At 39.4% G+C, this 115,343-nt stretch carries 103 protein-coding genes, 5 tRNA genes and 1 riboswitch (1 of these 109 running past the window's edge); of the genes, 64 read left to right on the top strand and 44 right to left on the bottom strand.

The annotated features are described in order from the left end of the window. From GQR38_RS06755 to GQR38_RS06735, 5 genes are all read left to right on the top strand, one after another. A protein-coding gene (locus GQR38_RS06755; protein WP_165722143.1) for an EAL domain-containing protein crosses the window boundary here: on the top strand, window positions 1-395 show its 3' portion. The gene continues 1,921 nt to the left of window position 1, outside the view; the window shows 395 of its 2,316 coding nt (coding positions 1,922-2,316); its start codon lies beyond the left edge, outside the window; it ends in the stop codon at window positions 393-395. Then, window positions 382-1,215 (top strand): DUF3034 family protein, encoded by an 834-nt coding sequence (locus GQR38_RS06750; protein ID WP_007581959.1) that lies wholly within the window; start codon window positions 382-384, stop codon window positions 1,213-1,215. Before GQR38_RS06755 ends, GQR38_RS06750 begins: the two co-directional genes overlap by 14 nt. Continuing rightward, window positions 1,215-1,634, top strand: coding sequence for a group 1 truncated hemoglobin (locus GQR38_RS06745; protein ID WP_007581961.1), 420 nt, complete (start codon window positions 1,215-1,217; stop codon window positions 1,632-1,634). The genes GQR38_RS06750 and GQR38_RS06745 overlap by 1 nt, the downstream gene beginning before the upstream one ends. A gap of 177 nt (window positions 1,635-1,811) precedes the next feature. Next, on the top strand, window positions 1,812-2,906 hold the full coding sequence (locus tag GQR38_RS06740) for a capsular polysaccharide biosynthesis protein (RefSeq protein ID WP_007581963.1): 1,095 nt from the start codon (window positions 1,812-1,814) through the stop codon (window positions 2,904-2,906). Next, window positions 2,906-3,739, top strand: coding sequence for a sulfurtransferase (locus GQR38_RS06735; protein WP_165722142.1), 834 nt, complete (start codon window positions 2,906-2,908; stop codon window positions 3,737-3,739). Before GQR38_RS06740 ends, GQR38_RS06735 begins: the two co-directional genes overlap by 1 nt. Window positions 3,740-4,044: 305 nt before the next feature. On the opposite strand, the gene GQR38_RS06730 is transcribed toward GQR38_RS06735, so the two are convergent. Then, entirely contained in the window at window positions 4,045-4,404 is a 360-nt protein-coding gene (locus tag GQR38_RS06730; protein ID WP_010553312.1) for a DUF5522 domain-containing protein, read from the bottom strand. A gap of 43 nt (window positions 4,405-4,447) precedes the next feature. Between GQR38_RS06730 and GQR38_RS06725 the strand changes: the two genes are divergently transcribed. Continuing rightward, on the top strand, window positions 4,448-4,774 hold the full coding sequence (locus GQR38_RS06725) for a hypothetical protein (RefSeq protein ID WP_165722141.1): 327 nt from the start codon (window positions 4,448-4,450) through the stop codon (window positions 4,772-4,774). A 185-nt stretch (window positions 4,775-4,959) separates the two neighbouring features. Here the strand turns inward: GQR38_RS06725 and GQR38_RS06720 are convergent, their stop codons facing one another. Further along, a complete protein-coding gene (locus GQR38_RS06720) occupies window positions 4,960-5,928 on the bottom strand; it encodes a class 1 fructose-bisphosphatase (protein ID WP_010553311.1) in 969 nt (322 codons plus the stop codon). Between the two features lie 154 nt (window positions 5,929-6,082). Here GQR38_RS06720 and GQR38_RS06715 point away from each other — a divergent pair, with 154 nt between their 5' ends. Then, window positions 6,083-8,512, top strand: a complete 2,430-nt coding sequence (locus tag GQR38_RS06715) for a zinc-dependent metalloprotease (RefSeq protein WP_165722140.1) — start codon at window positions 6,083-6,085, stop codon at window positions 8,510-8,512. Window positions 8,513-8,610: 98 nt separating this feature from the next. On the opposite strand, the gene GQR38_RS06710 is transcribed toward GQR38_RS06715, so the two are convergent. Both GQR38_RS06710 and rapA read right to left on the bottom strand, forming a co-directional pair. Further along, window positions 8,611-9,384 (bottom strand): YggN family protein, encoded by a 774-nt coding sequence (locus GQR38_RS06710; protein WP_007581974.1) that lies wholly within the window; start codon window positions 9,382-9,384, stop codon window positions 8,611-8,613. A gap of 335 nt (window positions 9,385-9,719) precedes the next feature. After that, entirely contained in the window at window positions 9,720-12,614 is a 2,895-nt protein-coding gene (gene rapA, locus GQR38_RS06705; protein ID WP_165722139.1) for an RNA polymerase-associated protein RapA, read from the bottom strand. A 305-nt stretch (window positions 12,615-12,919) separates the two neighbouring features. On the opposite strand from rapA, the gene GQR38_RS06700 reads away from it, so the two are divergent. The 3 genes from GQR38_RS06700 to GQR38_RS06690 are packed head-to-tail and all read left to right on the top strand — an operon-like array spanning window position 12,920 to window position 19,061. After that, entirely contained in the window at window positions 12,920-14,317 is a 1,398-nt protein-coding gene (locus GQR38_RS06700) for a PhoH family protein (RefSeq protein ID WP_101216016.1), read from the top strand. A gap of 51 nt (window positions 14,318-14,368) precedes the next feature. After that, window positions 14,369-18,178, top strand: coding sequence for an ATP-binding protein (locus tag GQR38_RS06695; protein ID WP_206006080.1), 3,810 nt, complete (start codon window positions 14,369-14,371; stop codon window positions 18,176-18,178). Then, on the top strand, window positions 18,162-19,061 hold the full coding sequence (locus tag GQR38_RS06690; protein ID WP_007581985.1) for a diguanylate cyclase: 900 nt from the start codon (window positions 18,162-18,164) through the stop codon (window positions 19,059-19,061). Before GQR38_RS06695 ends, GQR38_RS06690 begins: the two co-directional genes overlap by 17 nt. A gap of 66 nt (window positions 19,062-19,127) precedes the next feature. On the opposite strand, the gene GQR38_RS06685 is transcribed toward GQR38_RS06690, so the two are convergent. Beyond that, complete coding sequence (locus GQR38_RS06685) at window positions 19,128-19,508, bottom strand: DUF3192 domain-containing protein (protein WP_024590666.1); 381 nt, start codon at window positions 19,506-19,508, stop codon at window positions 19,128-19,130. A gap of 185 nt (window positions 19,509-19,693) precedes the next feature. Further along, window positions 19,694-20,638 carry a D-2-hydroxyacid dehydrogenase gene (locus tag GQR38_RS06680; protein WP_007586942.1) on the bottom strand — a complete coding sequence of 315 codons (945 nt, stop codon included), beginning with the start codon at window positions 20,636-20,638 and terminating at the stop codon, window positions 19,694-19,696. Between the two features lie 386 nt (window positions 20,639-21,024). Between GQR38_RS06680 and GQR38_RS06675 the strand changes: the two genes are divergently transcribed. Next, window positions 21,025-22,158 carry a 1-acyl-sn-glycerol-3-phosphate acyltransferase gene (locus tag GQR38_RS06675; protein ID WP_024590668.1) on the top strand — a complete coding sequence of 378 codons (1,134 nt, stop codon included), beginning with the start codon at window positions 21,025-21,027 and terminating at the stop codon, window positions 22,156-22,158. 105 nt (window positions 22,159-22,263) lie between these two features. Further along, a complete protein-coding gene (locus GQR38_RS06670) occupies window positions 22,264-22,509 on the top strand; it encodes a DUF1289 domain-containing protein (RefSeq protein WP_007586940.1) in 246 nt (81 codons plus the stop codon). Here the strand turns inward: GQR38_RS06670 and GQR38_RS06665 are convergent. After that, entirely contained in the window at window positions 22,506-23,204 is a 699-nt protein-coding gene (locus tag GQR38_RS06665) for a transporter substrate-binding domain-containing protein (protein WP_165722137.1), read from the bottom strand. The two genes, GQR38_RS06670 and GQR38_RS06665, sit on opposite strands and share 4 nt — an antisense overlap. 118 nt (window positions 23,205-23,322) lie before the next feature. Here GQR38_RS06665 and GQR38_RS06660 point away from each other — a divergent pair, with 118 nt between their 5' ends. Genes GQR38_RS06660 through GQR38_RS06650 form a run of 3 tightly spaced genes read left to right on the top strand, consistent with a single transcriptional unit; the run spans window position 23,323 to window position 28,470 of the window. Continuing rightward, window positions 23,323-23,526, top strand: coding sequence for a DUF3283 family protein (locus GQR38_RS06660; RefSeq protein WP_002962585.1), 204 nt, complete (start codon window positions 23,323-23,325; stop codon window positions 23,524-23,526). 14 nt (window positions 23,527-23,540) lie between these two features. After that, window positions 23,541-23,942: a GNAT family N-acetyltransferase gene (locus GQR38_RS06655; RefSeq protein ID WP_010553303.1), complete on the top strand. Its 402-nt coding sequence runs from the start codon at window positions 23,541-23,543 to the stop codon at window positions 23,940-23,942. A 25-nt stretch (window positions 23,943-23,967) separates the two neighbouring features. After that, window positions 23,968-28,470: an EAL domain-containing protein gene (locus tag GQR38_RS06650; protein ID WP_165722136.1), complete on the top strand. Its 4,503-nt coding sequence runs from the start codon at window positions 23,968-23,970 to the stop codon at window positions 28,468-28,470. Window positions 28,471-28,486: 16 nt separating this feature from the next. Here the strand turns inward: GQR38_RS06650 and GQR38_RS06645 are convergent, their stop codons facing one another. Both GQR38_RS06645 and GQR38_RS06640 read right to left on the bottom strand, forming a co-directional pair. Continuing rightward, the gene (locus GQR38_RS06645; protein ID WP_165722135.1) at window positions 28,487-29,440 is read right to left on the bottom strand and encodes an ion transporter; all 954 of its coding nucleotides are present in this window, start codon (window positions 29,438-29,440) and stop codon (window positions 28,487-28,489) included. Next, window positions 29,440-32,109 (bottom strand): bifunctional acetate--CoA ligase family protein/GNAT family N-acetyltransferase, encoded by a 2,670-nt coding sequence (locus GQR38_RS06640; RefSeq protein WP_165722134.1) that lies wholly within the window; start codon window positions 32,107-32,109, stop codon window positions 29,440-29,442. Before GQR38_RS06640 ends, GQR38_RS06645 begins: the two co-directional genes overlap by 1 nt. Before the next feature lie 114 nt (window positions 32,110-32,223). Here GQR38_RS06640 and GQR38_RS06635 point away from each other — a divergent pair, with 114 nt between their 5' ends. Together GQR38_RS06635 and GQR38_RS06630 are read left to right on the top strand one after the other, a co-directional pair. Beyond that, window positions 32,224-32,940, top strand: coding sequence for an SIMPL domain-containing protein (locus tag GQR38_RS06635; RefSeq protein ID WP_024590673.1), 717 nt, complete (start codon window positions 32,224-32,226; stop codon window positions 32,938-32,940). Window positions 32,941-32,948: 8 nt separating this feature from the next. Continuing rightward, window positions 32,949-33,392 carry a hypothetical protein gene (locus tag GQR38_RS06630; RefSeq protein WP_007585421.1) on the top strand — a complete coding sequence of 148 codons (444 nt, stop codon included), beginning with the start codon at window positions 32,949-32,951 and terminating at the stop codon, window positions 33,390-33,392. On the opposite strand, the gene GQR38_RS06625 is transcribed toward GQR38_RS06630, so the two are convergent. From GQR38_RS06625 to GQR38_RS06590, 8 genes are all read right to left on the bottom strand, one after another. Further along, window positions 33,375-34,043: a hypothetical protein gene (locus GQR38_RS06625; protein WP_165722133.1), complete on the bottom strand. Its 669-nt coding sequence runs from the start codon at window positions 34,041-34,043 to the stop codon at window positions 33,375-33,377. The two genes, GQR38_RS06630 and GQR38_RS06625, sit on opposite strands and share 18 nt — an antisense overlap. Window positions 34,044-34,132: 89 nt before the next feature. Beyond that, window positions 34,133-35,968 carry a DUF885 domain-containing protein gene (locus GQR38_RS06620; protein WP_165722132.1) on the bottom strand — a complete coding sequence of 612 codons (1,836 nt, stop codon included), beginning with the start codon at window positions 35,966-35,968 and terminating at the stop codon, window positions 34,133-34,135. 68 nt (window positions 35,969-36,036) lie between these two features. Further along, the gene (hemW, locus tag GQR38_RS06615) at window positions 36,037-37,173 is read right to left on the bottom strand and encodes a radical SAM family heme chaperone HemW (protein WP_165722131.1); all 1,137 of its coding nucleotides are present in this window, start codon (window positions 37,171-37,173) and stop codon (window positions 36,037-36,039) included. Then, window positions 37,170-37,769, bottom strand: a complete 600-nt coding sequence (gene rdgB / locus GQR38_RS06610) for an RdgB/HAM1 family non-canonical purine NTP pyrophosphatase (RefSeq protein WP_165722130.1) — start codon at window positions 37,767-37,769, stop codon at window positions 37,170-37,172. The genes hemW and rdgB overlap by 4 nt, the downstream gene beginning before the upstream one ends. 4 nt (window positions 37,770-37,773) lie before the next feature. Next, window positions 37,774-38,217: a DUF4426 domain-containing protein gene (locus GQR38_RS06605; protein WP_165722129.1), complete on the bottom strand. Its 444-nt coding sequence runs from the start codon at window positions 38,215-38,217 to the stop codon at window positions 37,774-37,776. A gap of 60 nt (window positions 38,218-38,277) precedes the next feature. Then, window positions 38,278-38,811 (bottom strand): YggT family protein, encoded by a 534-nt coding sequence (locus GQR38_RS06600; protein WP_007585413.1) that lies wholly within the window; start codon window positions 38,809-38,811, stop codon window positions 38,278-38,280. Window positions 38,812-38,838: 27 nt separating this feature from the next. Next, entirely contained in the window at window positions 38,839-39,660 is an 822-nt protein-coding gene (proC, locus tag GQR38_RS06595; protein WP_002962567.1) for a pyrroline-5-carboxylate reductase, read from the bottom strand. A 17-nt stretch (window positions 39,661-39,677) separates the two neighbouring features. Beyond that, window positions 39,678-40,391 carry a YggS family pyridoxal phosphate-dependent enzyme gene (locus GQR38_RS06590; protein WP_165722128.1) on the bottom strand — a complete coding sequence of 238 codons (714 nt, stop codon included), beginning with the start codon at window positions 40,389-40,391 and terminating at the stop codon, window positions 39,678-39,680. Window positions 40,392-40,393: 2 nt separating this feature from the next. Here GQR38_RS06590 and GQR38_RS06585 point away from each other — a divergent pair, with 2 nt between their 5' ends. Both GQR38_RS06585 and GQR38_RS06580 read left to right on the top strand, forming a co-directional pair. Next, on the top strand, window positions 40,394-41,434 hold the full coding sequence (locus GQR38_RS06585) for a type IV pilus twitching motility protein PilT (RefSeq protein ID WP_007585408.1): 1,041 nt from the start codon (window positions 40,394-40,396) through the stop codon (window positions 41,432-41,434). A gap of 9 nt (window positions 41,435-41,443) precedes the next feature. Beyond that, window positions 41,444-42,580, top strand: coding sequence for a PilT/PilU family type 4a pilus ATPase (locus tag GQR38_RS06580; RefSeq protein ID WP_010553294.1), 1,137 nt, complete (start codon window positions 41,444-41,446; stop codon window positions 42,578-42,580). 90 nt (window positions 42,581-42,670) lie between these two features. Here the strand turns inward: GQR38_RS06580 and ruvX are convergent, their stop codons facing one another. The 6 genes from ruvX to GQR38_RS06550 form a co-directional block, all read right to left on the bottom strand. Further along, complete coding sequence (gene ruvX, locus GQR38_RS06575) at window positions 42,671-43,120, bottom strand: Holliday junction resolvase RuvX (RefSeq protein ID WP_008170791.1); 450 nt, start codon at window positions 43,118-43,120, stop codon at window positions 42,671-42,673. A gap of 38 nt (window positions 43,121-43,158) precedes the next feature. After that, window positions 43,159-43,716 carry a YqgE/AlgH family protein gene (locus tag GQR38_RS06570; RefSeq protein ID WP_007585401.1) on the bottom strand — a complete coding sequence of 186 codons (558 nt, stop codon included), beginning with the start codon at window positions 43,714-43,716 and terminating at the stop codon, window positions 43,159-43,161. A 155-nt stretch (window positions 43,717-43,871) separates the two neighbouring features. Further along, window positions 43,872-44,822 carry a glutathione synthase gene (gene gshB / locus GQR38_RS06565; protein WP_007585399.1) on the bottom strand — a complete coding sequence of 317 codons (951 nt, stop codon included), beginning with the start codon at window positions 44,820-44,822 and terminating at the stop codon, window positions 43,872-43,874. Between the two features lie 54 nt (window positions 44,823-44,876). Next, window positions 44,877-45,611 (bottom strand): 16S rRNA (uracil(1498)-N(3))-methyltransferase, encoded by a 735-nt coding sequence (gene rsmE / locus GQR38_RS06560; protein ID WP_024592834.1) that lies wholly within the window; start codon window positions 45,609-45,611, stop codon window positions 44,877-44,879. A gap of 69 nt (window positions 45,612-45,680) precedes the next feature. Continuing rightward, window positions 45,681-46,181 (bottom strand): hypothetical protein, encoded by a 501-nt coding sequence (locus GQR38_RS06555; protein WP_007585395.1) that lies wholly within the window; start codon window positions 46,179-46,181, stop codon window positions 45,681-45,683. A gap of 62 nt (window positions 46,182-46,243) precedes the next feature. Next, a complete protein-coding gene (locus GQR38_RS06550; RefSeq protein ID WP_007585393.1) occupies window positions 46,244-47,137 on the bottom strand; it encodes a hypothetical protein in 894 nt (297 codons plus the stop codon). Window positions 47,138-47,214: 77 nt separating this feature from the next. On the opposite strand from GQR38_RS06550, the gene glnE reads away from it, so the two are divergent. Further along, a complete protein-coding gene (glnE, locus tag GQR38_RS06545) occupies window positions 47,215-50,010 on the top strand; it encodes a bifunctional [glutamate--ammonia ligase]-adenylyl-L-tyrosine phosphorylase/[glutamate--ammonia-ligase] adenylyltransferase (RefSeq protein ID WP_165722127.1) in 2,796 nt (931 codons plus the stop codon). Between the two features lie 112 nt (window positions 50,011-50,122). Here glnE and GQR38_RS06540 read toward each other — a convergent pair whose 3' ends face one another. The 3 genes from GQR38_RS06540 to tolC all read right to left on the bottom strand — a co-directional run bounded on the left by GQR38_RS06540 (window position 50,123) and on the right by tolC (window position 53,132). Further along, the gene (locus tag GQR38_RS06540) at window positions 50,123-50,695 is read right to left on the bottom strand and encodes a toxin co-regulated pilus biosynthesis Q family protein (RefSeq protein WP_024592837.1); all 573 of its coding nucleotides are present in this window, start codon (window positions 50,693-50,695) and stop codon (window positions 50,123-50,125) included. Between the two features lie 41 nt (window positions 50,696-50,736). Next, a complete protein-coding gene (gene lpxL, locus GQR38_RS06535) occupies window positions 50,737-51,666 on the bottom strand; it encodes an LpxL/LpxP family Kdo(2)-lipid IV(A) lauroyl/palmitoleoyl acyltransferase (RefSeq protein WP_024590685.1) in 930 nt (309 codons plus the stop codon). A gap of 110 nt (window positions 51,667-51,776) precedes the next feature. Continuing rightward, the gene (tolC, locus tag GQR38_RS06530; protein ID WP_024590686.1) at window positions 51,777-53,132 is read right to left on the bottom strand and encodes an outer membrane channel protein TolC; all 1,356 of its coding nucleotides are present in this window, start codon (window positions 53,130-53,132) and stop codon (window positions 51,777-51,779) included. A gap of 151 nt (window positions 53,133-53,283) precedes the next feature. On the opposite strand from tolC, the gene GQR38_RS06525 reads away from it, so the two are divergent. The 10 genes from GQR38_RS06525 to GQR38_RS06480 all read left to right on the top strand — a co-directional run bounded on the left by GQR38_RS06525 (window position 53,284) and on the right by GQR38_RS06480 (window position 64,653). Continuing rightward, a complete protein-coding gene (locus GQR38_RS06525) occupies window positions 53,284-53,910 on the top strand; it encodes an NUDIX domain-containing protein (RefSeq protein WP_076916364.1) in 627 nt (208 codons plus the stop codon). A gap of 26 nt (window positions 53,911-53,936) precedes the next feature. Next, the gene (locus tag GQR38_RS06520) at window positions 53,937-54,395 is read left to right on the top strand and encodes a DUF1249 domain-containing protein (protein ID WP_024592841.1); all 459 of its coding nucleotides are present in this window, start codon (window positions 53,937-53,939) and stop codon (window positions 54,393-54,395) included. Beyond that, complete coding sequence (locus GQR38_RS06515) at window positions 54,382-55,167, top strand: metallophosphoesterase (RefSeq protein ID WP_024592842.1); 786 nt, start codon at window positions 54,382-54,384, stop codon at window positions 55,165-55,167. The genes GQR38_RS06520 and GQR38_RS06515 overlap by 14 nt, the downstream gene beginning before the upstream one ends. Then, window positions 55,152-55,712, top strand: a complete 561-nt coding sequence (locus GQR38_RS06510) for a YqiA/YcfP family alpha/beta fold hydrolase (RefSeq protein WP_007585377.1) — start codon at window positions 55,152-55,154, stop codon at window positions 55,710-55,712. Before GQR38_RS06515 ends, GQR38_RS06510 begins: the two co-directional genes overlap by 16 nt. Window positions 55,713-55,820: 108 nt before the next feature. Continuing rightward, on the top strand, window positions 55,821-57,710 hold the full coding sequence (parE, locus tag GQR38_RS06505) for a DNA topoisomerase IV subunit B (RefSeq protein ID WP_010553287.1): 1,890 nt from the start codon (window positions 55,821-55,823) through the stop codon (window positions 57,708-57,710). A 29-nt stretch (window positions 57,711-57,739) separates the two neighbouring features. After that, window positions 57,740-58,834 (top strand): PQQ-dependent sugar dehydrogenase, encoded by a 1,095-nt coding sequence (locus GQR38_RS06500; protein ID WP_165722126.1) that lies wholly within the window; start codon window positions 57,740-57,742, stop codon window positions 58,832-58,834. A gap of 10 nt (window positions 58,835-58,844) precedes the next feature. Beyond that, a complete protein-coding gene (gene parC / locus GQR38_RS06495) occupies window positions 58,845-61,139 on the top strand; it encodes a DNA topoisomerase IV subunit A (RefSeq protein ID WP_010553285.1) in 2,295 nt (764 codons plus the stop codon). Window positions 61,140-61,301: 162 nt separating this feature from the next. Next, window positions 61,302-62,015, top strand: a complete 714-nt coding sequence (locus GQR38_RS06490) for a 1-acylglycerol-3-phosphate O-acyltransferase (protein ID WP_024590693.1) — start codon at window positions 61,302-61,304, stop codon at window positions 62,013-62,015. Beyond that, the gene (gene rraB / locus GQR38_RS06485; RefSeq protein ID WP_007585369.1) at window positions 62,015-62,350 is read left to right on the top strand and encodes a ribonuclease E inhibitor RraB; all 336 of its coding nucleotides are present in this window, start codon (window positions 62,015-62,017) and stop codon (window positions 62,348-62,350) included. The genes GQR38_RS06490 and rraB overlap by 1 nt, the downstream gene beginning before the upstream one ends. Window positions 62,351-63,465: 1,115 nt before the next feature. Further along, window positions 63,466-64,653, top strand: coding sequence for a polysaccharide lyase family 7 protein (locus GQR38_RS06480; RefSeq protein ID WP_101216529.1), 1,188 nt, complete (start codon window positions 63,466-63,468; stop codon window positions 64,651-64,653). 77 nt (window positions 64,654-64,730) lie between these two features. On the opposite strand, the gene GQR38_RS06475 is transcribed toward GQR38_RS06480, so the two are convergent. Next, the gene (locus GQR38_RS06475) at window positions 64,731-65,702 is read right to left on the bottom strand and encodes a zinc transporter ZntB (RefSeq protein WP_007585782.1); all 972 of its coding nucleotides are present in this window, start codon (window positions 65,700-65,702) and stop codon (window positions 64,731-64,733) included. 285 nt (window positions 65,703-65,987) lie between these two features. Between GQR38_RS06475 and GQR38_RS06470 the strand changes: the two genes are divergently transcribed. The 3 genes from GQR38_RS06470 to GQR38_RS06460 are packed head-to-tail and all read left to right on the top strand — an operon-like array spanning window position 65,988 to window position 68,375. Beyond that, window positions 65,988-66,422 (top strand): ATP-dependent zinc protease, encoded by a 435-nt coding sequence (locus GQR38_RS06470; protein WP_007585784.1) that lies wholly within the window; start codon window positions 65,988-65,990, stop codon window positions 66,420-66,422. A gap of 2 nt (window positions 66,423-66,424) precedes the next feature. Beyond that, window positions 66,425-67,330 carry a 30S ribosomal protein S6--L-glutamate ligase gene (gene rimK, locus GQR38_RS06465; protein WP_002961977.1) on the top strand — a complete coding sequence of 302 codons (906 nt, stop codon included), beginning with the start codon at window positions 66,425-66,427 and terminating at the stop codon, window positions 67,328-67,330. Continuing rightward, complete coding sequence (locus GQR38_RS06460; protein ID WP_007585786.1) at window positions 67,317-68,375, top strand: succinylglutamate desuccinylase/aspartoacylase family protein; 1,059 nt, start codon at window positions 67,317-67,319, stop codon at window positions 68,373-68,375. The genes rimK and GQR38_RS06460 overlap by 14 nt, the downstream gene beginning before the upstream one ends. Before the next feature lie 353 nt (window positions 68,376-68,728). Here the strand turns inward: GQR38_RS06460 and GQR38_RS06455 are convergent, their stop codons facing one another. From GQR38_RS06455 to recQ, 4 genes are all read right to left on the bottom strand, one after another. Then, complete coding sequence (locus tag GQR38_RS06455; protein WP_165722125.1) at window positions 68,729-69,304, bottom strand: mechanosensitive ion channel domain-containing protein; 576 nt, start codon at window positions 69,302-69,304, stop codon at window positions 68,729-68,731. Window positions 69,305-69,373: 69 nt separating this feature from the next. Then, window positions 69,374-71,083, bottom strand: a complete 1,710-nt coding sequence (locus GQR38_RS06450; RefSeq protein WP_165722124.1) for a BamA/TamA family outer membrane protein — start codon at window positions 71,081-71,083, stop codon at window positions 69,374-69,376. A 171-nt stretch (window positions 71,084-71,254) separates the two neighbouring features. Further along, on the bottom strand, window positions 71,255-71,539 hold the full coding sequence (locus tag GQR38_RS06445) for a DUF3630 family protein (RefSeq protein ID WP_165722123.1): 285 nt from the start codon (window positions 71,537-71,539) through the stop codon (window positions 71,255-71,257). Between the two features lie 7 nt (window positions 71,540-71,546). Next, the gene (gene recQ, locus GQR38_RS06440) at window positions 71,547-73,370 is read right to left on the bottom strand and encodes a DNA helicase RecQ (RefSeq protein ID WP_165722122.1); all 1,824 of its coding nucleotides are present in this window, start codon (window positions 73,368-73,370) and stop codon (window positions 71,547-71,549) included. Between the two features lie 133 nt (window positions 73,371-73,503). Between recQ and GQR38_RS06435 the strand changes: the two genes are divergently transcribed. Both GQR38_RS06435 and rarD read left to right on the top strand, forming a co-directional pair. Next, window positions 73,504-73,959: a thioesterase family protein gene (locus GQR38_RS06435; RefSeq protein WP_007583728.1), complete on the top strand. Its 456-nt coding sequence runs from the start codon at window positions 73,504-73,506 to the stop codon at window positions 73,957-73,959. 51 nt (window positions 73,960-74,010) lie between these two features. Beyond that, the gene (gene rarD, locus GQR38_RS06430) at window positions 74,011-74,928 is read left to right on the top strand and encodes an EamA family transporter RarD (RefSeq protein WP_165722121.1); all 918 of its coding nucleotides are present in this window, start codon (window positions 74,011-74,013) and stop codon (window positions 74,926-74,928) included. A gap of 17 nt (window positions 74,929-74,945) precedes the next feature. Here rarD and GQR38_RS06425 read toward each other — a convergent pair whose 3' ends face one another. Both GQR38_RS06425 and GQR38_RS06420 read right to left on the bottom strand, forming a co-directional pair. Then, window positions 74,946-76,181 carry a response regulator gene (locus tag GQR38_RS06425; RefSeq protein WP_165722120.1) on the bottom strand — a complete coding sequence of 412 codons (1,236 nt, stop codon included), beginning with the start codon at window positions 76,179-76,181 and terminating at the stop codon, window positions 74,946-74,948. 86 nt (window positions 76,182-76,267) lie between these two features. Next, window positions 76,268-76,642 carry a DUF413 domain-containing protein gene (locus tag GQR38_RS06420; protein WP_002961378.1) on the bottom strand — a complete coding sequence of 125 codons (375 nt, stop codon included), beginning with the start codon at window positions 76,640-76,642 and terminating at the stop codon, window positions 76,268-76,270. 91 nt (window positions 76,643-76,733) lie between these two features. Between GQR38_RS06420 and GQR38_RS06415 the strand changes: the two genes are divergently transcribed. The 8 genes from GQR38_RS06415 to ung all read left to right on the top strand — a co-directional run bounded on the left by GQR38_RS06415 (window position 76,734) and on the right by ung (window position 84,821). Next, the gene (locus GQR38_RS06415; protein WP_010553277.1) at window positions 76,734-77,606 is read left to right on the top strand and encodes a LysR family transcriptional regulator; all 873 of its coding nucleotides are present in this window, start codon (window positions 76,734-76,736) and stop codon (window positions 77,604-77,606) included. A gap of 166 nt (window positions 77,607-77,772) precedes the next feature. Further along, window positions 77,773-78,705, top strand: a complete 933-nt coding sequence (locus GQR38_RS06410; RefSeq protein ID WP_024590705.1) for a porin — start codon at window positions 77,773-77,775, stop codon at window positions 78,703-78,705. A gap of 46 nt (window positions 78,706-78,751) precedes the next feature. Beyond that, a riboswitch (cobalamin riboswitch) is annotated at window positions 78,752-78,890 on the top strand. 512 nt (window positions 78,891-79,402) lie between these two features. Continuing rightward, a complete protein-coding gene (locus GQR38_RS06405) occupies window positions 79,403-80,215 on the top strand; it encodes an ABC transporter ATP-binding protein (protein ID WP_165722119.1) in 813 nt (270 codons plus the stop codon). 1 nt (window position 80,216) lies between these two features. Further along, complete coding sequence (locus GQR38_RS06400) at window positions 80,217-81,221, top strand: iron ABC transporter permease (protein ID WP_165722118.1); 1,005 nt, start codon at window positions 80,217-80,219, stop codon at window positions 81,219-81,221. Window positions 81,222-81,225: 4 nt separating this feature from the next. After that, window positions 81,226-82,710, top strand: a complete 1,485-nt coding sequence (locus GQR38_RS06395) for a cobyric acid synthase (protein ID WP_165722117.1) — start codon at window positions 81,226-81,228, stop codon at window positions 82,708-82,710. After that, window positions 82,703-83,302 (top strand): cob(I)yrinic acid a,c-diamide adenosyltransferase, encoded by a 600-nt coding sequence (gene cobO, locus GQR38_RS06390; protein ID WP_165722116.1) that lies wholly within the window; start codon window positions 82,703-82,705, stop codon window positions 83,300-83,302. Before GQR38_RS06395 ends, cobO begins: the two co-directional genes overlap by 8 nt. Then, window positions 83,302-84,162, top strand: a complete 861-nt coding sequence (locus GQR38_RS06385; protein ID WP_165722115.1) for a cobalamin-binding protein — start codon at window positions 83,302-83,304, stop codon at window positions 84,160-84,162. The genes cobO and GQR38_RS06385 overlap by 1 nt, the downstream gene beginning before the upstream one ends. After that, window positions 84,159-84,821, top strand: a complete 663-nt coding sequence (gene ung, locus GQR38_RS06380; RefSeq protein ID WP_165722114.1) for a uracil-DNA glycosylase — start codon at window positions 84,159-84,161, stop codon at window positions 84,819-84,821. Before GQR38_RS06385 ends, ung begins: the two co-directional genes overlap by 4 nt. A gap of 107 nt (window positions 84,822-84,928) precedes the next feature. On the opposite strand, the gene GQR38_RS06375 is transcribed toward ung, so the two are convergent. Next, the gene (locus GQR38_RS06375) at window positions 84,929-85,117 is read right to left on the bottom strand and encodes a DUF3545 family protein (RefSeq protein WP_002961395.1); all 189 of its coding nucleotides are present in this window, start codon (window positions 85,115-85,117) and stop codon (window positions 84,929-84,931) included. A 223-nt stretch (window positions 85,118-85,340) separates the two neighbouring features. Further along, complete coding sequence (tal, locus tag GQR38_RS06370; protein WP_007376481.1) at window positions 85,341-86,291, bottom strand: transaldolase; 951 nt, start codon at window positions 86,289-86,291, stop codon at window positions 85,341-85,343. Between the two features lie 225 nt (window positions 86,292-86,516). Between tal and yaaA the strand changes: the two genes are divergently transcribed. Together yaaA and GQR38_RS06360 are read left to right on the top strand one after the other, a co-directional pair. Further along, window positions 86,517-87,296, top strand: coding sequence for a peroxide stress protein YaaA (gene yaaA, locus GQR38_RS06365; RefSeq protein ID WP_165722113.1), 780 nt, complete (start codon window positions 86,517-86,519; stop codon window positions 87,294-87,296). A 121-nt stretch (window positions 87,297-87,417) separates the two neighbouring features. Continuing rightward, window positions 87,418-88,374, top strand: a complete 957-nt coding sequence (locus tag GQR38_RS06360; protein ID WP_165722112.1) for a mechanosensitive ion channel family protein — start codon at window positions 87,418-87,420, stop codon at window positions 88,372-88,374. A 128-nt stretch (window positions 88,375-88,502) separates the two neighbouring features. On the opposite strand, the gene GQR38_RS06355 is transcribed toward GQR38_RS06360, so the two are convergent. The 4 genes from GQR38_RS06355 to srmB all read right to left on the bottom strand — a co-directional run bounded on the left by GQR38_RS06355 (window position 88,503) and on the right by srmB (window position 91,260). Further along, window positions 88,503-88,682 (bottom strand): hypothetical protein, encoded by a 180-nt coding sequence (locus GQR38_RS06355; protein WP_139016093.1) that lies wholly within the window; start codon window positions 88,680-88,682, stop codon window positions 88,503-88,505. A 73-nt stretch (window positions 88,683-88,755) separates the two neighbouring features. Continuing rightward, complete coding sequence (locus GQR38_RS06350; protein ID WP_165722111.1) at window positions 88,756-89,175, bottom strand: hypothetical protein; 420 nt, start codon at window positions 89,173-89,175, stop codon at window positions 88,756-88,758. A gap of 265 nt (window positions 89,176-89,440) precedes the next feature. Beyond that, complete coding sequence (locus GQR38_RS06345) at window positions 89,441-89,761, bottom strand: BON domain-containing protein (RefSeq protein ID WP_033015799.1); 321 nt, start codon at window positions 89,759-89,761, stop codon at window positions 89,441-89,443. A gap of 272 nt (window positions 89,762-90,033) precedes the next feature. Beyond that, window positions 90,034-91,260 carry an ATP-dependent RNA helicase SrmB gene (gene srmB / locus GQR38_RS06340; protein WP_007376476.1) on the bottom strand — a complete coding sequence of 409 codons (1,227 nt, stop codon included), beginning with the start codon at window positions 91,258-91,260 and terminating at the stop codon, window positions 90,034-90,036. Window positions 91,261-91,335: 75 nt separating this feature from the next. Between srmB and GQR38_RS06335 the strand changes: the two genes are divergently transcribed. From GQR38_RS06335 to GQR38_RS06320, 4 genes are all read left to right on the top strand, one after another. Continuing rightward, window positions 91,336-92,034: a methyltransferase gene (locus GQR38_RS06335; RefSeq protein WP_165722110.1), complete on the top strand. Its 699-nt coding sequence runs from the start codon at window positions 91,336-91,338 to the stop codon at window positions 92,032-92,034. A 156-nt stretch (window positions 92,035-92,190) separates the two neighbouring features. Then, on the top strand, window positions 92,191-94,200 hold the full coding sequence (locus tag GQR38_RS06330; protein ID WP_165722109.1) for an alpha-amylase family protein: 2,010 nt from the start codon (window positions 92,191-92,193) through the stop codon (window positions 94,198-94,200). Between the two features lie 144 nt (window positions 94,201-94,344). Beyond that, on the top strand, window positions 94,345-94,791 hold the full coding sequence (locus tag GQR38_RS06325; RefSeq protein WP_165722108.1) for a DUF2147 domain-containing protein: 447 nt from the start codon (window positions 94,345-94,347) through the stop codon (window positions 94,789-94,791). Between the two features lie 139 nt (window positions 94,792-94,930). Continuing rightward, window positions 94,931-95,398: a YHS domain-containing (seleno)protein gene (locus tag GQR38_RS06320; RefSeq protein ID WP_165722107.1), complete on the top strand. Its 468-nt coding sequence runs from the start codon at window positions 94,931-94,933 to the stop codon at window positions 95,396-95,398. A gap of 351 nt (window positions 95,399-95,749) precedes the next feature. On the opposite strand, the gene fldB is transcribed toward GQR38_RS06320, so the two are convergent. After that, a complete protein-coding gene (gene fldB / locus GQR38_RS06315) occupies window positions 95,750-96,271 on the bottom strand; it encodes a flavodoxin FldB (RefSeq protein WP_007583764.1) in 522 nt (173 codons plus the stop codon). Window positions 96,272-96,365: 94 nt separating this feature from the next. On the opposite strand from fldB, the gene xerD reads away from it, so the two are divergent. The 15 genes from xerD to GQR38_RS06240 all read left to right on the top strand — a co-directional run bounded on the left by xerD (window position 96,366) and on the right by GQR38_RS06240 (window position 111,541). After that, complete coding sequence (gene xerD / locus GQR38_RS06310; RefSeq protein ID WP_024590718.1) at window positions 96,366-97,292, top strand: site-specific tyrosine recombinase XerD; 927 nt, start codon at window positions 96,366-96,368, stop codon at window positions 97,290-97,292. Between the two features lie 63 nt (window positions 97,293-97,355). Further along, complete coding sequence (gene dsbC, locus GQR38_RS06305; protein WP_007583768.1) at window positions 97,356-98,084, top strand: bifunctional protein-disulfide isomerase/oxidoreductase DsbC; 729 nt, start codon at window positions 97,356-97,358, stop codon at window positions 98,082-98,084. A gap of 81 nt (window positions 98,085-98,165) precedes the next feature. Beyond that, window positions 98,166-99,887 (top strand): single-stranded-DNA-specific exonuclease RecJ, encoded by a 1,722-nt coding sequence (recJ, locus tag GQR38_RS06300; protein WP_165722106.1) that lies wholly within the window; start codon window positions 98,166-98,168, stop codon window positions 99,885-99,887. 143 nt (window positions 99,888-100,030) lie between these two features. Beyond that, a protein-coding gene (prfB, locus tag GQR38_RS06295) for a peptide chain release factor 2 (RefSeq protein WP_165722105.1) occupies window positions 100,031-101,129 on the top strand; the annotation gives its coding sequence in 2 pieces (ribosomal slippage) (window positions 100,031-100,105 and window positions 100,107-101,129; 1,098 coding nt in all). A gap of 26 nt (window positions 101,130-101,155) precedes the next feature. Beyond that, window positions 101,156-102,691 (top strand): lysine--tRNA ligase, encoded by a 1,536-nt coding sequence (gene lysS / locus GQR38_RS06290; RefSeq protein ID WP_024597675.1) that lies wholly within the window; start codon window positions 101,156-101,158, stop codon window positions 102,689-102,691. Window positions 102,692-103,015: 324 nt separating this feature from the next. Continuing rightward, on the top strand, window positions 103,016-103,198 hold the full coding sequence (locus GQR38_RS06285; RefSeq protein ID WP_010553261.1) for a hypothetical protein: 183 nt from the start codon (window positions 103,016-103,018) through the stop codon (window positions 103,196-103,198). Window positions 103,199-103,326: 128 nt separating this feature from the next. After that, a tRNA-Ser gene (locus tag GQR38_RS06280) sits at window positions 103,327-103,419 on the top strand. 37 nt (window positions 103,420-103,456) lie between these two features. Continuing rightward, window positions 103,457-103,533: transfer RNA gene (locus GQR38_RS06275), tRNA-Arg, on the top strand. 74 nt (window positions 103,534-103,607) lie between these two features. Further along, window positions 103,608-103,684, top strand: a tRNA-Arg gene (locus GQR38_RS06270). 51 nt (window positions 103,685-103,735) lie between these two features. Further along, window positions 103,736-103,812, top strand: a tRNA-Arg gene (locus GQR38_RS06265). A gap of 115 nt (window positions 103,813-103,927) precedes the next feature. Then, window positions 103,928-104,004 (top strand) — tRNA-Arg (locus GQR38_RS06260). A gap of 1,130 nt (window positions 104,005-105,134) precedes the next feature. Beyond that, a complete protein-coding gene (locus GQR38_RS06255; protein ID WP_165722101.1) occupies window positions 105,135-106,310 on the top strand; it encodes a DUF1343 domain-containing protein in 1,176 nt (391 codons plus the stop codon). 9 nt (window positions 106,311-106,319) lie between these two features. After that, on the top strand, window positions 106,320-107,978 hold the full coding sequence (gene pbp4b / locus GQR38_RS06250) for a penicillin binding protein PBP4B (RefSeq protein ID WP_165722100.1): 1,659 nt from the start codon (window positions 106,320-106,322) through the stop codon (window positions 107,976-107,978). A 191-nt stretch (window positions 107,979-108,169) separates the two neighbouring features. Continuing rightward, window positions 108,170-109,546 carry a Na+/H+ antiporter NhaC family protein gene (locus tag GQR38_RS06245; RefSeq protein ID WP_007583783.1) on the top strand — a complete coding sequence of 459 codons (1,377 nt, stop codon included), beginning with the start codon at window positions 108,170-108,172 and terminating at the stop codon, window positions 109,544-109,546. A gap of 252 nt (window positions 109,547-109,798) precedes the next feature. Beyond that, complete coding sequence (locus GQR38_RS06240; protein WP_024607631.1) at window positions 109,799-111,541, top strand: potassium/proton antiporter; 1,743 nt, start codon at window positions 109,799-109,801, stop codon at window positions 111,539-111,541. Window positions 111,542-111,805: 264 nt separating this feature from the next. Here the strand turns inward: GQR38_RS06240 and GQR38_RS06235 are convergent, their stop codons facing one another. The 4 genes from GQR38_RS06235 to GQR38_RS06220 form a co-directional block, all read right to left on the bottom strand. Continuing rightward, window positions 111,806-113,305 (bottom strand): hypothetical protein, encoded by a 1,500-nt coding sequence (locus GQR38_RS06235; RefSeq protein WP_165722099.1) that lies wholly within the window; start codon window positions 113,303-113,305, stop codon window positions 111,806-111,808. Between the two features lie 129 nt (window positions 113,306-113,434). After that, window positions 113,435-114,058 (bottom strand): hypothetical protein, encoded by a 624-nt coding sequence (locus tag GQR38_RS06230; protein WP_165722098.1) that lies wholly within the window; start codon window positions 114,056-114,058, stop codon window positions 113,435-113,437. Further along, window positions 114,045-114,653, bottom strand: a complete 609-nt coding sequence (locus GQR38_RS06225; protein ID WP_101216854.1) for a sigma-70 family RNA polymerase sigma factor — start codon at window positions 114,651-114,653, stop codon at window positions 114,045-114,047. Before GQR38_RS06225 ends, GQR38_RS06230 begins: the two co-directional genes overlap by 14 nt. A 13-nt stretch (window positions 114,654-114,666) precedes the next feature. Then, a complete protein-coding gene (locus GQR38_RS06220; protein ID WP_165722097.1) occupies window positions 114,667-115,296 on the bottom strand; it encodes an energy transducer TonB in 630 nt (209 codons plus the stop codon). Window positions 115,297-115,343 lie beyond the last annotated feature (47 nt).

The following is a 115,343-nucleotide window of genomic DNA, read 5'->3' as shown; positions in this document are numbered from 1 at the left end:
TTACTGAGCGCGATATGATCGAAAACGAAGAAAAAGGTATTAAAGCGCTCGAAAACCTAAAGGCAATTGGCGTTAAAATATCATTAGATGATTATGGTGTAGGGCAAACATCACTTGGTCGATTAAAAATGTTACCGATTGATGAGCTTAAGCTAGATAAGTGCTTTATCCTAAAACTTGATGAATCGCAAAAAGATCAATTTATAGTGCAATCATCAATTACGTTGGGGCATCAGCTAGGTTTCTCGGTTGTAGCTGAGGGGGTTGAAACACTTGGCTCATTAAATTTACTTAGAGGTATGCAGTGTGACCATGCACAAGGCTATTACTTAAGTAGGCCTTTAAAAGCAGAACTATTAGAAGAATGGCTGGAGGAATACTATGAAAAAAATTAAATACTTATTAGCAAGTTTGTTTTTAATAATTAGTGTACCGAGCATTGCAAGCAATGGAAAACTGCTAGCTACGCCGGGAGTTTCTCAAATTGAAGGCAGTGGCGGCGGTGGTATTGTACCGTGGGCACAACTTGCTGGGTACGCAAGTGATGACGAATTTTCGGTAAATGGCTTTTGTAGCCGCGCAGATGTAACCGACTACACACTTGACGTATGTGGTGCACAACTTAATTTATTTAATCGTGTTGAGCTCAGTTATGCCCAACAGCGCTTTGATGTACCAGCACTTGATGCTGAAATAGAGCAGTCAATTACAGGTGCTAAAATACGTTTATATGGCGATATTGTTTACAGTGATTGGCCACAACTTAGCTTAGGTATTCAGCATAAATCACTGGATGATGGCAGTATTGCAACACTTGTAGGCGCAGAAGATACTAGCGGCACTGACTACTACCTCGCTGCTAGTAAGTTACATTTGGGGGCTATTGCTGGTTATAACTGGTTTTGGAACGTAACTACACGATACAGCGAAGCTAATCAACTTGGTTTGCTTGGCTACGGTGGAGAAAATGGTAGTGGTAAAGTGCTATTTGAAGGCAGCACAGCACTATTTTTTAGTCGTGAAGTCGCCGTAGGTGTTGAGTATCGTCAAAAATCAAATAACTTAAACTTAGGCGAACAAGATTGGAAAGACTTATTTGTAGCATGGATGCCTAATAAGCACGTAAGTGTGACAGCGGCTTACCTTGATTTAGGAAGCATTGCAGGAGCTGACGATCAAACAGGTTGGTATTTATCGGTAACAGGGTATTGGTAATGAAAAGCGTTGGTATTTTTATAGTATGCGTAGGATTGCTTTGTAGTTGTGCTAGCTCAACACAATTATCGCTTTATCAAAAGCTCGATGGTAAAGCGGGGATAGGCAGAATTGTTGATAGCTTTATCTATCAAATAGGTAATGACGAGCAGATAATTCATTACTTTGAGCACAGCAATATAGCGTACTTTCGCCAAGGGTTTATTACTCATATGTGCATGCTAGTAGAAGGCCCATGTACATACGATGGCGACTCTATGGTGGCAATTCATACCGGTATGCATATTACAGAGAAAGATTTTAATCATGTTGTTGATTTGCTTATAAATGCAATGAATGAGCAAAACATTAGCCATAGTTTGCAAAACGATATTCTCTCTAGAATGGCACCACTTCGTGGTGAAATTATAAAAATGTAGCCATAAAGGCTTTAAAGTAATTATTAAGTAAAGGGAACCTTGCTTTGATGTCATTGTCCACTTAGAATTATTTCATAAAAACAATAATTGGCAAATATAGCTTGTATGGCTTACCTATTTATCTCTCGCAAAAATGTACACGCAAAATACTATAGAAAAATAATCAAAAAATTGTCGATGGATTGCCAATTACATATCATGGGAGCCCCTAAGCTTTCTGCTGTTAAGTATTTAAAAGATGCGTTTCAAGTTAATTTTACTGATGTAGTTAACTCTCAGCTAAAACGCAAAAGAGCACGTAATGCTATCTGGAATAGTCCTATTATTACTGCTGTTTACAGTGCTGGGTTAGTTTTATTTGAACGATTACGATACGCTAAGTATTTAGCCTTATTAACCGAGACTAATCCTGACTGCATTGTTATTTGGAACGGCAATAAACTTCCAAATACGACCGTTGCTATGGCTGCAAAAGCATTAGGTGTTAAGCAGTTTTATTATGAAAATGGTTTACTACCCGGTACAAGCAGTTTAGACCCTAATGGTATTAACTATAATGCGTCGTTAAGCCGTGACCCTTCTTTTTACCTAAATTTTGACCCACAAAATAAGCTAAACTTTTGTGCGCCGGATTTAATTCCAAGAGCTGATCATAAAAAGCGCTGTGAATTTGAATGCGCCGATGTGCCAGAACGCTATATATTTGCGCCTTTTCAAGTACCTCACGATACTCAATTAGCTAGCTTTTCTCCGTGGATAAACTCTATGGACATGTTTTACGACGAGGTGATTAAAGCGGTCAAAAGCTTAAACGATCCAAGTTTAAAAGTGGTTTTTAAAGAGCATCCGTCGTGGCATAAACATTACGCTCATCTTTATGAAAAAGATCCGATTGCAATTTTTGCTAATGGAAATCAAACAAGTGATTTGATTAAGTGCGCTGAAGCCGTATTAACGATTAATTCAACGGTCGGCTTAGAAGCATTGCTGCTCAATAAACGAGTTTTAACTCTTGGACAAGCCTGTTACAACATTGAGGGTTTGGTAAAGCATGCAAGCACTGCAGAGCAGCTAGCAGAGAATATGAACGAAGTAGTGCAGGGCTGGCAACCAAATACATTATTAAAGGATAAGTTTTTTAGCTTTATTGAACATGTATATTGTATTCCTGGCGTTTGGAAACACACTGAAGATAAACACATTAAAGCGATTGAAGCGCGTTTTACGGGTAATGACGAGTTTGCTAAGTATCATGGTGATAAGGAATCGTAGTGAAAAACCTAATTAGCTGTCAGCAATTACACGAGCAACTTAATAATCCTGCATTAGTGATATTTGATGCAGGTATGCTGCGCCCAGGTGTTTTGGGTACTTATTCGCCGCAAGCAATGCTGCCTAACGCTAAACGTTTTGACATAAAAAACGAATTGGCCGATAGATCAAATCCCTTACCAAGTATGGTATGCAGCGAGCAGCAGTTTACCCACATGATGCAAAATGCAGGTGTAAATAACGACTCGTTTATAGTTGTATACGAAGATGGCGGTTTATTTAGCGCAGCAAGAGCGTGGTGGATGTTTAAAGCTATGGGGCATCACAACGTAAAAATACTCAGTGGTGGCTTTAAAAAGTGGTTAGAGAGCGATTACGCCACACAACAAGGTTATAGCAAAGCGTCAGGTAAAGGTGATTTTACGGCAAACTATAACTCTGCGTATTTTATTAATAGCCAACAAGTGGTTGACGTAATCGATGAGCCTAACATTGTGTTGCTAGATGCACGTGCTTATAAGCGTTTTACAGGCGAAGAAAGTGAACCCCGAAAAGGTATGCGTAGCGGGCATATCCCAAATAGTCGCTCGTTACCTTTTATGAATTTACTCAATAAAGGTGAAGCAAAACCACTTACTGAAATTAAAGCGATATTTAATGACGTGGTTGATGATGCGCAGCAGCTACAATTTAGCTGTGGCTCAGGTATTACAGCCTGTGTTTTAGCGTTATTTGCTACCGAGTGTGGTTACAGTAATTTAAGCGTTTATGATGGTTCGTGGAGTGAGTGGGGCGCAAGTGATTCATTGCCCATCGCCACGGGAGAAAAGTAGACGTGTTGGATATGTAAAGCTTGCTCACGTTAAAAGCGCAGCGTCTCTAAACCTCTTTGTGAATAACAGTATTTAAAAATATTACTCACAAGGAGAAGTGAAAGAGAAGAAAATGAGAAGGTAAAAACCAGTGCTTACTCGTATTTGAATACTATTTTTATACAATCACTTACTCTAAAAGCGCAGCGCCTCTAAACCTCTTTGTGAATAACAGTACTTAAAAATATTACTCACATGGAGAAGTGAAAGAGAAGAAAATGAGAAGGTAAAAACCAATGTTTGCTCGTATTTGTATTAAATGGTTTTTACTTTCTAAAACCATAAGGGCAGTTTTTACAACCATTTTTGCAGCACGAACCACGCTTTAAAAAAAACCACTTACTAAAAATCATGTAACCACTTTGCATGCTGTAGTCGAGCCCTTCAATTAAATTGTCGTTACCTCTAAATTGCTTTGCAAAGTCTATTTGGGTTTTAATAGGTTGTGTATAAACACCCTCTAAAAAAGTATTTATTTTATTAAGCGTGCACTTGCGGCATAAACAACTTGTTGCTGTGATATCAAGCGGTAAAATAGCTGGCAGCTCATTGCACCAACACGCTGATATATCGTCTACATTACACGTTAGAGTACTGTGGCATTGAGTGCAGTTAAGTTGAGTCATTATAATTCTTTTTAGTAACAGTGAGCCAAGAATAACAAATATTATGAATACACAAAAAGCATTAGCTGAATTTATTACATTTGGTGAGCAAAGGGACGAAGCTATATCGGTTATCGTTTCAAGCCCTGCTGATAGCAATAAAACTCATTATACTCTCTCAACCGAGGTTTTAATCGATGTCCTTAAACGCTGTTTAAGTAACGAAATAAACTTAGATGATTTAGAGCTTTGGGCAAACGTAATTGAATCGCGAGATGACATTGATTGTGCAGAGCATGAAGGTTTTATTTATGCGCTCAGTAATAGCGAGCAAATGGGAGAGCTTAATCATCAAAAGCTTGCTCAAATAGTTGCGTTAGTAAAAATTTGATTTGTTTAAAAAGCGAGGTATAAAACCTCACCTACAATATATGCAACCCTGTAGGTGCGAATTTACTTCGCGCTCATGTAACGTGGCTTTGGTGTTTAGAAAGCGAGGTGTAATACCTCACCTACAAAAAAACCGCACTTCAATTGAATGCGGTTTTTTAAATTGAAGACAATCGTTTTAAGCGATTATTTATGATATCCCAAGCACGTTTCTACTTCGTTTTTAGAACCTAAAATAACGGCTACACGCTGGTGGATTGCATCAGGCTGAATATCCATAATACGTTCGGTACCGGTTGATGCGATACCGCCAGCTTGCTCTACTAACATAGCCATTGGGTTTGCTTCGTAAAGTAGGCGTAATTTATTTGGCTTTTTAGGATCTTTAGTGTCGGTAGGGTAAGTAAATAAACCACCACGGCTAAGTACACGATGCACATCGCCCACCATTGCTGCAATCCAGCGCATATTAAAGTTTTTAGCGCGCGGGCCTGTATCACCTGCTAGCAAATCATTGATATAGTTTTGCATAGCTGGTTGCCAATGGCGTTGGTTAGACGTATTAATGGCAAATTCGTTTGTATCAGCAGGAATATCAGCAAAATCTTGTGTAAGTAAAAAGCTGCCTTGTGTTTTATCAAGGGTAAACATACGCGTGCCTTTACCTGTAGTCAGCGCAAGCATTGTTGACGGGCCGTAAAGTACGTAACCTGCTGCAACTTGCTTATGACCTGGCTGCATAAAAATGCTTTCGTCAGCGGCGTCAGAACCTTCAGGCGCTTCCATAATGGAAAATATAGTACCGACAAGCGAGTTAATATCGGTATTTGACGAGCCATCGAGTGGATCAAATGCCACTATAAATTTAGCGTCTGGGTTACCTGCTACTGTGTAGTCTTCTTCTTCAGAGGCGATTGCTTTAACCGTACCTGATTCCAGTAAAATATCTTTTAACAGCTGATTAGATAATACATCGAGCTTTTTTTGAGTTTCACCTTGAATGTTTTCATCAAGGGTTGAGCCCAATACGCCAGAAAGCGCGCCTTGACCAACGCGAAACGAAATTTCTTTACATGCCGCTAAAATTGTTCGAATTAATGATAAAAGTTCTCTTGAACAACCATCTTCTAGTAATACTGGAGGGAGTCTACGCATTCTATTTTCCTGATAACGTGTTAAAACCAATCATAATGTGAGAGAGATTAGCTTAGAGCGCTGAAATTCGTCTTAAATAACTGTATTGTTTAAATAGCACCCTATAATGGGACCACCTAATCGTACTTAAAACACAAATAACAAAGATAAGATTATGAAAAAAATACCACTACTAAGTTACATATTCTTTACTGTGCTGTGCTCTATCATAACTCAAGCGCACGCAGCAATTAAGTCAATTGATGAATTTACTACGCAAATGAATCATTTTCCGGGCTATTATTCGTTTTTTTACGATACCCAAAACGGAAAAGTATATTTAAAAGTTGATAAGTTTGAACAGCAATTTTTACTGCAGCAAAGCTTGCCTTACGGTATTGGCTCTAACGACATAGGTCTTGATAGAGGTCAGCTTGGTAATACTCACCTTGTGCAGTTTGAGCGTTTTGGCGACAAAGTAATGCTGCGGGCTGTAAATACTTACTATCGTGCTAATACAAGTAACAAGGCTGAACAGCAAAGTATTAAAGAAGCGTTTGCATCAAGTATACTTGCTGGTTTTAAAGTGGTTGCAGAAGATAAAGCCACAGCACTTATTGATTACACGCCTTATTTATTAAGTGATGTACATGGCGTAAGTCGCAAGCTTGCTGCACGTAAGCAAGGGAGCTTTAGCCTTGATGAATCACGTAGTGCCGTTTATATGAATCGCTCAAAAGCATTTGTAAAAAACACCGAGCTTGAAGCTGTACTTACATTTAAAGGCACAAAACCAGGTGAATTTGTTCGCCAAGTAAGTGCCGACCCTTATGCGCTTACTGTTCATATGCATCATTCACTTATTCAATTACCAGATGATAACTACACGCCCCGTAAGTTTAATCCGCAATCAGGTTTTTGGAGTATAGAACATAAAGATTACGCAGCGCCGCTTGGTGAGTCACTGTACGTGCGTTATATACCGCGCCATCGTTTAACTAAAAAGGACTCAAGTTTACCTATTAGTGAGCCTGTTAAACCAATTGTTTATTACCTTGACCCTGGCGTTCCAGAGCCCGTTAAAAGCGCTTTGCTTGAAGGTGGAAAGTGGTGGAACGACGCATTTACTGCGGCAGGATATAAAAATGCATTTATAGTAAAAGTGCTGCCAAGTAGCGCCGACCCTATGGATATTCGTTACAACGTCATTCAATGGGTACACCGTGCAACGCGTGGTTGGTCATACGGTAGTTCGGTAATCGACCCACGTACAGGTGAAATACTTAAAGGGCACGTAACACTCGGCTCATTGCGTGTTCGCCAAGATATTTTAATAGCCGAAGCACTCGCTGCTCCTTATTTAAAAGGCAATGAAGTTGCTAAAAACTTGCAAGCAATGGCGCTTGATCGCATTCGCCAATTAAGCGCGCATGAAATTGGCCACACGTTAGGTATTGCTCATAACTTTGCGGCATCGGTAGGTGATAGAGCTTCTGTAATGGATTACCCACATCCGCTACTTAGTTTTAATGAACAAGGTAAGCTTGATGTAACGCGCGGGTATGCAACAGGCATGGGCGTTTGGGATACCCAAGTAATTAAATATGGCTATAGCGATTTTACTAACCAAGATGAAAGCGCAGAACTCGCTGCTATTTTAAAAGAGAACAAAGCCAAAGGCCTTGAGTTTATATCAGATAGTGATGCTCGTGCTAAAGGTGGCGCACATCCAACAGCTCATCTATGGGATAATGGGACTAATCCTTCTCAGGAGCTTTTACGAGTACTCAACGTGCGTAAAAAAGCGCTTTCGCAGTTTGGTATTAATAATATTAAAACGGGTGATTCATTATCGCAATTAGAGGAAAAACTAGTTCCGCTTTATCTGTTTCACCGTTTTCAGGTTGAGGCTGCGGTTAAGCTTATTGCCGGTGTTGATTACGAATACGAAACACGCGGTGACTCACCCGTAAAAGGCGCACAAGTCGTTAATAAAAAAACACAGCAAGAAGCAGTAAACGCTATTTTTGAAACGCTTAAGCCAAGTAACTTATTACTTCCTGAATCTGTGTTATCGCTAATTCCGCCAAAAGCATATGGCGAGTCTAAATCGCGCGAGAGCATAGTTGGGCGCACAGGGTTAACGCTCGATGCAATGGCATTACCCGAGGTTGCAGTGCAGCACAGCTTGTCGCTTTTATTAAATGCACAGCGTTTAAATCGCTTAGCGCAGCAACAAGCGCGTAGTAATGACTTTTATAGTTTAGATGAGTTACTTGAGGAGCTATATAGCCAAGTGTTTAACGTGTCATCACCTAATACAATGATAGGTAAAATCACTCAGCGCGTGCAATTTTTAACAGCAAAAGCTATGGCTGATTTAGTAGCAAGCGATAGTGCAAGTCCTGAAGTGCAAGCGCAGTTACGTTACTACCTAGTTAAGTTGAGTGAAGACTTTAACCAAAACTCAATGCTGAGCCATACAAGTACTGGCGAGAGTGCGTTTAAACAATATTTAGCTGAGCAAGTAAATCAGTTTTTAATTAAAGGGCAATGGCCAAACAACTTTAAAGTGCTGCCAATCCCACCGGGCTCACCAATTTAGAATAAAAAGTAGAAGCGCTTATTTTTAATCAATCATAAAGCAAAACACCGAGTATATTTATACTCGGTGTTATTTTATTCTAAAAACGAATACGTACACTAAGACTTTATTTGCACTAAATCGTAATCGGCCATACCAGGTACTATTGCCTGTAAGCGAGACTCGGTTACATCGAGTGCATTTAAACATTCGCAATACTCAGAAGCTTTAAGCTCTAATTGATGCGCCTTTTTTTGTAGCGACTTATCAATTTCTCTTGAGATAATATCCATGCGTTGGCCCATGTCGTTAATACGATCTTCTATATTACCTTCGCGCGATTTAAACGCATCTCCGAGTGATACCAAAATAGCACCTAACGATCCATGCACTGCAGAGTGAATTTGCTGGCTGATCTCTTTAGTAAAAAAATCATCTATTTGCGAAAGTGATTGAGGGGCTATAAAAAAGAAGTCATCGCCGCGCTTAAACTTATCCATTAGCGCGCGCTCTACATACTTTAGTTGTGTTTTTAGTACTTCAGGCTCTTTATCTGACATACCTTCAACTACGTGTTCAATAGCGCTTAAACCTAAGTTAACACCATCGGTAGCAAGGTTTACTAATTCGGGGACTGTGTGGCGAATACCATTACTAAACTGTTCGAGTACTTTGCTTTCGTCATCGCTTAAATCAACCCAATAACCGCGAATAAATAGTTGGTTATTGTTATTAATTTGTACACGAGTCTGGCCTTTATCTAATATGCGAATCGCATCGTCAGTAATAATTAAACCATGACGTAATTCAACATCGCATTGGGCTTGAGCAAAGACACTGCTGCTTGAGAGCGCTATGGACAACGCCAATATCGAACGAGATAGAAACGCCATAAACACCTCAAAAAGACTAAAATGGAAGGCGAGTAGGTTAACAAAAAAACAACTTTATGCAAGGGAAAATAAACCTATCAACTATCTCACACAATAGCTGTATAGAGCGCAGCTTGAGTTTTTAGATACGGCTATGTTGAGAAAAATAGATAGCACAACAAAGGACTTAGTATAAAGCTAAAGAGGTAGTGTTAGCTCACATCTAAATAAGAACACGTGGTTTTAAAAATGAAGTTTAAAAAGATACAGCTATTTAGTTAATTAAGCTTTTAATAGCTGACTCCAAATTTACTTTGGAGTCAGCTTAAAAGGCTAGCGGTTAAAAGCCAAAATCTCTAGTGTGAAACTACTATTAATCGAATTGCATCAAGTTGTAACTGCGTTTTTTCAATATACGTAGTTAGGTCGTTGCGTTGCTTATCGTAGAAGGTAATTTCTTCTTGGCGAATATTTGGGTTAATTTGCTTAAGGGCAACAAGTCGTTCTTGCTCTTCACTGAGTGACGTTTGCATTTTAACAAGCGACGCTGCGCGAATAACTTCAAGCTTTTCTTGTGCCATATCTTTAGCGGTAGTAATCATAGGGTGAACAGCGCTTTGTAGTGCACCTGCAAGTTTACTTGCTGTTTGGCGGCCAACGGCTGATAACTGCTGATTAAAGCCTTCAAATGCCACATTCTCACCTAAATTATTACCTGCTTTATCTAGCAATATACGAATTGGTGTAGGCGGTAAAAAGCGACCAACTTGTAATACTTTTGGTGCCATTGCTTCTGCAACAAAAATAAGCTCAACAAAAAAGGTACCAGGCGGTAACTTTTTGTTTTTAAGCAATGCAACCGATGCGCTACCAAAGTCGTCGTCACAAATCATATCCATGGTGCCTTGCACCATTGGGTGATCCCAACTAACAAAGTGCACGTCTTCTTGCGAAAGCGCCGTGTCGCGATCAAAGGTAACGGTCATACCGTCTTCTTTAAGCGATGGGAATGATGGGTTTAACATATGTTCAGTCGGCTTTAAGATAATGGTATTTTCGCCTTTATCTTCTTGGCTTACGCCAAATGTGTCGAACACGTTGATCATGTAACTTGGTAATTCAAACTGATTATCGAGTTTTTCGATTTCAGCTACAAGTGAATCTGCAGCACCTTGACCCGATGAATGTAGCTCTAGTAAACGATCTCGTCCGCTTTCCATTTTTTTACGCAGTACTGCATTTTGCTGTGCTACTTGCTCAAGTAATGGATCGAGCTCGTCTTCATCGCAGTTATGCGCAGAAATATATTCAAGTAGATCATCACGGAACTCTTTATAAAGCATTTGGCCTGTTGACGAGGTAGATTCGAATGCATCTAGACCTTCGTTGTACCAACGTAGCAATACTTCTTGAGCGGTGTTTTCAAAATATGGCACATGAATGTTCACATCTTGCGTTTGACCTATACGGTCTAATCGACCAATACGCTGCTCTAGTAAATCTGGGTTCAATGGTAAATCAAACAACACTAAGTGATGCGAGAACTGGAAGTTACGACCTTCTGAGCCAATTTCTGAACACAATAATATTTGTGCATTATCGTACTCGTCTGCAAAAAATGCAGCAGCACGGTCACGTTCAATAATAGACATACCTTCGTGGAATACCGATGCTTTAATTGCTTCGCGTTCACGCAGTATTTGCTCAAGACTGATAGCTGTTTCAGCTTTAGCACATATAAGTAGTACTTTTTCGCGCTTAAGCGTTTTAAGTGTTTCGATTAACCAATCTACACGTGGGTCAAATAAACCCCAGCTTGCGCTTTCGCCTTCAAACTCTTGAAATATTTTTTCAGGGAAAAGAGCACGGTGTGCACTTAGTTCAGGGTTTTTAATGCCGCCCATATTACCGAGAACCGACATAGCGGTTTTATATTGTTTTGGCAATGCCATTGGGTAGGCGTGTAATTTACGACTTGGGTAGCCATCAATGCCGCTGCGGCTATTTCTGAATAATATACGACCTGTGCCGTGGCGATCGAGCAGCATGTTAAGTATTTCTTTACGTGCTGGTAAATCACCTTGCTGTGCTTTTTCAAGAATATCAGTAATATCGGTTTCTTTTAATAGCTCAATTAGCGTGGCTTTGGCTGTGTCGTCTAGCCCTTGCTCTTGCAGTAATTGATTTGCAGCTTCAGCAACGTCTTTATAATTTGCTTCTTCTTCTTTAAACACGTCGTAGTCGTAAAAACGATCTGGGTCGAGTAACTGTAAACGTGCAAAGTGGCTGCTGTGACCAAGTTGGTCAGGCGTTGCGGTAAGTAAAATAAGGCCAGGAATATCTTGGCTAAGCTCTGCCATACGTTGATACTCTGAGCTTGGCTTGCCGTTATTTATACTTAGGTGATGGGCTTCATCTATAACTAGTAAATCCCAATCAGCAAGCGTTGCTTGTTCAAACCAGCGTTTTTTCTTGGTTAAAAACTCAAGACTGGTAAGTACCAATTGCTCTGTATCAAACACGTTTGGTGAATCTGCAAACGCTTCGTCGCAACGTTCTTCATCAAAAATAGAAAAGTGTAAGTTAAAGCGGCGTAGCATTTCTACTAACCATTGGTGTTGTAGGTTTTCTGGTACAACTATTAATACGCGACTTGCACGACCACTAATAATTTGTTGGTGTAAAATCATGCCCGCTTCAATTGTTTTACCAAGGCCTACTTCATCTGATAAAAGTACGCGTGGTGCAAAACGTTTACCCACTTCTTGGGCAATATAAAGCTGGTGCGGAATAAGATTAGCACGCTGACCAATTAAGCCTTTAATAGGCGATTGTTCACGTTCAAATTTATGTAACCACGTTTGGTAGCGAAGTGTATAGCGATCAAAACGATCGACTTGGCCCGCAAATAAACGATCTTGTGGTTTATTAAACTTAATAAAATGATCTAAAAAGGTTTCTTTAAGCTTGGCAGTTTCGCCGTTATCAACACGGGTGCCGTGATAACACAGTAACTCGCCTTGTACTTCAATAGACTCTACTTCTAATTCCCATTCTTCAACGCTTTTGATCACATCGCCAGGATTAAATGCCACACGGGTAACAGGTGCTTCTGCCGAAGAATAAACACGGCTCTCACCACTGGCAGGAAATAATATGCTGACCTGACGGCCTTCAATGGCAACAACGGTGCCTAATCCTAAATCTGACTCTGTATCACTGATCCAACGCTGACCTAAGGAAAAATTCATGTATGTCTCGTCTATGATGAAAAAGGCGGCTATGTTACCTGTAAGCTAACACCACTGCAAGGCGCTATTTGGCTCACTTTTAATTAATTTTGTAAGTGTTAATTATTACTATTAAAACAACTTGTTTATGACTCTTTTTTAGGTAAATCAAAACTAATTACAGTTTGTAATAAAACGGACTTTTATGACAAATAGACTAAACTTACATTATGCCTTGGCAATTAAGTATTGCAGGTTTAAGTTTTGCCCGTTTTACTTAGTTATTTTGGTATAGCATAAAAATCATAAAACGTAAGGAAAGTGCTATGGAAAAAGCTTCGAACCTTGAAAGTAAAATGTATGTGCTAGATACCAACGTACTACTTCACGAACCCCTCGCTTATTTGTCTTTTCAAGAACATGACGTTGTAATTCCGATGACAGTGCTTGAAGAGCTTGACCACATAAAAGACAGAAAACACGACGTAAGCCGCGATGCGCGCGTCGCTATTCGTGGATTAGATGAAGTACTTAAAAATGCAACGCCCGAGCAAATGCTACAAGGCGTGGCGCTGCCGAGTAACAAAAAGGCAAAAGCGAGCTCTGCAGGTACCCTCATTATTGTAAACGACCATTTATTTGCCGACTCCATTTCTGGTTTGCCTGGTAACGAAAACGACCATCGTATTATTAATTGCGCCGTGTATTTACAAAAGCAGCACAGTGATTCAAAAGTTATATTAGTAACAAAAGACATAAACATGCGTTTAAAGGCCAAAGGCGCAGGGCTTAAATATGTTGAGGATTACCGTACCGATCAACTTATTGACGATATAAGCTTACTCACTAGTGGTTATAAAAAAATTGAAGGTGATTTTTGGGACCATGTAGGGGAATGTAATACGCAGCAACACGGACGAGATACCTTTCATCATGTGCCTAAAAACTTAATACCTGATGTATTTTGTAATGAATATTTACTTGATGGAGGGGATCAGTTTGCGGCGCGTGTTAAATCGTACGATGACGAGCACATAACGCTAAAAGATATTGGTGTTGAGCGTTTAATGCATCAACAAGCATGGGGCGTTAAGCCCAAAAATATTTATCAGGGAATGGCGCTTGATGCGCTGCTCGATACAAGTATTGAACTTGTTATTTTAACCGGCCCTGCGGGGTGTGGTAAAACCTTGTTAGCGCTTGCCAGCGCCCTTGAAATGGTCATCGAAAAAGGTATTTACGATAAAGTAATAGTTACCCGTAATACGCCAGAAATAGCAGAGTCCATTGGCTTTTTACCCGGCACCGAAGAGGAAAAAATGGCGCCATGGCTTGCAGCCATTACCGATACGCTGGAGGTATTGCACAAAGGCGACGAAAATCCGATATCAAGCCGAAACTACATTATGGAGAAGGCTAATGTTCAGTTTAAATCGGTTAACTTTATGCGTGGGCGTAGTATTCAAAATGCGGTGGTCATTTTAGATGAGAGCCAAAATTTAACTGCATCTCAACTTAAAACGATTATTACTCGCTGCGGCGAAGGTACTAAATTAATTTGTACGGGTAACTTGGCGCAAATAGATAGTAACTATTTAACGCCAGTAACATCGGGCTTAACGTACATAGTAGAGCGCTTTAAAAACTTTGAGGGCAGCGCAACTATAAACCTCAACGGTGTTGTACGTAGTCGCTTAGCGTCATTTGCAGAAGAAAATTTATAACTTGCGCTTAACAAATTGGCTCGATAGTCTATCGATTGATTTTCGAGCCAAATGGCAGGCAGTACATTGAATTTTTTACCTCTGAAGCATTATTATCGTTCATTATTTATTGCGCTTTTAGTGCCATTGATTGTCGCTTTTTTACTGTGCTTGCACTTATATAATATAAAGCTTGAGCGGGCGGTTGAAAAACGCGAAGCCGATTTTACGAATGTTTCAGCACAGGTTACTCACGGGATGGAGTCGGTGAGTAATCTACTCACCACCATGTTTAGCTTATACGAACAAACGACCTATCCAAAAGTAAACCAAAGCTTACTTGAGGGCATAAATCAATATGATGGTTACTATTACCGTCACTTTAGTGAGCAAGGCACTGAAATTGTAGGTAAGGGGGAGTTTGCGTTATCTACTAAGGCATTAGTACAGTGGCAGCAGGCTATTACATTAGGGCCTTCGTTTAATACAACGCTTGCATTAATGCAGTCGTTGTCTGGTGTAGCATATGTTGATAATAATGGCTTTGCTTATGTAAGCAGGCGTAACAAAAGCCAAAGTTTAATGCTTACTGAAATCCTAAATGGAAAATTTAAGCCAAAATTTGCACCAAACAAACTTACTTCAAGTCCTATTGTTAAAGTGAATGATAAATCGTATTTTGCTATTGGCCGACAACGAAGCACCGGCTCAGCCGATTACATTATTTTGATTTATGATGTTCAGGCAATTTCTGGGTGGTTAAAAAAGGTTTCACCGAACAGTGGTGAATACGTTTTTATGAACCAATCACATCAAGTTATCGCCAGCTCTAAACAGTTAATAGAGCAAGCAACAGCATTAAAAAATTATTGGCCTGATTTGGCCCAGCACCATAGTAAAAAAACAGTCTTAACTAGTGATAGTAATTACTTTATGCAGCCAATGGATGAGTTACCTATTCACGCAGCATTTTACGAGCACAAACCCCAACTAATCAGCCCAATTAAGTATGAAATACTATTAGAGTTTGCATTTTTAACGCTATTTTTAAGTATTATGTTTGGCGTGTTTTTTTGGTTAAGTCAGCGCATTTTTATTAAGCCAATGACTCACTTAATGTCGTACCTAGAGAGTAACGGTACACAGCAAGAAGTGCAGCTCGATTATAAAGTACCGCTGAGCTGGCAGCCTTGGTTTTCTAAAGTGAAGCGGGTATTTACTAAAAACAAACAGTTAGTAGATTCATTACAAAGTGCAAATAAAGCGCTGGACGACCAAGTTCAGCTGCAATCAGAAAAACTAAGCCGCAGTTACGAAGCAAAAGAGCGCCACTTGGCTTTGCTCAACACTATGCTAAACAGTGTGCCAGATCTTATTTATTTTAAAAATATTGATGGATCATTCTTAGGATGCAATAAAGCATTTGAGGCGTACATCGGTAAAGATCAAACTGCATTAGTCGGTAAATATGTAGATGATTTAGGTGATAACGATCAACAAATAAATGCGCTTGAAAAACAAGTATTACAAAATAGAAACAGTGTTGAACAGCGAATAGAAACCGATAAAAAAACGTATCAACTTACTATTGCACCTTTTTATAACGAGCACCAACATCTGTTGGGGACTATGGGTATTGGTCGCGATATTACCGAACAGCAACAAGCATTATTGGCCTTAAAAGCATCAGAATCTAAATTTAGAAGTGCGATTGAATTTGCGGCTAACTGCGTGGTTTTACTCTCGCTTGAGCACACAATATTACAAGTAAATAAAGCGGCAAGAAAGCAGTTTTCTGAACAGCCAGTACTGGTTGGTGAGCAGTTAAAAGCATTGTTTGACGATACTCAATGGCAGCAAATAAAAAGCACTTTAGCGCAATTGCTAGATGACAAAAAACGCGTATACCACTTAACGCTTGCTCAAGGGCGCTTAACAAGTTGGTTGCAACTGAGTGTATCGCTTGTATGGGATGAAAACCGCGACCCAGCTTATTACGTTATTCACATTCAGGATGTGAGCGCATTAACTAAATCAAAACTAGATGCCGAACGAGCAACTTTAGCTAAAAGTCGTTTTATAGCCAATTTAAGTCATGAAATACGCACTCCTCTTAATGCTGTTTTAGGGCTGCTTGATATGCTTATTGAGCAAGGATTAACGCAAAAGCAATTACAACAAACGGATCAAGCTAAGCATGCAGCACAAAGCTTGTTGCTAATGCTCAATAGAATGCTTGATTTTGCACGCATAGAAAGTTCGCAAACCGATTTAAAACAAGCATCTTTTAGTATGGTTGAGCTGGTGGATATTTGTGAAAGTTTAACGGCTCCATTGTGCGAAGGAAAAGGTATTGAATTTGTTATTGATATTGACCCGTTAATAGCGCCTGATTTGATATGCGACAGTATTCGCTTACAGCAAATATTAGGTAATTTATTAACAAATGCTGTTAAGTTTACAAAAACAGGTTCTATCACTTTAAAAATGGAACTTATTGAAAGCGATAGCCTAGAGCAACAGCATATTTGCTTTAAAGTAATTGATACCGGTATGGGCATAGATGAAGCCGATCAGAGGCGTTTATTTGACGCCTTTACGCAAGGTGATGAGTCTTCAACACGTATACATCATGGTGTTGGGTTAGGTTTAGCGATTGTTAAACATGCGGTGTCATTAATGGGAGGGGAGATTGCTTTAAAGAGTAAAAAAGGTCATGGCTGTGAGTTTTACTTCAGCGTTAGTTTTTTGGTTGATACCACTAAAAATACGATGTTACCGACTAATACATTGGCTATTTTATCGGATCAAAGTAAAGAGCTTAAGCAAGTAACAAATGCTTATACAGAGCTTGCTAATATTAATTTAGATGAAGTACTCAAATACCCAATTAAGCTCTCTAATACTCAGCAAATAATAATCGATGCGGCCGATTTACCTGCACTTTTAAATGTTGAAGCAATTAATGATTCGTTATCAGCTAAAGAAACATCGGTAATTATTATTAATCATCAGCACACACTTAATTTACCAACAAGTGAGCATTTAGCTGCGCATCACGTTAAAGCCTCTGCATTGGGACAAAGGCTATTTAGCTTGAACTCTCAGCAACAGCCTAAAGCTAGTACCAATGCCGTAATATATAATACTGCTGAAACTAAAGTTGATATATCGGGTCTACTTGTATTAGCCATTGATGATAATCAACTTAATTTAGAAATAATTAGCAGTGTATTACGTCAAGCAAACGTAAGTGTTGTTACCGCTTTAAGCGCATCTATCGGCATGGAATTATTGCAAGTTTTAAAGCCTGACTTAATATTGATGGATGTGCAAATGCCGCAAATAGATGGCTGCCAAGCTACGGCATTAATTCGTCAACAGTTTGACGCAAAGCAACTGCCTATTTTTGCTTTAACGGCTCATTGTGAACCCGCTGATATTGAACGTTCTTTAAAGTGCGGTATGAATAAGCATTTAACTAAACCGGTTGTTGCTAAGGTACTTATTGATGCAATTGCCGATTTAAACTTAGTTAAACCAAGCTTTTTTGAAAAATCATTCGCATTAACGCAGTTTAGTATGGATGAAAAGCTCCTCAATACAATGATTGGTAAATTTGCTAATTTATGCGAAACCCAGCTATTGCAAATAGAAGAAACAACCAATAAGGATGATTTGGTACGCTTAGTGCATAGTATAAAAGGTGTAGCAGGTAATTTAGGCTTTAGACGATTGTCTCACTGCGCTTTATTGTGTGAAAGAACACTTAAAACAACTAACAAGCCTGTTGAAATAACACTGAAAGAGCTTATTATGCAGTTAGAACAGGTAATTGTTTTTATAAAAGGGGTAGGGGCTAGGGATGTCGAAAAGAGCTAAAGTACTTATTGTAGATGATGATCCAATCAACAGATTAGTACTTGAAAAAACACTTAAAGTAGAACACGACGTATTCTTAGTTGAAAGTGGTGAAAAAGCACTGACCTTTGTAAAAACTGCGCAAGTTGATTTAATTATCCTTGATGTGATTATGCCAGGAATTGACGGCTATGAAGTGCTTGTGCAACTTAAAGAAAATCCGATAACTCAATCGATCCCCGTTATATTTATATCAGCTAATCGTAGCCATGATGACGAAGCTAAGGGCCTAGAGCTCGGTGCTATGGATTATATCACCAAGCCATTTAGCCCTTCTATTGTGCGTGTTAGGGTCCGTAACCAATTACTTATAAAGCAAAAAAATGATCTGCTAGAGATGTTAGCCTCAATCGACGGCTTAACTGAAATCCCAAATAGACGCTACCTAGACGAAAACTTAGCTCGTGAATGGCGCCGAAGTAAACGCAGTGGCACCCCGCTATCGGTGTTACTTATGGATATAGACCACTTTAAGCGTTACAACGATTGCTACGGACATCGTGCTGGCGATGAATGTTTAAAGGATGTTGCACAAGCACTCGCAGCTCAATGTGAACGTGGTAGTGACTTTATAGCTCGTTATGGTGGTGAAGAATTTGCAGCTGTATTACCTGGAATGAATAGGCATGAAGCTATGGAGTTTGCTAACAAATTACGCAATGCTGTAAATGCTTTGAATATAGAACATAAAGGCTCATTAAATGCAGACCACATCACTATTAGTATAGGTATCGCCACCACTCAAAGTGGTAAAGTGTATGCTGAGCAAGCGTTATTAGAAGAGGCCGATTTAGGCCTATATGCCGCTAAAGATGCAGGGCGAGATAGAATAGTTGCACTCTAAAAACTTAATATACAAAAACGCCAATATTCATATATTGGCGTTTTTGTATATTAAGTTTTTTATTGGTTACTGCGTGATCATACCTAAAGCGGTTTCACCAATGCCCACTAACTTATCATTTTTAAATACAAGTGGCGTACATTCATCTTTCGTTGTTTTAGAATCTGAATGCTTGCTATGAGTTACATAAAAAAGTACTTGGTATACATCGTCATCTTTTTTTAATAGCTCTGTGAAATTAGGCGTTTTTAATTGCGTTAAAACAGATTGATAACTGCTATCCATTTTTAGCTCTGATATAGCTTCACGATTATTTTTATGTTGTGCTTGCCAGCTTGATGAGTTTTTCCCTGCCCAATGAGTCTCAGCTTCACCATCTGATACGGCAATAACACAGCCTGTTAAAAATGGAGCGATTAAAGCGGCTGCTAAAAGTGATTTTTTCATTTTTATTTACCTTAATAAGATTTTTAATTGGTTATTAGCTGTATTAAAGCAAAGAGTAGACCATATTTATAAGTTGTTATTAATCAGTTTGTTAAGTGGGTTAAGCTGTTTTTATCTAATAAAATATTAAATGTATTAGTAAAAACAGCCATTTTTTAGCTTATTTGATTACTACAATAAAATCACTACACCAAGCGGTTGCGTGATTCGCCTTTATTAAATGCAGCAATATTTAAACTTACTTCATTAATTAAACGCACAATAGATTCGGTGCTTGCCCATGCTATATGTGGAGTAAGTAAAAGGTTATTACCTTTGTAATTAGCAAGTGGGTTTGAAAGCTCAGCTGGTTCTTTAGTTAGTACATCAACACCGGCTCCAGCAATTAGGTTTTGCTCAAGCGCTGTAGCTAAGTCGGATTCGTTAATAATTCCACCACGTGCTGTATTAATAATTATAGCGCTTGGCTTCATCATTTTAAGCTCATTAAGTGCAATTAAATCACGTGTTTCATCTGTTAGCGGACAGTGTACGCTGATTATATCGGCTGTTTTAATGACGTCTTCAAAAGGCGTACGACCGTCGCGACATTTAACACCTTTGCGCTCTGCAACAATAACATTTGCGCCAAATGCCTCAGCCACTTTAGCAACGCCTTTACCTAGCGTACCACCGCCTATAATGGCAAATGTTTTACCTTGTAAGTCGTTAAAGCTGTAATCGAGTATGCAAAACATTTCACTTTTTTGCCACGCGCCTTGCTGGCAATCCGCCTGATAGCGGTGGGTGTTACCCAGTAAGTTAGTAATTAAAGAAAACGTATGTTGAACAACAGAAGGTGTTGAATAGCCAGCTACATTAGTTACGGCAATACCAAATTCTTTAGCGGCTTCTAGATCAACATTATTAGTACCAGTTGCACTTACACAAATTAATTTAAGCTGTGTAAGTTTGCTAATAGTGTCGCGATTTAAAACGGCTTTATTAGTGATTAATACATCAGCACCTTGGCAATGTTCAATAACTTGCTCTGGGCTAGTAAGTTCATAAGTCGTTAATTTACCAAGTTGTTCAATACCAGTAAGAGACGTTTTAGCTAACGTTGCGTTATCAAGAATAGTAATGTTCATTATGAGCCCTAAAATAAGTGGATCTGAAAGAGTTAAAATCGTAAAAAGATGCCTACGATCCATCAAAAATCTAAAATACGAGCTTAAGGTACTACGAAAGAAAGGCTTTGTTAATGGTATTACTACCAAATGATTAGAGGGCTTTGTATTAGTGGTCTGCCCACTAGCAGATTGAGAACATGGTATTTTGCTAGACTGATCAGATTTTTGCACTTTTAAGCAAGCTCATGGTCATAGAAGGTAATTAAACTCGGCTTTAAAGCAAGTTGCTAAAAATAAAAATCGTTTTTTGGTTATTTCGCATTTTAGATTGGCTGAGTTATAATCGGATATAGACATAAACGGTGCGCTTTGGCGTACCGTTTTTTAACATTGTAGATGTAGTAATGAGTGAATTAGAAGATAAATACGCAGATATACGCCCATACAACGACGACGAAGTTGCGGCGTCGCTTACACGTTTAATTAACGATGATGCGTTTATTGATGTAATAGCAAAGTATAATTTACCGCGCTTTTTATCGGCAGTGCCTTTTATTGCGCGTCCAATGGTAAGAAGTCAGTTACGCAAAAAATGGGGCAAAGTAAGCACCGTTGAAGATGTGCAAAATGAAGTGGCACAATACTTAGATAAACTAGTGAAGCGCACCACATCAAAAGTTACCTTTTCTGGGTTAGAACAGTTAGATGCTAACCAGGCCTATTTATTTATTTCAAACCACAGAGACATAGTGCTTGATCCTGCATTAGTTAACTGGGGTTTATACCAACATAAAATGAAAACAGTGCGTATTGCTATTGGCGATAATTTATTGCAAATACCTTACATTACTGAGCTTATGCGTCTAAATAAAAGCTTTATAGTTAAGCGCTCTGCTAAAGCACCAAAAGAGATGTTAAAAGCACTGACTCAATTATCGTCATACATTTACGATTCTGTGGTCGGTGGAAATTCTATTTGGATTGCGCAAAAAGAAGGGCGTGCAAAAGACGGTTTTGATCAAACTGATCCTGCGCTTTTAAAAATGCTGCAATTAAATGGGCGTAAACAAAAGAAAGAGTTTGGCGATTATATTAAAGAGTTAAAAATAGTGCCTGTTTCTATTTCTTATCAATATGAGCCGTGTGCAATTGCTAAAGCCAAAGAGCTTTACCACAAGCAGCATCATGGTGAGTACGTTAAATCGGCTGGTGAAGATATTGCGAGCATTGTTGAAGGCTTTAGTACTGCTAAAGGGCACGTGCATTTAGCATTTGGGCAACCAATTGAATCTAAATGTGATAGCGCTGAAGAGCTTGCTAAAACAATTGATAGGCAAATTGTTGATTCGTTTTATTTACACCCAGGCAATTACATCGCTGGTGGTTGTAAAGATGCGGTAATAGACTCTCCTGATACAGCGACATTTGAACAACGTTTAGCCTGTGTACCTGAAGAGTTAAAACCATTAGTGCTAGCTATGTACGCTAAGCCATTTCACCGTAAAACAGAGATAAATACTAATAGCTGTGAACATTAATACTCACAGCTCAATGAAACTAAGCAGCAATTAAATTGCTGCTTTTTTTTTGCTCAAAAATAACGCTATACTAATACCTCCTCTTCAACTGGGCGGTACTTATGCATGCAACAAATTGAAATATTTGATATTCCAAGTCCTTGCAAGAGTATTTGCTTAGTTAATAACAGAGGGTATTGCAAAGGGTGTTATCGTAGTCGGGATGAACGCTTTTCGTGGAATACCTTAACTAACGACCAAAAAAAGAAGGTGCTTAGTTTGTGCCAGCAGCGCTACAAACGTTATCTTCAAAAAAAGCAGCAAAATGCAGTGCCAAGCACACAGGCGCAGCAGCAAGGGTTCGACTTTTAAAAGCTTAATCCATACTTGGCTCTTAGTGCGTACACAGTGCCATTGTTAGTTAAGTTAATTAATGACATTTTAAGCTTTTCTACCAAGTTTTCATTACGCTTATTTAAATAATGATAAAGCGGATAAGTATTCAGCACTTCTTTTACAAAGCAACCTTGAGGTGAAGGTAGCTCATTGTTTTGCATTATAAAGTTAATCATTAAAGCTCCCTGTACTTTTTTCTGAGCAAGCAAATTAAGTTGGGTATTCATGCTTTTAACTTTAATAATATTCCCTGCAAACTGTGTGCTTGCTAAATAATGTTCTTGGACAGGGTAGCCATCAACAATTGCGACGCTATCGAGCTGTTCTAAACTGCTAGGTAAACAGTTTTTATACAATACTAAGTCAAACTTAAAGAGCTCATAATCGACCCTAATTAAGTTTTCGTAATTTTTTTCAACGCTTGCATCTCTTCCTAACTGCCCATCAAGTACGCCATTATTTGCAGCTAGCAAAGCATTTTGGTGACTAAAATCGATTATATGTATTTTAAAACCGATATCTGCGTATGCTAACTTTAATAACTCTAAGGCATAATCAGCTTGTGGTGTACTTTGCGGACGATTAAAAGTGAGGTTGTATTGATGACTAAAACAAGAGGCACTAAAAAATAAATTTACCAATAATAACAAGATACTAAAATGTCTATTCATTATCAGTTCCAATTACTACAGAAATAAATAAAATAAGACGCGTATAATAACAAGGAGATTACCTCTTGCCCAGTTTCGGGGTTAATCAAATAATTTTAAAAGCGAATGAGGAAGTATTGTGAGTTTTAATTTATGCCTATTGCCACGTGAAGAAAAATACCAAATTCAGTTAGATTATGAAGCGTCTTTTTGGGCGTATCAAATTAAGCGAAATAAAAAAACGAGAGAGCAAGTTTATAATACAATCCATAGCCGTCCAATGGCTGAACAAATGGTTTTGAAGCAAAAATTTGAGCAGTATTTAGCGCTAATGCTTAGCTAAGTGTTGATATAAAAATGTATATAGTTGAGTTGCTGGATGGGCTAAAAGTTCCACTCGTTAATAAATTTTATAAAAAACATAATGTAAGAGGGCGGGCTAATAAACAAGATAAGGTATGGGTTACTTACTATAATAATGAAATAGTTGCAGCATGTAGGTTGCAAGATAAAACAGAGTTCTTATTTTTATCTACCGTGTTTGTTGCGCTGGAACATCGCGGTAAAGGTGTTGCTAAACAGCTATTATCAACACTCTTAAAGTCGCAAGATAAGATGATTAATACCTTCGCATATAAAAACGTAGTTGATTTATATTGTGCTATTGGTTTTAACCAGGTGTTAACATATACTCTTGCTTTACAAGTACTTTTTGATACTTACAAACATCGAAATATAGTCGCTCTAGAGTACCCATAATAATAAATAATAATATGGAATCAGCATGAGTAAATGCGTTAATGGGATCATTAGTTGCTTTGTAGTTTTAATAACTATCCTAAGTTGCCAAGTAGGCGCACAAGTAAAACGTTTATCTCCAAGCGAAGGCTTATCGCAAAGCTACGTTAATACAATGCTTATCGACACTAATGGTTACCTTTGGCTTTCTACTGAGGCTGGGCTTAATCGTTATGATGGCTATCAAGTTATTCCAATAAACGGCCCTAATGGTGAATTAGAAGAAGCGATCATTGATCGTATTTACCAAGACCCTCAAGGGCACATTTGGATAGCCTCTTTACTTGCAGGCCTATTTAGATACGACCCCGTAACAGATTCATATCAGCAATTCCTAGAAAAACCTACCAGTGAAGAAGAGATTATCAATCAGTCTGTGTTTAGTATGGTGGCCGTTGATAAAAAAACACTTTGGATTGGCCGAGGCCGCGATTTTGCAAAGCTTGATATCGCAACCGGAAAAATAACAACTATTTTTGAGCTGCCTGCTAAATATAAAAATACTCTTGTGAGAAAGCTGTTTGCTTACAATGGTTATATATTTATAGGTACAAGCCATGGCGCATACGTATTTGATATTGCCACAGAGCAAGTTAGACCCCTGCAGCATTTAAAAGGTGAAGCTGAACATATTTACCAAAATAATGTTAAGTCTTTCGCATTAGGTGAAAATAAACAGTTGTTAGTAGGGGCGGTACAAGGCTTATACGAAGTTGATATTAGTAATTTATCAAAAATGTTTGAACGCCCAGATTTACCTTTTAAAAGTAAAGTATTACTAAGTGACCTAAATGTTTGGAGCATAGTAAACGAACACGGAACAATAGATTTAGCTACCGACAAAGGCTTGTTTAAATTTGATTTAAACACCGGGGAGATGATTAAAAACACTCGAATAGCCCAAAGTAAGTACACACTTGCCGATACCAGTATTATTGATATGGCAAAAGATAAATCGGGTGGTACGTGGGTTGCGACTAAGACTGATGGTGCGTTTTATTTATCTCATGACAGCTATCATTTTAATAATGTCGATGGCACTTTGCTCGGGGGGGATGGTTTATCGCATCACTCTATCTGGGGGATTACCGAATATAAAGACAAGCTTTGGCTTGCAACGCATAACGGTATTACCGAGGTTGATTTAAAAACAAATATTGGTAAAGCTTATTTAAAAGATTACAAAGTCGACTTACTCACCACTGAGTTTACCGTATATGAAATAACGCCTTATAAAAATAATTTATGGCTTTATACGAACCGTGGTTTGTTTATTTTTGACCCTGTAACGCATCAAGTTAGCGAACCTAAAGTGCATAACCCTGCTAATCAGGAGTTAATTACCGGTAGGGTGCATGGCGTAACACTAATGCCAAATGGCGATCTATACTTTGTACACTCAGATCATGGGGTATTTATATACAATATAGATTCTCAAGTAATAACGCGTTTGGGTGGCCAGTTTGATCAGTTTGAACCATTTTTAGCTCATGGCTTTTTACCTGCGCTGAGCAATAAACCAGATTCACCATTATTTTTTAATGCCGGTATTTTATACCAAGTAAACCCAAGTGATTTAGCACTTAAAATGATTTATAAAGTGCCAAAACAGCATGAAAACGTAGCCATTAGTGTGCTTTCTTACTTAATAGATAACAACAATATATTGTGGATATCACTTTCTAATTTCGGCTTAATAGGCCTTGACGCATCTACCTATCAATTAGTCCATACAATTGATTTAGAAAGGAATAAATTAGGCACTCTGCTATACGATATGGTGCTAGATGATGATGGCATGATCTGGATGAGTAGCCATAAAGGCATTTGGCGATTAAACCCAGAAACACTTCATTTTCAGCAATTTTCTACATCAGAAGGGCTACTCTCTGCTGAGTTTAATAGCAACGCCATGGCACAGCTCAAAGATGGCCATATTGCGTATGGTAGCTTAAAAGGTTTTACTTATTTTCATCCAATGGAAAACCAAAACTATCAGTCGCTTATTGATCACGTAAATATTACGCGAGTTGATTTAATGTCACGAGATTTATCGCTTGATTTAAAACAACCGCTCAACGAGGTTGTGTTAAACCATGATGATATAGGGCTTGAAGTTGCATTTTCGGCCATGGCATTTAGTAATCAAGAACGCATCATTTATGAGTATCAACTCGATAACGGACAAAAAAGTTATACCCGAAATAACAACCGTGTATTGTTTCCAAAATTGAATCCAGGTAATTATCAATTAAAAGTTTGGGCTAAAGACCCCCTGACTGGCGAATATACCTCGCCTGCTATTTTAAAAATAAAAGTAAAGTATCCGCTTTGGCGTGCACCTTATTTTATGGTGCTTTACGGCATGCTGTTTATTGGCTTTGTTGCTATGTGGGTTATGCGCCGTAATAAAATTCAGCGTATTTTATTGGCAGCAAATAAAGAAAGTAAAGAAAGCGAAGCCCGTCTAAAGCTAGCGCTTGAAGGTAGCGAATCGGGTGTTTGGGATTGGGAATCAAGCAATCCAAGTATTTATCAACCTCGCTTAGCGAGTGAGTTAGGCTACGAAAATGAAACCGTGAGCCTTGATGAATATTTATCTAAAATTCATCCGCAAGACAAACAGCTATTTCGCTTAGAGTGGCTTGAGTTTTTATCTACCGATAAAGGTTACTTTAATTGCACCTACCGCCTGCGCCATGCAAAAGGCTATTGGCGCTGGTATAAGGATTTTGGAAAAGTAGTTGAGTGGGATGATAAAACGCCACAAAAAGTAGCGGGTACCTACACAAATATGACCCGTGAGATGGTGTTTGAAGAACACGCTTTACTATTTACGGCAGCATTTGAGCAAACACGTGATTGGGTGTTTATCCTCGATAAAAATTTAAATATTCGGGCTTCTAATAAATCACTGCAAACTGCCTTTAATTTCTCTGCTGAGTCGTTATCTAGTCGAGCATTAAATTTAGGTATATCGCGCAGCAATCGTTTTGATTATTTACGCATAATGCAAAAGCTATCTATTGGAGAACACTTTTCGTGTGAAGACAGTGTAGTTTTAGCAAGTGGTGAGTCGCGTCATGTACTTGTGAAAATAAGTGCAGTGGCCGATAACGAACAGCGCCTTAATAGTTATGTCATTATTTTAACCGATATAAACGCACAAAAATCAGCCGAAAACGAGCTGCACTTATTGGCCAACTACGATGCCTTAACAGGGTTGCCAAATCGTACGTTATTTAATGACCGCGTTGAACACGCCCTTGAGCAAGCAAAATTTCACGAATGTAAAGTCGCTTTATTACATATAAATATTAAGCGTTTTAAATACTTTAATGACTCTTTGGGGCATGCAGTTGCTGATGAGCTAATTAAAGAAGTTGCTGAGCGTTTAAAATGCTCCTTGCGTCCATCTGATAGTGTTGCTCGATTTGGTGGCGATGAATTTGTAGTACTGGTGGAAGATATTCAGCAAATCGAACAAGTACTCATTATATGCACTAAGTTGATGGATTGTGTGAATCAAAATATTACGATTAATGGCCAAGTTGTAAACGTTAATTTAAGTATTGGTGTGTCTATATCACCAGATGATGCACAGCAAGGCTCTGCGCTTTTAAAAGCTGCGAGTATAGCGTTATATCATGCAAAAGACTCTTTAGAGGGGCGTTATCAGTTTTATAAGCAAGAGATGAATCAGCATGTTCAAAGAGCGCTGCATCTTGAGTCTCAGCTAACTAAAGCGTATCAAGAAGAAGAATTTTGTAATTACTACCAGCCTATCATTAACGCTGAAAGTCAAAAAACAGAAGGCTTTGAAGTACTGCTGCGTTGGCCTGAAAATAAGCTTGTGCAAACTCAAGAGTTTTCGGTGGCAGCAGAAGGTATAGGCCTAATTACAAAAATTATGCTGCAGACTTTTGCGCGCGCTTTATTAGAGCTAAAAGAGTGGCGAAAAGCCTCTCCTAGCCTGTATTTATCTATTAATTTATCGGCTCTTGATTTTGAGTTTAAAGATCTTGTTCCTGAAATTAAAAAAGCGTTAAGTAATTCAGGAGTATCGTCTGAGGCAATTGTTTTTGAAATAACCGAATCAATATTAATGCGTGATTCAAAAGAAGCGCTACACAGCATGGAACAACTTAAAAAGTTGGGCTGTAGATTGTACATGGATGATTTTGGTACGGGTTACGCATCGCTTACTTATTTAAAGCGTTTTCCTATTGATGTATTAAAAATAGATAGAAGCTTTGTACAAGACATAGGCATAGATTCTGACGATGAAGCTATTATTCAATCAATACTCGCGCTTGCAGATAGTTTAGGTAAAGAATGTGTAGCTGAAGGCGTAGAAAGCTCGCACCAACTCGCCTTTTTAAAGGCGCGAGGATGCATGCATTTTCAAGGGTACTTATTTAGTAAACCGGTACCTAATACCGAAGTACTACCGCTTATTAATCGCAATTGGAGTGATATATTTAATTAATAATAGCAGTACTTATTTAAGGCCTTTTACCGCAGTGCCTGCAAAACAAATGGCTATTATGCTCATTCAACTGCGTTTTAATGGCCTTATTAGCTTCTAGTTTACTCAAGCCTAATTTATAGCGTAGTTCTTCTAGGTGTTCTTGTTGAGTATTATTAAGGGTGCCATCTTGAATTTGTTCATGTACGGCATCTTCAAAAAATTGGCGGCGTTTACGTATTTGTTCTGAAAAACTAGACGCCAGTAAACCGGTAGGTATTGCAACCATTCCCATGCTCAGTAGTGTAATAACCCCGCCGAAAAACTTACCCAATGGCGTTATAGGTACTACATCGCCATAACCAACGGTTGTTAGTGTTGCCATTGCCCACCACATAGCCGCAGGAATAGAGCCAAATTTATCGGGTTGTATGTCGTGCTCAATTAAGTAAATTCCGCATGAAGCTAAAATAAGCACGACGGCCATAATAAAAAAAGCAGCCATTAATGAACTACCTTCATCGTTAAAGGCTTTTAAAAGTAGCTGCATGGCGCGTGAGTAGCGAGTGAGTTTAAATACCCTTAATAGTCGGAGCACGCGTAAAAAACGTAAATCGAGAGGGAATAAAAACATCATTAAGCTTGGTAAAATCGCAATTAAATCAACAATTGCCAAAGGAGAGAAAAAATAGCTAAGCCGACGTTTGGTATGAGACCCTTCCATTGCTGCATATCGTGTTTTATCTACGCAAGCCCAAAGCCTGGCTAAGTACTCAATAGCAAAAATAGCGACCGAGACAATTTCTAAAACTAAGAATTCGTTGTAATACTGCTCTGCCACACTTGGGATTGATTCAATAACAATGGCTACAACGTTGATCATTATTAAGCTAATGAGTGCAATATCAAGAATATGTCCCGCTCGATGGTACTGGCCTGTGCCTTCAAACAGGCAAGCCATTTTTTGTCTTAAAGTGTGTGGTTCATTCATTATTTAAGTTTAAGTACCATGTTAATACTGCCTTCTTCAAAGTCGCGACTAATTTTAAAACCTAACTTACGGGCAAGCTCAATCATCCCTGTATTCTCTGGTAAGGTTATGCCTTCAATCGATTCCACACCTTGACGTTTACAGTGGTTAATTGCTGCACTCATTAGTATGCGACCAAGCCCTAAACCTTGGCAATCTGAGCGAACTACAATGGCAAACTCAGCATGCAGGTTATCGGGGTCCATAATGACGCGAGACACACCTAATGTGCGAGTTTTACCTTCAAAGCGTTGGCAAACAATAAACGCCATTTCACGGTCGTAATCAATTTGCGTCATTTTAGCGAGTTGATCGTGGTTAAACTGTGGTAGTTCGCCAAAAAAGCGTTTATATCTGTCTTCTTTATTAAGTGACTCGTCAAATGCTTTATGAGCTTGTTCATCTTCTGGCTTTATTGGTCTGAGCGTAGCTTGGGTATTGTTTTTAAGTGTTACCACTTCAACAAGTTCTATAGGGTAGGGACGAATAGATAAGCGCTTACGATTGCTCTGAGTTTGATAGCGGCTAAGTGTCATGGTGGCATCGAGCACTAAAAACTGTCCATTACTGGCAAGTATAGGATTAAGTTCCATTGAGCTTATGTCAGGTTGATCAATAACTAACTGAGAAATACGCGTTAGCAGTGCACATAAACGATACTTATCAACTTTTTCAGGGAGTATGCGCTCCTTTAGTACGCCTTTATCGTGCGCTGCGGCAATTAAATACTTTGCTAAGTTCATATTTAGTGGAGGCAGAGCAACAGCGGCTTGCGCATATTCAAGGCCGGTTCCTGCTTCACCTAATAATATAACAGGACCAAAATTAGGCTCGGTTTTAATTGCAATTCGCAGCTCATTTGCGCCTGCTCGCGGCGCCATTTTTTGTAATGAAAACCCTTCAATAACAGCATCCGGATAAGTGTTTTTAATACGGATAAGCATTGCAAAAGCGGTTTGTTCAACCTCGTTGGCATCGTTTAAGTTAAGCACCACACCACCTACTTCAGACTTTGAAGCAATGCTTGGGCTAATAAGTTTTAACGCGACCGGAAAACCAAGTTCTATGGCTTGCTCTCTGGCTTCTGTTGGGGTGTAAGCCACCTCAGTTTGAATGCATGTAATACCATAGTGATTTAATACTTGGCTTGCCTGATGGGTAGGTAAGTAGTTTTGTCCGTCATCTAAAAACTCATTAATAAGCGCTTTAGCTGCTACTTTATTTATTTTTGCGTCATCTGTATTCGACTCAGGTGTTTGCGTTAAATGCTTTTGGTTACGGCGATACGTTACCAAGTGCATAAACGCGCCAACAGCACCCTCTGGTGTTCTATAAGTTGGTATTGCGTTGTTTGAGCACACTTTTCTGGCGGCGTAAGATGCGTCTTCACCCATAAAATTAGTTATAACGTAAGGGCGCGCCATTTTAGGTAATGTTTGTAAGGTTTCTACAATAATGTTGGCGTAGTCTTCGCTGGGCGCAAGCGCTGAGGGAGTATGGATAATCAGTAAGTTTTTAACTTCTTTTGCGTGCAGTAAAATTTCTAATGCTTGCTTATAACGCGCAGGTGCTGAATCGCCAAAAATATCCACAGGGTTTGAGGTGGTTTCTGATTGCGGAATTACTTTATTTAGCGCATTTCGGGTTTCAATGCTTAGTTCTGCTAATTTACCGGAGCTTTGAATTAGCTCATCAACGGCCATAACACCTGGGCCGCCACCATTAGTTAAAATTGTCAGTTGCTCTACTTTTAATAATTTTGGATGCATGGCGAGTGTTTGTGTCGCTGCAAATAGCTCTCGTAAATCATTTACGCGCAGCATACCCGCTCGTTGAAATAACGCATCGTAAACAGCATCAGAGCTTTGCTTTCCGCCTGTGTGAATTTCGGCTGCAAGTGCGCCTGCACTTGTTTTACCTGTTTTAATTGCAATTACAGGTTTACTAAAGGCCGCAGCTCTTGCTGCTGATATAAAGCCACGAATATCTTCAATGTTATCAATGTAGAGTAAAATAGCTTTGGTTTTAGCATCACGACCTAAAAAGTCGAGTAGTTCATTAAAGTTTATATCAAGGCAATCACCTACCGATACAAAATATGAAAAGCCAATTTCTTTGTTTTTAGCCCAATCTAAAATAGTTGAGCATACTGCTGCTGATTGCGATACAAATGCAATTTTACCTGGGCTTGCTACAGTATGAGAAAAGCTCGCATTTAAACCAATATGAGGGATCAGCAAGCCCAAACAATTGGGTCCAAGCAAAGTAACCTGTTTGGCTTGAGCGCATGCTTTAAGTGCGCTTTTTTGCTCTCCAGAAAGCCCATCTGCAATAACAATAGCCGTTTTACAGCCAAGCTCTCCAAGCTGCTCAATAATATCAATTAAGGTATTTTTGTTAGTACAAATAACAGCAAGGTCGGGTACTTTTGGTAAGTCAGCAATAGAGGGGTAAGCAAGTACGCCATGTACTGCGCTATGGCTTGGAGTAACGGGCATTATCGGCCCTTTAAAACCGCCTTGAAGTAAGTTGCGCATAACCACAAAACCAGCACGAGTTGATATATTAGAGGCACCAATAACGGCCACTGAGCTTGGGTTAAAAAACTGGGTAATGCGCTTAAGGCTCATGGTTTTTCCTAGGCTGATTAAATTTTGCGTTATTTATAGTCTCAATGTACCCTGTTTACTGTGTTATTTCGAGCGTCTAGATGCTTATTATTGATATCAATCAAGGAGATTATTGTGAATAAAACCCCCGGTTTTTACATTGTTATAGCGGCTATTTGTTTAAGTATAGGCTTAATTAGCTTAGGGTTTATTTTAAAGAGCACAGCTCTCAGTGTAAAAGAGATGGAACGTACTGTGCAGGTTAAGGGATTGGCCGAACGAGAAGTTATAGCCGATACGGTAATTTGGCCTCTGCAATTTAGTGATGCCGACAATAATCTTGAAAAATTAGTCAGCCGAGTTGAGAAAAAAAATGATGCTGTAACTGCTTTTTTAAAACTGCATGGTTTTGACGACGATGAAATAACAATAGGCAGCCAGTCAGTTATTGATAAGCAAGCACGTGAATACAGTAATGAAAATCAGCAATTTAGATACATAGTGCGTTCAAATATTATTGTTTATTCTGATGCGCCAGATAAAGTGCAAAACGCGCTGAGTAAAGTAAGCCAGCTTGCTAAACAAGATATCGCAATAGTACAGGACAGCTACGAAACAAAAGTTGAATATATTTTTACTGGCCTCAATGATGTAAAACCTGCGATGGTGCAAGAAGCAACTGAAAAAGCGCGTGAAGTCGCTAATAAATTTGCTAAAGACTCTAATTCAAAATTAGGCAAAATAAAAACAGCTCGCCAAGGGCAATTTAGTATCAGTAATCGAGATTCAAACACACCGCAAATAAAAAATATAAGAGTGGTAACCAGTGTTGAATATTATTTAAATGACTAGGAAATAATATGTCAGAGTCTAAATATGGTCAGTTTGTACTGGCGCCCCGTTCGTATTTTTTTACTGCTATAGCGAGCGTGGTGTTTGCGTTTATTGGCTTTAGTTATAATGCATGGCGAATGGAGGCAAGTGAAGAGAACAACAATACACGCATTGCTAGCTTTCAAATATTACAAGAACTAGCCGAGCTTGAGCTTATTGTATTTGCGGCACATTACGATAATAACAAAATAGATGGCAGCCCTAGAAAAGGCTGGGTTAAAGTTAACTTAATTCATGACTTAAGCTACTTAGCCGTTGATAAAGTACATTTAAAAACAAAAGACTTACAAAAGGTCTGGCAAACAAATTGGCCAAATATGGTTGATCAGCAAAGTGCTGCGCAATCTATTACACATGCCATAGACAGTGTACGTACAGAAGTTGTGAGTGAATTAAAGCGCCTTGATTAAGTGAGCAACTTGCGCCGTTGAGCGTTGCAAGTAAGCGGCGCTCAGTAAAATTGTGGTCTCGTTAACTTTTTGCCCTTTTAGTACGTTGGCAAGCTGCTGTTTTGCGTTAGGATTTTGTTTTTGCTCTATTTCCATTAATGCTAACAAAGCTGAAAATTCATGCTTTACCGGTGTGCTCAATTTATTTGCATAGACAATGTAGCAGGCAACTGGTGTTAATCCGTGAGAGTTGGGCTGCGCCAACGCTTTAACTAAGTCATCATTTGATTCAAACAACATTAAAGAGCGTACATAGTTAAATGGCAGCTTTGTAGCATCGGCATGCTTAAACACATTGTGCAGTACGTTATTTCCTTGAGTATCTTGTACTAAAAAGCCTTTATTTACTCTCAGCGCTGGGGTAAAAAAGCTCAATGCGTCAATATTAGTAAGTTGGTTAATAAATAGAGAAGGTGCTGTATTAGTACTTAATATACGGATTGCTATGTTTTGCATAAAGTCATACTTAACACTCAACCGTTGGGCGCTGTCAGATAAATGGTTAAGCTGCAAAGTTTGCTGAGCAGGGCTTAACTGCCTAAAGTCGTTATCGAGTTCATTTAACTGCTGCTTTGAAATACGCGCATTAAGTAGTTGTATGCTTAAATCCATTATTATTTCCAAAATCTTTTTTGCTACTATAAAACAAAAAAGGCCGCAAATGCGACCTTTCATATTTAAAGCAATTGTTTAAATTGGTTTTAAGCCTTTTTGCTTGCTACCCATTCATTAACAAAGTTTTCTAGTACATTAAGTGGTACAGGACCATTTTTAAGCACTACGTCGTGGAACTGGCGAATATCAAATTTATCACCAAGTTGCTTTTTAGCTTCTTCACGAAGTTCTAAAATCTTAAGCATACCCACTTTATAAGCCGTTGCTTGTGAAGGCATTACAATATGACGCTCAACCATTTTAACACCGTCAGATGTTGCATTAGGCGTGTTATTTACGTAGTAATCAATACCTTCTTGACGAGTCCACTTCATTGCGTGAATACCCGTATCAACAACTAAGCGACATGCGCGCCATAATTCCATTGAAAGACGACCAAAATCTGAGTAAGGGTCTGAGTACATGCCCATTTCTTTAGGAATGAACTCTGAGTATAAACCCCAGCCTTCAATATACGCTGTGTAGCCACCAAATTTACGAAACTTAGGAATACCTTCTAGCTCTTGCGAAATAGCTATTTGCATGTGGTGTCCCGGAATACCTTCATGGTATGCCAGCGCTTCCATTTGATACGTTGGCATTGCTTCCATATCGTAAAGGTTAGCGTAGTAAACACCTGGGCGTGAACCATCAGGAGCTGGCTGTTGGTAAAATGCTTTACCTGCTGCTTTTTCACGGAATGCTTCAACCGCTTTTACTTTTAAACCTGCTTTTGGTTTAACAATGAATAACTCATCTAAACGCGTTTTCATTGTATCAATAAGCCCAGTGGCTTCATCAAGGTAGCGTTGTTTACCTTGTGCATCATTAGGGTAGTAAAATTGCTTGTCAGTTTTCATAAACTGCATAAACGCTTTTAAGTCGCCTTTAAAGCCAACTTTGTCTTTAATCTCACGCATTTCATCATGAATACGTGTCACTTCAGATAGACCAATTGCATGAATTTCTTTAGCAGTTAAATCTGTTGTAGTTGTGCGCTTAAGTGCGTTGTTATAAAACGCTTCGCCATCAGGTAATTTCCATGCGCCATCGCGATCATCTGCGCGTTTTTCAAGCTGTGCAAGGTAATTAATTAACTTAGAGTAAGATGGTTTAACAGCCGATTTTAATGCATCTGATGCATCGCTGATTAACGAGTCTTTTTCGTCTTGGCTAATTTCAAGCGCTGTTACTTTACGTTTAAAGTCAGCAAGCAATGTAGAATCATCGCCTTTTTCAAACGGTGCACCGTGAATAATGTTTTTGCTTGAATCAATAACATGCGGGAATACAAATTTAGGGGCAATGATGCCTTTTTCTGCACGTACAGTTAAATCAACGATAAGCTGATCAATAACACCAGTTACACCATTTAAACGAGAAATGTAGTCTTTAGCTTCTTTTACATTACTAATTGAGTGCTGATTAATTAAAAATGCAGGGATCATAGAATGCGTACCAAACATTTGGTTCACAGGGTAATTATGGTAGCGCCATTTAAAGTCAGCAATTGAGCTTTCAAGATCTTGTTTTTTTAAGTCGTAGCTAACTTTTGTTGCATCATCTAATAAATCACGGCTGATTGCTTTTAGTGCAACTAGGTCAGCTTTTGTTTGCGCTAAATCTTTAAGCTGTCTTTCTTCGCTGCCATCATCCCACTTATCGTAATCTTGCTTAATACCCATGTATGTTTGATATACAGGACTGCTCATTACGTCGCGGTTAAATGTATCTTCAAAAAATGCATTGGCTTTGTCTATTTCACTTTGTTGTGATTGAACTGCTTGTGCAATAGGAGCTGAAGTCGCTTGTTGTGTTGTTTGCTGGCAACCAGCAAGTAGTGCAACGCTTACTGCGGCCGCAATAAAAGTAAGTTTACGCATTGTTTTCCCTTTTGTTGTTAGAAACCCATTAGGGTATTTTATATTTATTTTTTGTGTAGCGCTGGGGGCTACACAAATAATTCTAGCAGGTCATTTAAAAAGCGATGACCTTTTAAGCTTACCTGCCAATGGCTGTCTGTTTGAGTCAATAAACCTTTATTAATTGCTTGGGTTAATGCACTTTGCTGACTTTGCAGTGGCAGTGTTGTAAGTTTATTAAAATCATTAATTGGGCAAGGCTCAACAAGGCGAAAGCGATTCATAAAAAATTCAAACGCTAAATCGTCTTGCTCTACATGCCAGCTTTTATACATATACGGTTTAATTAAATCCATATAGCCGCGTGGGTGTTTAACCTTTTCAGTACGCGTAATAAGCCCTGTATTTGCATCAGTAACCTTACCATGCGCGCCGCAACCAATACCGAGATAATCGCCAAAACGCCAATAATTTAAGTTATGTTGGCATTGATAACCCGGTTTTGCATAGCCCGATATTTCGTATTGCACGTAACCTGCTTGAGCTAGTAACTCAACCCCTTGCTCTTGAATGTCCCACAGTGTTTCATCTTGTGGCAAGGTAGGTGGCTTTGAAGCAAATTGAGTATTGGGTTCAATAGTTAGTTGATACCACGATATATGAGGAGGATCGAGCGCTATTATTTGCTTTAAATCGCTCAGTGCATCATCAAGTGTTTGCCCAGGTAAGCCATGCATTAAATCAAGGTTAAAGCTATTTAAACCGGCTTCTTTAGCTTGTTGCGCGGCATAGTTTGCCTCGTCGCTGCCATGAATCCGACCAAGTGCTTTTAACTTGTCGTTTTGCATGCTTTGCACACCGATAGAAATACGGTTAATGCCTGCTTTTACGTAATCTTTAAAACGACCTGTTTCTACTGTACCTGGGTTGGCTTCAAGGGTAATTTCGCAGTGTTCTTCAAGACCAATTAGGTTGTCGACTTCATTTAATAAACGAGTATAAGCCGCACCAGTTAATAAGCTTGGAGTACCGCCACCAATAAAGATACTGTGAATTTTACGTCCTTGCACTAAGTGCAAATCTGCTTTTAAATCATCAATTAAATGCTGAACATATTCAGCTTCAGGTATTTCACCTTTTTGTCCGTGGCTATTAAAATCGCAGTACGGGCATTTTTGCACGCACCAAGGTACGTGCACATATAAGCTCAGTGGTGGAAGGTTCACAGGCCGCCTTTTTGCTGTAGCTCTAGCAGTAGTTTTTGTAGTGCTTGGCCGCGATGACTCACTGCATTTTTTTGCTCTTTTGTAAGCTCAGCACTGGTACAATTTTTCTCTGCTACAAAAAATACAGGGTCGTAACCAAAGCCACCGTTGCCATTTTGAGTGATCGTAATTTCGCCTTCCCAGCTTGCACTGCAAATAAGGGGGGTAGGGTCATCTGCGTGGCGCATTAATACCAGTACACACCAAAAACGAGCACTACGGATAGGGTTATTACCCAAGTTTACGAGTAACTTATCAATGTTATCTTGATCGCTGGCACCAGGGCCTGCAAAACGGGCTGAGTAAACACCGGGTGCACCATTTAGGCCATCAACTTCTAAACCTGAGTCATCGGCAATAGCAGGCATGCCAGTAATTTTAGCGGCATGACGCGCTTTAATAATGGCATTTTCAACAAAGGTAGTGCCGGTTTCGGCAACTTCACCTACGTTAAAATCGCTCTGTGGAACTACATTAATATTCAGAGGGCTTAGCATGTTAGCTAGCTCATTTACTTTGCCAGGGTTACCTGTAGCAAGTACTAAAGTTTTGGTCATGTTATTAATCTACGTAAAATTTTTGCTGAAACTGTAATTTTTGAAATTGATTACTTTGTTGTATTTCAATCTCAAAGCGTAAAATCTCTTCGTTGGTATAATCAACTTGGGCAAGGTAATAAATTGAATCACCTTCTTTTACTTCTTTAAAAGTAAGCGTTTGTTTGTTGCCAAGTAGGTTTCTAGCTGTGCCAGTAAGCTTTGCTGTTTGGGCTGTATTTTCGGCATTATTTTTTAAAACAGAAATATTTACAATGCCTTTGTATCCGCTTCGCTCAAGGCCATACGCTTTTGCTATTTTTGGCTGAATAAAAGTAGAAGGAAAGGCGATGTAATGCACTTGCCAAGGGCCAAGCTCTTTATATTGTGCGCCTTGCATTTCTTCGCTTTGCGCGTTAAATGCAAATGCTAAACAAGCAATAAAACAAAACTTAATTAAACGGTTCATTATGTATTCCTCAAAACATATAAAAAAGAGGCCTTTGGGCCTCTAATTAAAAAATCCATATTAGACTAAAAAATCCATAAGCAGCATTTGCAAAAACTGAATACCAATAATAAGCACTAAAACTGATAAATCTAAGCCACCCATTGATGGCAATATTTTACGAATTGGTTTTAGCATTGGTTCAGTAAGCTGATGGAAAACCGCTTCTATAGGGTTATAACCTTGGCTAACCCAACTTAAAATAGCGCGAATAATAAGTACCCAAAAAACTAAGTTAAGGCCTTCTTTTAGTACCGTTATAAGTGCTTGTATAATTACAGGCTGTATTGCCCACGCATTATATATAACAAGCATTAAAGTACTAATTTTGGCTACAGCCACTATAAATGCCAACAGCAGAGATGCTAAATCAAGTCCGCCAAATCCCGGAATGATTTTACGCAGTGGTTTTACCGCAAACGAAGTGGCTTTAACCACAAACTGGCTCATTGGATTATAAAAGTCGGCTTTTGCCCACTGCAGCCAAAAGCGCAGTAATACCACCATTAAAAACAAATCAAACAGGGTACTGATTAAAAATTGCATGGCATTCATAGTGTAACCTTCAATAAAAAAGTGGTTTTAAAGTTCTTTTTCCATTTGCTCTGCACGCGCAATACACGCATCCATTGCATCGCCAACGGTTTTAGTTAAGCCTTCATCTTTTAAGTGCTCAACAGCTGCGTGAGTAGTACCGCCTTTAGATGTTACGTTTGAACGTAGTTGCGAAATACTAATATCAGGCTGGCTAAGTGCCATTTCGGCGGCGCCAAGGGCTGTTTGTTGTACTAAACGACGAGCGTCTTCATCATTAAAGCCCAGCGCTTTGGCTTTTTCTTCTATGGCTTCCATAAATAAGAAAAAGTAAGCTGGTGATGAGCCGGTCACAGCAATAATATCGTTAATTTGTGATTCTTTTTCGACCCATACAACAATGCCAGTGCATTCAAAAACTTGTTGTACAAACTCGTGTTCGCTTTGTGTTTCGCCCGCGCCATATAAACCTGATACACCACGGCCTAATAAAGACGGTGTATTTGGCATACAACGTACCATTTTAACGTCTTGACCTAGCATTTCACGTAAACGTTTTACAGTTAAGCCAGCAGCAACAGAAATAAACAGTTTATCGCTAAAATCTACGCCCGACTCTTGAAACGATTTACATAAATCGCCCATCATTTGTGGTTTAACAGACAAAACAATTACATCAGCATCGCGCAGGGCTTCGTTATTGTCACTGGTGGTTTGCACCTTGAAATCAAAGGCTACCTTTTCAAGCTTTTCTTGGTTGCGATTAGTCGCAATAATGTTACTTGCGTTAAAACCGTTTTTTACCATGCCACCAATAATGGCGTAGCTCATATTACCTGTGCCTATAAATGCGATTTTTTTATCTGACATAAATCTGTTATCACCTTTTAAGTTCGTGTTCCAAAAATGTCTGTGCCGATCCTTACCATGGTTGAGCCTGCACTAATGGCAGCTTCAACATCGTTACTCATACCCATCGACAAAGTATCTACTTGAGGATATTGGGTCTTTAGTTTATCAAAGCAAGTTTGTAATTGCTCAAAAGATTGAATTTGCGTATCCAGATCGTTGCTTTTAGCGGGAATCGCCATTAAACCTCGAAGTGTTAAGTGCTCACATTGGTTAATAAAATCGGCAAGTTCATTTATTTCATCTGGGCGGCAGCCCGACTTCGCTTCCTCATTACTTATATTTACTTGAATAAGTATATTAAGAGGCTGTTTATCGTCTGGGCGCTGGGAATCTAATCGTTTCGCTATTTTTATGCGATCAACACTTTGCACCCAATCAAAGTTGGCAGCCACTAAAGCACTTTTATTAGATTGAATAGGGCCAATGAAATGCCAAATGATGTCGCTATATGACTGTAGTTGAGCTATTTTATCTATAGCCTCTTGAACATAAGATTCACCAAATTCGCGCTGACCATGCTCATAAGCTGCAATAACATCTTCGCTTGGTTTGGTTTTAGACACTGCCAGTAGAGTGACTTCGTTAGTGTTTCGTTGTGCAATTTTTGCCGCGTCTGCAATTCTAGCGTAGGCGGATGTGAGTCGTTCTGCTATTGTAACCATATATTTATCAGTTAGTTGTGGAGTCATAAATGGATATTACCGAATTATTAGCGTTTAGTGTGCAACACAAAGCATCCGATTTACATTTATCGTCGGGTGTTTCACCTATGATACGCGTAGACGGTGATGTTCGCCGCATTAATATACCAGCCCTTGCAGACAAAGACGTAAACAGCCTAGTTTACGATATTATGAACGATAATCAACGCAAGGACTATGAACAAAATCTCGAAGTGGATTTTTCGTTTGAAGTGCCTAATTTAGCACGTTTTCGTGTGAATGCGTTTAACTCTAATCGCGGGCCTGCTGCGGTATTTCGTACCATACCAAGTGAAGTGTTAACGCTTGATGATTTAGGTGCGCCAGATATTTTTAAAACAATCTCCGATACCCCACGTGGACTCGTGTTAGTGACAGGCCCAACGGGCTCTGGTAAATCAACAACACTTGCCGCTATGGTCGATTATATAAATCAAAATAAACATCACCATATTCTAACAATAGAAGATCCAATCGAGTTTGTTCACGATAATAAATTAAGCCTTATTAATCAACGTGAGGTACATCGCGATACTCATAGCTTTTCAAACGCGCTACGTAGTGCATTGCGTGAAGATCCAGATGTAATATTGGTCGGTGAGTTACGTGATTTAGAAACAATTCGTCTTGCAATGACCGCTGCTGAAACGGGTCACTTAGTGTTTGGCACGTTGCATACAACATCTGCACCAAAAACCATTGACCGTATTATTGATGTATTCCCAGGTGAAGAAAAATCAATGGTACGTTCAATGTTATCTGAATCTTTGCGTGCTGTTATCTCGCAAACACTGCTTAAAAAGATTGGTGGCGGGCGAGTTGCAGCACACGAAATTATGATTGCAGTACCTGCTATTCGTAACTTAATTCGTGAAGACAAAATTGCACAAATGTACTCGTCTATTCAAACCGGTGCGTCTGTGGGCATGCAAACAATGGATCAATGTTTAACTAATTTAGTTAATCACGGCATTGTTACAAATGCGGCAGCGAAAGAAAAAGCACAAGACAAAACACAATTTGGCGGGTAAGAAACTATTATGGCTTTATCTTTAAACGACTTTTTACTCATTATGATTGAGAAAAAAGGTTCTGACTTATTTGTATCGAGTCAGCTACCTGTAAGCGCAAAAATAAACGGTGAGCTAACAGCCCTAAGTGACGATAGGCTTACTGATGAGCAATCGCTTGAGTTAGTAGAATCTGCAATGAGCGAAAAGCAAAAAGCAGAGTTTCATACAACGAAAGAATGTAACTTTGCGATTGCCACTGACGAAGGGCGCTTTCGTATTTCTGCTTTTTGGCAACGCGATAAAGCAGGTATGGTTATTCGCCGTATTGTTACGCAAATACCTGATGTGAGTGAGCTAGGTCTTCCTTCTATTCTTACCGATGTAATTATGTCTAAGCGTGGCCTTGTTTTGTTCGTCGGTGGTACTGGCACGGGTAAATCAACATCGCTAGCCGCACTTATTGGTTACCGTAACCGACATCAACGTGGTCATATACTGACTATTGAAGATCCGATTGAATTTGTTCATGAGCATCGCAAAAGTATTATTACTCAACGCGAAGTAGGGCTTGATACCGAAAGCTTTGAGTCAGCACTTAAAAGCTCATTACGCCAAGCTCCCGATGTAATTTTGATTGGTGAAATTCGCTCTCAAGAAACTATGGAATACGCACTAAGCTTTGCCGAAACAGGTCATTTATGTGTTGCAACACTGCATGCTAATAATGCTAACCAAGCGATTGACCGTATTATGCATTTAGTTCCAAAAGAAAAACACGATAAGCTTAAGTACGATTTAGCACTTAACTTACGTGCAATTGTGGCCCAGCAATTAGTACCGACTGCTGATGGTGAAAGCCGTGTTGCAGCTATTGAAATATTGCTTAACTCACCAATGGTTGCTGAACTGATTAAAAACGGTGATATTGGTGGTATTAAAGAGGCAATGGCTAAATCGAAAGAAATGGGCATGCAAACCTTTGACCAAGCATTATTTGAGCTGTATAGACAGCAGCGAATTAATTACGCTGATGCACTGCATCATGCTGATTCGCCAAATGATTTACGTTTAATGATTAAACTGCGCAATAACGAGCAGCAAGGTGCGGGCTTTTTACAAGGCGTTACTATTGATGGCCTTGACGATAAAAATAGCGATCAATAATTTAAAAAGTAATAAATATAAATACTTAATATAAAAAAAAGCGCCAATTGGCGCTTTTTATTTATATAACAGATTATTTATATAGCCTGTTTATTCACCGTAACTAGACTCAAAAAAACTTTCTAAAATAATAACCGCAGACATATTATCTACGTTACCTTTGCCTAAGTTTTTATAGCCACCACTTTCAAAAAGTCGCGCTTTAGCATCCGCAGTCGTTAAACGCTCGTCTTGTGTTTGCACTGGAATGCCATAATGATTATGTAATCTGTTGGCAAACTTTTTTGCTTTAAAGGTAACCTCTTGTGACGTTCCATCCATATTTAGTGGTAAGCCAACAACCATTAAGTCAGGCTGCCATTCGGTTACTTGTACAGCAATATGGTCCCAGTTAGGAATGCCATCTTGTGCTTTTACAGCCTTAAGGCTAGAGGCGCTGCCTGTTAGCTCTTGCCCAATAGCAATACCAATACTTTTGGTGCCAAAGTCAAAGCCCATTACAGTGCGTTCGCCTTGCGGCTTAAGCGATTTTTTTGTCATGTGTATCTTGTTTAAGTTTGCTAAGGGTTAAGTTACTATTATGCGTGACCAGCTTCAGGGCTGAGTTGGCTAATATCAAAGCCCAACATTGAAACTGCTTTTTCCCATCGTTTTTCAACGGGGGTATCAAAAATGATCTTCGGATCGGCTTCTATTATCAACCAACTGTTATCAAGTAACTCTTGTTCGAGTTGTCCTTGCTCCCACCCTGAATAACCCAATGTAATAATAAATTGTTCAGGTGCTTGTGCGGTAGTTAAGCTTGCTAAAACGTCTTTTGAGGTAGTGATCATAATATCGCTACTGAGTTTTTGGCTTGCTGAATAACCTGATTGAGGAGAGTGCAAAACAAAACCACGGTCAGTTTTAACGGGTCCGCCTGCAAACACACTTACTTTTGCTGCGTTTTGCGTTTTGTCGTTATCAATTTCTATTTTATCTAAAAGTTCGCCAACGGTAACATCAATAGGTTGGTTTATTACCAAGCCCATAGCCCCATCTTCATTGTGCTCACAAATATAGGTAACAGCACGTTTAAAAAAAGGGTCTTGCATCGACGGCATCGCGATTAAAAAATGATTTTCTAATGACTGCATAGATTTCACCCTTTTTAGTTAATGAACTTTGAGTATGGCACATACCTTTGTTTTTAAAACTAAAAAAGCACTTTCATACAGTTTAAAAATTAATAGTTAACAACTATATTAAAATTTATGACACGAAAGTGCTTTTAATAACGATAGGTAGATACTTATTTATCTAGCTTTCTTTCAATGGCATCAAACAAAATACCTGTAATAGAAATATCATAAGCAGCTTCAATTTCGCGCACGCACGTTGGTGCAGTTACGTTAATTTCAGTTAATTTATCGCCAATAATATCTAAACCTACAAATATTAAGCCTTTTTCTTTAAGCGTTGGTGCAACCGCTTGCGCTATTTTTAAATCTGACTCGCTAAGTGGACGGGCTTCGCCTCGACCGCCAACAGCTAAATTACCGCGTGTTTCACCATTTTGTGGAATTCGCGCTAAACAATACGGAATAACCTCACCATCAATAACCAATACGCGCTTGTCGCCTTGTTTGATCTCTGGGATGTAATTTTGCACCATAGCAAAGCGGCTGCCGTGCTCGGTTAGCGTTTCACAAATTACACCAATGTTGGCATCGTCTTCTCTAAGGCGGAAAATAGATGCGCCACCCATGCCATCAAGGGGTTTTAAAATAATGTCTTTATGCTCGGCTAAAAACTCACGAATTTGTTTTTGGCTACGTGTAACAAGTGTGTCTGGCGTATGTTCGCTAAACCATGCTGTAAATAGCTTTTCGTTAGCATCGCGAAGGCTTTGTGGCTTGTTAATTATTAACGTACCTTCTTGTTCTGCACGCTCTAAAATATACGTCGCGTAAATGTATTCGGTATCAAAAGGAGGATCTTTTCGCATTAAAATAACATCAAGGTCGGCAAGGGCTATAGTGGCTTTTTCTTCAAGCTCGTACCATTTTTCTGCATTATTAAACACTTGCGCTTTAGACGCTGTAGCGTACGACTTACCTTTACGAAGAGATAAATCATCCATCTCCATATAATAAATTTCGTAGCCGCGTTCTTGCGCTTGCATCATCATTGCAAAACCGGTGTCTTTTTTGATGTTAAATCCACTAATAGGATCTGAAATAATACCTAACTTAATTGCCATGCGCTGTGCCTTACTATAAATGTTACTGTTTATATGAGGGTGCTTTTAGTTATTTCAATTAGCTAAATCGCCAAATTGAAGTTGTAATGCACTTAAGACCGTTAAAGCGGCTGTTTCCGTTCGTAAAACGCGCGGGCCTAAGCGAATATCCACAAATTCTAGTTGTTTAGTTAGTGCTATTTCATCGTCGGTAAAGCCGCCTTCTGGGCCGACTAAAAAGCGTACGCCATCTTTAGGTACCGTAATGGTTTTAATGCTGTGCTCAGCACGAGGGTGAAGAGTGAGCTTAATTGCATTGGTTTGTTGTGCAAGCCATTGTTTTAAATCTACAGGGGGATGAATAATTGGCACAAAATTACGCCCAGATTGCTCTGCCGCTGCTATTGCAATTTTTTGCCATTGTTGGTGTTTTTTCTCAAGACGATCGCCCATTAGTTTCACGCCACAGCGCTGACTAAAAATAGGGGTGATTTCGGTAATGCCCAGTTCAACTGACTTTTGAATTGTAAAATCCATTTTATCACCACGGGATACACACTGGCCTAAATGAATTTTAAGCGGGGATTCTACATCATGAGGATTAAGCTCTAACGGCATTACGACGACTGTTTTTTTTGTTACCTCAATTATTTCACTAAGGTATTCGCCGCCTTCGCCATTAAAAATAGATACATGCTCGCCTACTTTCATGCGCAGCACTCTGCCAATATGCCCTGCAGCATCGTCATCTAAAGTTACAGGGGTGTTTAGGGCAATACTCGATGTTTGATAAATATGAGGAACTCGCATAGGGCGTCACTTATTACTTAGCGTAAAAATATATACTGCTATGGTAAGTAAGCTGGGAGCTGTGCGCAATTATTTATTTTTATTAAGTTGCTCTGCAAGGTCTATTAAATCTTGTGGTGTGTGCGCTATATCGTGATGATTTTGCGAAGGTTCTGTTAACGTCTCGTCAGTAACTAGGCTTAGTGTATAGCCTGTATCATCAAAGCTTATTAAAAAGCGCTCTTCATGTAACGAGTTATAAATAAAGCGTTGTTTATCGCTTGCTAGTAAGTAATCGGTACTATTAAAAAGGACTCCGTGTAAATCGTGATGCTCTTTTAGATAGTTAATTAATTCAGAAACGCTTATTTCGTTTTCAAGGTCGCAATAACTATAGTCTTTAATAAGTTCGTCAAACATCATTTTTACTAACTGGCGGGTATTACTGCCTGCTGCAATAAGCGTACTCGCTTTTGTTTTACCATTATTATTTACATAGTATTCGGCAAATGCTCGGCTAAATTCGTTGTCTATGTCAATTAACAAGTAATTCGTTATTTCAAGTGGCATAGAGCTAGGACCTTGTTGCATTTAAGTAATTACCATTATTACTTAAATGCAGACTTTTAATGGCTGTATTTTAGTAAAAAGGTCTAAAGAGAAAACATGCTAATAAGTAAATAGCCTATAGCACAAAAAACAGCAAACTCTATACATGCTACCCCAATATTATCTTGATGGTCTATTTCAAGAGCCGTATCAATATTTGGTAAAGAGATAACTTTTATCACATACGTTAAGCTGTAAAGTAGTATCCACATTACACCGCAATGCATAACGAGTGTAAATATGTTTTCTACCATTTTACCGTTTTGAAATGCTGCGCTAGATAAACCTGCATATACAGCCAATGCTAAGCCGATTGATTTACCAGCATACCTTATACCAATAGATGTATTCTCTAGGTTAAAGTTACTTTGTAGCGAAGCTCCTTGATTTGCTTTTGCAAAACGGTGTTCTCGTATTTTACTATCCAGTGCAAACATTCCCTGAAGCGTAAAAAAGCTAACACAAGCAATAAGTAAGTTACTGAATCCTTGGGTGTGCGTCCACGTGTACAAGCCAAGTGCGATAATACAGTTAGCGATTAACATGCCTGAATCTACCAATGCAGCACATACATTTTGTTTTAGTATGGCAGCTTCTTCGTTAAACCTGTGGAGTATCCATTTTCTGTGAATTAAATGACCCACTTTTATAAAAGTGAATAAAAGAATAATAATAATTAACACTTTTAACGGGTTTGACTGTGCGGTACTTATACTTATTTCGTCAAATAAGAAAGCCATAGTGGCTATAACAACTGATATTTCAGATGCAAAACTAATACCCATGGCAAAGTTGTCGTGTTGTGCTAGCTCATCTTTAAGCGCTTGTTTTGCTTTGATTTGAGTGACAACTCGTAAACAAAAAATAGTTATGCAAATAACCGCAAAACTAATGGCAATCGCAATAAAACTAGTGTTAGATAAAGACAAATATGACATGGTAATCCTAATTAAGTTAACCTTTCTAGGTTTTAATCATTCTAGTACGGTTATTGATGATATAAAAGAGAGGATTGATGAGTAACGTAAAGCAACTTCCTATTCAATTACAAAAACTTGGCTTGATGCGCTTTGAACAGTTATACCCGCAGCAAAGTAAACAAAGTGAAGTTGTAAGGTTATTAGCATTAAGCGACTTTGCTTGGCGCAGTTTAGAATCACAACCTGATTTAAATACTTGGCTATTATGCAAAGACGAAATACAAAATAGAGTAATAGATTCTCCTTTTAAAAACCTTAATTTAGCTGATATTGATGAAGTGCAGTGCCATAAAGTACTTCGCCAATATCGTGAAAAGTACTGGCTCAAAGTCGCCTTTTTAGATTTATGCTGTAACAATCCCATTGCCGATAGTATTAATTACATAAGCCAACTGGCTGACATGCTAATAAATAGTGCTAACCAATGGGCGCATGCACAGGTGGCAAAAGTAAATGGTGAGCCGCTTGATGAGCAAAACCAAGCAATGCCGTTAATGGTGTTGGGTATGGGAAAACTTGGCGGACAAGAGCTAAATTACTCCTCTGATATTGATCTCATTTTTGCATATCCGCGCAGTACAAAAACCCAAGGTGGCCGCAGAAGCCTTGAGGCTCAAGTATTTTATACCAAAGTTGCACAAAAGCTCATTGCATCACTTAACCAAGCCACCGGTGACGGGCAGGTATTTAGGGTTGATATGCGCCTACGCCCGTTTGGCGAAAGTGGCCCTTTGGTTATGAGCTTTAATGCCATTGAAGATTACTACCAAGAACAAGGTCGCGACTGGGAACGCTACGCGATGTTAAAAGGGCGCTTAATTGGCACGCCTAACAAATATTGGGATGAATTTATTAAGCTTTTAAAGCCGTTTGTTTATCGCCGGTATATTGATTTTTCGGTGATTGAATCTTTGCGTAAAATGAAGTTAATGATTGCACAAGAGGTTCGCCGTAAACGCTTAACTAATAATATAAAATTAGGTGCTGGTGGCATTCGTGAAGTTGAATTTATAGTGCAAGCCCTGCAAATGGTACGAGGTGGGCGAGAGGCTAACCTACAAACTCAATCATTACTTAAAGCATTAAATGAGTTGGCCCTCATCCAAGTTATAGATGAGCAAGAAGCAAGCGAGCTTAAACGCAATTACCTTTATTTGCGAAAAGTTGAGCAGTACTTACAAATATTTGACGATCAGCAAACGCAAACACTCCCCGATGATGAATTGAATCAGCAGCGCTTAAATTTATTATTAGAACAAGCTGATTTTTCTGCCACTTTAAGCACTATTGAAAAGGTAATGAAGCAAGTTAACGGTGAGTTTGCTCTCGTTATTGGTGAAGAAACCGCGCCACTAGATACCTGTGAAGGCGCATTTATTAGTGCTTGGGATCATGGTGATGTGAGCTTTTTAAAAGAGGCTAGAGATGAATGGCAAACACCCCTTAGCGATTTTAAATTAAGACTGTCTAAGGTAAACATAGGTAACCGAGGGCGTGAAACCCTTGATAAATTAATGCCTGTTTTATTGAGTCAGTTAAATGACTTTAATGCCAGCGCAGCTGCTTTTACAATGGTTTGCCAAATTTTTAATAAGATAATTTCACGTACTGCTTATTTAGAATTGCTGTACGAAAACCAAGGTGCATTAAAGCAACTTGTTTTACTGTGTTGTCATAGCAAATGGATAGGCGAGCATATTTCTCGCTACCCTATATTGCTGGATGAGCTAATAGACCCGGCTGTTCTTTATAAACCGACACCGTTAACCGCTTATAAAGATGAAATAAGGCAGTATTTTTTACGAATAGAGCATGACGATTTAGAACTGCAAATGGAGTCGCTTAGGCAATTTAAGCAAACGCATCAATTACGAATTGCAGCTGCCGATGCAACCGGTGTTCTTGATGTAATGAAAGTAAGCGATCACTTAACCGTACTGGCCGAAGCGATTGTTGATCAAGCTGTTAATATTGCATGGCATAACACCGTTAAGCGTTTTGGTATGCCCCCTGGCACTGATGATGAAAACAAAGGCTTTGCTGTTATTGCATATGGTAAAACAGGCGGCTTAGAAGTAGGGTACGACTCAGATTTAGATTTGGTGTTTGTGCATAATCATGATGGCTCAAGCCAAACCAATGGTGAAAAACCGATTGATTCTCGCCAGTTTTATTTAAAACTCGCTCAGCGCTTAATGCATTTATTTAATACTCGTACTGCATCAGGTATTTTGTATGAGCTTGATACTCGATTACGCCCTGAAGGTGCATCAGGTTTACTTGCTATCAATTTAGAGAGCTTTAATCACTATCAGCAAACTCAAGCATGGACGTGGGAACATCAAGCACTTGTGCGGGCTCGGTTAATTTTGGGCCAAGACGATCTTATAGATCGTTTTTCACAAATCCGTAAAAATATACTTTGCCAACAGCGCGATGATACCGTGTTAAAAGCCGATGTAATAAAAATGCGCGAAAAAATGCGCGACCATCTAGCGAAGGGAAATACTGAGCAATTTGACTTAAAACAAGATGTTGGTGGTATGGCTGATATTGAGTTTATTACGCAATATTTAGTACTTAAACACGCGAATGAGTTTGAGCAGCTTACCGTTTATTCAGATAACGTAAGAATATTAACGGATGCAGCAAATATAGGCTGTATTACTAAAGAGCAAAAACAGCAGTTGATCAAAGCGTATATTGATTATCGCTCGTGTTATCACGTGCTGAGCTTGGATCAAAAAGGCAAATTGATCTCGCGAGAAGCTTTTTTACAAGATATTACTAACGTAACGAATATTTGGAATAGTATTTTTGAATTGAATTGAATTGAATTGAATTGAATTGAATTGAATTGAATTGAATTGAATTGAATTGAATTGAATTGAATTGAATTGTAAAACCCAAGCGCTTGCTTGGGTTTTTTGTACGTGTAACCCCTTAAATCTTTAGCTTTAAACAGTTTGTTCGCACAAATTCTGATGGTAACTCTGTAATAACCGCAGCTCTTTGTTTGTGGCAAAAGTAAGTGTAAACCTCATGCTCAAAGTCGTCATTTATAGCACGACCAATTTGATAAAGTGCTGAAGTAAAGTTGCTGTCTACTCTAAAATGATCTTTAACTACGTAGTCTTTACTTAAATACCAGTAAAGCTCAATACCTTCATTTTTAGCATATTGATAGAGTACGTCTTTAAGTGTTGTGCCATTTTCAAAGCGTCTAGGTTCAACTTCTCCAGTCCAAGTGGTCGGCATTGGATCAACTGTTCGCGCACGTTCAGCCAATACTCTATCTAAGGTCTGTTCTGGTGTTTTAAGTTTTAAAACAAATTGATCTCGTTCTTTATTACTTTTTACTTGGTTACGAATAGAGGAGTAAAAACGTGATAATCCTTCGGCAGCTGCATTTTTAGATTTTTTAATATCAAATAAAGAGCCATCACTCAACAAAAAGTATACGGCGAGTGCTATTAGTACAGCTGCAAATGATAAATGCCTAATCCAAAACCACATGATTATTACCCACCTTATTTGTTCCTATTATTGTTATACCATTACTTTTTATAAAAAGAAGGGGTATTTTTATCAGGTCGAGTTTTAAAACGACGGTGTAGCCACATATATTGTTCGGGTGCGGCATTAACAGATTGTTCCATGCGTTGATTTACACGTGTTACATCAGCCTTATTATCACCACTGGGGAAGTTTTCAAGCTCTGGCAGTATTTCTAAGTGATATTTACCATTTTCATCACGGCGAGTTATTAAACTCATTGTTTCGCAGTTTTTACTGCCTGCAAACATAAGAGTACCCGTTGTAGTTGCAGCGTCAGGTACTGCGTAAAATGGGACAAATTCACAGCGGTTACGACCGTAATCTTGATCGGGTAAGTAATAACATACCTTTTTATTTTTTAATGCTTTTAGTAAACCTTTTACATCTTTTCGACCGATTAAATATTCGTTAGAGCGAAGGCGCCCATTAGTCGTAAAGTATTCCATTAGTGGGTTGTTATGAGGGCGATAAAAGCCAACACCCTGACACTCTAAGCCCATAATACGGCTAGCCATTTCAAGATGCAGAATATGAGGTACAAGCAATAAAACACCTTTACCAGACGCTTGTACGCGTTCAAAGTGCTCAAGCCCTTTAAAAGACCCTAATGCTTTTTGTGCTCGCCACTGCGGCCACCACCAGGCCATGCCAGTCTCAACCATTGCAATACCAGTGTTTTCCATATTTTTGAGCACAAGGTCTTTTTGATCTGCTGCGCTCATATCAGGAAAACACAGCTTAATATTTACTTCTGCAATATGGCGACGGCGCTTCATAAATTTATGAACTAAGCGACCAAGCTGTTTACCCATTGCCAATTGTAGTTTTTGCGGTAACCAAGAAATTAAATATAAAAATAGAACGCCAATCCACGTTAACCAGTATCGAGGGCCCAAAAAAGATGCTTTAAAAGGAGATGAGGTGACCACAAAAATATCTCTGAGAATAAAAACGATAGTTTAACGCTAAGCGCTGTAAAATACAAAAAGCCAGCATTTAGCTGGCTTCCAATGCGTTCATACTGCACGAGTAATGAAAATTAAGCGGCTTTTAAACCTTGGTTTATAGCAACTAAATCTGCACTTGTTAATGTACCCGCAGCTTGTTTTAGGCGAAGGGTAGATAACACATAACGGTAACGTACATCAGCAAGGTTACGCTTTGCATCGTACAAATTTTGCGTACTTACTAGTACGTCAACAATGGTACGAGTACCTACTTCAAAACCAGCTTCAGTTGCTTTAAGGGCACTTTGAGCTGAAACAACCGCTTGCTCTAGCGCTTTGTAAGTAGCAATGTCTGAAACAACTTGATTATAAGATGTAATCACTGTGCGAGTTACTGCGCGGTAATTTGTTTCATAGTCTTGGCTCGCACCTACGTAAAACGCACGGGCCTGATTTGTTGCAGCAACTGTTGCACCACCTGAATATAAAGGTACGCTAAAGTTAAGCCCTACAGAGCTTGAGTCTGAACGTGGCTGATCATCAAAGTTAGCGCCATTTATTTGATTGTCTGTAAGAGAATCGCCATAACTAGCACTTAGGGTTAGCTTTGGATAATGACCCGCTTTTGCTAATTCAATTTGATCTTTTGCAATATCAACCGTTACTTTAGACACTTGTAGGTTTATATTTTTATCTTCAGCTACTTTAACAAAGTCGCTTGAGCGCTTAGTTGGTTTAGTTGTTGAGAAAGTATCTGTATTTAAAAAGTCTAATTTTTCGTGATATTTACCTGTAATCTCACGAAGTTGCTCACGTGCTGTTTCTACAGCATTACCTGCAATAATTTCTTGAGCTACAGAGTTATCAAACTGAGCTTGCGCTTCGTGTACGTCAGTAATTGCTGTTAAGCCTACCGCATACCGTTGTTTTGTTTGCTCAAGTTGACGTTCAATTGCACGTTTTTCAGCTTCAACAAATTCAAGGTTATCGCTTGCACTTAATACGTTAAAATAACCTTCAGCAACGCGTACAATTAAGTTTTGTTTAGCTGCATCGTATAGGCCGCTTGCTTGAAGCGCTTGCTTGTCGGCAATATCTAACGTATTCCAGGCACCTAAATCAAATAATGTTTGGCTTAAGCTCACACCGCGAGAGAATTGGTCTGTATCACTTTCAACTTTTACTTGGTTAGATAAGTCGCCAACGCTTTGGTACGACGTTGCATCGCTTTTTGTATAACCCATAGTTAAACCAATTTGAGGTAATAGTGCACTCATCGCCAAATCGCTTTGGTAAGACTGCGCATCGGCTTGGGCTTTTGCTTTTAAAACAGTAGGATCGTTAGCTGTCGCTATTTCAAAAACTTGTAGTAAATCTTCAGCTTTCACTGCTGTTGCACCTAATGCGCATGATAAACTAACTAGCGCCGCAAGAATGTTCTTTTTCATGTGGGGTTCGGTCCTTAGACAATTTTTGTACTAAAAGCATGTTAACCTGTTTTACTGCATAACAAAAAAAATAATTAGTAAAACAGTATGTTCAAGTGTAACAGAATATATTAACGCATTTTAAAGCTTTAGATAAGTAGGAGGTATGTACGTGGTTGATAAAAAGCTCGTTCAATTTACACATAAAGATGTGAATTTAAAGCCAATAAAAAACCTTTATAAAGGTTTTTTTCAGGTTGATTTATACCAGTTTGAACATGCTCTTTTTGCGGGTGGAAAATCTAAAGTAATTAGTCGAGAAATATTAGAACGTGGCGATGCTATTGCAGTACTCCCTTACGATCCAATATCAGATACTGTTCTTTTAATTGAGCAAATACGTATTGGCGCTATTAAAAGCAAGCATTCGCCTTGGCTGCTAGAGTGTATAGCCGGAATGACAGACGGCAGTACGGATTACGAATCAGTTGTAAAAAAAGAAGCGTATGAAGAAGCTGGGCTTAAATTAACTGAACTTGAATTTATGCTTTCATACCTATCAAGCCCTGGTGGTACAACTGAGCGCTTACATTTATATTTAGCGCGTACTGACTTAAGCCAAGTGAAATCAGGTGTATATGGTCTTGAAACTGAAGGCGAGGATATAAAAACTCACATTCTATCAGTTGATGATGCGCTAATGCGCCTCAATAACGGTGAAATGGATAATGCGGCAACGGTTATTTGTATGCAGTGGCTTGCGCTAAATCGCGAAAAAATGGCAAGCAAATGGGCATAAACTCTTACTAATATTATGGTGGTACTTTGACAGCACAATTAGCAACAAAGCGATATATTCAGAGCCTCCCAAAGTATTTAACACTTTGTGAGCATAACTATGTGCGACTATTAAAGTTGTTACCGAGCGAGCGCAATATAGGAAGCATTCGTGAAGTTAAACTTGGCAACAGTGAGTTTGCTACAAAAATTGATGGCAGCGCAAAATACACTATGGATATTTCAATTAAGCAGCTAACAGGAATGGTTAAAGGGATTACGCCACTGTATTTAACGGTGCGTTTGTATCACGATGCCAAAGTGGCTGAAATTGTTCATCACGATTATCATCAACGCATAAAACCATCTTATGGATACCCTAACCCTAAAATGCATCAAAAAGATGAAAAGTATCAACTTAATGCTTTTTTATACGATTGGTTAGTGGCCTGTGTAGAGCACGGACAAGCGACGTTAAATTGGGATGTAAATAATGGCTTGGTTTGATGATACATATACATTTGATAAATCATCTTTGTGCATTGCTCATATTACTGACAGCCATTTATTTGCAGACAAAAGCGGTGAGTACTTTACTGTAAATACCGCAGAACATTTTGAACAAGCCTTGGCACACATAGCAAAACAATCAATAGACTGCATTATTTTTGGTGGCGATTTAACACAAGATCATAGTTTTGAATCGTACTTATTATTTAGTGAACTTATAAATGCCAGTGACATTACTTGTCCTGTATTTTGGGTGCCAGGTAATCATGATGAACTAGCAATGCTTAATCGCATAAGTGGTGGGCAAATAAATTCGGCTAAACATATTATTGCTAATGGGATTGAGTTACTTCTTATTAATTCTAAAGGGCCCACGCCCGCAGGATGGGTTACTGGCACGCATTTAGATGAAGTAACGGACGCTTTAGTCAACTCGAATAATAGTAAAGTTATATTTTGTCATCATAATCCGCTGCCAATAAACGGCTACCTTGATAAACACTTATTAGAAAATGGCCCACAGCTTTTAAATATCTTAGTTAATAGTAATAATGTATCTGCGCTTTTTCATGGGCATGTGCACAATGATTACGAACAAAGTTTTAGAGGGCTGCCCATATATGCGACCCCAGCCAGCTCAATACAGTTTGTAAAGCACACTTCACAGTGGGAGCAAAAAAATGCGGGACCAGCTTACAGAACGCTAAATATAAAGAGTAAAAAAGATAAAGTAGAAGTAAAAACGGAAGTAGTATGGCTAAACGCGTAATTTATATTCATGGCTTTAATAGTTCACAAAAATCATATAAAGCTGTGCGCTTTGGTGAGCTTATGGCAAACTATGACGTTGATTATTGTGTACCGAACTTAAACCACGAGCCCCTACAAGCTATAATTGAGCTTGAACAATTACTAACGCCAAATACCGTTTTATTAGGTAGCTCGTTAGGTGGTTTTTTTGCCACGTATTTATCGCAGCGTTATCAAATTCCTGCAGTGGTTATTAATCCCGCGGTCGCACCCTATAATTTATTACAGTCGTTACTTGGACCTAATTATAATCCGTATCAAGATTATCATTACGATTTAAATAACAGTCATATTGAGGCACTTAAATTACTCGCTGTAGATAAATTAGCATACCCTGAGTTACTGTACTTATTACAGCAAACAGGCGATGAAGTGTTGAACTTTCAACACGCAGTAAAATATTATTCGCAATGCAAGCAATTGATAGAATTTGGTGGCGATCATAGCTACGTTGAATTTGAACGCACTTTTGCAAGTATTGTAGATTTTCTTAAAATCACGTAAAACTAGTTAGCCTGAACTGAGGTTAGTTACTATATTAACGCTTTAGCGCATATAACAATAAAACTAGTAAAACGTATTAGAGCCTTAGCGGATATAAAGACAAAAACTATGAGTGATCAAAATTATAACGCCGAAGCCATTGAAGTACTTAATGGATTAGATCCGGTAAAACGACGCCCAGGGATGTACACAGATACAACACGTCCCAATCATTTAGGCCAAGAGGTTATCGATAACAGTGTCGATGAAGCTATGGCTGGTCATGCTACTCGTATCGACGTAATACTCCACGAAGATAACTCGCTTGAAGTAAGTGATGACGGGCGTGGTATGCCTATTGATATTCACCCAGAAGAAGGTATCCCTGGGGTTGAATTGATCTTCACTAAATTACACGCCGGTGGTAAGTTTTCTAATAAAAACTATCAATTTTCGGGTGGTTTACACGGTGTAGGTATTTCGGTAGTAAATGCGTTATCTACGCGTGTAGAAGTAACAGTAAGGCGCGACGCTCAGCAATTTAGAATGGCATTTGAAAGCGGCGATAAAGTAGAAGACTTAAACGTAATTGGTACAGTCGGTAAGCGTAACACCGGCACTACGGTTCGTTTTTGGGCTGATGTTAGCTACTTTGATTCACCAAACTACTCAATTACTAAACTTAATCATTTATTAAAAGCCAAAGCCGTTTTGTGTCCAGGGCTGCGAATTAAGTTTGTTAATAAGCAAACAAAAGAAACCCAAGAATGGTTTTACGAAACAGGCTTAAAAGATTATTTAGTTGAAGCAATTAAAGGTTTTGAAACATTACCGCAAGACCCGTTTGTTGGCGAATTTAAAAGTTCAATTGAAGGCGCTGACTGGGCTGTTGTATGGCTACCAGAAGGTGGTGAATCAATAGCTGAAAGCTACGTAAACCTTATTCCTACCGCGCAAGGTGGTACGCATGTAAATGGTTTACGCCAAGGCTTACTTGAAGCAATGCGTGAATTTTGTGAGTTTAGAAACTTACTCCCTCGTGGTGTGAAATTAACTCCTGATGACATTTGGGATCGTTGTAGTTACGTGTTATCGGTTAAAATGCAAGACCCTCAATTTGCCGGTCAAACAAAAGAAAAACTATCATCACGCTCGTGTTCTGCGTTTGTATCGGGGGTTGTAAAAGACTCGTTTAGTTTATGGTTAAATGAACATACAGATACCGCAGAGTTATTAGCTGAGTTATGTATTTCAAATGCGCAAACTCGCTTGCGTGCAGCTAAAAAAGTAGTGCGTAAACGTGTTACTGCAGGTCCTGCTTTACCGGGTAAACTTACCGATTGTAGCGCGGCTGATAACGACCGTACCGAATTGTTTTTAGTGGAAGGTGATTCTGCTGGTGGCTCTGCTAAACAAGCAAGAGACCGTGAATTTCAGGCTATCATGCCGCTACGTGGTAAAATTTTGAATACCTGGGAAGTTGAGTCAGGCCAAATACTAGCATCACAAGAAGTACACGATATTTCAGTGGCGCTGGGTATTGATCCAGAATCAACCGATATGTCGGCATTACGCTACAATAAAATTTGTATATTAGCCGATGCTGACTCGGATGGACTACACATCGCAACACTATTATGTGCACTGTTTGTTCGCCATTTCCCAGAGTTAGTAAAAACAGGGCATGTGTATGTAGCAATGCCGCCATTATTTAGAATCGATATTGGTAAAGAAGTTTATTACGCACTTGATGAGCAAGAAAAAACCGCTATTTTGGCGCGCATAGAAGCCGAGAAAAAACGCGGAAAAGTAAACGTACAACGATTCAAAGGTCTGGGTGAAATGAACCCGTTACAACTGCGTGAAACCACGATGGATCCAAATACACGACGTTTAGTGCAGCTTACGCTTGATGAAGAAGTAGAAACCATGGAAATGATGGATATGCTGCTTGCTAAGAAACGATCGCCTGATCGTCGTCAATGGTTAGAAGATCATGGTAACAAGGCACTCGTTTAATTATCTGTGCTTAACACTAGGAGAGGCGAATGAAAAAACTACTAGGAAGTTTGCTGTTACTTGGGCTGACTACCGCTCCTGTAATGGCGAAAAATATACTCGATAAGCTCACCGTAGCACCGGGATTTGAAATAAGCTTATTTGCAAATGATGTAGAAAATGCACGTCAAATAGCTGTTTCCAAAAAAGGTATTGTGTATGTTGGCTCTCGTAAAGCGGGCAACGTATATGCGCTTATTGATCATAATAGCGATGGCGTAGCAGATAAAAAAATTGTTGTGGCTAAAGGCCTAAACATGCCCTCTGGCATAGCAATTAAAGATGGCGATTTATACGTAGGCGAAGTACATCGTATTATTCGCTTTAAAAATATTGATACCCAATTAAAAGATCCAAAATTTGATGTGGTTTATAACACATTACCGAGCGAGCGTCATCATGGTTGGAAATTTTTACGTTTTGCACCAACGGGCGAGCTAATCATTCCGGTGGGTGTACCGTGTAATATTTGTGCTGAAGATGAACGTTTTGGTCGTATTTTTGCGCTTAATGTAGAAACAAAACAAATAAAAACAATAGCCAAGGGCGTTAGAAACACCGTCGGTTTTGATTTTCATCCAGCTACTCAAGCTTTATGGTTTAGTGATAACGGTCGCGACATGATGGGCGATGATATTCCGCCTGATGAGTTAAACCGTGCAACGCAAGAAGGTGAGCATTTTGGTTTTCCGTATGTTCATGCCGGTGCAATTATTGACCCTGAGTTTGGTGAAGGTAAAAATATTGCCGATTACACGTCGCCAGCTCTTGCACTTCCAGCGCATGTAGCGCCATTAGGTATTCATTTTTATAACGGTAAGCAATTTCCAGCAAGCTATAAGCAACAATTATTTGTTGCTGAACATGGCTCATGGAACCGTTCTAAAAAGTCAGGTTATAAAGTAGGGCTAGCAACAATTGAAGTAGGTCGCGTAACTAAATATACGCCATTTATTACTGGCTTTATGAAAGACGAAACAACATTTGGACGCCCTGTTGCATTTGCAGAATTAGGTGACGGCAGTCTGTTAGTAAGCGATGATTACGCCAATGTAATCTACCGTGTAAGCTATAAGAAAAACTAGGTAAGCTTTAATGAGTGATACAGATACCTTGCTAATGCAAGGAATTGAGCAACAAACAATGGGGCGTTTTACCGAAGACGCCTATTTAAATTATTCCATGTACGTGATCATGGACCGCGCCTTACCGCATGTAGGTGATGGTTTAAAACCAGTACAGCGTCGTATTATTTATGCGATGAGCGAACTGGGTTTGTCGGCTAACGCTAAGTACAAAAAATCAGCCCGTACAGTGGGTGACGTCCTTGGTAAGTACCATCCACACGGCGACAGTGCATGTTACGAAGCGATGGTATTAATGGCGCAGCCGTTTTCTTACCGCTACCCTTTGGTGGATGGACAAGGAAACTGGGGCGCGGCAGATGACCCTAAATCGTTTGCAGCAATGCGTTATACCGAAGCGCGTTTATCTAAGTTTTCAGAAGTACTGCTTAAAGAGCTTGGCCAAGGCACCGTCGATTGGACACCAAACTTTGATGGCACAATGGACGAACCTGTTGTACTGCCTTCTCGTTTACCGCATATTTTACTAAACGGTATAACGGGTATTGCCGTAGGTATGGCAACCGATATTCCGCCACATAACGTACGTGAAGTGGCTAGTGCATGTTGTTTATTACTTGATAAACCAAAAACAGAGCTTGAAGAATTACTTGAGCTTGTACATGCACCAGATTACCCAACAGATGCTGAAATAATTACCCCAAAAGCCGATATTCACAAAATATATAAAACCGGTCGAGGGTCTATCAAAATGCGTGCGGTTTATACCGAAGAGCATGGTGATATTGTTATTACAGCGCTGCCGCATCAATGTTCTGGTGGTAAAGTACTTGAGCAAATTGCAGCGCAAATGAACGCTAAAAAATTACCAATGATTGCCGATTTACGTGACGAGTCAGATCACGAAAATCCAACACGCATTGTAATTATTCCGCGCTCAAACCGCATTAAAGCTGAGCCATTAATGGCGCACTTATTTGCAACCACCGATCTTGAAAAAAATTACCGAGTAAACTTAAACATGCTAGGCCTAGATGGCCGCCCGCAAGTTAAAGACTTACGCTGTATTTTAAGTGAGTGGCTAATATTTAGACGCGAAACAGTGCGTCGTCGTTTGCAGTATCGTTTAGATAAAGTATTAGCACGTCTACATATTTTAGAGGGTTTGTTAGCCGCCTTTTTAAATATTGATGAAGTGATTGAAATCATTCGCAGCGAAGATAAACCAAAGCCTGTATTAATGGAGCGCTTTGATTTAACTGATACGCAGGCAGAAGCAATTCTAGAATTAAAACTTCGTCATTTAGCAAAACTTGAAGAGTTTAAAATTCGTGGTGAGCAAGACGAACTGGCTAAAGAGCGTGATAAATTAGCGCAAATTTTGGGCTCAGAACGTCGTATGTCGACACTGCTTAAAAAAGAAATTCAAGAAGCCGCTGAAATGTACGGTGACGATCGTCGCTCGCCAGTGATTGAGCGCTCAGAAGCGAAAGCACTTAACGAAAAAGATTTAATTCCGTCAGAGTCAGTTACTGTTGTGCTATCAGACAAAGGCTGGGCACGCGTTGGTAAAGGTCATGACTTAGATGTACAAGGCTTAAATTATCGCTCAGGTGACGGCTTTAGAGCCTCTGCTCGTGGTAAGAGTAATCAACCTGCGGTATTTTTAGATTCAGCAGGGCGGGCGTTTGCAACTGATGCGCACAGTCTACCTTCGGCGCGTAGCCAAGGGGAGCCAATGACAGGTCGTTTTAACTTAACACCAGGCGCTAATTTTGAGCACGTGGTAATGAGTGAAGACGAGCAAGTATTGCTTATGGCGTCAGATGCAGGTTACGGCTTTATTACCGACTTTAAAGACTTAGTTAGTAAAAATAAAAACGGTAAAGCGCTGGTAAGTGTCCCTAAAGGTGGAATATTACTTTCTCCTATTAGAGTGAACGATGTTGCTAGCGATTACTGTATGGCTATTTCTAACGAAGGTCGAATGCTTTTATTCCCGCTGCGAGACTTACCAAAGTTAGGCAAAGGTAAAGGTAATAAAATCATCTCTATACCAGGTGCTAAAGTACAAGCCCGTGAAGAGTTTGTAAAAGTGCTTGCTGTTGTACCACTAGGAAGCAGTGTTACGCTTCATGCTGGTAAGCGTAAACTAACACTTAAACCAAGTGATTTAGAGCATTATCATGGTGAGCGAGGACGTAGGGGTAATAAACTACCGCGTGGCTTACAGCGTGTTGACGAAGCCGTTGTTGAGCTAACTCCTCAAGATGATGAACCAATAGACGTTATTAGCGAAGAGTAGCCAATTACTTTTTTGTATAAATAAAAACGGTCTGCATTTGCAGGCCGTTTTTGTTTTAAAATAAAGAGCTTAAATATTTCAGCGTACACTTGTGCGCTATTGACTCGTTTGTGTCACAAAATAACGCTATAATAATTATAATTCATTTTTGGAGAAGCCCATTTGCTAGCTGTTATACGCGTTTTTATTATGCTGCTGTTTATATTATTCAGTTGTATTTTTGGTTTATTACTTTCGATTGTAAGACCATTTCACCCTAATAATGTACATATTATAGCGGGTTGGTTTGGCTCAATGGCTAAAATGGTTGGCGTTAAGCTAGTTCTAACACGTCATAAAGATGCCGTTGATCCAGGTCCTGCAGTTTATGTTGCTAATCATCAAAATAGCTACGACTTATTTACAGTGCCAGCAATGGTGCCAAAAAACTGCGTAAGTTTGGGTAAAAAGAGCTTAAAGTGGATCCCATTTTTTGGTCAGCTTTATTGGTTGTCGGGTAATATATTAATAGACAGATCGAATCGCTCTAAAGCGGCAGGAACTATCTCAAAAGCAGCCGAAAAAATTAAAAATAATGGCTTATCTGTATGGATGTTTCCAGAAGGCACACGAAGCTATGGAAGAGGGTTGCTACCATTTAAAACAGGCGCATTTCACACCGCAATGAGCGCAGATGTACCCATAATTCCGGTATGTATGAATACAACACATAAAACCATTAAGCTAAATCGTTGGGATAATGGTACAATTCACATCGAAATGTTAGCGCCTATACCGCTTGATAAAGAAATTAGCGCGCGTGAGCATGCTAAAAGCGTGCATAGCATTATGGCTGCTAAAATAACTGAATTAGATGCTCAAGTGAGAGAAAAATAATGGAAAACTGGCGTGAAATAAGTGAAGACATCGTAAGTTCACTACTTGAAGATGGGTCAGACCCTGAAATACTTTATGAAGTAGAGCACCACTTTGTGTGTGAAGACTTTCCTAAGTTAGAGCAAGCTGCACTTGCTGCTTTTAAATTGGGTTACGATGTTGAAGAACCAGCAGAGCTTGAGCTTGAAGACGGTAACAAAATTTGGAGCTTTGACATTGTAGTTGAAGCTGAGCTAGACGTAGACGTTATTATGGAAGACGTTGATAAGCTAGCGCAACTAGCCGTTGAGTGCGAAGTTGAGTACGATGGTTGGGGTACTTACTTTCAAGAGTAATTAGCTGACTGTTATAAAAAAGGCGATCATTGCAAAGTGCTCGTCTTTTTTAATGCCTGTAAAAGCGTGCTACCAAACATGCGCTTCCCCTCGGGTTTTTTCTAGGGACGATTAACTCTTTGTTGCCTAAATGGATGTGGTAAGGGGCGCGAACAGGACGCGGAAGCTTTGCTCGGTTTTTACTTATTTTCACATGGAAGTAAGCCAGTAGCGTAACGCAGGAGTAGTTACCGAGCCCGCTTGGTTACAAACCCCGCGCCGCGATTTAACCGCCCCTAGATTAAACTAATTTCAATCCGCAAAGGGCAACATGCCGAGTTCTGCTAAAGCTTTTAATTCGAACTAAATTGAATCAACCTTCTAGGTGTTTTCAATAATTTATTTAAAACTTATTGGTATGTTTTGTATAAATATTATTAATAAATTATCTATAAAAAATAAAATATCCACCTTCATTGAGCTCAAACACCTCTTAAGTTTTTTAAGCTACCCTTCACTAATATAATAATACTTTCATCTTTAAATTCTTATTTCAAATGCATTTCGCTCTGCCATTATTAAATTTTATTTTATATAAACAGTCTAAATTAATTGGTTAACCAGTGGTATTCTAGTTAATTAAACTGAACGTAAGCTTTACTGCATAAAATAAAATGAAAATCAATTTTGTTATTACAGGAAATGCGATTTTTGAATTTTTAATAAATTACCAATTAAAGTTTTATTTAATGCTTTTTCATTATTTTATATTTTGTTCCTTATCTGGGTTTGTTATTTTTTTGATAGTGATTGGTTTTAAGTATTTGTTTTCATGTATTTTTATTTATTGTTGATTTAATGAATCTAAATGAAATCAATACTTATTACCTATTAAATAAATTGTTGCAAATTTATTACAAGCAATATAACTTGTGTCTCAGCCCAGCTGGCAATAATTATTGGTAATGTTTGTTTGTAAACCAAGAGTGGTTTTTTTACATTTTACTTATTACCAATTACACATAAAAACACAAGTTAAAACCTGTTTACAGGCGGTGATCTAGGCTCAAGTGAAATACTCATTTATAGCCATGTAGTAAGATTTTTTCATGTACAGGTTTGGAGAAATAAAGATAATGATTAACCAAAAATCCCTATTTATGCTTGCAGCAATGACTGCTAGCTCAAGTTTTGTACAAGCGGCAACTGTTAATAATGCTGGATTTGAAGATGGTTGGAATAACTGGAATGAAACAGAACCAGCGGCTATTTCAGGTAGTGCTTACAAGGGCTCTAAATCATTAAAAATTCAAGGTAGCCCAGGGCGTGTTTACCAAAATGTAGATGTAGATCGAAATACTCAGTACACGTTAAGTGCGTACGTACTTGGCAAGGGACAAATCGGCATTAACGATCTTAATGGTTTGTTTAAAAGTGAGAAATTTAACGTTTCTTCGTGGACAAAAGTATCTAAAACTTTCACTACAGCTAATACAGGTACGCTACAAGTATTTGCTAAGCATGATAAGAGCTCAAGCGATGTTCGTTTTGATGACTTTTCGTTAACTAAGGGGAGTTCTTCTGGCGGCGGAGACACAGGTGGTGGTGATACTGGCGGTGGCGACACTGGTAGTGGCTCAGGTATAGCAAGCAACATCACCAACGGTAGTATTTTTGACCTTGAAGGTAACGATCCTCATCCATTAGTAAATAGCGACACTTTAGAGTTTGTTCCTCTAGAAGCGCGTCATATCACTCCAAACGGGAATGGCTGGCGTCATGAATATAAAGTAAAAGAAAGTGCACGTGTTGCAATGACCGAAACCTATGAGGTTTTTGAGGCAACTGTAAAAGTTGAAATGTCAGATGGTGGTAAAACGATTATTTCTCAGCACCACGCTAGCGATACGGGTACGATTTCAAAAGTATATGTTTCAGATACTGATGAATCCGGTTTTGATGATAGCGTAGCAGATAACGGGATTTTTGACGTTTATGTTCGCCTGCGTAACACCAGTGGTAAAGAAGAAAAGCATGCACTAGGTACTATCAGAAGTGGTGGTTCATTCAATCTAAAAGTAGTTAATAATTACGGTGATGTAGATGTGACTGCATTAGGTACTACCTTTGGTATTCCGGTAGAAGATGATTCAGAATCTTACTTTAAGTTTGGTAATTATTTACAATCACAAGACCCATATACACTAGATGAGTGTGGCGAGTCAGGAAACTCAGATTCATTTAAAGAGTGCTTTAAGGATTTAGGAATTACAAAAGCTAAAGTAACAATGACTGACGTTAGTTATACGCGTAAAACTAACTAATTATTTAGTAGTTTAGAAAGCCACTCAGTTTAAAACTGAGTGGCTTTTTTAATGCTTTTTAAATGTATAAACTTAATTTATAACCATTTTTTATTTTTAAAATACACACCAATACCGCCAGTAAGTACAATCAAAAATATAACAAACGCACTAAATGCATAGGGGCTCTCGGTACCCGGAATACCCCCTACGTTTACGCCTAACAGGCCGGTTAAAAAGCCTAAAGGTAAAAACAATGCAGCTACAACCGACATTACATACATACGCTGATTTAATTGCTCAGACACTTGGTTAGTGATTGTTTGCTGAATGATTTGCGCACGTTCAATAGAGCTATCAAGCTCCTCTAAATAACGAATAAGTAAGTTTGTTGTTTCGTTTAATTTTGCTTTATCGTCATCTAACAGCCACGGGTAGTGATTATTTACCATTGAGCTAAGGGCTTCTTTTTGCGGTTTTAAATAACGCTTTAAGGCAATTGTTTGACGGCGCAACTGTGATAAACCTTGGTTATCAAACTTTTTACTTGGTTCATCTATTTCTTCTTCAAACTCGTCGAGTGTTTCATCTAGTGAGTCAATAACGCTTTGCATGCGAGAAGTTAGTTTTTGTGTAATAGAGCACACTAATTCAGAAATATTGCATGGGCCTTTATTTTCATTTAAACAGGTGAGCGTATCCTGCACCGATAATAAACGACGCTTGCGGGTAGTAATAAGAATGTCTTCGCTAATAAATAAACGAATTGAAACCATGTCTTCAGGGCTTTGTGCTGGATTTAAATTTACACCACGTAAAAATAACATATGTCCGTTAGTCGTTGATGTAATTCGCGGGCGTGTTTCATCAGCAATTAAGGACTCTAATTCGTAATCGTTTAAATGAGGTTGTGCCTTGAGCCACTCAACAGCCTCGCTTTGGCTATAGTCCATGTGCACCCAAAGTTTTCCGTGGCTTGGTTGCCAGCTATTTAGCTCATTAGTGCTTTCAATAGGGCGAGCGCCGCCTTGTCCATCAAGTACAAGTGCATGTAGTAAACCATTAATCATAATTATTTCTCATAATAGTGTATTTTTAATACCGTTAACTATAGTGTATCTACTTAAGTATTTTAAACTTACCTTTATTTTTAATAAGTTAAGCTTAAATAGCAAAATATATGCAGAGCCTTTGGGCTGAGTAAAGTGGCATAAAGTACTATTCAGCAAGGCGTGCATTGTGTGACCAGTTGTTTAAAAAGATCAATTTAATTTACTAATCGACTAGATAAATTTATTTCGTTGGTGTTTTTTTACCTGTAGCGTATAAGTCACTTTTTTATTAAGGGCACATTTATGACAGCAAAGATCACAGTTGGTTGGCGTGAGTGGTTAAGTTTACCTGGGCTTGGTATTAACGAGATAAAAGCAAAAATTGATACTGGCGCTCGCACTTCATGTATTCATGCAATTAACATTGAAGAATACGAAGTTGACTCAGAAAAATGGGTTAAATTTACGGCCCAGCCACTGCAAGATGATGAGCAAACACAAGTCACTTGCAATGCAAAAGTTAAAAAAATGAAGTACGTAACCAGCTCAAGTGGGCAAAAAGAGTTACGTTACTTTATAGAAACTACATTGCATGCAGGCGAGCATAGCTGGCCTATCGAGCTTACTTTAACAAGCCGTGCAACAATGAAGTTTAGAATGTTATTAGGGCGTACAGCCATGGAAAATCGTATAGTCGTTGACCCGGCTTTATCTCAACTATTAGGTCGTAAGGTTTAACTATGAAAATCGGTATTTTATCTCGCAACAGAAAATTATATTCAACACGTCGCTTAATTGAGGCGGCAGAGGCACGCGGTCACGAAGTTAAAGTGATTGATGCATTGCGCTGTTATATGAATATCAACTCTGAGCAACCAGAAATTCACTATCGCGGTGAAAACTTAAAAGAATTTGACGCAATCGTCCCGCGTATTGGTGCATCGGTTACATTTTATGGCTGTTCGGTACTTCGTCAGTTTGAAATGATGGGTGTTTACCCTGTAAACGAATCAGTCGCTATTTCTCGTTCGCGCGATAAATTACGCTCACTTCAGTTACTTTCGCGCAAAGGCGTTGGTATGCCAGTAACAGGTTTTGCTAGCAAACCAGATGATGTAAAAGACTTACTAGAAATGGTAGGCGGTGCACCTGTTGTAATTAAATTACTTGAAGGCACACAAGGCATTGGTGTTGTACTTGCTGAAACACGCAAAGCGGCAGAAAGCGTTATTGAAGCATTTATGGGCTTAAAAGCTAATATTATGGTTCAGGAATACATTAAAGAAGCGGGTGGTGCCGATATACGTTGTTTCGTATTAGGCGATAAAGTAATAGCAGCAATGAAGCGCCAAGCACAAGAAGGTGAGTTCCGCTCTAACCTTCACCGTGGCGGTAGTGCTACATTAGTTCGTATTACTCCAGAAGAACGTAAAACGGCAGTAGCGGCGGCTAAATCAATGGGCTTGAACGTAGCGGGAGTTGATTTACTTCGCTCATCTCGTGGACCACTTGTGATGGAAGTAAACTCATCACCAGGTTTAGAGGGCATTGAAATAGCAACAGGTAAAGACATTGCAGGCATGGTGATTGATTTCATCGAAAAAAATGCTTCAAGTAAAGGAACAGCAACACGTGGCAAAGGTTAAAATTAACCGTCCTTTTTCCTTATTAGGAGAGAGTGTAGGCGTAGGCGAGCGTAAAACACTTGCCTTAGAGGCAGCTAAACTTTATACCCATTCACCACTTAATATTCCTATTGAAGTGGTTAACGGTGTAATGGAAGGTCCTGTGCTTATGGTGTGTGCGGCTATTCATGGTGATGAGCTAAATGGCGTAGAAGTTGTGCGTCAGTTAATTGCTAAAATAGACCCAAGCCAACTGCGCGGCACAATAATCGCTGTGCCTATTGTGAATGTGTTTGGCTTTATTCATAAATCGCGTTACTTACCAGATAGGCGCGATATGAATCGTAGCTTTCCAGGTTCTGAGCGTGGCTCACTTGCTGGGCGTATGGCTTATATGTTTTTTAATCAAGTGGCAATACATTGTACCCACATTATTGATTTACATACTGGCGCTATTCATCGAACTAACTTACCGCAAATTCGCGCTAACTTAGCTGATGAAGCAACCGCGGAAATGGCTAAAGCATTTGGCACGCCAGCAGTTATAGATGCATCATTGCGTAATGGCTCATTACGAAGTGAAGCTGCAAACCTAGGTATACCGGTTATAACCTATGAAGCTGGTGAAGCACTGCGTTTTGATCCAATCGCAATTGCGGCAGGTGTGCAGGGTGTTGATTATGTTATGCGTCATTTAAAAATGATCCGTGGCAAGCGTCCTAAAAAGTTACCAGATCCTATTATTGCAGGTTCAACTAGTTGGATACGTGCCGAAGTTGATGGCATTGTGCGTGCACAAGTATCACTAGGTGAGCATGTAACTAAAGGGCAAGTACTTGCATATATAAGTAGCCCCTTGGGCGACTCTGAGCTTGAGCTTTTAGCGCCTAAAGGCGGTATTGTTATTGGTCAGCAAACTATGCCATTGGTAAATGAAGGTGATGCGGTATTCCACCTTGCTTACTTTGCAAATGATAATAGCCTAGTAGAGCAGCAACTAGAGAACTTTATTGATGAGATAAATGATTTAGATGACGAGCTTAAAACAGCTGAACTAAATAACTAATAGCTAGGGCGTGTTTAACTTTGCGGATTGAAATTTGTTCAATCTAGGGGCGATTAAATCGCGGCGCGAGGTTTGTAACCTAGTGGGCTAAGTAAAAACCGAGTAACAAAGAGTTTATCGCCCCTAGGCAGAACCCGAAGGGCAGCGCATGTTTGGCATTTATGCTGCGTTATCGCCTATTTATGGGGAGTAACCACACTTCATAGGCTCTGCCTTGCCTAAAAACCAAACATACTGCTGCAAATTCAACCATCAAAGATCAACACGCCCTAGTCTTAATTTTGGTTAGTTAAAGCATTAAAAAGCCGCAGAAGTTAATTACTTACTGCGGCTTTTTTGTGACTATTACTTTTTTAACTATGTTTTTTAGGGCCAATAATACGCTTTATAACGGGAGCTTTTGTTGGCTTTGGTTCTTTATTTAAAACCATGACAGGGCGTGTCACAAATAAATTATTAGGGTAAATTACACGGTGCCCATCAATATGCTCAAGTACTACATTCATTAAGTCCATTTCAACAATGCGGCCTTCAACATGATTTGCACCATCAATAATTCGTACCCAATAGCCAACACGGCAATCGTTTTGAATAAACATTAGTAAAAATGCGGTGAGGTTACTCAATAATGACCAAGCGGCAAAAAGTGCTACCCCTAACATGGCAAATAAAGAAGAGCCTAAAACCAATAAACCACGCAGCTCTATACCCCAAAATACTAAAACCAAACACAGGACTACAAAGGCGAGTATAATTTTTAGTAAAAGCTCTGCACGATATTTTCGGTGTAAATCTACTTTGCCTTTAATCGCTTTTTCGAGTAGTTTTTTGGTTATTTTTAATAGCAGAGGGAAAACCAAAATAGCGATTATAGTTACAACCAACTTATATTGTGATGCAAACAATTCTAAAACTTCTATTATTTCCACATTAGGTCCTGAACTTTCATAACAATGTAATTTAATGCAATTGGTATTAGTTTAACGTGTTTGTATTATTTAAAAAGTGTTTTTAACGCTTACTAGCCACTGGACTGAGTCTACGTCATCGTAGCTATCAACTGGGGCGGCAATATCAATGTGGATCATGGTTCCTGAATTTGCACGACTCGGTGCTAAACGAAGACCCACGCCTATATTTTTTAATACATGTGCGTTTTCACCATTATCTTTATCGTTAAACCATGCTCTGCCCACATCTACAAAAGCTGCGCCACCCACTTTAAATAGTTGTAGTAAATCGTACTCCCAGTAATAGCGCTTTTCTAGATTAACTAAAAAGCTGCGGTCGCCATGTTGATAATCCATAGGGTAACCACGCAGGCCTGTTTCGCCGCCTAAAGTAAGCTGTTGATCAGCAGTAAGGTTTTTTGCGTATTGCACGCGGGCTTTAACATACCAAGATTGGTCTTCACTGGTATTTAAATAATATTGTACTTGGCTAGTGGCCATAAAGTTTTCGAGTTTTTTCTGTTCTTTATTCCAATAGCCATCAATATCAGCACTAAAACGCCATAAGGTATTATCGTTAGTAAAGTGGGCTTTTTTAAAGTTAAAAGAATACACCGCGCGGCTGTCGTCATTACTTAATGATTCGTCTGAATAGCCAATTAAGCTTTTAATATTCCAACCTAAGTTTAAATCCTCAGTGCGAGATATACTGTCAAAATTGCGTACTTTTATGTAGTTATCTTCAAACCAATGGCCGCTTATAAAGGGATAACTTAAACTTCTGTCATCGGCAAGTGGTGCAAATGTAGTGTCTATAGCTTCAAAGGTATGCTGCTCGTCGGTATAACCTAAGGTTAAGCGTTGGGTCCAATTATTATTAAGTGCTTTTGAGTGCCCTATAAATGCACGGTTTAAATCAGTAGTTTGATCAAATTCGCTAAACTCTTCTCCGCGTTTATATAGTGACTCTTCGCGCTGCTCAGAATAGCTTAAAATACCGTAACTAAAAGGGGTGTCTATCGCGTAAAATGGATAGGTTAGCTCAAGTAAATGGCGCTTGCCATCGCTGTTATCAGCGTACTCTAAACGGCCGCGGTAGCGAGTAGATAAAATATTAGGATCGTCGTAAACAAATAAATAACCGCTACGATCGCTGTCGGTCGTGCGTGACAACGAAAGGCGCTTCCCCCAACCAAGCAGGTTTGATTCTCTAAAACCTATACTCGATTTATTTTCTCCGCCGCTACGGCTAAAGTTTACTTCAGGTAAAAGTGTCCACAAATCACGGGTAACCACTTCTACATTAACGTCACCGTCGCAGTTTTCGATTGCACTAATTTGTGCATCATATAAGTAGCTTTCTTTACGAAGTAAGCGCTCAGACTCTGCAAGCTTTTTAGCATCGTACTTGTCACCAGGGGAGAATAATAAAAGGTTATTAATCACATCGGGCTCTGTTTGAATATGAGCGCGGTTAGCAAATCGGAATAGGGCATTATTTTCCTCTTCAAGCTCAGTATTAAATACATTAAGTTGCTTGAGCTTTATTGAGGCTATTTTAGCGTTACTATTACTGTGCGTGAGGGTTGTTTTGTCTTGAACTTCTCGGCGTAAGTTTTTATTTGTGCTTAAATCTGTCTGTTCTACAAGGCAGTTATCAGTTTTCGTTGAAGGTTGTTGTGCGAATGCATTAGGCACATAAAAGCTTAAAACCGTTAAGCTAATACAACATTGTGCTATCCATTTCTTGTTCACCATTAAACCTCTTTACTGCTACGTAGCAAATGACTATCGTAATATCAGCTTACATCATTGTTATTATAATGTAAGTAAAAGGTATGTATTTTGAAACTAATTAATTGTTACTCATATTCACTTATGTTAATAACCAACCTGGTTTAGAACCGCCTGTGGGCGGGGTATTAAAAGCTAACTTAAATAAAATGCTAAAGCGGCTAATAAGTGCTCAGCTTCATGGCCTTCGGCATTAATCCAAAGACTTTGGCTGTAATGCTCATAGTTTAAATTAAAGGTCTGCTGATTATAGGTAAAGCGGACTTGATGGCGATCGGCGCCTGCAGAATACTCATTGAGTGTTACATCGTCTGAGTGTAAAAAGAGTGTGCTCCACAGTTCAAAGTCTTCATCGTGTGGAGGCTCGACTGGTGTAATTAAAATGTATTTATGGGCGTGGTCATATTCTATTTGGGTCATAACATTCTTAACTTGTAGCTAGGTAATTGCGAATTGCAGTTAAAAATTCGCCGCCGTACTTATTTAACTTAGTAAAACCCACACCCGACACTTTTAAAAATTCACTGTCGTTTGTTGGCATAAGCTGCGCCATTTCGGCTAGTGTTTTATCATTAAATACCACATAAGGTGGTACATCATCGGCATCAGCAAGTTCTTTACGTAATGCGCGCAGGCGAGCAAACAGTTTTTTGTCGTAATTAAATTGTGCTAACTTATCTTGATAAACGTGTTTGGCTTGCAGGCGTGGCTCGGCTAGTTGCAGTGCGTACTCACCTTTTAAAATTGCACGCGCGGCTTCGGTTAAGCGAAGCGACGCACCTTGCGTTATATCTTGGCTAAGTAAACCTTGATGAATAAGCTGGCGTAAAATACTGAGCCAAAATTCACTACTTTTATCTTTACCTATGCCGTAAGTACTTAGCTCATGATGATTGTTATCGCGTATGCGACTAGTGTTTGCACCGCGAAGTAATTCAACAATGTAACCAAGACCAAAGCGTTGGTCAGCTCTATATACACACGAAAGTGCTTGTTGGGCGACTAAGGTACCATCAAAGCTTTTTGGCGGGTTTAAACAAATATCGCAGTTGCCGCAAGGCTCGCGTTGATATTCACTAAAGTAATTAAGTAATATTTGCCTACGACACGTTTGTGCTTCTGCAAAGCTTGCCATTGCGTTAAAGCGTTGTTCTTCTACGCGGCGGCGTTGTTCGTCGTCTATGTCTTCAAAAAAGCGTCTTACACGGCCAATATCAGCTGGGTCAAAATACATTATGGCTTCTGCGGCAAGTCCATCTCGCCCAGCACGCCCCGTTTCTTGATAGTACGACTCTATACTTTTTGGAATATCGTAATGCAGTACAAAACGCACGTTAGGCTTATTTATACCCATACCAAAGGCAACGGTTGCGACCACTATTTGTATATCGTCACGTGCAAAACCAGTTTGTACAAATTGTCGTTGCTCGTTACTCATACCTGCATGGTAAGCGGCAGCGTTTAGCCCTGCATCTGCAATTTTTTCAGCAATGTCGTCTACGCGTTTACGGCTGGTGCAATAAATAATACCGCTTTGGCTTTTTTGCTCTTTTAAGTAGCGAAGCAGTTGCACCATAGGTTTAAATTTTTCTTCTATGGTGTAGCGAATATTGGGGCGATCAAAGCTGCCAGTATGAATATAAGGCTGTTGTAGTTTTAGTTGCTCAACTATATCAAAACGGGTGGCTTTATCGGCAGTTGCAGTGAGCGCCATCATGGGTACATGTGCAAAACGTTGCTTTAATTCGTTTAAGCGAAAGTAATGAGGCCTAAAATCGTGGCCCCAATGCGACACACAATGCGCTTCGTCAATGGCAAATAAGCTTATATTTAAATGCGATAAACGCTCTAAAAATTCGCGTTGTAATACTTTTTCAGGTGCCACATATAAAAGCTTAATTTGCCCCTGATGAAGCTGTTGATACACCAGTTGCTGCTCTTCTCGCGCTAAGCTGTTATTTACGTAAGCGGCTTTAACCCCAAGTGCTTGGAGTTGACTTACCTGATCTTGCATTAGCGATATGAGCGGAGATATAACAATAGTGACGCCTTCAAGCACTAAAGCGGGTATTTGATAGCAAACCGATTTTCCGCCGCCAGTAGGGAGCAATACAAGCGAGTCTTGGCCGTTAATAGCAGCATCAATAACTGTTTTTTGGCCGTCGCGAAATTCACTGTAGCCAAACACTTGTTTGAGGACAGTTTCGGGTTTACGCACAAGGGTGCTAGAAGGTGGTGTTGATGTATTCATTGGCGGGTATTTTAGTGGTTTTTTAGTGAGATGTCTTTAGCTGAGTTACTTGATAAATTATTTAAGTGGAGTCTCGTAGTTTTACACTATGTATGTTTTACTCATCTTACCTGTTTTGACATAGAGAATAATAATGAATAAAGAAATGTTAATTGAACAAGTGGGCGCATTATTTGTAAATGGCATGCCGTTTAACCAGTTTTTACAAATATCGGTTGAGTCGTTGAGCCCTGAACAGGCCAAAATTACGTTTCCGTGGCAGGATGTACTCATTGGTAACCCTGCGCAAAAAATACTGCACGGTGGTGTTATTTCAGCCGTACTTGATAATGTAGGCGGTATGCTCGCTGCAGCAAGCGTGATTGATAAGCTCACCGATTTAGATATAGGAAGTGTGCAAACAAAATTAGCCACGCTTGGGACTATCGACTTGCGCACTGATTATTTGCGCCCTGGTAAAGGAGAGAGCTTTACAGCGAGTGCCACACTTATTCGCTCAGGTAATAAAGTATGTGTATGCAGAATGGAATTACATAATGAGCAATCAGTTCAAATTGCTTTTGGGACAGGCACGTATTTAGTTGGATAAAACGTGTATGGGAAGTAAACTAGCGGCCTTTTAAATCACTAAGTGTTTATTATGTCGATTGATACTGAGCAGCGTAAAGGTGCTATTTTTGCTTGTCTTGCTTTTCTTATGTGGGGCCTTGCGCCAATATATTTTAAGTTAATTCAGCATGTTTCTGCCTTTGAAATTTTAATGCATCGGGTTGTTTGGTCGGTTGTATTTTTAGTACTAGTAGTAAGTGTTTTAAAGTATTGGGATAAAGTTAAACGCATTATTGTTCAGCCTAAGCTTTTGCTTATGCTTGTTATTACCTCAACATTACTAGGGTTTAACTGGGGTTTATTTATATGGGCTATAAATAATAACCATATGCTTGATGCGAGTTTGGGCTATTACATAAACCCTCTTTTAAATGTATTACTGGGTATGCTCTTTTTAGGTGAACGCCTGCGTAAGTTTCAAGGTGTAGCAGTGGCACTGGCCTTTACTGGTGTTGTGCTGCAGTTAATTAGTTTTGGCTCGTTTCCGGTAGTGGCATTTTCATTAGCTATATCGTTTGCGCTTTATGGATTGTTACGTAAAAAACTACCCGTTGAAGCCTTACCTGGCATTTTACTTGAAGCACTTATATTACTGCCTGTTGCACTCATTTATTGGTGGTTAATGGTGCCTACAGCAACATCAAGCCTGCCAGCTAACGATTGGCATACTAATGCATTACTGATTAGTGCAGGTATTGTAACTACATTACCACTGCTGTGTTTTACTGGCGCCGCTAAGCGTTTGCAATACACTACATTAGGCTTTTTTCAGTATATTGGGCCAAGCCTAATGTTTATATTGGCAGTGGTGTTTTACGGTGAAGTGTTTGACGCTGAGAGATTAGTTACGTTTGCATGTATTTGGAGTGCGCTAGCTATTTTTAGTTGGGATTCTTATCATCAATCGCGCAAACGTAAAAAAGCGGCTATTACAGCCGCAGAAGTATAATTAAGCTAATAGGGCTGTTAGCTAACTACTTTATTACGACCAGATTCTTTAGCGTCGTAAAGCTTTAAGTCGGCCTGTTTTAATAATTCATCAATTTGATAAACAGGCCCGTTTGCAAAACCAATAGAAATGGTGAATTTTATTTTAGCTTTACTAAACTCCTGGCTATTCATTTCTATAAAGTACCTAAAACCTTCAAGTCTTTTTAGTGCTTCTTGTTTATCCGCATTTGCAAAGTAAACGGCAAACTCTTCACCACCTAAGCGGGCTACTAAATACTTTTTAAAATATTTACTAAAGCAAATAGAGAGCCCTTTTAATACTTCGTCGCCAACATCGTGCCCGTATGTATCGTTAATTGATTTAAAGTGATCAATATCAAGCATAGCTAAAGTACCATCACCTTTAGTATGTTTTATTTGCTTTAATGATTTTTCAGCTTCTTCAAAAAAGTAACGACGATTTGGTAAATTGGTTAAATAATCCGTGTTGGCTTGTCGCCTTATGGTGGCTATAAGTTCTAACATATCGACGTTTTGGCTAAGCCTGCAGTAAAACTCTTCACTATTAAAAGGTTTATGTAAATAATCGTTTGCGCCATTTTTTAAAAATAAACTAGAAAGCCCTACATAGTCAGAGCCCGAAATACCAATAATGGCTTTTTCGTCGTTGCTATATAAGCGGCGAATTTCGCTACATAACTCATCACCATTCATGTTTGGCATTTCGTTATCAGTAATGATGACTGAAATGTCGGGTGAATTTTCGAGCATTTTTAATGCTTCTTTTCCGTCTTGTGCTTCAATAATTTGATATTTGTGACGAACTAATAGGCTGCAAATGTATCGGCGAGTCGATTTAGAGTCATCAACAACCAGTACTTTTACATTTTCGTTGCGGGGTAAGCGATGCAATTGTTTTTCGAGGTATTGGTATGCTTGTTTGTTTTCTTTAATGATGTAATCGATGATTGGGTATTTTTCTACAGTGTCGCGAGTTTTTTTATCAATATTGCCCGTCATTACAATAGTTGGAATGTCTGCATTAATAGTACAAGGTACAGCTTCACCAGATGGGGCATCAGGTAATATGAAGTCAACTACAGCGCAAAAATAGCTATTTTTACTTATAAGCTCTTTTGTTTGCGCTAATGACTCAGCTATATCAACTTCATAACCAGCCTTAAGCGCGATGTGCTTTTGCACTCGCGCCATTGCAGGTGTATCTTCAACTATTAGTATTTTTCGCGTCACGGAACAACCCTGTTTATATTTTGCAAAAATATTTGCTTATACAAGTTGTAACTGTTAAAACGCAAAAAAGCAAATAACTTAAGTACTTACAGATTATCCGCTTCTGAATAATACTCTTGGCTAATCGGTGCCGGCCCTGACATTTTTGAGCGGCCAAATAAAGTATGAAACTTAGTTTTGCAAGTCGTTAGTTTTAAGTATTTTACCCAAGCTCGTTCGATTGGGTTGGTAGGTTCTTGTGAGCCAGTTACGACTGCTACAAACTGTTCTTGGTGTTCGTTTTGCGGCTCAATTGTTTTACTGTATAAGCCTTTTAAAACAACTCCGTGTTGTTCAAGTATGCTGGCTTCTAATAAGGTGAAGTTTCCGCTGCGGCTAAAGCCTCGTGGAAAGTTTTGATCATCATAAAATTGACGTTGGCTAACAAATGCTTGGCGTAGTAATGAAATGTTATTGCTCATAGCTTTATCCTCATACCTTAGTAATTAGCTGGAGTATGATGCAAGTTTGGCAATTTATTAAACAAATTATTTTTATCGTGAGGATAAAAAATTGGATATCGATTTATTAAAAACATTCGTTGAGGTAGTGCGTACGCGTCACTTTGGTAAAGCGGCCGAAAACCTTTATATTACGCAGTCTGCAGTGAGCTTTAGAATTCGCCAATTAGAGCAAGGACTTGGTGTTAATTTGTTTATTCGCCAGCGTAATAACATTCAACTTACAGCACCTGGCGAGCGTTTATTACCCCATGCACAAATGATTATTACGGGCATGCAGCGGGCCAAAGTCGATGTTGCACTTGCCGACAATATGCATAAGCAAATTAGCTTAGCAGGAACGCCTAATATTTGGGATGCTTTTTTACAGTTTGGTATAACAAATATTGTATCGGCGATGCCGGGCGTGTCATTAGTCGCAGAAGTTAAAGCACAACAAGAAAGCACTCGGCTGTTATTAGAACGCACGCTTGATTTGGCAATATTGTTTGATCCACCAAAAGTAGACGAGTTAGTAGTAGAGCGAATCTGTGAGTTGCCAATCATTCCAGTAAGCGGATACGACACTGCAACGAACGAAAACTTTTTTGATAATCAGTATGTATATGTTGATTGGGGAACTACTTTCTCACTTTGGCATGCACGCCAGTTTACTGGAAAAACCCCTCCTTATTTTAGAACTAGCACAGGACGTATTGCACTTGATTTAATACTGCAATGTGGCGGCAGTGCGTTTATACCTCAAGTATTGGTAGAAGGGCATTTAGAAAAAGGTGAGTTGTTTCATGTTAAAGGGGTAGAAAACACCTCAAGAGACGTATTTATTGCGTATCACAGAGACAACGAGCAAAAAGAGCTAATAGAAACCTTAGTTAATTTACTTTCGCAAATGACGCCAAGCTTGTCATTAAAGCAAGGTAAGTAAGTTCGGCCGTTTATTAAGCTTTCATGTTATTTTGATTTCACATTTAATGCATTTTTATTAATAAAAAAAGACATTAATATTTCCATTGTAATATTACTGTCATTTAGCGGTGACAAAATGCAGCAGTTTTAAAAATTAGTCTTTTGTGATTATCCAAGGAAATAACATGAAATTTGTAAAATCGAGCTTATGCTTAGCACTATTAAGTGGTTTATCTTTTAATGCACTTGCTGATGTAGACATTTACGGTAAAGCGAATGTAACAGTGCAATCATCTGATGATGGCGAAGGGTCTTTTACTGAGATAAAAAGTAATGCATCTCGTCTTGGTGTTAAAGGTTCTGAAAAAATAAATGATAGTTTAGAAGCGGTATATAAGTTTGAGTTTCAAGTGGATGTGTCTGATGCTGATTCAAAAGGCGATAACGACGACAATATTTCTGCGCGTAACCAATACGTTGGTTTAAAAGGTGCGTTTGGCCAAGTGGTTATTGGTCGTAACGATACTGCGCTTAAACAATCTCAAGGTAAGTTAGATTTATTTAACGATCTTGAAGGCGACATTAAAAATGTATTTAAAGGTGAAAACCGCTTAGGAAATACAGTTAGTTATTCATCAAACTCATACGAAGGCTTTAAAGTACTTGCTACTTTTGTAGCTGAAGACGATGTAGACGCTGATAACGGCTATTCAATGGCGGTGACATACGGTGACGTGGCACTTAAAAAGAGCGCGGTATACGCCTCTATTGCAGCCGATAGCGAAGTAAATGGCTATGATGTAGTGCGTGCATCAATCCAAGGTAAAGTTGAAAACTTTAAATTGGGCGCAATGTACCAAACACAAGAAGCAGTAGATGGCAGCGCAGAAGCGGATGGTTACTTGCTAAATGCTGCTTACAGCATGGGTAACAACACATTTAAAGTGCAATACCAAGATATGGACTTTGACGACAGCGACGATAAGTCAGCAATTTCAGTTGGTCTTGATCACAAATTAAATAAAAATATTAAAGTATTTGGTTTTTATTCAAGCTTCGATATGGACAACAACGTTGACCAAGACTACGTAGGCTTAGGTATGGAATACAAGTTTTAACGATTAGTTAAAACACTCCCTTTTTAACCGCGCTCTTTTGAGTGCGGTTTTTTTTGCTTTAAATTATTTACTTAGCCGCCCATAATAGAGATTCATTTGGAATGAGGTGCGAGTCCTCGACTGTTCCCGCAACTGTAAGCAGCTGAGCTGTAAGTCAGATACAAATGGTATAATACCAATTTTATTAAAAACATGATCTTTCTAGCGAATTAAATAACTTACTAACTTCGTTAAAAATTATTCATATAGAACAACTATATGTCATAATTTCCGCCTTGTTATTAAGCTATTTATTTGTCGCTATAATAAATCACTAATTTAATGCAATTGGTATGAATTCTTTTAACGAGCGGGTTTACTCATTTTTTCTTGTAGTGCATTAGTATTTTTATCGCATTTTTAGTGAGTTTAACCTAGGGTCTGCTGATCTTTGCGGATTAAAATTTGTTCAAACTAGGGGCTATTTAATCGCGGCGCGAGGTTTGTAACCTAGTGGGCTAAGTAAAAACCGAGCAACAAAGAGTAAATAGCCCCTAGGAAGAACCCTTTGGGCAGCGCCTGTTTGGCATTAATGCTACGTTATCGCCCATTTATGGGGAATAACCACACTACATAGGCTCTGCCTTGCCTAAATACCAAACAGACTGTTGCAAATTTAACCTTGAAAGATCAACAGACCCTAGCCTAGGACTGACTATTGCACACTCAAACGCCATTAAATAAACCATTACTAAACGTTAAAAACGTATCATGGGGTATTGGCAATAAAACGATTCTCAAAAAAATAAACCTTAAAATAACCACAGGTAAATTTGTTGGTTTAATTGGACCTAATGGCGCAGGTAAATCGAGCTTATTGCGTTGTTTATATCGTTTTAATAAACCAAGTGATGGCGTTGTAGAGTTTAACAACACCGACATTTGGCAGCTAAAAAGCGATGAGTACGCAAAAAAAGTAGCGGTTGTTTTACAAGAAACCCCGTCGCAATTTAACTTAAGTGTATTTGATGTTATTGCGCTTGGGCTAACGCCTCATAAATCGCTATTCAGCTCAATAACTAACATTGATAAACAAAAAATCATCCAAGCTATCAACACCGTAGGGTTGGCAGATCATAGTGAGCAAAGCTTTGAGTCACTTTCGGGTGGTGAAAAGCAACGTGCCTTGATAGCCCGCGCCATAGTCCAGCAACCTCAACTGTTAATAATGGACGAGCCAACTAGCCATTTAGATGTTAAATACCAAATACAGGTAATGGAGCTTGCTAAATCATTGGGTGTTACGGTGTTTGCATCGTTTCATGATTTAAACCTAGCTGCTGCAATGTGCGATGAACTAGTGGTTATTAAAAACGGTGAAATTACACATACAGGTACGCCAAGTGAGGTATTAACCGAAAACATGCTAGGCGAGGTTTTTGGTGTCTGCGCCCAAGTAAATAATCACCCGCAAATATCGAAGTCGGGAAATAGCATCCCTCATATCACTTACTTTTATGGTTACGAATAATATGAGCGCAGTTAATACTCGCCAATCACTTGCGCTATTTATAAGTGCTGCAGCTGCTTTATTTAGCTTATTTGCAGCACTTAGTTTTGGCGCAGCAGAGACCTCACTTCAAGACGTACTTAATAGTTTTTTGCTCTCAAATGATGCGTCTTTTAATACGCGTATTATTTACGAGCTAAGAATGCCACGCACATTACTCGCCTTTTTAGCAGGCTCTGGCTTAGCAATTGCGGGGCTTATTTTACAAACGGTAACGCGCAACCCTTTAGCCGATCCTTACTTATTTGGTATATCGTCGGGTGCCTCATTTGGTGTGGTGTTACTTATGGCATTAGCAGGCATTAGCGCAGGCTTTATGTTATCGGCAGCAGCACTGCTGGGCAGCTTACTCGCTATGAGTTTATTAATACTTATTGCAGGTAGGCAGCAAAGTGCACAGGTAGAATCAATGTTATTAGCTGGTGTTGCTCTGTCGTTTTTATTTAGTGCATTTACCAGTTTGTTGCTTTATTGGAGCGATCCTCAGGCGGTAGCTGCTATTTTATTTTGGACACTGGGCAGCTTTGCTCGTGCGCAGTGGGCTACGCTTTGGTTACCTTTATTGGTAATTACATTGTGTACGTTTGTAATGCTGAGCTTTAGAAGGCAGCTCAATGCTATGTTACTGGGCGATGAAAGCGCAATTACATTAGGTGTGAGAGTTCAGCGCTTTAGAATACTTATGCTGGTTTTGAGCTCATTAATTACCGCTGTGCTGGTGGCTATGTGTGGTGGTATTGGGTTTGTAGGATTAATGGTACCGCATATTGTGCGCTTTTTTATCTCCCAAGGCACCATCGCGGGATTGCTAGTAACCAGCTTAGTGGGCGGTACATTTATGGTGTGGGTTGATGTACTTTCGCGCTCCTTGCTAAAAAACCAAGAGTTACCCGTAGGCGTTATTACTGCTGCTATTGGTAGCGTGTTCTTTTTAAGTTTATTGTTTTTTAGAAAGCGAAGGGTGTAATTCCATGAAAACCTTAATGGTGCAAGGCACTACTTCCGACGCAGGTAAAAGTACCCTAGTTGCAGCCCTTTGCAGGGTATTTGCTAAGCGAGGGGTAAAGGTTGCGCCTTTTAAACCACAAAATATGGCACTTAATAGCGCAGTAACAAAAGATGGCGGCGAAATTGGTCGTGCGCAAGCTTTGCAAGCAATAGCGGCTAAAGTAGAGCCCGAAATAGACTTTAATCCTATTTTACTTAAACCTAATAGCGATACGGGCGCACAAGTGATTATTCACGGAAAAGCCATTAGCAATATGGAAGCGGGCAAATATCACGACTATAAAAAAGTGGCGATGGATGCAGTAATTACCTCACATAACCGCTTAGCTAAACGCTTTGATTTACTCCTTGTTGAAGGAGCGGGGAGTCCTGCTGAAATAAACCTGCGTGAAAACGATATTGCCAATATGGGTTACGCCGAAGAGGTAGATTGCCCTGTCATTATTATTGCCGATATTGATAAAGGTGGTGTGTTTGCACATTTGGTAGGTACACTTGCGTTGTTAAGCGAGTCAGAACAATCGCGCGTAAAAGGCTTTGTTATAAACCGCTTTAGAGGCGATATAGGTTTGCTGCAAGGCGGGCTAGATTGGCTTGAAGAATATACAAACAAACCCGTACTTGGCGTATTACCTTATTTGCACGACCTCGCGCTTGATGCTGAAGACGCCGTCGCAATTGATAATAATGTAACCAACGCCACAATTAATATTGCAGTGCTACTTGTACCACACATTAGCAACCATACCGATTTTGATGCACTGCGTTTGCACCCAAACATTAATATAAATTATGTGCGCCACACGCAAACGATCCCAGACGTTGATCTGATAATTCTCCCAGGCAGTAAAAATGTGCTGGGCGATTTAACCTTTTTGAAAAATGAAGGCTGGGACACTCAAATTAAACGCCACTTACGCTATGGCGGCAAAGTACTTGGTATTTGTGGCGGTATGCAAATGCTGGGCAATACGCTCAACGATCCCGATGGTATTGAGTCATCATTAAAACAAGTGAGTGGGCTTGCTCTGTGCGATTTTGAAACCACGCTAACAACACAAAAAGTATTAACTAAAATAACCGCTACACTACTTTTAAATAACGAATCAACCCCCTGTAGTGGCTACGAAATACATGCAGGGATTAGCCAAGGTGCAGCGCTTGATAAGCCATTTTTAACCTTTGATGAAAACCACCCACATGGTTTTACGTTTGATGGCTTTATTAGTGATGATAACGCCATTGCGGGCACCTATTTACATGGTTTATTTGATGAAGCCGATGCTACATCGCAAATTTTAAAATGGGTAAAACCAAGCGCCTCAATTAACCCAATTAGTATTGCCGCTCACCGTGAGCAGCAGTTAGAACGATTAGCAACCATGTGTGAAACGCATTTAAACATACAGCAAATTATCTCGATTTATGAAGGGCACAATAATGACTGAACAAAACAATGATAAGCACCAGCAGCGCCAACAAAAAGTAAAAGAACAAGTGGATGCACGTGTTGCAGCCGCGCAAGATGTAAAAGGTATTTTTCAGGTAATTACCGGTAACGGTAAAGGTAAATCAACTTCGGGCTTTGGCGTTGTAGCACGTTGCGTAGGGCATGGTAAAAAAGCGGCTGTTTGCCAATATATTAAAGGTACGTGGGAATGTGGCGAGCGTAATTTATTACAAGGTGCAGGTGTTGAGTTTGTTGTAATGAACACCGGTTTTACCTGGGATACGCAAAATAAAGAAGCCGATACCGCAGCCGCCCAAGCAACATGGCAAGAGTCAAAACGTATGCTTGCTGATAGCAGTATTGATTTAGTATTACTCGATGAGCTTACGTATATGGTGACCTACGGCTACGTTGATTTAGATGAAGTGGTAACAGCGCTTAATAACCGCCCACCAATGCAGTCAGTTATTATTACAGGGCGTGCAGCGCATCGTACTTTAACCGACCTTGCCGACACAGTAAGCGAAGTGCGTAATGTAAAACACGCATTCGACTCAGGCATAAAAGCGCTCGAAGGGTTTGATTACTAATGTTTAAAGCGTTTTTTATTGGGCTACTGCTTTTTAGTGTATCGGGCAGTGCACTTGCAGAGCAGGTTAATGATTCTAAAAAACTGCGAATAATCGCGCTTGCACCACATATAGTCGAAAATCTATTTGCCATAGGGGCGGGCGATAATATTGTGGGCACGGTTGATTACGCCGACTACCCAAGTGAAGCCCAAAGTATTGAGCGCATAGGGGGTTATTACGGCATCTCGCTTGAAAAAGTATTGGCGCTTAAACCCGACTTAGTAATTGCGTGGAAAAGCGGAAACCAAAGCGAAGATTTAGCCCAAATAGAGCGTTTAGGTATAAAAGTGTATTTGAGTAATCCCACCACAATCGCTGGTGTAGCCGACGAGTTACTTACTTTTGGTGAATTTACAGGGAATATTGAGCAAAGCCAACAAGCGGCAAGCGCATTTACGCAAAAACTAAACGCGATTGTTAAAAGCCAGCAAGATAAAAAAAATATTACCGGATTTTATCAGTTATGGGCTGAGCCCATGATGACAGTAAGTAAAAATACGTGGATAAGCCAACTGATTGAAACATGCCATGTAAGTAATGTATTTGCACAGAGCGTTACAGATTACCCGCAAATTAGTATCGAAAATGTCATTGTTACTAAGCCACAAGTTATTATTATCCCTGATGAAAAATCAAAAACACCACAGCCGGTTGTTAATTGGCAAAAGTGGCCAGAAGTACCCGCCGTTAAAAATAATCAATTTATTAGCGTAAATGCCGATTTATTACATCGTTTTACTGCGCGGATGCTAGATGGACTCGCGGACATGTGTGATAAAATAGATGCATCACGTAAACAGATTAAGAGTACACAATGAGCGATTGGGCTACATTTTTAGAAAGTGAATTACAGCAATCTTACATGCAGGAAACGTTAGAGTATGTGGCTAATCGCCGCAATGAAGGTGTTGCTGTTTATCCGCCTGAACCTCAAGTATTTAGTGCTTTTGATGCCACAGCACTAAATGACATCCGCGTTGTAATTTTAGGACAAGACCCATACCACGGAGAAGGGCAAGCGCATGGCTTGTGTTTTTCGGTATTGCCTGATGTAAAAAAGTTGCCACCGTCGCTTAAAAATATGTACAAAGAGTTAGCTGTCGATATCAGCGGATTTATTATTCCTGAGCATGGTTACCTGCAAAGCTGGGCAGATCAGGGCGTGTTTTTACTCAATACAGTATTGACCGTTGAGCAAGGTCAAGCGCATTCTCACAAACATTTAGGATGGGAGCAATTTACCGATAATGTAATTGCCCATATTAATAAGCACTGCGAAGGTGTGGTATTTATTTTATGGGGTGCACATGCACAAAAAAAAGGTAAAGGCATAGATAGCACTCGCCATCATGTTTTAAAAGGGCCGCACCCATCGCCGCTTTCGGCGCATAGAGGCTTTTTTGGTTGTAAGCATTTCTCACAAACGAATGAGCTATTACAAGCCCAAAGTGAAAAACCGATTAACTGGCAGGTGTAAATAACCTGGGCTCTGAATAATAAATTTATCTCATGCAGCTATTTTCAGCGCATTAAAAAAGGCTTCCATATAGTGGAAGCCTTTTTGTTTAGTTGGGGCGTATTGAATTAAAAATCGAGCTCATCAATTGCAATACTGTCTGTAAAGTAGTCTAGTTCTTGTAGTTCTTTACGTAGGCGCTGTTTATCTTTTATTGCTTCTATTTCACGCCATTTTCTTTTTTTATTTTTCTGAGAGGTTTTCCTTGTTGTATCTGGTCCTTCTAATATCTCTAATATATCGTTTAGGCTATCCATGAACTTCTCCTATTGATTTTATTGACCTCAAGAATACCTATACCACAGGCCTAGTTAAAATAGAATAAAAAAGTGACAGTTATGTTACATAAGTGTGATTAATTGATGAAGGTTTATACGAAGATTATATGAAGTCGATATGAAGATTATATAGAGGGGTAGCGTATTTTAGGCATAAAAAAACGCCGCTATTGCGACGTTTTTAAAACACGATTATAGCAAATTACATTGCTTTAAAGCGCGCCTCTAGTTGTTCTTGTGCATCAGCAAAAGAGCGAATACCTTCAGCTAGTTTTTCAGTAGCCATAGCATCTTGGTTATGTAACCAACGGAACTGTGCTTCTGTTAATGGCTCTGGTTTTGGCTCTTGTGGAACATCGCTTTCAAGCAAATATTCTTGTGCGCCTTCAAGGTTACCTAAATCTTCTAAAAGATTAGGGCTAATAGTTAGCTTGTCGCAACCTGTAAGTGCAATAATTTCGCCTGTATTACGGAAACTTGCACCCATCACAACTGTTTTGTAGTCATGGCGTTTGTAAAATTCAAAAATGCTGCGTACAGACTGAACACCTGGATCTTGTAGCGGATCGGTTGGTTTTTCCATACCGTTAGCAACGTGCCAATCTAAAATACGGCCAACAAATGGCGAAATTAGAAATACGTTTGCATCGGCACATGCGCGGGCTTGGGCATCGCTAAATAATAAAGTAAGGTTACATTTAGTCCCTTCTTTTTCTAGCTGCTCAGCGGCTTTAATACCTTCCCATGTAGACGCTACTTTAATTAAAATTTTGTCTTTGCTTACACCTTCTTTTTCGTAAAGGCTAAGTAGGGTATGTGCTTTATCAATCGTAGCTTGCGTATTAAACGAAAGGCGTGCATCTACTTCAGTAGAAATATAACCAGGTACAATAGCGCTAATTTCTTTACCTAGTAATACGGCAAAGTAATCACATGCTAGTTCAAGTTGTTTAGCAGGCTCTTGCTCGGTTTCTTTTGCGTAGCTCCAAGCTTTATCTAGGTAAGGCTTATATGCTTCAATCTCGCTCGCTTTTAATAAAAGCGACGGGTTTGTAGTTGCATCTTCTGGTTGATGCTTTTTAATAGCTTCAATATCACCAGTGTCGGCTACGATAGATGAATGTTGTTTTAGCCTTTGTAGAGCTGAAGTCATTTGCTTTCCTCATTCCAAGCAAGTTAAAAGAAAAATCTAATCACTCTTAATATATACAATCCATACTGCAACAGTGTGACAATGCTTGATAGGTCTTATGTCCTGATCAATAAAAAAACGGCAATGCATGGGTTATTAAGAGAGGATTTATTTAAACAAAACGTGCTTTTCGTTTCATTTAATGTTGAAATTGACACTAAATAAATTACAAGTCAATAGCTAACTATGATCACTGTTATTTCACCTGCAAAAAATCTTGATTACGAAACGCCACCCGCAACAGACAAGTTCACTCAGCCTGAATTACTAGAGCACAGCGAAGAGCTCATGAAAGTATGCCGTGAACTAACACCAGCGCAAATTGGCAGTCTAATGAAAATTAGCGATAAGCTTTCTGGACTTAACGCTGCGCGCTTTAGCGAGTGGGCACAACCGTTTACACAAAATAATGCTAAACAAGCCGCACTTGCCTTTAATGGCGATGTATATGGCGGTTTAGATGCAAGTACGCTTAAAGCTAGCGAGCTTGATTACGCACAAAACCATTTACGTATACTCTCGGGTTTATACGGCTTATTAAAACCACTTGATTTAATGCAAGCTTACCGCCTTGAAATGGGCACCAAGCTTGAAAACTCGCGTGGCAAAAACTTATACGAGTTTTGGGGCAGCGTTATAGCGAATAAACTAAACGACGAATTAAAAGCGCAAGACGCACAATATTTAGTTAACCTTGCTTCAAACGAATACTTTAAAGCGGTAGATAAAAAAGCATTAAATGCACAAATTATTACCCCACACTTTAAAGACTGTAAAAACGGTCAATACAAAGTAATTAGCTTTTACGCTAAAAAAGCACGCGGCATGATGGCGCGCTACATTATCGAAAATAAAGTAACGCAGTTAAGCCAACTTAAAGAGTTTACGGTAGCAGGTTATTACTTTAGCCCAGAGGCAACAGTTAAAGAGCTTGAGCCGGTATTTATGCGCGACGAACAAAATTAGGTTTATAAGCTTAAATAAAAAATTTAAAAGCCATGCATTGCATGGCTTTTTTGATGTTGGCGCTATATTTGCAATCTCATCTAATATTAATGAGAACACTAATTAAATAGGTGCAAATAAAATGATCAGTATTCCGTCAGTTGGCGAAGCAGAAAAACTAATAGAAGAAAAGCTCGGAGGGTGGTTTGATGTTGTAATAAGCCATATCCCTAATTTTATAGTTGCGATACTTATCGCAATTGTGTTTTCAATATTGGCACGCTTTGCTGGCAAGCTGATGAAAAATGTATTGCGCCGCTCTCTCGACTCAACACAAATTGCCGACTTAATGGCGTCAATTTTTAAAGTTATTGTGTTGTGCATAGGTTTATTTATAGCGCTCGATTTTGTTGGGCTAAAAGGCACCGTAACTTCGCTACTTGCTGGTGCGGGTATTGTGGGTTTAGCCATTGGTTTTGCGTTTCAAGACATGACCGAAAACCTAATTGCAGGTATAGCAATGGGTGTACGTAAGCCATTTAAAACAGGTGACGTAATAGAAACCGATGATGTGTTTGGTTCAATACATTCTATAAACCTACGTAACACGCTAATAGAGAGCTTTTATGGGCAGTTAATACTGGTACCAAACAAAGTATTATTTAGAAACGTACTAAAAAATTACACCACGCTAGGTGTTAGACGCATAGAAGTACCCGTAGGTATTTCGTACGGCGACGACATAGAAAAAGCAAAAGACGTTATAGTCGATAAAATTAACGAATTTGACTTTGTAATACGCAAAGACGAAACCGCCGTATACGCTGAAGGCTTTGGTGACAGCAGCATTAACTTACTGGTGTGGTTTTGGATTAAATACCCAGGCGAGCCTGACTTCATGACGGTACGCCACAAAGGTGTTGTTGCCGTTAAGCAGGCACTTGATGAAGCTGATATTAGTATTCCATTCCCAATTCGTACTTTAGATTTTGGTATTAAAGGCGGCGAAAAACTCGATGCTATGATAAGCGACAAAACAAGCCAGCAATCATCAAATAAAGACAGTGGTGAGGGGACTGACTCTAACCAAAGTGAGTAATTTAGTTAAAACACATTAGGCAAAAGCATTGGGAAATAGTTACTTACCAACAGCGCATTTTTACAGAGTAAAATTGCGCTGTTGTTTTTTATAATGTGGGTAAAACTTTGCTGATAAGCATGTAAATTTTAAGGAGCTTTTTTACCTATATATTCTTTCCCACAAAACTGACAAAAAATAGCTTCATTATTATTCACTTGAGCTAATGAAAATGTCATTTTTCTTCCACAGCTTTCATTAGTACAAGTACGCTCTAATAATTTATTTAAAAATTTCATTCGATCAATTTTTATTGGTTTTCTAGTCATTTTGGTACTCATCCTTAAGTTACCTAATGCTTTTGAAATAAGCAGATAGAGGTTTTCGTTGAAAATTTTATGGTTACTTATCAGAAATCATTGCTTTTTTACTATTAGGTTCGGGTGAATTACTTCCGCTTTCTACCTGCGTAGGCCATACCAAAGCGAGCAAAAAAGCTAATAGTACACCAACTATTGCGGCTATCGTTGGGTTTTCAGTAATCAGTTTTAAGGTTTTTTTATGTTGTTTCGTTGGGAACACATAGTCTCTACCTTTATCGGTAAGATAAATATTAACAGCAGTCCAAGAAGGTACCTTATCAGCAGAGAAACCTAACCCAAAAGTTGCTGAGTTAGAGGAAATTAAATTATTATTAATAAGGTTTTGAAAATTCCTTATGAATTTAGGATCTAAATGATCATGTCCTAAATCTATAAGTTTATTTATATCGGTTGGCTCTTGCACAAAGCATTTTAAGAGCTTCATATCTATATCTCGCATAATTCTAATCCCTTTATTTTTTAGTAATCCATCATTAAGTAGTTTTACGCTTTCTATTATATTTATTAAAACTAAATTGTTTTTTTAAAGCAATTGATATTTAGATACTGGGAACTATTTAATCGCTCTTAAGGTATTCAGGTAGACTTCTAAAATAGAAATATTAGGTCGAGGTTTAATGATAAGTATAAAAAAGCGCAGCTTGTGTTGGAGTAACAAGCCGCGCTTATGAATTAGTTATACAAATAAGTTTATGTGGTGCGTATTAAATAACGCTAATTTTGTTACGAATGATTTTAACCCCATCCATATTTTCTAAAAACTTTTGAGCCAGTGCGCGCTGAAAACCAGTTTGTGCTTCACCGTATAAATCTACTTCCCCATTTTTTACCTGCACGCGAATATCACTTAACGCCAGGTTAGGGTTAGTTCGTAGGGTGTTGGTGATAGTTTGTTGTAAGTTAGGTTGAGTGGCTACACTGCTTACTACGGCCATGTTGGTTGCTGCACTTACTTTTGTAGCGCAAGCTAATAAAAATAAACAACAAAATGATACTAAAGCGATAGTTAACTTGAAGCGGTTCATAACTTAATCCTTACATTACGGTGAATAGTGCAGCCACAATATGGAAATTCCATCGGCTAGGTTATATTTGTAGTTACAATTTCGGTGCCAATATTAACACTATGAAATATAAGGGAATTTTATTAAGTGGGAATTCAGGTGGGCAAAAATTACATTTAAATGAGTATGAGTTACATGCTTGGGTTACATATGTAACAGGTACAAACAGCAGAGCCTGCAAGGCTTGCATTAAAAAGCCGACAAAAGTCGGCTTAGTATAAAAATGTTTTAGGTTACTTTTTCTTTTTAACCTTAGCCTTTTTCTTGGCTTTCATTTTTACTGGATCTTTACGTTTTTTAGCCGGTGGCTTAGCTTCTTTATGCTGTGGCTCGACACCTCTAATTACACGGCGTTTTAATTTTTGTTCAACGTAGCGCTCTACTTTATATAAAATACCAATATCGTGTGCTTCAACTAGCGATATTGCTATCCCTTTTTTACCAGCACGGCCAGTACGACCAATACGGTGTACATATACGTCGGCAGTACGCGGCATATCAAAGTTAATAACGTGGCTGATGTCAGATACATCAATACCACGTGCAGCTACGTCGGTAGCAACTAATATGCTTGTTTTGCCACTATGGAAGTTTTCCATGGCTTTCATACGTTTGTCTTGTGGCATTTCGCCGCGTAACCACGCCGCTTTTACATCATTAGTTGTAAGTTCGCCAATCAATGTTTCTAAGCGTTCGCGAGTTTTAACAAACACAATCGCTTTAGTTACGTCAGGGTTTTTTAGCGTATTAACTAATAATTCAAGTTTGTGATGATAATCGTCGGCTAAATGTACCCATTGGTGAATTTTAGCTTTTTCTTTACGTGACGATTCGGCTTCTAATAGAGCTGGGTCGTTTAATGTTTTTTCAGCAAACCTTTCTACGCTGTCACCTTCAAGTGTTGCTGAGAATAAAAAACATTGGCGACGATTTTTAGCTTCGTCACAAATACGGCTCATTTCTTTTTTGAAACCCATATCTAACATGCGATCTGCTTCATCAATAATAAGCATTTCTACGTGTTCAGCATGAAAGTTTTCGGTTTCTAGATATTCCATTAGTCGACCTGGTGTGGCGATTAAAATATCATTATTTTTTTCAAAAATTTCTTTATGCGTGCCGTAGTTAATACCGCCTGTTACTACACCAATTTTTAGGTGTGTGCGCTTAGCTAGCAGTTCACATTGTTCATGAATTTGATAAGCCAACTCACGAGTCGGAGTCATAACGAGTACGCGCGCAAAACCAGGGTCACGACGTGGGAAATCCAGTAAGTACTGAATAGCCGGAATTAAAAATGCCGCTGTTTTACCTGTACCAGTAGGCGCAGATGCTAAAATATCGCGCCCCTGTAGTGCTTCAGGAATAGCTTGTTGTTGAATGCTGGTTGGCGTCTCGTAGCCCATTTTATTAATGGCATCGAGTAGCTTGTTATCAAGATCAAATTCAGAAAATTGCATAGAGTGTCTAAAATAAGGGACAATTACCCTGATTATACGCGCTATGCTGCGCTTGGTGAATGAAAAGGTGAAAAAATGTCTGGTTTTGTATTTAAACAATTTAAAGTTGAACACGACCACTGTGCAATGAAAGTTTCTACTGATGGCATTTTGCTTGGCGCATGGGCTAATTTAAGCGGCGCAAAGTCATTACTTGATATAGGCACCGGCACCGGCTTACTAGCACTAATGTGTAAGCAGCGCAGTAATGAGCTTGATATAACTGCGGTAGAAATTGACGAAAGCGCCTATACCCAAGCATTACAAAATGTAGCTAATAGCCCGTGGCCAACTATAAGTATTACGCACCAAACTATTCAAAGCTTTAGTAGTGAAGTTAAATTTGACGTGGTTATCTCTAATCCACCGTATTTTAATCACAGTTTAAAAGGCGATAATGTTGCGCGTAATACCGCACGCCATACCGACGGCCTAAGTTTTGAAGAGTTAATTAATGCGTTTAAACATTTAAGCCATAGTGGTTCTCGCTTTAGCTTAATACTCCCAAGCGTTGAAGGCGCATTATTCATTGAGCTTGCTACTCAAAATGGGCTTTATTTAAATGCTCATTGCCAAGTAAAAGCCACGCCCAATAAAGATATTAGCCGCAGTTTAATGACATTTAGCTACGTAAAAAGCGATATAGAATCATCAATCCTGTGTATTAGAAACTTAGATAATACCTACACTGCTGATTATATAGCCCTATGCAAAGCATTTTATTTGAAAATGTAAATTGCCTAGTTATGTAGGTTATCTAGTAATAAAGGATAATTTACCTATTATGCATACGTATTCAGTTTTTATTTAATCAATTACCAATCTAGTGTTAACCACTTGTAAATAACATCGAGTAGTTGTTTTGCTCGCTCAACAATTGGATCACACACTATGAAACTCAATAAAATAATCACCACCGCAGGTTTAAGCCTAGGGTTGCTCTTACCTAGCATTGCGACTGCTACGCCCACCACATTTGTACATTTGTTTGAATGGAATTGGCAAGATGTAGCGCAAGAATGTGAGCAATACCTAGGACCAAAAGGCTACGCTGCAGTACAGGTCTCGCCACCTAATGAGCACATTACAGGAAGCCAATGGTGGACACGTTATCAGCCAGTAAGTTATGAACTGCAAAGTCGTGGCGGAAACCGTGCACAGTTTATCGATATGGTAAATCGCTGTAGTGCAGCTGGGGTCGATATTTACGTTGATACGCTTATTAACCATATGGCAGCAGGAAGTGGCACAGGCACAGCGGGAAATAGCTTTGGTAATAAAAGCTTTCCTATTTATAGCCCACAAGATTTTCATGAAAGTTGTACCATTAGTAGTTCTGACTATGGCAACGATCGCTACCGAGTACAAAATTGTGAACTCGTTGGACTTGCCGATTTAGATACCGCTTCAAACTATGTGCAAAATACCATTGCAGCATATATTAACGACTTGCAAGCTATTGGCGTAAAAGGCTTTCGGTTTGATGCTTCTAAACATGTTGCAGCAAGCGATATCCAAAGTTTAATGGCCAAAGTAAATGGCTCGCCAGTGGTTTTTCAAGAAGTGATTGATCAAGGTGGGGAGGCTGTTGGTGCCTCTGAATATTTAAGCACAGGTTTAGTAACTGAATTTAAATATAGCACTGAGCTTGGTAACACCTTTAGAAACGGCTCGCTTGCATGGCTGAGTAATTTTGGCGAAGGGTGGGGCTTTATGCCAAGCTCTTCTGCGGTAGTATTTGTAGATAATCACGACAATCAGCGCGGGCACGGCGGCGCTGGTAATGTAATTACCTTTGAGGATGGCCGCTTATATGACTTAGCCAATGTATTTATGCTGGCTTATCCGTACGGTTATCCAAAAGTAATGTCGAGTTATGATTTTCATGGTGATACAGATGCTGGTGGGCCAAATGTACCGGTACATAATAATGGTAACTTAGAGTGCTTTGCGAGTAATTGGAAGTGTGAGCATCGCTGGTCATATATTGCAGGCGGGGTCGATTTTAGAAATAACACCGCCGACAATTGGGCAGTAACAAACTGGTGGGATAACACAAATAATCAAATTTCATTTGGCCGAGGTAGTTCGGGTCATATGGCTATTAACAAAGAAGACTCAACACTTAGTGCAACTGTGCAAACCGATATGGCACCAGGGCAATACTGTAATGTGTTAAAAGGCGAGTTGTCAGCTGATGCTAAAAGTTGTAGTGGTGAGGTTATAACGGTTAATTCCGACGGTATTATTAATCTTAATATTGGCGCTTGGGATGCGATGGCAATTCATAAAAATGCCAAGTTAAATACCAGTTCTGCCTCAAGCACTGAAAGTGACTGGCAGCGAACGGTTATTTTTATTAATGCACAAACACAAAGCGGACAAGATATGTTTATCCGTGGTGGAATTGACCACGCTTATGCAAACGCAAACCTTGGTCGAAATTGCCAAACAAGTAATTTTGAGTGTGCAATGCCTATTCGTCATAACAATTTAAAAAATGTCACAACAAGCCCTTGGAAAGCAAATGATAACTACCTTGATTGGTATGGTATAGAAAATGGGCAAAGTAGCGAAGCAGAAGGTTCTGCTACCGACTGGACAACGAACGTTTGGCCAGCAGGTTGGGGCGTTGAAAAAACGGTAAACACAGATGGCTTTGGTGTGACACCTTTAAATATATGGGGCGAACACTATTGGATGCTTGATGTAGATATGGATTGCAGTAAAGCGGTTAATGGATGGTTTGAACTAAAAGCATTCATTAAAAATGGCCAAGGATGGGAGACTGCCATTGCACAAGACAATCCACTTTATACAAGTACTAATCATATGGCGCAATGCGGAAAAATTAATAAATTTGAGTTTAATAATTCAGGTGTAGTAATTCGTAGTTTTTAAAAGTAAGCAAAAAAGCTCATATGACAACCTAAACTAATGATTATTAGTTTAGGTTTTTTATTTTATGTACAGCGCTTTAATAGTGTGTTTATAAATCACCTGATATGATTTAGCCATTGGCCACTTAATCTAAAAGGCAACACAATGAAAAAGTTAAATAAATTAGCATTACTTAGCACGTTAGCAGCCACCATTTTTGCAAGCCAAGGTGTGTTTGCTGCTATTACGCCTGTAGGCCTTTGGAAAACGATTGATGAGGATACAAACCAAGCTAAGTCGTATGTACGTATTACCCAAACCAACGGTGTATTAAGCGGCAAAGTTGAAACCATTCTTAACCCGGCAAAACAAAACGATATATGCAGTAAATGTGATGATGAGTTAAAAGATCAGCCTATTTTAGGAATGACTATAATCACGGGTGTAAAAGCACAAGATGATGGTGTTTGGGGAGACGGTGAAATACTCGATCCAACAAATGGTAAAACCTACACTTTACAGCTAACCCCGCAAGATGAAGGTGAAAAGCTCGAAGTACGCGGCTATATTGGCTTTTTTTACCGTAATCAATATTGGCTAAAAGTAGAGTAAGTTTTACTACTTATTTAATCACTGGGCGTTAAATAATTAAGTATTAACTGAAATCATTTTTGCGCTTTGCCTTTCTTACTCACTAAGCCAGCTATATTTAATTGGCATTCAATTTTGAGTAAATAATAAAGGAAAAAAGATGATTAAGTACATAGTTGCTTTAATAATGATTAGCGCACTGTTAATAAGCGGTGGGGCAAATGCAAAGGATGATGCTGTAAATACGGGTTGGTTTAATAACACGGCTATTAAAGGGTACGACAGCGTTGCTTATTTTACGCAAAATAAAGCAGTTAAAGGCAGCGACAAATACACGTTTAGTTATTTAGGTGCCAACTGGCACTTTTCGAGTGAAGAAAACAAAACGACATTTGCAGAAAACCCAAAGCGTTATGCACCGCAATACGGTGGTTGGTGTGCTTATGCAATGGCTGATGAGGGTAATGCCGTAGGGATAGACCCTGAAGCATTTTATATTCACGAAGGTAAGCTTTACTTAAACTATAGCGAAAGCGTGCAGCAAAAATGGTTAAGTAATTTATTACCGTACATTGTTATGGCAGATGGGTACTACCCACAAACAACCAATGTGATGACGTTTCAATAAATTACTCATATTGCTAGGGCGTGTTGACCTTTGTGGATTGAAATTTGTTCAATCTAGGGGCGATTAAATCGCGGCGCGAGGTTTGTAACCTAGTGGGCTAAGTAAAAACCGAGCAACAAAGAGTTGATCGCCCCTAGAAAGAACCCAGAGGGCAGTGCATGTTTGGCATTTATGCTGCGTTATCGCCTATTTATGGGGAATAACCACACTACATAGGCTCTGCCTTGCCTAAAAACCAAACATACTGCTGCAAATTCACCCACCAAAGATCAACACGCCCTAATTAAAAAGCCCGCAACTAAACTAGTTGCGGGCTTTTTGCTTTTTGATTTTTATTTATTAGCTTATTAATTAAAGCGTTTCGCCGTATTCAGTCATTACCTGTTCAACCCATGTTGCAATGCGGTCGTCGCTTAGCTCGTATTGACTGTCTTCGTCGAGCGCGAGTCCTACAAACTGTTTACCATCAGGCGTTAATGCTTTTGAAGCTTCAAACTCGTAACTACTGTCGTTTGGCCAAAAACCAAGTTGAGTAAATGTTTGCGTATTTATTTCGTCGTGTAGCATGCCTAGCGCATCTTGAAACCACTGCCCGTAACCTTGTTGATCGCCCATGCCAAATAAAGCAATGGTTTTACCATTTAGGTTTACGTCGGCTATGTCGTCCCACTTTGACTCCCAGTCTTCTTGTATTTCACCAAAATCCCATGTTGAAATACCAAAGATGATAAAGTCATACTGCTCTGCATTTTTTAGTGGCTCGTCTTTAATATTGTGCAGGGTAACTATATCGGCACCAATAATGTCGCGAATCTTTTCTGCTGCCATTTCGGTGTAGCACGTAGTAGAACCAAAAAATAAACCAATTTGCATCGTATTTATCACTGTGTAATTGCCTGATATGATAGGCTCAAGTTTACCGTAAGGTATTTTTAATTGATACCTTAGCAAAGCATGAGAGCATAATGTGACAACGCTATCTGACGATTCTTTTGAAAATAACAGCAGTATGAGCAGTAATAGCGACTACCTAGAAACCTTTTTAGATAGCCTGTACTTAGAACAAGGCGTAAGCGAAAACACATTAAGTGCTTATCGCAGTGATTTAGATAAGTTTTGCCTATTTTTAAAGGGCGAAAATTTAATGACGGTAACAGGGCTTGATGTTGAAAGTTACTTAGCGCACCGAGTCGATTTAGGCTTAAAACCACGCAGTACTGCACGTAGTATTAGTGCGTTAAAGCGTTTTTATCAGTACTTTGTGCGCGAAAAACTAATTAGCGACACTCCCATGCTAAATATTTCTCAGCCAAAAGCAGGGCAGTCGTTACCTAAAACACTCTCAGAGGCCGAAGTTGAGGCATTATTAAATGCGCCTAATACCGAAGAAGCGATGGGACTGCGCGATAAAGCCATGCTAGAGCTACTTTATGCAACGGGTTTGCGTGTAAGTGAGCTTGTTGGACTACGCATGGAGCAAATTAATTTGCGCCAAGCAGTGGTGTTTGTAAAAGGTAAAGGTAATAAAGAGCGCTTAGTTCCACTGGGTGAAGAAGCCATGTATTGGCTTGAGCAATTTTTAAAGGGTGGGCGTGCGCAAATGATAAAACATGCCACCGATTTTGTGTTCCCATCTAAACGCGGAGTAGGCATGACGCGACAAACCTTTTGGCATAGAATTAAACACTATGCTATTTTGGCAGCAGTTGAGTCTCCATTATCGCCCCATACTATGCGCCATGCTTTTGCTACGCACTTATTAAATCATGGGGCAGATTTACGTGTGGTACAAATGATGTTGGGCCATAGCGATTTATCAACTACGCAAATTTATACCCATGTTGCCAATGAACGGTTAAAGTCGGTACACGCAGAGCATCATCCGCGTGCGTAAGTTTGAAAGTAAATATCATTAAGCCGGTCAATATATTAAGTATTTTTAGGATAGAGAGAAGTTATGAAAAAATTAATGTTAGCAGGTGCCATGTTGTGCACAAGTATTAGTGCATTTGCAAATGGCGTTGCTGTAACACCAGATGCTAATGATCCTATTATTACTAAATTTGCCGAGCTTGGTGTAACTGTAAAGCAAATTAACCCAAGTCCAGTAACGGGTTTAAAAGAATTGATTACTAACAAGGGCGTGCTTTACGCAAGTCCAGACGGTCAATATTTAATGCAAGGTACGTTAATTGATTTAAATAATCGTAATAACCTAACAGAGCAAGCATTAAATGGCGTGCGTGTTGAAGGTCTTAAAGAATACGAAGAATCGATGATTGTGTACAAAGCGCCAAACGAAAAACACAGCATTACTGTATTTACCGACATTAGCTGTGGTTACTGTCGTAAATTACACCGCGAGTTAGACGATTTACTTGATGCGGGTATTACCGTTAAGTACTTAGCGTTTCCACGTGGTGGCTTACAAGGTTCAGGTTACGCAGATTTAATGAACGTATGGTGTGCACGCGATCAGCAAGAAGCACTAACAGAAGCTAAATCGGGCACAAGCACTAAAGTAGTTGCAGGCTGTAGCGCACCGGTTGCAGAGCATTACCAATTAGGTCAAAGCTTTGGTATTAGCGGCACACCCGCTATTATTTTAGAAGATGGTACGATGATCCCTGGTTACCAGCCAGCAGCAGCACTAAAAGCAGCATTAGAAGCTAACAAAGCGTCGTAATTAAACGCTTAGTTATTATTAAAAAGGCCTTAATGGCCTTTTTTTGTCTTTTTAATACGACTCAATAAGTTAAAACCCTGCATGAAAAAACTAATCATTGCGCGTGAAAACGTTGACGACTCGCATCTGCCGAGTAATTTACACCCTGTAATTAAACAAATTTATGCTAACCGCAATGTATTCAATGCCGAAGAGCTAAATAACAGCGTAGCTACGCTTCACGACTTTAAATTGTTTAAAGACATCGACAAAGCCAGCGACTTATTAATTGAAGCATTAAAAGCGCAAAGCCAAATATTAATAGTTGGCGACTTTGATGCCGATGGCGCAACAAGCACTGCAACATTAATGCAAGGCCTTGAGATGTTTGGCTTTAAGCATTTAGATTACTTAATTCCTGACAGGTTTAGCTTAGGATATGGCTTAAGCCCCGCGCTTGCTGAGCAAATAGTACAAATAAAACCTGATTTAGTGATCACCGTAGATAACGGCATATCGTGTATTGCCGGTATTGATATTTTAAAAGCGGTTGGCATAAAAGTGCTGGTAACAGATCACCACTTACAAGGTGAGCAGCTGCCAAATGCAGATGCAATAGTAAATCCAAATAGACATGAATGTGATTTTCCGTCTAAATCTATTGCAGGCGTTGGCGTTGCTTTTTACTTATTAATAGCGCTGAGAAGCGTAATGCGAGATTTGGGTTATTTTGAGCAACAACCACCGCCTAATTTAGCTAACTTGCTCGACATTGTAGCGCTTGGAACGGTTGCTGATGTAGTGGCACTTGATGCAAATAACCGTACCTTAGTACACCAAGGTTTAGCACGTATTCGCAGTGGTAAAACACGCCCTGGTATTACCGCGCTTATTGAAGTGGCTAACCGCAATGCTGCGCGCTTAAGTGCAAGCGACTTTGGCTTTTCACTTGCGCCGCGTTTAAATGCAGCAGGGCGATTAGACGACATGAGTTTGGGTATAGCGTGCTTGCTTAGCACCGATATAAACCAAGCGCGTAGTATAGCCGGCGAGCTCGATAGCTTAAACTTTGCAAGGCGCGAAATAGAACAAGGCATGCAAGCCGAGGCGCAAGCCGTGCTTGATAGGCTCGCATTTAGCGATGATAACATTCCTGATGCTATTTGTTTGTTTCAAGACGATTGGCATCAAGGTGTTATTGGGATTTTGGCTGGTCGCTTAAAAGAAAAATACCACCGTCCAACCGTTATATTTGCTGGTGGCGAAAACGGTGAGATTAAAGGCTCGTGCCGCTCTATTGAAGGGCTGCACATGCGCGATTTACTCGAAGGGCTTAATACTGCCGACCCGCACTTAATTAATAAATTTGGTGGCCATGCAATGGCCGCTGGTTTAAGTATTAATGAGAAACACTTTAACGACTTTAAAAAGGCATTTGATGCTGCCGTGAGTGCGCAACTGAGTGAAGAAAGTAAACGCTGTATTGTATTTACCGACGGTGAGCTGCCAAACGACTGCTTTACGATGGAGTTTGCTCAGCTATTAAAGCAATCGGGCCCGTGGGGTCAGCAATTTCCTGAGCCGGTGTTTGAGCATACCTTTGAAGTAATACAGCAGCGCATAGTAGGCGAAAAGCATTTAAAGCTCGTGTTAAAGCATCAATCTGGTCGATTAGTTGACGCCATTGCTTTTGGTATTGATGTAAAAGAATGGCCAGATACTGAGGCGAAGTTTGTAAAAGTAGCGTACCAGCTCGATATAAATGAGTTTAGAGGTAAATTTACGCTGCAATTAATAGTTAGAGAGCTTGAAAAAGTACACTAAAAAATATGTAATATCATGCATAAAATGCTAATAAAGCGCGCGGTTTTTTGTTAAAATCGGGCGTTTTTATCATTTGACGATAATTTATTGCGAAAATCCCATTTAAAGGGGCGCAATTACCTAGCCATTTTGGAGTGATGTACATGTTTGAAGTGAATCCTGTGATTAATCAAATCAAGGAAATTCGCGAACGTACTGAATTGCTTCGGGGGTACCTTTGACTACGCTCTTAAACAAGAACGCTTAGAAGAAGTTAACGCCGAGCTTGAAGATTCAGCCGTGTGGAATGAGCCTGAACGCGCACAAGCGCTTGGCCGTGAAAAGTCAGCATTAGAAGCGGTTGTTGAAACAATCGACAACCTTGTAGCCGGTACTGATGATGTTGAAGGCTTACTTGAGCTTGCTGTAGAGGCTGAAGACGAAGATACCTTTATTGAAGCGCAAACTGAGCTTGCTGATTTAAACGGACAGTTAGAAGGTTTAGAGTTTCGTCGTATGTTTTCAGGTCCTCATGACTCAAACGATGCGTACCTTGATTTACAATCAGGTTCTGGCGGTACTGAAGCACAAGACTGGTGTAATATTCTACTTCGTATGTATTTACGTTGGGGCGAGGCTAAAGGCTTTAAAGTTGAGCTAGTTGAAGCGACCGACGGTGATGTTGCTGGTATTAAAGGCGCAACTGTCCGCTTTGTTGGCGAATACGCTTACGGTTGGTTACGCACAGAAACTGGCGTACATCGCTTAGTACGTAAAAGCCCATTTGACTCAAGTGGTCGTCGTCATACTTCATTTGCTTCTGCGTTTGTATACCCAGAAGTTGACGATAATATTGAAATTGATATGAATCCGTCAGACCTGCGTATAGACGTTTACCGTGCATCGGGCGCGGGTGGTCAGCACGTTAACACCACCGAATCGGCGGTTCGTATCACTCACGTACCAACAAATACCGTAGTGCAGTGTCAAAACGAGCGTTCACAGCATAAAAATAAAGCCCAAGCGATGAAGCAGTTAAAAGCTAAATTATTTGAGCTTGAGCTACAACAGCAAAATGCTGAAAAACAAACGCAAGAAGATGCTAAATCTGATATTGGTTGGGGTAGTCAAATTCGTTCATACGTACTTGATGACGCACGCATTAAAGATTTACGTACAGGCGTTGAAAACCGCAATACCCAATCGGTACTTGACGGTAACTTAGATAAATTTATTGAAGCCAGCCTTAAATCTGGCCTATAACCACCAAGCTAATAAAGAGCTAAAAAATGACTGATAAAATCCAAGACGAAAACAAGTTAATCGCTGAGCGTCGCGGCAAGTTAGACGCTATACGCGAAAATTGCCCAGCCAACGGTCATCCAAACCAATTCCGTCGTGAGCATTACACGGCTGATTTGCAAGCCCAGTTTGGTGATAAGAGCAAAGAAGAATTAGTAGAGATGCAAGAAGTTGTGTCTATCGCTGGCCGTATTTTAGCAAAGCGTGGACCGTTTTTTGTAATTCAAGACATGAAAGGTCGCGTACAAGCGTATGCATCTAAAGATGTTCAAAAAGATCTTAAAGAAAAATATGGCCAACTAGACACTGGCGATATTATTGGTGTTAAAGGCGCATTAAATAAATCGGGTAAAGGCGATTTATACGTAGAAATGACTGAGTACCAATTATTAACTAAGTCACTTCGTCCGTTACCAGAAAAATTCCATGGTTTATCAGATCAAGAAACAAAGTACCGCCAACGTTACGTTGATTTAATTACTAACGAAGCAACGCGCGAAACATTCCGCATCCGTTCACAAGTAGTTGAAGGCATTCGTCGCTTTTTAGCAGATCGTGACTTTATGGAAGTAGAAACACCAATGCTACAGGTTATACCTGGCGGTGCATCTGCACGTCCGTTTGTAACTCACCATAATGCACTTGATATCGACATGTACTTACGTATAGCGCCTGAGCTTTACTTAAAGCGCTTAGTGGTAGGTGGTTTTGACCGTGTATTCGAAATTAACCGTAACTTCCGTAACGAAGGGTTATCTACGCGTCACAATCCAGAATTCACAATGATTGAATTTTACCAAGCATACGCTGATTACATCGACCTGATGAACATCACTGAAGACATGTTACGTACGGTTGCAGAAAACGTACTAGGTAGTGCAGTTGTAGTTAATACAACTAAAGATGAAAACGGTGAAGTTATTGACTCAGTTGAGTACGACTTTGGCCAACCGTTTACACGTTTAAGCATGGCGGACGCAATATTAAAATATAACCCTGAGTTTGATGCTGCGGTATTTAACGACCCAGAAAACCACTTTGACGAATTAAAAGCGTACGCTAAACAAGTGCACGTTAAAATTCCTGAAAACTGTGTTTGGGGCCCAGGTAAGTTCTTGTGTGAAATATTTGAAGAAACAGCAGAACACATGCTTATTCAACCTACGTTTATTACTGGCTACCCGTGGGAAGTTTCTCCACTTGCACGCCGTAACGACGAAAATGCATTTGTTACCGACCGTTTTGAATTTTTTGTTGGCGGTCGTGAACTTGCAAATGGTTTCTCTGAGCTTAACGATGCACAAGACCAAGCTGAGCGCTTTACACGCCAAGTTGAAGAGAAAGACGCAGGCGATGATGAAGCAATGCATTACGATGAAGACTACATACGCGCACTTGAGTACGGCTTACCGCCAACTGCAGGTGAAGGTATTGGTATTGACCGTTTAGTAATGTTGTTTACTGACTCATCAACAATTAAAGACGTTATTTTGTTCCCGCATATGCGTCCACAAGCTGACTAAGCTTTGGGTAGAACAAAGTAAGTTAATAAACGCCGCTTAATAGCGGCGTTTTTTTTGCTTTGCATTAGTATTTTAATTAATAAGTACTACACTAAAAATTAAATGTAGTTATTAGTGCTGGTTAATGTGCAATTCAGCTTCGCTAATTTATTGTTATTGGCAGTTTTTAATATTAAAACTAACAGTGCTATAACTTTTTAGTATGATTGTTTTTTAAACATATGTTGTATTTATGTAAAGGTTTTAGCTAGAATACGCACGAAATTTACACTGCTTGGTATTTAGCAGTTAAATATAGATTCTTAAAGGACTTAGAATAATAGTATGAAAGACAAACGAGTAGATGATTTATCAGAAGAATGCACATCAGAGCAAGAAAGAAATGCTTACTACCGTGCTTGTATTGCTGAATTTCAACAATTAGGTTACCAAGAACAGTATTTGGCTCAGTTAACTGATGACTTAGTTCCTGTGCTAGGTGTTAATCCTTCAAATAAAAATACGTAACCCGCTTAAATTTCAAACTAATTACACTTTTAAACCAAGCATATGTGCAATCTATAACCATATAGTCGTTTTTGGTAGAAAAGTGTTTGACATATTTTCTGAAATCTTTATTATACGCCCCACAAGACGGAGAGGTGTCCGAGTGGCCGAAGGAGCTCCCCTGCTAAGGGAGTATAGAGTTTGTAGCTCTATCGAGGGTTCGAATCCCTCCCTCTCCACCATTTTTTTAATGGCGTGTTTTGTAAAGTTTTAAAGTATGGGTGCATAGCTCAGCTGGATAGAGTACTCGGCTACGAACCGAGCGGTCGGAGGTTCGAATCCTCCTGCGCCCACCATACTTTAATAACTCTGCTTAGAGTCTAAATAAGCAAAAGCTCTACTTAGAGTTAAAATAAGTAAACTATAAAGTGGGTGCATAGCTCAGCTGGATAGAGTACTCGGCTACGAACCGAGCGGTCGGAGGTTCGAATCCTCCTGCGCCCACCACTTTATAGACTCTCACTTAGAGTAAAAACAAGTAATAGTAAAAATGAAAGTGGGTGCATAGCTCAGCTGGATAGAGTACTCGGCTACGAACCGAGCGGTCGGAGGTTCGAATCCTCCTGCGCCCACCACTTTCATGTTTTCATACACTTTTAAGTGTAAGAAAAATAAACCGATGGAAATCGGTTTTTTTATGTCTGAATTTATACGCTCTGCTTAGAGTTTAAATAAGCAATCTATGAAAGTGGGTGCATAGCTCAGCTGGATAGAGTACTCGGCTACGAACCGAGCGGTCGGAGGTTCGAATCCTCCTGCGCCCACCACTTTCATAAACAAGCCGACATTAAGTCGGTTTTTTTGTGCCTAAAATAAAGTGAAATGTATACTACCACTCCTGTAGCCGCAGAGCTTGCTCGCGTGAGAAGCGGAAGCTTCTAATCACTTACCACCGATATAACTGATACTTTATTTACGAGCTTCGCTCGTCGCGTCAGCAAGCTGTACGCCTACAAGTAAAACCAGCCCTAATCCTTAAATCTAAACTCCGAGTTTATTTATCCGTTGTAGACGCTGAGCTTGCTCGCGTGAGAAGCGCCAGCTTCTAATCCCCCTCAAAGTATAATTTATAAGATTTTATTCGTTGGCAACGCCAGAAATAAGTAATTTATTCACAAAGAGGTTAAGAGGCGCTGCGCTTTTAGAGGTAGTAATAAAGCTAAGCTAAACTAATAAACCCGGGCTTATGTCTTCTCATTTACTTCTCTTTCGCTTCTCTTTGTGTAATAGATCTTTAAGTGGTTCATTGGCCAATAAATCAGATAACTAGAAGCGTTTAGCTCTAAGAAGGTTAAATACGGTCTTTAAGCTTAAAATGAGAGGTGGTATTTTAAAGTAAAACCAGCCCTAATCTTTAAATCCAAACTCCGAGCTTATTCATTCGTTGTAGACGCTGAGCTTGCTCGCGTGAGAAGCGCCAGCTTCTATTCCCCCCTCAAAAATATAATTTATAAGATTTTATTTGTTGGCAACGCCAGAAATAAGTGATTTATTCACAAAGAGTTTAAGAGGCGCTGCGCTTTTAGAGGTAGTAATAAAGCTAAGTTAAACTAATAAACCCGGGCTTATGTCTTCTCATTTACTTCTCTTTGTGTAATAGATCTTTAAGTGGTTCATTGACCAAGAAATTAAATAACTAGAAGCGTTTAGCTCTAAGAAGGTTAAATACGGTCTTTAAGCTTAAAATGGGAGGTGGTATTTTCAAGTAAAACTAGCTCTAATCTTTAAATCTAAACTCCGAGTTTTATTTATCCGTTGTAGCCGCAGAGCTTGCTCGCGTGAGAAGCGCCAGCTTCTAATCACTGTATCTGCTCAAGCCCACTTAACCCTTTTCTAAAGCTGCTCTTTAATATTACCTATGTTATTTTAAACGCCTTGTTTAAAAGGATATTGCAGTATGTTTAAAACCCTATTTATTACGTTATTTTTTATTTTTAGCGCTATTTTTATTTCCAGCGCACAAGCCAACGAAGCTAATAACTCACTTGTGGTAGGTGCGCAGCAATATGCTAAATATTTACCGCAGTTAAAAAATAAACGTATAGGGCTCGTAGTTAATCAAACATCAACGGTAGGGCAAGCTCACTTAGTAGATGCTCTGCTGACTAAAAATATTAATATAACTAAAATTTTTGCACCTGAGCATGGCTTTCGCGGCGATCACGATGCGGGCGCGCATGTAAAAAATGCCGTTGATAGCAAAACCGGTATTCCGCTTATTTCTATTTATGGTAAAAATAAAAAACCAAGCCGAGCTGCTTTAGCCGATGTTGATGTCATTATTTTTGATATTCAAGATGTGGGAGTGCGCTTTTATACCTACATAAGCTCTATGCACTACATGATGGAAGCCGCAGCAGAGCAGGGGATGGAATTTTTAGTACTCGACAGACCCAATCCAAATATTGCCTACGTTGATGGGCCAATATTAGAGCCACAATTTAAATCGTTTGTAGGCATGCACCCAATTCCTGTGTTACACGGCATGACCGTTGGCGAACTTGCCAAAATGATCAAGGGCGAGGGCTGGATCAATAAAGCGCCCGATTTAAAATTAACCGTGATCCCTGTTGATCATTACACTCGCAAAAGTACTTACAGCTTGCCTGTAAAACCCAGCCCTAACTTACCTAACGATCAAGCCATTGCGCTTTATCCATCACTTTGCTTTTTTGAAGCAACGCCTATCAGCATTGGTAGAGGCACCTACTTTGCATTTCAAGTAATTGGCTATTCGCCAGTTGCATTAGGTGATTTTAATTTTACACCGCGCGCAATTAAAGGCGCTGCTTTAAACCCTAAATTTAAAAACCAAGCCGTGCAAGGGCTCGATTTAAGACAAGCAAATACCACAGGCCTAAATTTAACTTACTTAATAAATGCGTACACGGAGCTTAGTAAAAACAACATCTCGTTTTTTGAACGCGCTGACTTTATGGATAAACTAGCGGGTACTAATAAATTGCGCTTAGCTATTGAAGCAGGGCAATCAGAGGCGCAAATAAAACAAAGCTGGCAGACGGGGCTTGCGCAATTTAAAGCGCAAAGAGCGCCTTACTTGTTATATAAATAAGGGCTAAGCATGTTTATCGCTTTAAAAAGTCAAAGGAATGGTTATATAAAAAAAGCATTTATAGCGGCGTTAAGCTTTATTATTGTGGGTTGTAGTACACCACCTGAGCCTATTAGCTCGGTGCTACCACTTACAAAGAGCCAACTTGTAGAGCTGCCTAATGCACAAGTGGTTGTAACGTTTCCTGAGGTCAATCCAAGTAGCCGGTTTTATGTAAATAACCGAGGAACGTTTAAAGCTTACAAAGGGCGCGGGCAATTATTAATACAAAACCACAACGCACAAAGCGCCGATATTTATATTAATAATCAAAAGCTCGACGTTAGCCAACTGAGCGCCAACACTCTATACAATTACAGTTTGGCAAAAAATACTCACAACGGTGTTAATACTTTTAAAGTTGAAAATATTCTCCCTGTTGGCGCAAGTTTAACGCTACGTTTTGCATTTCCTACTTTAAGCGATGAGCCAATAAAGCACATAGATTTTAGTGAAGTAGATGCATTAATTGAACGCGATGTAAAAGCGGGTTTTCCTGGGGCTGTGTTGGCCGTTGTTAAAAATGGTGAGCTAATAAAATTAACTGCCTATGGCGATGCAAAGCAATATCAGCAAAGTGATTTAATGCTACTTCGCCCAGAGCCAATGCAAACTAATACCTTGTTTGATCTTGCCTCAAACACCAAAATATTTGCCACCAACTTTGCACTTATGAAATTAGTAAGCGAAGGGTTATTGAATATTAATAAACCCGTGCAAAGCTACCTAAGCGAATATAAAGGCGAAGGGCGAGCAAAGCGCACAGTAAAAGACTTACTCACACACAGCGCCGGATACCCGCCAGTATTTGACTTTCATCGTAAAGATGGCAGCTACGGCGACGCGTTTTATTCGCAAAACAGTAAAACCACCAAGCAGCTATTACTTACCAGCGTGCCTTTTAGCAGTAAATCATCTGGGCAGCCTATTTACTCAGATATTGATTACATGATTTTAGGCGTACTAATTGAGCGCATTACAGGGCAGCCCCTTGACGAATACCTAGAGCAGCAAGTGTACGCGCCACTAAAATTAACTAACACGTTATTTAATCCACTTAAAAAAGGCTTTAAGCCGCAGCAATTTGCAGCCACCGAGCTTAGCGGCAACACGCGAGACGGGCGCATTAAGTTTGATAATGTTCGAACTGGGGTTTTACAAGGCCAAGTGCACGACGAGCGCGCTTACTATTCTCTTGATGGTGTAGCAGGGCATGCGGGGCTATTTAGTAACGCTCACGACTTAGCAGTGCTTTGCCAGCTATTATTAAATAATGGTGGCTACGGCGACCAACAATTATTTAGTGCAAGCGCCTTAGCGCAATTTTTAACGCCGCAATCAAGCGATGAAACCTACGGGCTTGGTTTTAGGCTTGCCGGTAATAACCAAGCAAGGCGCTGGCACTTTGGCCCTTATGCAAGCGCGCAGGCTTATGGCCACACAGGTTGGACGGGTACAGTGACCGTAATTGACCCCGCTTACGACTTGGCTATTGTTTTACTTACCAATGCTCGCCATAGTGCAATTAAAGGCTCGCTAAAACGTTACGAATTTACAGGCAAACAATTTGAAACCGCACAGTACGGATCGGTAGTGTCGCTTATTTATGAAGCGTTACTAAATCAATAAGCTATCGTATAGGTTAAAACGTACTAACTGTGCCACCTTAAGTGATTTATTTACAGGTGACTTGAGTAAGCCAATCCATTAAGCTAAGCGGTCTATAAAACTAAGCCGGTTTATGTTGTTAGGCTTAACAAATAAGCGTTAAAACGCGTACAAAGCGAGGTTTACTCGCTAATAATTAAGGTTAACTTTTTATGCATTGGTATTCTATTTTACCGCCGCTAATTGCGATTGCTATCGTGTTTTGGCGAAAAGAAGTGATTATGGCGCTACTTGTTGCTGTTGCTTCTTCTGAGTTTTTACTCGCCTTTCAGGGCGAAGGTAATAGCTTGTTTGATACTTTTTTAAATACCATTGAACGTATTATTTCGGTTGCCAGCTCGCCAGGTAATACACGCATATTAATATTTAGTATTTTAATTGGTGCACTGCTTGCCTACATTCGCGAATCTGGCGGCGTTGCAGCAACTGTTAATATGCTAATGAACAAAGGCATTGCAAAAAGTAAGCGCCAAGTGGGCTTTTTAACCATGTTTACCGGCATTGCGGTGTTTATAGAATCTAACCTGAGCGTACTTACCTCGGGTATTTTATCGCGTGGTTTGTTCGACAAATTTAAAATGAGCCGAGCGCGTCTAGCGTACATTATTGACAGCACCAGTGCGCCAGTGTGTATTTTAATACTACTTAACGGCTGGGGCGCATTTGTACTTGGTTTGTTAGGTAACTACGAGCTAGGTGAGTCGGCTGTATCGGTATTGTGGGGCAGCGTAGGGTATAACTTTTACGCCATAATCACCCTTGTTATTGTTTTTTACACAATCGCGTTTGATAAAGTGCATGGCCCAATGAAAGAAGCCGAAGAAAAACTAGAGCTTCAAACAACCGACTTAAAAGATGAAATAAAAGCCTCTAAAGCGCGTTACATGTTAATCCCGCTTATTACGCTCATTACCAGCATGGTTGGCTTTATGTATTACACCGGTAATGGTGTGTTGGCAGAGGGTAGTGGCTCTAAGTCAGTATTGTACGCAACGGTTTTAGCCATTGTTGTCGCTTACTTTTTAATGATTGGTTCTCGTAAATTTACGCACCATCAATTAGTTGATACCGGTTTTAAAGGTATGGGCGAATTAATGCCGCTAGTCGCTATTGTACTGCTTTCGCTTACACTTGGCGCAAGCTTAAAAGAGCTTGGTACTGGCGTATTTGTAGCGTCACTTGTTGGCGACTACTTACCTATTTACCTAATAGTACCGGTGCTGTTTTTAACCGGCGCGGTTATGTCGTTTACTACAGGTACATCGTGGGGTACGTTTGCTATATTAATTCCAATTGGTGTGCCACTTATTCAAGCGCTAGGTTTACCACCGTCGCTTGTGGTAGGTGCTATTTTGGGTGGTGGTATATTTGGCGACCACTGCTCGCCTATATCCGACACCAGTGCTGTATCGGCTATTGCATCGGGGTGTGACTTACTCACCCACGTTAAAACGCAGCTACCGTATGCCTTATTTGGTGGTGGCCTTACGTTTTTAGCTTACTTAGTAACAAGCATTATTGTTTTATAAAATTTGATTATTTAAATACTCAAAAGCCTGCTTAGTCGCAGGCTTTTTTGTTTTCAAAATAAATAAAGCTAATTAAGATAGAGCCAAGCAATACCAAACTCAAAGGCTCTATAATTATTAGAAAAACTATTTAATTATAGACTTAATTACCCGTATTTATATTTTTTAGGTTATTGTATAGCATGAGCTTTAAGCTTTTTAATAGCTATAAATTCTTACTTTTCAACTCATATAAGGCTGTAAATCCACACTATGTTTGCAATTGATAATATCATTCTCGTTAGTGCCATATTAATTTTACTAGGAGTGATCTCGAGCAAGTTATCTGCACGTGTTGGCTTACCTGTGCTGGTGCTATTTTTACTTGTAGGCATGCTCGCAGGTGAAGACGGTATTGCAGGTATTTCATTCGACAACGCAGAGGCTGCACATGCTCTGGGTACTCTTGCGCTTGCCATTATTCTATTTGATGGCGGCTTACAAACGCCTACCAGTTCAATTAAACAAGTGTGGAAACCCGCGTCTGCTTTAGCAACCGTCGGGGTGTTATTTACCGCTGTAATTACAGGCCTTGTGGCCACTTATATTTTAGACCTGCCCATATTACAAGGTGTTTTACTGGGCGCTATTGTTGGCTCTACAGATGCTGCAGCAGTGTTTGCGCTTTTACGAAGTGCGGGTATTCACTTAAACAAAAAGCTTAAATCTACGCTTGAAATAGAAAGTGCCTCGAACGATCCAATGGCTATTTTTCTAACGGTTGGTTTGTTAGAAATGCTCGTTAACGACATGCCAATAGGGCTGGATTTACTACAGTTATTTGCTCAACAAATGGGTGTTGGCGCTATTTGTGGTCTTTTAATTGGTAAGGTATCGGTTTGGTTTATTAATCGAATTAAACTAAATGCATCGGGTTTGTATTTAGTGATGGTAACTGCATTTGGACTGCTTTCTTTTGGCCTTTCTGCAACGCTCGGCGGCAGTGGGTTTTTAGCTGTATTTATAACAGGCGTGATTTTAGGTAACAGTAAATTTGTATATAAACGCGGTATTTTTCTTTTTCATGACGGCTTAGCATGGCTTGGGCAAATAACCATGTTTGTTGTATTAGGACTCCTTATAAACCCATCGTCGTTGGTTGATGTATGGTTAGAAGGACTGCTTATTGCACTGGCACTCATTTTTGTTGCTCGCCCATTAGCTGTAGCGCCTATTTTAAAACTGTTTGGCTTTAATAATCGCGAAACCTTATTTGTATCTTGGGTTGGCCTTAGAGGCTCAGTACCCATTATTTTAGCTATATTCCCATTACTATTTGGCCTTTCAGGGGCTGAACTTATTTTTAACGTTGTTTTTTTCGTGGTGTTAATTTCAGCCACGTTGCAGGGCTCAACAATGCCTTGGATGGCTAAAAAACTAAATTTAGTAGAGCCGCCACCTGATTTGGCTGCTGCAACGCTCGAAATCACAGCCCTGAACGATATTGATATAGAAATTGTAGAATACACCTTAAGTGATGTTTCTCGGGTTTCTGGGCGCAGCTTGTCACATGCGGCACTTCCTGAGAGTGTGGTTGTTGCTATGATCACGCGGGGTCCGTCAATCATACCGCCACGAGGTTCAACTAAGTTAAAAGCAAATGACCACTTATTTGTTGTTTTAAAACCAGATAACAGACCTTTTGTTGATTTAGTTTTTACAGCAACCGATAAAACAAACCATCAAGATAGCCATTTAGCGCACAACGAACTTAAAGTGAAAGGGGTAACGTTGGTAGGCGATATATTTTACTCTTATCACATGCAAATAGACGCCCCAGAAGAGATAAGCTTGGAAGAAGTGATTAACCAAAAGCTTTCAGGAGAAGTCAGTAAAGGCGATATTGTTGTTATTGGCAATGTGCAAATACGCGTTATAACAATGGTACATACACGCATAGTTACCATTGGCTTAAAGTACTTAAATAATCCAGAAAAGCGACTTTTAAAGCAGTAATCATTAACAATAATTTGTTTAGCGCTAGGCTCACGTTTATAGCGGACGTAGGTTGGGTTGAGTGACACGAAACCCAACGGATCGCCAATGCAATGAGCACACCCAAAGCTAGTTATATGTAGTGTTTGTTGTAGGCGCTTAGCTTGCTGGCGCGTTGGGCGTTAGTCTTATTTTTTGCTTACTTTATTACAAGAATTATTGTTTTATAAACATTCAGTACTCAAAAGCCTGCTTATTGCAGGCTTTTTTGTTTCGGCTATACGCCTATCTTTTAGTACATCGTTTTACAGCCACTAAAAAATGCCAAGTAAAAGTTAAAAATAAAATATGGTAAATCAAAGTTACGAACTCCATCCCCTCTTTTAAAAATCTACCATATGGTGGTATTCCTTTGGCAAAGGTGTTACCAATATTCGCAATGCAAATTATGTATTCATTTAAAGGTTCATATATTTTATACAAGTAATTATTTTCATAACCTAAAATAGAAAAATAATAAATAACTGATGTCATCACCATTAAAAATAGTGGAGTAAATATACTCGAACCAAAATTTGATATACTTTCATTCAGCCATAGGACAGCTTTTTCGGCTGACAACCCCTTTTTAGCTTTGAGCTCCTCCTTGTACTTTTTCATTTCTAAAGCGAAGTACTTATTAGCTTCAATTTGATTCCCTATCTTATCGAATGAATGCTTTATGATTCTGAAGGTTTCTCTGTTTGTATTTTTGTAATTTATTTCTGCATTTAAAAAATTTGGTGACTCCTTTAAATTGGTATGTTCAAAATCTAACCCATTATAAAATTTAGCTTTTCTAAAATTAGTAAAATTAAGAAACGTAACATATTCAAATTCAATTTTTTCTAGACATGTATTATCGATGCAACCAAATTCACATTTTTCAAAGCCCGAAAAGTCATCAAAAATACTTTGATTCATCTTAAAATGGTTAAATTTTGTTTTGTAAGCATCGAATAATGACTTGAAGTTAACATTAGATATCAGAGTATATTTAATAACACACTCTTTAAGCTCAACTTTTCCTTTAAATACTATACCGTAAATTTTTAATGTGCCTACCTCACTTTTATTAAGAGATAATTCTCCCTCAAACTCACAATTCACTAAATTTAACTCAGGTATTTTTTGGATATATCTATCAGTATTATTGAAAATATTTTTTTTGTAAGTACCTCTAAATAGTGATAGATGCTTATTAAAGATACAGTCATTAAATATGTGGTTTTCTAATTGAAGAGTACTCCTTGAGTCTTCCATTAGTGAGCTTGTAACTTCTCTTTGAAAGGTACAGTTTTGAAAAAGTGTTTGATAACTAATATCTTCAATGATTGAAAATGGATAAATGTACCATGTGTTTTTAAATATACAGTCTTGGAAAAAAAGCTGAATGTCAGGTAAGTTTAAACTGTCAAAACTTATCGTCGAATTATCAAAATGTAGTCCTTTGAGCATTTTGAAGAGCTCAAAATAATCAAATGCGTCTCTTGGATCTCTATCTGGAAACTGAATATCTTTTAGATGGATTATCATTTGTTTTAGAACTTCGACTCTTTCATGAGCTGGCACTTTGGATTCACTAAAAGCCTCATTCAGAATAAGTCTTCTTAAATCTTCGTAGAAATCTGAAAGTTTTTCGCTCATTCGATCAGTTGCATAATCACCTTTGTTACAATGAAGAGAGCATTTATCGTGATATTTAGCATCCAGTGCACAATTATTGTGAATACAAATCTTAGACAATTTTATTTCCTTATTCTTTGACCCTTAGTTATCCATGATAGACCTAATACTAGGGCGATGACATGAGAAGTTAGCTTAAATATATGGAGTACAACTTTAAATATAAAAATTAACTAGTATCTTATGGGTCTAAGCCCTACACCGCCTAACCCCAGCTCCCGCATGTTTAAGTGCAATAATCTGCCCTTTGCCGTTATGCGCCATAGCTAACATATCACCCGTATTTAGACCACTTTCAACCGCGTGTTTACCTTTTAAATCACTCAACAGCGAATGCTTAATTTGTACGAGTACCTCGTCATTACAGCTGGCTATGTACCAGTCGTTATCTACCTTCACTAGAGTGCCGTATTCTATATGGCGCTGTTGGTGGCGGCGTAAATCGTTAGCTAATTGGCTGTCGAGTGCGTGTTTTTGTTCTGTGATAGAGCTTGCGTAGCTACCAGCTTGGTTTATTTCGTGTGTTTTAATAATTGAATAGTCGTGAATGTCTATAGTGTTAAATACGCTGTTAAGTACGGTTTTAGGCTCTGTATTTATTACGTTGTTATTATCAAACACAATAAAGGCGAACACACCGAGTGCGCAGGCTAGGCTGGTTAGCTGTAGCGTAAAGCCGATCTTTTTAGGCTTAGTGTGGGTGGCTTTATTAAGTAACGCTTTTTTCTGATCGCTTGTAAGTGTAGTGCGCGCTTTTCGCTCTTTGTAGTGTTGTGTGAGCTTTTGATCAAGCGGCTCATCAGGCTTGTTCATTGTTTGCTCCTAATAAACGTTTAAGGTTTTGCTTGGCATAGCGCAGCCTTGTCTTAATAGTCTCAAGGCTGCTCTGCGTTATAAGTTCTATGTCGGTGAGCGAAAAGCCTTCTTGTTGTAAAGTAATGGCTTCGCGTTGTACAAAGCTGAGTTGTTTTAGGGCGGCGTCGAACGCGTCATAGCTTATGTTTGAGCTGCCTATATGCGAGTCTCCACTAGTTAAGTCACTGCTATTTAAGTCGCTTTCGCTTTTATCATTTTGTGCTGCTAAATGCGTGTTTTCGTCAAGCTCTACAAAGTGTTGTTGCCTGCGGTATTCGTCAATGAGTGTGTTGCGGGCAAGTTTAAACAGCCACGCTTTGGGTGTGGTTTGCGCTTGGTAAAGGTGGCGTTTTTCGATTACTTTTAGCCATGTTTGTTGGCTTACGTCGTATGCTAAATGCGTATTAGATTGAGTAACAAGGTAGTGGTATAAGTCGTTACTGTAGAGGGCAATAAGCTGCTCCAAGTAACGATTGTCGCCACTTTTTGCGTAACTTGCCATGCAGTCCTTGCTTGGCGTTTCAAATAACCATGACTTAATACTTAGTAGCATAGGCTCATCGCTTTTATTGTTGTAATTTGAAGTCGAGTTGTACGGTTTGACCTGTTTGTAATTGTGCCACACCTTCAATTACTTTGGGGCGATATTTCCAGCGTTTAATTGCTCTTATTGCTTCGCGATCAAAGGTACGTTTTGGCTCGGCGTTAATAACTACTGGGTCGATTACTTCCCCCGTTGGCGAAATACTAAAACTTAGTTGCACCCAACCTTCAATACCATCGCGCGCTGCTGTGGTTGGGTATTTAGGGTTTATGCGCACTATGGGTGTTGCATCCCCTGTTGGGCGATTAATGGTGTTGTTAATGTCGCCACCAAAATCGTCAATTGTAATCGGCGTAAAGTCGCTAATTGCCAGCACAGGATCGGCTGATGTATCAAGCGGTGGAGCTTTTTGCGGCACTTTAGGCATTGGCGGTGGCGGCTGTATTTTTTGTATATGCCTTAGCTTTGAATCCTCAGGGAGGTGAAAAATCTCTACTATAATATCGCCCCCTGGTTTAACCGGTGCGCGTTGCTCGCCACTTATTAAATATTGCATAAACGCAAAAGCTGCAAAGGTCATTGCGGCGCCGCCAATAACGGCAGTCGATGTTTTAATAAATACTGGGTTGTTAGGTACTTCAAGTGTGTGCATAAGCCGCTCCAAATTTTATTGACCACTACAATTAGGGTATTTTCAAA

Origin of the sequence: Pseudoalteromonas sp. c7(2019) (assembly GCF_011378625.1) — a bacterium.
GTDB lineage: Bacteria > Pseudomonadota > Gammaproteobacteria > Enterobacterales > Alteromonadaceae > Pseudoalteromonas > Pseudoalteromonas arctica.
This window is presented reverse-complemented; position numbering and strand designations above follow the sequence as displayed.

Coding starts and splice junctions, on each gene's coding strand:
- GQR38_RS06750 (WP_007581959.1), top strand. CDS start 382: ATGAAAAAAATTAAATACTTATTAGCAAGTTTGTTTTTAATAATTAGT.
- GQR38_RS06745 (WP_007581961.1), top strand. CDS start 1,215: ATGAAAAGCGTTGGTATTTTTATAGTATGCGTAGGATTGCTTTGTAGT.
- GQR38_RS06740 (WP_007581963.1), top strand. CDS start 1,812: ATGGATTGCCAATTACATATCATGGGAGCCCCTAAGCTTTCTGCTGTT.
- GQR38_RS06730 (WP_010553312.1), bottom strand. CDS start 4,404: ATGACTCAACTTAACTGCACTCAATGCCACAGTACTCTAACGTGTAAT.
- GQR38_RS06725 (WP_165722141.1), top strand. CDS start 4,448: ATGAATACACAAAAAGCATTAGCTGAATTTATTACATTTGGTGAGCAA.
- GQR38_RS06720 (WP_010553311.1), bottom strand. CDS start 5,928: ATGCGTAGACTCCCTCCAGTATTACTAGAAGATGGTTGTTCAAGAGAA.
- GQR38_RS06715 (WP_165722140.1), top strand. CDS start 6,083: ATGAAAAAAATACCACTACTAAGTTACATATTCTTTACTGTGCTGTGC.
- GQR38_RS06710 (WP_007581974.1), bottom strand. CDS start 9,384: ATGGCGTTTCTATCTCGTTCGATATTGGCGTTGTCCATAGCGCTCTCA.
- rapA (WP_165722139.1), bottom strand. CDS start 12,614: ATGAATTTTTCCTTAGGTCAGCGTTGGATCAGTGATACAGAGTCAGAT.
- GQR38_RS06700 (WP_101216016.1), top strand. CDS start 12,920: ATGGAAAAAGCTTCGAACCTTGAAAGTAAAATGTATGTGCTAGATACC.
- GQR38_RS06695 (WP_206006080.1), top strand. CDS start 14,369: ATGGCAGGCAGTACATTGAATTTTTTACCTCTGAAGCATTATTATCGT.
- GQR38_RS06690 (WP_007581985.1), top strand. CDS start 18,162: ATGTCGAAAAGAGCTAAAGTACTTATTGTAGATGATGATCCAATCAAC.
- GQR38_RS06685 (WP_024590666.1), bottom strand. CDS start 19,508: ATGAAAAAATCACTTTTAGCAGCCGCTTTAATCGCTCCATTTTTAACA.
- GQR38_RS06680 (WP_007586942.1), bottom strand. CDS start 20,638: ATGAACATTACTATTCTTGATAACGCAACGTTAGCTAAAACGTCTCTT.
- GQR38_RS06675 (WP_024590668.1), top strand. CDS start 21,025: ATGAGTGAATTAGAAGATAAATACGCAGATATACGCCCATACAACGAC.
- GQR38_RS06670 (WP_007586940.1), top strand. CDS start 22,264: ATGCAACAAATTGAAATATTTGATATTCCAAGTCCTTGCAAGAGTATT.
- GQR38_RS06665 (WP_165722137.1), bottom strand. CDS start 23,204: ATGAATAGACATTTTAGTATCTTGTTATTATTGGTAAATTTATTTTTT.
- GQR38_RS06655 (WP_010553303.1), top strand. CDS start 23,541: ATGTATATAGTTGAGTTGCTGGATGGGCTAAAAGTTCCACTCGTTAAT.
- GQR38_RS06650 (WP_165722136.1), top strand. CDS start 23,968: ATGAGTAAATGCGTTAATGGGATCATTAGTTGCTTTGTAGTTTTAATA.
- GQR38_RS06645 (WP_165722135.1), bottom strand. CDS start 29,440: ATGAATGAACCACACACTTTAAGACAAAAAATGGCTTGCCTGTTTGAA.
- GQR38_RS06640 (WP_165722134.1), bottom strand. CDS start 32,109: ATGAGCCTTAAGCGCATTACCCAGTTTTTTAACCCAAGCTCAGTGGCC.
- GQR38_RS06630 (WP_007585421.1), top strand. CDS start 32,949: ATGTCAGAGTCTAAATATGGTCAGTTTGTACTGGCGCCCCGTTCGTAT.
- GQR38_RS06625 (WP_165722133.1), bottom strand. CDS start 34,043: ATGGATTTAAGCATACAACTACTTAATGCGCGTATTTCAAAGCAGCAG.
- GQR38_RS06620 (WP_165722132.1), bottom strand. CDS start 35,968: ATGCGTAAACTTACTTTTATTGCGGCCGCAGTAAGCGTTGCACTACTT.
- rdgB (WP_165722130.1), bottom strand. CDS start 37,769: ATGACCAAAACTTTAGTACTTGCTACAGGTAACCCTGGCAAAGTAAAT.
- GQR38_RS06605 (WP_165722129.1), bottom strand. CDS start 38,217: ATGAACCGTTTAATTAAGTTTTGTTTTATTGCTTGTTTAGCATTTGCA.
- GQR38_RS06600 (WP_007585413.1), bottom strand. CDS start 38,811: ATGAATGCCATGCAATTTTTAATCAGTACCCTGTTTGATTTGTTTTTA.
- proC (WP_002962567.1), bottom strand. CDS start 39,660: ATGTCAGATAAAAAAATCGCATTTATAGGCACAGGTAATATGAGCTAC.
- GQR38_RS06590 (WP_165722128.1), bottom strand. CDS start 40,391: ATGACTCCACAACTAACTGATAAATATATGGTTACAATAGCAGAACGA.
- GQR38_RS06585 (WP_007585408.1), top strand. CDS start 40,394: ATGGATATTACCGAATTATTAGCGTTTAGTGTGCAACACAAAGCATCC.
- GQR38_RS06580 (WP_010553294.1), top strand. CDS start 41,444: ATGGCTTTATCTTTAAACGACTTTTTACTCATTATGATTGAGAAAAAA.
- ruvX (WP_008170791.1), bottom strand. CDS start 43,120: ATGACAAAAAAATCGCTTAAGCCGCAAGGCGAACGCACTGTAATGGGC.
- GQR38_RS06570 (WP_007585401.1), bottom strand. CDS start 43,716: ATGCAGTCATTAGAAAATCATTTTTTAATCGCGATGCCGTCGATGCAA.
- gshB (WP_007585399.1), bottom strand. CDS start 44,822: ATGGCAATTAAGTTAGGTATTATTTCAGATCCTATTAGTGGATTTAAC.
- rsmE (WP_024592834.1), bottom strand. CDS start 45,611: ATGCGAGTTCCTCATATTTATCAAACATCGAGTATTGCCCTAAACACC.
- GQR38_RS06555 (WP_007585395.1), bottom strand. CDS start 46,181: ATGCAACAAGGTCCTAGCTCTATGCCACTTGAAATAACGAATTACTTG.
- GQR38_RS06550 (WP_007585393.1), bottom strand. CDS start 47,137: ATGTCATATTTGTCTTTATCTAACACTAGTTTTATTGCGATTGCCATT.
- glnE (WP_165722127.1), top strand. CDS start 47,215: ATGAGTAACGTAAAGCAACTTCCTATTCAATTACAAAAACTTGGCTTG.
- GQR38_RS06540 (WP_024592837.1), bottom strand. CDS start 50,695: ATGTGGTTTTGGATTAGGCATTTATCATTTGCAGCTGTACTAATAGCA.
- tolC (WP_024590686.1), bottom strand. CDS start 53,132: ATGAAAAAGAACATTCTTGCGGCGCTAGTTAGTTTATCATGCGCATTA.
- GQR38_RS06515 (WP_024592842.1), top strand. CDS start 54,382: ATGGCTTGGTTTGATGATACATATACATTTGATAAATCATCTTTGTGC.
- GQR38_RS06510 (WP_007585377.1), top strand. CDS start 55,152: ATGGCTAAACGCGTAATTTATATTCATGGCTTTAATAGTTCACAAAAA.
- parE (WP_010553287.1), top strand. CDS start 55,821: ATGAGTGATCAAAATTATAACGCCGAAGCCATTGAAGTACTTAATGGA.
- GQR38_RS06500 (WP_165722126.1), top strand. CDS start 57,740: ATGAAAAAACTACTAGGAAGTTTGCTGTTACTTGGGCTGACTACCGCT.
- parC (WP_010553285.1), top strand. CDS start 58,845: ATGAGTGATACAGATACCTTGCTAATGCAAGGAATTGAGCAACAAACA.
- rraB (WP_007585369.1), top strand. CDS start 62,015: ATGGAAAACTGGCGTGAAATAAGTGAAGACATCGTAAGTTCACTACTT.
- GQR38_RS06480 (WP_101216529.1), top strand. CDS start 63,466: ATGATTAACCAAAAATCCCTATTTATGCTTGCAGCAATGACTGCTAGC.
- GQR38_RS06475 (WP_007585782.1), bottom strand. CDS start 65,702: ATGATTAATGGTTTACTACATGCACTTGTACTTGATGGACAAGGCGGC.
- GQR38_RS06470 (WP_007585784.1), top strand. CDS start 65,988: ATGACAGCAAAGATCACAGTTGGTTGGCGTGAGTGGTTAAGTTTACCT.
- rimK (WP_002961977.1), top strand. CDS start 66,425: ATGAAAATCGGTATTTTATCTCGCAACAGAAAATTATATTCAACACGT.
- GQR38_RS06450 (WP_165722124.1), bottom strand. CDS start 71,083: ATGGTGAACAAGAAATGGATAGCACAATGTTGTATTAGCTTAACGGTT.
- GQR38_RS06445 (WP_165722123.1), bottom strand. CDS start 71,539: ATGACCCAAATAGAATATGACCACGCCCATAAATACATTTTAATTACA.
- recQ (WP_165722122.1), bottom strand. CDS start 73,370: ATGAATACATCAACACCACCTTCTAGCACCCTTGTGCGTAAACCCGAA.
- GQR38_RS06435 (WP_007583728.1), top strand. CDS start 73,504: ATGAATAAAGAAATGTTAATTGAACAAGTGGGCGCATTATTTGTAAAT.
- rarD (WP_165722121.1), top strand. CDS start 74,011: ATGTCGATTGATACTGAGCAGCGTAAAGGTGCTATTTTTGCTTGTCTT.
- GQR38_RS06420 (WP_002961378.1), bottom strand. CDS start 76,642: ATGAGCAATAACATTTCATTACTACGCCAAGCATTTGTTAGCCAACGT.
- GQR38_RS06410 (WP_024590705.1), top strand. CDS start 77,773: ATGAAATTTGTAAAATCGAGCTTATGCTTAGCACTATTAAGTGGTTTA.
- GQR38_RS06400 (WP_165722118.1), top strand. CDS start 80,217: ATGAGCGCAGTTAATACTCGCCAATCACTTGCGCTATTTATAAGTGCT.
- GQR38_RS06395 (WP_165722117.1), top strand. CDS start 81,226: ATGAAAACCTTAATGGTGCAAGGCACTACTTCCGACGCAGGTAAAAGT.
- cobO (WP_165722116.1), top strand. CDS start 82,703: ATGACTGAACAAAACAATGATAAGCACCAGCAGCGCCAACAAAAAGTA.
- GQR38_RS06385 (WP_165722115.1), top strand. CDS start 83,302: ATGTTTAAAGCGTTTTTTATTGGGCTACTGCTTTTTAGTGTATCGGGC.
- ung (WP_165722114.1), top strand. CDS start 84,159: ATGAGCGATTGGGCTACATTTTTAGAAAGTGAATTACAGCAATCTTAC.
- GQR38_RS06375 (WP_002961395.1), bottom strand. CDS start 85,117: ATGGATAGCCTAAACGATATATTAGAGATATTAGAAGGACCAGATACA.
- tal (WP_007376481.1), bottom strand. CDS start 86,291: ATGACTTCAGCTCTACAAAGGCTAAAACAACATTCATCTATCGTAGCC.
- yaaA (WP_165722113.1), top strand. CDS start 86,517: ATGATCACTGTTATTTCACCTGCAAAAAATCTTGATTACGAAACGCCA.
- GQR38_RS06360 (WP_165722112.1), top strand. CDS start 87,418: ATGATCAGTATTCCGTCAGTTGGCGAAGCAGAAAAACTAATAGAAGAA.
- GQR38_RS06355 (WP_139016093.1), bottom strand. CDS start 88,682: ATGACTAGAAAACCAATAAAAATTGATCGAATGAAATTTTTAAATAAA.
- GQR38_RS06350 (WP_165722111.1), bottom strand. CDS start 89,175: ATGCGAGATATAGATATGAAGCTCTTAAAATGCTTTGTGCAAGAGCCA.
- GQR38_RS06345 (WP_033015799.1), bottom strand. CDS start 89,761: ATGAACCGCTTCAAGTTAACTATCGCTTTAGTATCATTTTGTTGTTTA.
- srmB (WP_007376476.1), bottom strand. CDS start 91,260: ATGCAATTTTCTGAATTTGATCTTGATAACAAGCTACTCGATGCCATT.
- GQR38_RS06335 (WP_165722110.1), top strand. CDS start 91,336: ATGTCTGGTTTTGTATTTAAACAATTTAAAGTTGAACACGACCACTGT.
- GQR38_RS06330 (WP_165722109.1), top strand. CDS start 92,191: ATGAAACTCAATAAAATAATCACCACCGCAGGTTTAAGCCTAGGGTTG.
- GQR38_RS06325 (WP_165722108.1), top strand. CDS start 94,345: ATGAAAAAGTTAAATAAATTAGCATTACTTAGCACGTTAGCAGCCACC.
- GQR38_RS06320 (WP_165722107.1), top strand. CDS start 94,931: ATGATTAAGTACATAGTTGCTTTAATAATGATTAGCGCACTGTTAATA.
- fldB (WP_007583764.1), bottom strand. CDS start 96,271: ATGCAAATTGGTTTATTTTTTGGTTCTACTACGTGCTACACCGAAATG.
- dsbC (WP_007583768.1), top strand. CDS start 97,356: ATGAAAAAATTAATGTTAGCAGGTGCCATGTTGTGCACAAGTATTAGT.
- recJ (WP_165722106.1), top strand. CDS start 98,166: ATGAAAAAACTAATCATTGCGCGTGAAAACGTTGACGACTCGCATCTG.
- lysS (WP_024597675.1), top strand. CDS start 101,156: ATGACTGATAAAATCCAAGACGAAAACAAGTTAATCGCTGAGCGTCGC.
- GQR38_RS06285 (WP_010553261.1), top strand. CDS start 103,016: ATGAAAGACAAACGAGTAGATGATTTATCAGAAGAATGCACATCAGAG.
- GQR38_RS06255 (WP_165722101.1), top strand. CDS start 105,135: ATGTTTAAAACCCTATTTATTACGTTATTTTTTATTTTTAGCGCTATT.
- pbp4b (WP_165722100.1), top strand. CDS start 106,320: ATGTTTATCGCTTTAAAAAGTCAAAGGAATGGTTATATAAAAAAAGCA.
- GQR38_RS06245 (WP_007583783.1), top strand. CDS start 108,170: ATGCATTGGTATTCTATTTTACCGCCGCTAATTGCGATTGCTATCGTG.
- GQR38_RS06240 (WP_024607631.1), top strand. CDS start 109,799: ATGTTTGCAATTGATAATATCATTCTCGTTAGTGCCATATTAATTTTA.
- GQR38_RS06230 (WP_165722098.1), bottom strand. CDS start 114,058: ATGAACAAGCCTGATGAGCCGCTTGATCAAAAGCTCACACAACACTAC.
- GQR38_RS06225 (WP_101216854.1), bottom strand. CDS start 114,653: ATGCTACTAAGTATTAAGTCATGGTTATTTGAAACGCCAAGCAAGGAC.
- GQR38_RS06220 (WP_165722097.1), bottom strand. CDS start 115,296: ATGCACACACTTGAAGTACCTAACAACCCAGTATTTATTAAAACATCG.